Raw genomic sequence first — 112,522 nt, 5'->3', positions numbered from 1 at the left:
CAAGTCGACGTCCAGGTCCGCCGCTGCATGATCGAGATCATGACGCCGGAACGTTACGTCGCGTTCGGCGGCGCCACCCGTGTGGCCGAGGACGAGACCGGAATCCTGTGGCGCCGCAACTGGCTCGCCGCGGACGCTTGGGCGGCCGTGGAGGTCATCAACGCCACGCCTGAGCCGGACGGCACGCGCAGGCATTTCTTCCTCCAGGTGCCGGCCAATCTGCGCACGGCGCGCGAAGCAGTCGCATGGACCTACGGCATGAGGGCGGAGGCCTATGCACACCTCGTGCTGAGGACGTGATGCATGCTTGGTCGCTAGCTGCGGTAGTAGCGCCACATCCGCAGGAAGGTGCGATGAATCATGTCCGGCGGCTGATCGAACGGCTCGACATTGATCCGCACCATGTTGGTGTGGCTCATCCGCCAGGGCAGGCGCATGAGCCAGCGCCAGACCGGCTGCTTGCGCCAGTCGGCCACCAGCGCGCTGGTGAGCGGCGCGTTCAGTACGATCTGGAGTTCATGCACCGTCATGGCGCGCTCGGCGATCTCGACAAGATCGATGCGCTCGACGGCGCGCCACCGGATCAGGCCGAAGGCCTGAATGAAGATGCCATATTGGTTCGCGCCGATCGTGGGACGGCCGGTCTCGAGCAGCGGAATGTTGTAGTAGGTAAACCCGGCCGCGAGTGCCGCGAGCGCAAGCCAGTAGAGCGCGCCGGTGAGAAGCGCGGCCGTGCAGAAGATCGCGGCCAGCGCCGCCGTGACGTAGACCGGGAAATAAGTATCGTCGCGGCCATAAGCGACCGAATAGCCACCGACATGTCCCTCGTCCAAGGCTGCGATCATGGACGTGGAGGCTACGACCATTGGCCGCAAATAAAAACGGGGTCGCGAGGACCCCCGTAAAACTCAGCAGCATTGGCCGATCTTACCTGATCTCGACGACTTGGCCGCCTGCGCGCCAATCAGGCAGGCAGGAGGGAAGACTGATCCTGCCTCGACCGCCACGCAGACACCAGGCCTTCGAGTTCGCTGCGAACGTTGTCCACCACGCTGGCCCAGTCACCTCGCTTGGGTTGCCTGAACAGCTTCATCGACTGATACCACGGACTGTCGTTGCGGTTGAGCAACCAGCGCCAGTCCGGGTTGAACGGCACCAACGTCCAGACGGGCGCGCCGAGCGCACCGGTGAGGTGAGCGACGCTGGTGTCGACCGAGATCACCAGATCGAGGCAGGACATCAGCGCTGCTGTTTCACCGAAATCCGTCAGATGTTCTGTGAGGTCGACGATGTCCGAGCGTTCGGCAAGGAAGGCGCGGTCCTGATCGCGGACGCCTTTTTGCAAGGAGATGAACTGGACGTCGCAATCCAACAGCGGCGCGAGCGTGCGCGGGGCCATCGATCGATTGTGGTCGTTCTTGTGATCCGGATTGCCCGCCCAGACCAGACCGACGCGGAAGCGATTGCGGGGGCCAAGCCGGTTGTCCCACGCCTGCGCGCGCGCGGCCGGAGGCGCAGGAACGTAGCCTTGCGCGAGCGGGATCGTATCGAGCCGCGTCTTGAACGCCAACGGCAGCGTTCCAAGAGGGCAGTGCAGGTCGAACGGAGGCGTTGACGACCGGCCGACACACTCTGCGACTCCGGCGATGCCGCCGAGACACTGCTGGATCGGAGGTTCGACCTCAAGGATGGCGCGAGCCCCGAGTGCGGTCACCATCGGCACATAGCGGGCGAACTGAATCGCATCGCCCAGTCCCTCGTCGGAGTGCAGCAGGATGGTCTTGCCTTCGAGCGGCTGGTCGCCAAGCCAAAGCGGTTTTGAGAAGCCGCGATCGACCAGACCGACAGAGGGAAGCCGCCAACGCGCCTCGCGCGCGCGCCAGCCGCGCTCGAAGTCGCCGGTCAGGAGCTGAAGCGTTGCCAGATAGAACAGCGTCTGCGCATCGTCGGGGGCGGCTGCGAGGGATCTGTGGAGGGTCGCGAGCGCTTCATCCAGCAATTGCAGATGCAGCAAGACCACGGCCTTGTTGTTGAGCACGGCGTGAAAATCCGGCCGGAGCGCCAGCGCCCGATCGAAGCAGGCAAAGGCCTGTTCCAGCCGGTCAAATCGCCAATGCAGCAGGCCGAGATTGTTGTGCGTCTCCGCGAGGCTCGTATCCAGCGCGATGGATTTTTCGTAATCGGTCTCCGCGTCCTCGAAGCGGTCGACCTTCGAGAGGCAAACGGCGCGCATCTGGTACAGGGCTGCTGATGGATTCAGCTTCTCGGCGACGTCGAAGCATTTTATAGCATCCGCGTGACGGCCGAGTTCGAGCAGTAGCATGCCGCAGTTTTGCGCTGGCTCCCAATATCGCGGATTGAGCTTCTGGGCCTGCTGGTAATGCAGCACAGCTTCGTCGTTCTGCCCGAGTTGCCAGAGCAGGTTGCCGACGTGATTTTGGAGGACCGCATCATCAGGCTTGAGGTTCAAGGCATGGCCGTAGTGCTGCCGTGCGTCCTCGCGCCGACCCTGCCGCTCCAGCACCGTGGCGAGGCTCAGGAGGTACTCTGCCTTCGGGGCCTGCTGGACGGCGCGCCCGATCCATTCAATGGCTGCGTCAGGCTGCTGCGCGTGAAAACAAAGCACGCCCAGCAAATGCAGGGCATCCGGATGTTGCTCGTCCAGCGTCAGCGCCTGCTGGCAACAGAGCTCGGCCTCCGCAAGTCGTCCGGATTGGAGATGCGCGAAGCCAGCCTGGCAAAGCGTCGCCGGCGTCGCTTGTCCGGATGGTGTGGCCGCGGCCGGGCGTTCTCTGCGATTCATGGACGGCTGGGGATTGATCCGAGGCAGCCTCGCAATTGAAGGCAGCGAGGCTCTTCCCTCTAACCACGCCAGGATTTCGCGAGGCTGACGGCTGCGGATGGGCCTCAGCGTGTCCGGACGAGAGGGGCCGTGCAGTTGCCCCACACTCCGTCATTGCGAGCGCAGCGAAGCAATCCAGAATCTCTCCGCGGCGACAGTCTGGATTGCTTCGTCGCAAGGGCTCCTCGCAATGACGGTGTGGAAAGAGCGGAGCCCAAACGAAAACGGGGCCCGAAAGGGCCCCGTAAACTCTGCAACGCTTTCGCCGATCTTACTTGATCTTGGCTTCCTTGAATTCGACGTGCTTGCGCGCGACGGGATCGTACTTCTTCTTGACCAGCTTGTCGGTCATGGTGCGCGAATTCTTCTTGGCGACGTAGTAGAAGCCGGTGTCGGCCGAGGACACGAGCTTGACCTTGATGGTGACCGCTTTGGCCATGTTCTGAACCTCAGAATATTGGGGAATCTGGAGCCGGCCAAGCGGCCCGCGTTGGCCGGCAACCTAGCCAGAAACCGCCTGATGTCAAGGTTTTACACCCGGAAAACCACTCAAATCGGACCCTTCAGGCCTCGAAGAACCTGTTTTTGGGCCTCGGCAGGCCCAGATTCTCCCTCAAAGTGGTCCCTTCATACTCTTTCCGGAAAATCCCGCGCCGCTGCAGCTCCGGGACCACCTTGTCGACGAAATCGTCGAGGCCTGCGGGGACGAACGGGAACATGATGTTGAAGCCGTCGGAACCGCGGCCGACCAGCCATTCCTCCATCTGGTCGGCGATGGTTTTCGCCGTGCCGACGAAGGAGAGCCCGCCATAACCGCCGACGCGCTGGGCGAGCTGGCGTACGGTGAGCTTGTCGCGCCTGGCGAGGTCGACCATGCGCTGCCGGCCGCTCTTGCTGGCGTTGGTTTCCGGGATCTCCGGCAGTTGTCCATCCGGATCGAAGCCGGAGGCATCGGTGCCGAGGACGACCGAGAGCGAGGCGATCGCGCTGTCGTAGTGCACGCGGCTGTCGAGCAGCGCGCGCTTCTCCTTGGCTTCATCGACGCTGTCGCCGACCACGACGAAGGCGCCGGGCAGGATTTTCAGGTGCTCGGGATCGCGGCCGATCTTTTCCATGCGACCCTTGATGTCGGCGTAGAGCTTTTGTCCGTCAGCAAGGCTGCCGCCGCCGGTGAAGACCGCTTCCGCGGTCTCGGCCGCGAGCTGCCTGCCGTCCTCGGAGGCGCCGGCCTGCACGATCAGCGGCCAGCCCTGCACCGGGCGGGCGATGTTGAGGGGGCCGCGGACCTTCAGATATTTGCCGTTGTGATCGAGCACATGCATTTTCGACGGCTCGAAGAAAAGTCCGCTCTCGACGTCGCGCACAAAGGCGTCATCGGCGAAGGAGTCCCACAAGCCTGTGACGACGTCGTAGAATTCGCGGGCGCGCTTGTAGCGCTCGGCGTGTTCCATGTGGTCGTCGAGGCCGAAATTCAGCGCCGCATCCGGGTTCGAGGTGGTGACGATGTTCCAGCCCGCACGCCCGCCGCTGAGATGGTCGAGCGAGGCGAAGCGCCGCGCCACATGATAGGGCTCGTCAAACGTGGTCGATCCCGTCGCGATCAGGCCGATGCGCTCGGTCACGGCCGACAGCGCGGACAACAACGTGAACGGCTCGAACGAGGTCACGGTGTGGCTGCGCTTGAGCGCATTGACCGGCATGTTCAGCACGGCGAGGTGATCGGCCATGAAGAAGGCGTCGAACTTGCCGGCCTCGAGCTTCTGGATCAGCGTCTTGATGTGGCCAAAGTTGAAATTGGCGTCGGGCCAGGCCCCGGGATAGCGCCAGGCGCCGGTGTGGATGCTGATCGGGCGCATGAACGCGCCAAGCTTGAGTTGCCGTTGTGCCATCGCGCCCAAAATCCCGTTCTGGTGACGTTGGGGGAAGACATAGGCACGAGTGGGAACTCCGCCATTGGGGGAGACTGGAAGAATTTTTTGTTTTTCGCCGGCGCCTCAGCACAATCGCGTCATTCCGGGGCGGCGGGGGAGAGGCGAGCCCGGAATCCATCGGGCCGCAGTGATTGTGGAGAGATGGATTCCGGGCTCGCGCCAAGGGGCGCGCCTCGGAATGACGGGATAGATCAGCTCAAAATATCCTTCTGCATCTTGCCGCCGTAGAAATGGAAGAACGGCACCGGCGCGTCATGGCGCAGCGGGCCGGTGGCAAGGCGGGTGTCGAGCTCGTTGAGCACATTGCGTGTCATCGGATGCAGATCGGCGAGCGGCTTTGAGCCGAGCTCGACCCAGACCAGCTCGACCAGCTCCGCGTCCGCATGGATCACGCCCTCGACGTGGTGGGTGATCGCGGACGCATCCGCCGTGAAGAAGCGCGTGTCGAAGCGCTTGACGCGGCCGGGCGGGGTGATCGCGCGCGCGATCAGGAACAGGCTGGAGGGATCGGGCAGCAGGCCCGCATCCGCGAACGGCTTCCAGGCGCCTTCGAGCTTGGCCTTGCCCTCGCTCTTGCGCCCCAAGCAGAGACCGGTCTCCTCGCAGGCCTCGCGGATCGCGGCGATCGCCAGCGATTTTGCGCGCGAGGCCGGGGTCTTCGGGCTGCCCTTCGCGAGATTCGCTTCCAGCTCAGTGGTGATGGGGGCCGCGACCGGCACGCGATAATCGTCCTTGTCGACGCGGCCGCCGGGGAAGACGAACTTTCCGGGCATGAACACCACCTTGTCGTGGCGCTTCCCGACCAGGACTTTTGGAATGCTGCCGCTGCGATCGACCAGGATCAGTGTCGCCGCATCCCGGGGACGGAAATAGGGATGGTGATCGGCTTCCTTCTGATCGTGGACCTTCGCCTTTTCGTCCTGCGCAATATCCGTCATGTCCTCACCCAAACCGCTTTTATTTATTTTGCTTACACCGGCGGAATACCATCCGGCGGGTTGTCGTCAAAGCCGTGCATGCGCAGAGCCCATTGCAAGCCGACCACAGCTCCCTTGACCGGCTGCAACAGCCCGAGGGAAGCGAAGAAGGTGAAGGGCAAATATACGGCGAAGGTCAGCCAGCCCGGCGTCGTGTAATTGGTCTCGATCCACAAAATTGACGGCACGGTGATGTGGCCGACGATGACGATCACGAGATAGGCGGGAAGGTCGTCGGCGCGGTGCGGCGTGAAGTCGAGGCCGCATTTTGCGCAGACGTCCGCGGTCTTCAGAAAGGCGCGGAACAGTTTTCCCTGGCCGCAGCGCGGGCAGCGGCCGCGAAAGCCGCGCCTCATCGCAGCCCAGACGTCGCGCTTCTCGACGAGGCCGGTCTCGCGCGTCCAGATTTTTGGGGCTGTGCTCATGGTCACCATGCCTTGCCCTTCTGGCCCCCGCCTTTCCCCTTGTTCTTGCCTTTGTTTTTTCCTTGGCCCTTCTTGCCGGGCTTTGGCTTCGACGGCTTGCGTTTTCTGTCCGGGCTGCGTCCGGGCTGCGCCTTGAGCGAGGGGCGGCGTTGCGGACCGGATTGCCTGCGCTCGCGCGGCGCGGTCTCGCTGGATGACGACAGCAGCTCGAAACGAAGCGCGCCCGCGATGGGGGCTGCCTCGATCAGGCGGACGTCGACGACATCGCCGAGCTGGTACATGGTGCGGCTGCGCGTGCCGACCAGGGCGTGACGACCCTCGTCATAGTTGAAATATTCCGTGCCAAGGGATCGGATCGGGATCAACCCGTCGGCGCCGGTCTCACTCAGTTTGACAAACAGGCCGGCGCGCGTGACCCCGGAGACGCGGCCCTGAAAACTCGCGCCGATGCGGTCGGCGAGGTGATGCGCGATCAGGCGATCGACGGTCTCACGCTCCGCCTTCATCGCGCGCCGTTCGGTCAGCGAAATATGCGCGGCGACTTCGGCGAGGGTTTCCGCCGTCTCGCTGTCGGGCAGGGCGCCTTCGCCGAGGCCGAGCGCGCGGACCAGGGCGCGGTGCACGACAAGGTCGGCATAGCGGCGGATCGGCGAGGTGAAATGCGCGTAGCGGCGCAAATTCAGGCCGAAATGACCGTAATTGTCCGACGAATATTCGGCCTGCGCCTGCGCGCGTAGCACGACTTCGCTGACCAGCGGGAAGTGGTCATGGCCTTCAAGCTGCGCCAGCACGCGATTGAACAGAGCGGGGCGCAACGCGCCGCCCTTCGCGAAGGCGACGTCGAGTGTCTTCAGAAACTCCTGAAGCGCGTGGACTTTCTCAAGCGTCGGCTCGTCATGCACGCGGTAGATCAGCGGCAGCGATTTCTTCTCCAGCATCTCGGCTGCCGCCACGTTGGCGAGGATCATGAACTCCTCGATCAGCTTGTGCGCATCGAGCCTTTGGGGAATGACGACACGATCAACCGTGCCATCGCTCTTCAGGAGGATTTTGCGCTCGGGCAGATCGAGATTGAGCGGATCGCGCTCGTCGCGCGCGCGCTTGACGCAGGCGTAGGCCGCATAGAGCGGCTTCAGGATCGGATCGAGCAGCGGGCCGGTGGTGTCGTCCGGCCGTCCGTCGATCGCGGCCTGCGCCTGCGCATAGCTCAGCTTGGCGGCTGAGCGCATCAGGATGCGATGGAATGAGTGCGAGCGCTTGCGGCCATCAGGCGCAATGATCATCCGCACCGCGAGCGCGCCGCGCGGCTCGCCCGGGACCAGCGAGCAGAGATTGTTGGAGATGCGCTCGGGCAGCATCGGCACGACGCGGTCGGGGAAATAGACCGAGTTGCCGCGGTCGAGCGCGGCGCGGTCGAGCGCGGTGCCCGGCTGCACGTAGAAGCTCACATCCGCAATGGCGACGTCGACGATGAAGCCGCCTCTGTTGTTCGGATCGGGATCGGCTTGCGCATGCACCGCGTCGTCGTGATCCTTGGCGTCGGGCGGATCGATGGTGACGAGCGGGACGTCGCGCCAGTCCTCGCGGCCCTTCAGGTTTGCGGGCTCCGCGGCTTCCGCCTCGCGCTCGGCAGCGGAGGAGAATTGCAAGGGGATGTCGTGGGCGTAGATCGCGATCAGGCTGATCGCCTTCTCCGATTTGACCGAGCCGAGCTTCTCCTTGACCCGGCCTGAGGCGAGCCCAAAGCTGCGCGTGCGGACGATGTCGACGCTGACGAGGTCGCCGTCCTGGGCGCCGCGCGTGTCAGCCGCGGCAATGTTCAACTCGCGGTCGGCGGACTTCTTGTCGACCGGGATGAGCCGTCCGCCGCCTTCGGGAAGGCTGCGGAACACGCCGAGGATGCGGCTCTTGGTCTTGTCGAAGACCTTGATAATGTGGCCGCGATAGGCCGGACCTTCGGTCTCGTTGGTCGGCTCGACCCGCAGCAGCGCGCGGTCGCCGACGCCGGCGGTCGTGCCAGGCTTCGGCCGGCGCGGCATTGCGATCAGGATTTTTGGCGGTTCGCCGCTCTCGACCTCGTCCCATTCGCTGGGAGCGGCGATCAGCTCGCCGTCAGAATCGCGGCCGGTGATGTCGGCGACCAGCGTCGTTGGCAGGCTGTCCGGCTCGGAGACCGTGTGGCGTTTTTTCTTGATGGTGCCGTCGTCGGCGAGCTCGCGCAGCAGGCGCTTGAGCTCGATGCGATCGGCGTTCTTCAGGCCGAACTCGCGCGCAATCTCGCGGGTTCCGACCTTTCCTGGATGTGCCTTGATGAAGGCGACGATGGCGCTCCGCTCGGGAAAGCCATGGTCATTCTTGCGTTTCACTTAACCTCTTAAGTCGTGCCGGCACTTTTCTTGGCCGGAGCTTTGGCGGCGGACGCCTTGGTCGGCGACGTCTTGACTGCTGAAGTCTTGGCGGTCGACGACACGGCTGCGCGCGCCTTGCTGGTGGATTCGGATTTGGTTTTGGCTGCGGCTTTTTTCGCGGCCGGTTTCTTCTTCGGCGCGGCGTCGTCGCCATCCGCAGCCTTGGCTGTAGTCTTCTTGGCCTTGGCCGGCTTCGCCGCCTTCTTGGGCTTGTTGCCGCCGCCCTTGGCCGCGCGCTCGTCGATCAGCGCGATCGCCTGCGGCAGCGTCACCGTGTCCTTTTCGAACTCGGCCGGGATCGTCGCGTTGACGCCGCCGGCGGTGACATAGGCGCCGTAGCGGCCGCTCTTCACGGTGACGGTGCCGAGCGTCGGATGGTCGCCGATGGCTTTGCCGGGATCGGCACCGAAGCGCCGGCTCGGGCCCTTCGCGACCTTCTCCGCGATCAGTGTGACCGCGCGGTTGAGGCCGATGTCGAAGACCTCGTCGCCGGCTTCTAAGCTGGCATAGGTCTTCTCGTGCTTCACGAACGGTCCGAAGCGGCCGAGGCCCGCGGTGATCGGCTCACCGGTCTCCGGATGCTTGCCGATCTCGCGCGGCAGCGACAACAGCTTCAGCGCAAGCTCGAGCTCGACATCGCCAGGCGAGGTGCCCTTCGGAATGCCAGCGCGCTTCGGCTTCTCGCCTTCCTCATAATCCTTTTGCTCGCCGAGCTGGATGTAGGGGCCAAAGCGGCCGGCCTTGACCCAGACATCGCGACCCGTATCAGGATCCTGGCCGAGCGAACGGTCCGCGGTGGTCTCGCCGTCGGCGGCGAGCTGACGGGTGTAGCGGCATTCCGGATAGTTCGAGCAGCCGACGAAGGCGCCGAACTTGCCGGCCTTCAGATTGAGCCGGCCGTTGCCGCAGCTCGGGCACTGCCTGATGTCGCCGCCATCGGTGCGGGGCGGATAGATGTGCTGTCCGAGCAGGTCGTCGAGCACATCAAGCACCTGCGCCACGCGCAGATCTTTGATCTCGTCGACGGCGCCGATGAAGCCGGTCCAGAAATCCTTCAGCACCTGCTGCCAGGAGATCTCGTTGTTGGAGATGCGGTCGAGCTGCTCCTCCAGATTGGCGGTGAAGTCGTATTCGACGTAGCGGGCAAAGAAGCTTTCGAGGAACGCGACCACGACGCGGCCCTTGTCCTCGCCGTGCAGGCGCTTCTTCTCCAGCTTGACGTAGCCGCGGTCCTTCAGCACCTGGAGGATCGAGGCATAGGTCGAGGGCCGGCCGATGCCGAGCTCTTCCATCCGCTTGACCAGCGACGCTTCCGAGAAGCGCGGCGGCGGCTCGGTGAAATGCTGGGTGACGGACAGCGACTGGCGCTTGAGCGCGTCGTTCGGGCTCATGGCGGGCAGGCGGCGGGAGTCCTCGTCCTCCTCGTCGTCGCGGCCTTCCTGGTACAGTGCCAGAAAACCGTCGAACTTGACGACTTGTCCGGTGGCGCGCAGCTCCAAGGTGCGGGCGCCTGCCTTCGCCGTGATGTCGACGGTGGTGCGCTCGAGCTCGGCCGATTCCATCTGGCTCGCGATGGTGCGCTTCCAGATCAATTCATAGAGCCGCGCCTGATCGGCATCGAGCTTGCGGCTCATGCTGTCGGGGCGACGCGACATGTCGGTCGGGCGGATCGCTTCGTGCGCTTCCTGGGCGTTCTTGGCCTTGGCCTGGTACTGGCGCGGGGCGTCCGGCACATAGGCGTTGCCGTAATCCTCGCCGATCACCTTGCGCGCCTGAGTGATCGCGGACGGATCGATCTGCACGCCGTCGGTACGCATATAAGTAATGAGTCCGGTGGTCTCGCCGCCGATGTCGATGCCTTCATAAAGGCGCTGGGCGATGCGCATCGTGTGCGCCGGCGCAAAGCCGTATTTGCGGCTGGCTTCCTGCTGCAGCGTGGACGTGGTGAAGGGCGCCTGCGGATTACGGCGGGCCGGCTTGGCATCGACCGCGGTCACGGCGTAGGCGGCTGTTTCCAGCGCCTTCTTGAAGTCTTCGGCTTCCGCGCCGGTGCCGATGTCGAGGCGCTGGATCTTCTTGCCGTCGGCGCCGACGAGACGGGCCTCGAAGGCATCGCCGCGTGGCGTCAGCAAGGTCGCGATCAGCGACCAGTATTCGCGGGCGACGAACTTCTCGATCTCGAGCTCGCGGTCGCAGACCAGACGCAGCGCCACCGACTGCACGCGGCCGGCCGAGCGGGCGCCCGGCAGCTTGCGCCACAGCACGGGGGAGAGGGTGAAGCCGACCAGATAGTCGAGTGCACGGCGCGCCATATAGGCGTCGACCAGCGCGCCGTCGATCTGGCGCGGATGCTTCATCGCGTCCGTGACCGCCTGCTTGGTGATGGCGTTGAACACCACGCGCTCGATCTTCTGATCCTTCAGCGCACGTTTTTCTTTCAGCACCTCCAGCACATGCCAGGAGATGGCCTCGCCCTCGCGATCAGGGTCGGTCGCCAGAATCAGGCGGTCGGCGCCCTTCAGGGACTTGGCGATGTCGTTGAGCCGGCCGGCCGCCTTGGGGTCGATCTCCCAGATCATCTTGAAATTGGCGTCGGGATCGACGGAACCGTTCTTCGCCGGCAAGTCGCGGACATGGCCGAACGAGGCCAGGACCTCGTAGGACGAGCCCAGATACTTGTTGATCGTCTTGGCTTTCGCCGGCGACTCCACAATGACGATATTCATGTAGTTCCAGTAACTTACGGGGAAATATTGGACCGAAATCGACGAGATTCGGATCGGCCCTTTCGACCCGAACATGGGTGGTGAGGCCCTCGCTGTCAAATCGAAGGGTGTTGAAAGCCGGCGGAATGGGAAAAGTTTCATATCGAGAAAGTTGCGAAATACCACCTTGGAGTTGTGGCCGATGTCGGCGTAATGTTTTCGCGGGGCATGGATTCGGGTGGGGCTGGTGGCAAAGCCAGGAAAGAAACGGGCGCGCGCCGCAACAGGCGCGCGGGGAGGCTCGCGCAGCGAGGAACCGGGCGAGGGCGGCGTCGATGAAGCCGTGGCCTTCATCGCCGAGCAGGCCGGCGCATTGCGCAAGCTAGCCGAGCACCACAAGCTTGACGTGCTGCATTATCTTCTGGGCATGACCAAGCTCGAGGCCGACGAGCATTTGCGGCTGCGGAGCAAGCGCAAGTTGTCGTGACCCGTCATCCTGAGGTGCGAGTGGCGCGATGCATAGCGTCGCGCCGGGAGCCTCGAAGGATGAGCGGCCGAGATGCTTCAGCGTACTCCCCGCCGCAACGGTCGGGCCGTCGCCCTTCGAGGCTCGCCCAAGAGGCGAGCACCTCAGGATGACGGGGAGAGATTCGAGCGCACGACTCTAACCCCGTCATTGCGCAGCGAAGCAATCCAGAGTCTTTCCGCGGTGACAGTCTGGATTGCTTCGCTGCGCTAGGAAGAAACGTCGAGCTAACCCATTGATTCCATTCGCGACGCCAAAGGCCGTTTCATTCAGCGCGCGTCGGCCCCTCGAGGCCGGTCCCAACTCGCAATGACGGAGTGTGTGGTGGCAGTTGGCCCCAATCAAGCCGACCGCCGCCGCGGTGCCGGTCGCGGCTTCAGGGTGATATCGGCCAAGCTGAGCAACCGTCCATCCTCGGCGTGCAGCTCGAGCTTCTTGACCGGGCGGCCTTTCGCGCGATCGATCATGATGGTGTCGATCTCCTCGGGCGTTTCGTCGAACTCCTCGCTCCATTGCCGCAGAGCGACCAGGATCGGGAAGAGGCCACGTCCCTTCGGCGTCAGCACATATTCCTGGTAGGCGCTGCCGTCGGAGGCGGGGACCATCGCCAGAATGCCATGGTCGAGCATTGATCGCAGCCGCGCCGACAAGATGTTCTTGGCCATGCCGAGCTTGCTCTGAAACTCGCCAAAGCGGCGCAGACCGAGCATCGCTTCGCGGATGATCAGGAGCGTCCACCAGTCGCCAATCGCCTCCAGCGATCGCGCGACCGGACAACCGTCACCCTCAAAACTCGTTCGCTTCACCATCGTCCTGGCCCTGTCGCATTCGCCCGATTTCGACGCCGGTCACGCGCTTGTGTGGTTGCATTATAAAACCAATCGGCCTAGATGGCAACATGGTTTTATTATGCAACCACTGGAGGCGAGCATGAGGCTGAAGAACAAGACTGCACTGATCACCGGCGGCAACAGCGGCATTGGACTGGCGACCGCAAAGCTGTTCGTGGCCGAGGGCGCGAAGGTGGTGATCACCGGGCGCAACAAGGAGGCGCTGGCGGCCGCGGCGAAAGAGCTCGGGCCGAACGGCCTTGCGGTCGAAGCCGACATCACCGACATCGCCGCCACGGAAAAGGCGATTGCGCAGGCGGTCGCGACATTCGGCAAGCTCGACATCGTGTTCGCCAATGCCGGCATTCCCGGCAACACGCCGGTCGGCGGCACCACGCTCGCGGCGTTCGAGCAGGTGATCCGCACCAATTTGACCGCGGTCTTCTTCACCGTGCAGGCGGCACTACCGCATCTCAACGACGGCGCATCCATCATCCTCAACGGGTCGGTGATCTCAGTGCTCGGCAATCCCGGTTATGCGGCCTACGCCGCCAGCAAGGCCGGCGTGCGCGGGATGGCGCGCGTGCTCGCCTCCGAGCTTTCGCCGCGCGGCATCCGCGTCAATGTGGTGGCGCCGGGCGCGATCCGCACGCCGATCTGGAAGGGCGCTGCACCGACGGAACAGGCATTCGCCGTGCTGGAGGGCCGCATCGCCAAGACGACTCCACTTGGCCGCATTGGTGAAGTGGATCACATTTCGAAGACGGTGCTGTTCCTCGCCTCGGATGATTCTGCACATGTCACGAGTGCGGAGATCTTCGTCGATGGTGGTTCGACCGGATCGCCGGCAGGCGCGCCGATCTATCGCGGTTGATCAATTCAAGTGCAAATTGAATCGGTCGGCACACGCAAAGCGGTTGCGCCGGCCGGTTCCCACATCTCACGAGGTGTATTTCCTGAAGCTTGCGTGATGCGTTGAACCTTCGCGCGTGCTGCCAAGACCTTTCTACGGGCAGGGGTCATAAGACCCATTTTAAGGGGAGCCCGTTATGCCAAAAGCAGCACGTATTTATTCTCCGATTTCAGCACCGCGTATTTATACCGAACGTTCCGCAGTTCCGGCCAAGCACTCCGACACGTCAGAGTTCATCGGGGTCATCATCTTCTCCGGCATCGGGCTTTTCATTTCGCTCCTCGCCGTGATCCTGGGCGTGCAGGGCGCCTGGTTTTAGCTCACGCGATCTGTCAGCCGCCGCCGGAGTCCGGCAGCGGCTGGTGTCGGTGTAAGCCTTAGGCTGCGCGCAAGCTCGTGGCGGCCTGAAGCGCGCCGGCCAGCGCTTTCTCGCGATGCTCGGGCCCGACCTGAATGCCGTCAGCGCTGATGAACTCCGGATTGACGCCGATGAATCCAAATACCCCGCGCAAGTAAGTTTCGAGGTGCTCGAGCGCTGCGTACGGCGTATCCGCGCCGTAGTAGCCGCCGCGCGAGATGGCGAGAATGACGCGCTTGCCGCCGGCCAGGCCCTGCGGTCCATTCGCGCCGTAGCTGAAGGTCTTTCCTGCGACGACGACGGCACGGTCGATCCAGGCCTTGAGCTGGCTGGGAATGGTGAAGTTGTACATGGGCGCGCCGATGACGACGATGTCGGCGGCGAGGAACTCGTCGAGCGCGTCCTTGCCGGCGGCAAGGTCAGGTCCGAGTTCAGCCGGGGCGGGGGCGCCTTGCGCGACCGCAAGATGCGATCCCGAAAGATGAGCAAGCGGGGCCTGGGTCACGTCGCGATAGGTCACCTCGAGCGAAGGCGTTGCCTGCCGCAGGCGGTCGACGATGGCGGCCGAAACCTGCCTGGAGACGGAGTGTGGGCCGAGCACGCTGGAGTCGATATGGAGGAGTTTCATTTGGGTCACCCATGGTATAGATTTGTAACTCGCACTACATGAGTGACTATCGAAAACCCCGCAAGAACGCACTTTTTTGAGCCATGGGCACATCTTTGGAACCGACACACATCGATTTTCCTGCCGAGCGGATGCCGGACCCCAACCATTCCGACTGCCGCGGGGTCGCCTCGATCCTTGCGCGCGTCGGCGACAAATGGAGCGTGTTCGTCATCATGATGCTCAGCGACGGGCCAAAACGCTTCAATGAGCTGAAGCGCATGATCAACGGCATTTCGCAGCGGATGCTGACCCTGACGCTGCGTGGACTGGAGCGCGATGGCCTCGTCACACGCACGATCTTCCCGACGATTCCGCCGCGCGTCGATTACGAGCTGACCGATCTCGGCCGCGGATTGCAGCAGCCGGTGAAGGCGCTGGGCGAGTGGGCGATCGCGCATCAGGAGCAGATCGCGGCGGCGCGCACGCGCTTCGACGAGCGCAACGGCAGCTGAGGCAGAATGAGCTTTGGTTGAATAGGTGCGAATCGAGCACTCCGAACACCTCTCCCGAAGGGAGGGGTCGGATCGCATCGCCAGATGCGATCCAGGTGAGGAGTTGCGGTCTCACCGAATGCTGCGGCCCCTCACCCGGATTGCTCGGCAATCCGACCTCTCCCCGCTGGGGAGAGGTGAACCCAGACAGCTGATCCGTTTACAATAACGACACCAGTCCGCCACCGTGGCGTTCGAGCCGGCCGGCGAGCTCAAGCTCCAGCAGCACCGTGCGCACGATCGCGGGCGAGGCGCCGGACATCCGCACGAGATCGTCGATCGAGATCGGAGCCGGGCCGAGCAGGCCAGTGATCTGGTCGCGGTCATGCCCTTGCGGATCGTTCTCGAACGGCTCGCTGTCGGGCTCGCTCATCGGATGCATCAGCGGCCGCTCCATGATCGGTGCGACAGCGTTGATGATGTCGGCGGCCTCGGTGACGAGGGTCGCGCCCTGCTTGATCAGATCGTTGGTGCCGGCGGCGCGCGGATCGAGCGGCGAGCCGGGGACGGCGAACACTTCACGGCCCTGTTCGGCCGCCATGCGCGCGGTGATCAGCGAGCCCGAGCGGAGCGCCGCCTCCACCACGACCACGCCGAGCGAGGCGCCGGAGATCAGCCGGTTGCGGCGGGGGAAATCGCGGGCGCGCGGCTCGTGGCCGAGCGGCATTTCGGAGATCGCCGCGCCCTGGTGATCGAGGATCGCGGTGAGCAGATCGCCATGTTCGGACGGATAGATACAGTCGTGGCCGCCGGCGAGCACCGCGATCGTGCCGCTCGCGACGCTGGCGCGATGCGCGGCCTGATCGACGCCGCGGGCGAGCCCCGAGATGACGATGAAGCCGGCCTCTCCAAGCTCATGCGCGAGCTGGCCGGCGAACTTCAGGCCCGCGCCGGAGGCATTGCGCGAGCCGACGATGGCGATCATCGGCCGCATCAGCGTTGCGTTGTCGCCGCGCACGGCGAGCAAAGGCGGTGCATCGTCGAGCGTCACGAGCCGCGCCGGATAGCCGTCCTCACCGGGCGCAAGCCAAGCGATGCCGAACTTGCGGCTTGCGGCGAGCTCGGCCTTCGCGTCGTCCACGCCGCAGATGCGCCCCGATCGCGACGCGCCGCCCCGGCGCGCCAGATCCGGCAGCCGCTCCAGCGCGGCACGCGCCGTGCCGAAATGATCGACCAGCGAACGGAAGGTGCGCGGTCCGACATTGTCGGAGCGGATCAACCGCAGCCGGTCGATCCGGTCAGCCTCGGTCAGTTCTACGCTCGGATTGATGGCGTCCACGGCGTCTCCTTGTGGGCGCAGCATGGAACAACCTGAGGGCGTGGGCAACAGGGGGAGCGCGATCGCGGTCAAAAGCACAACCGGGAAGACCCGCCGCGGTCGACGGGTCCTCTCCAAGCTCGTCCGGTTAGCGCGCGTGCGCCGCCTGAACGGCACCGACGCTGCCACGCAAGAGGCGTGCATCAAGGCTGAACGCACCAGCGCCGAAGGCAAAGATCTGAAGCAGTCCGCCCGCCATCATCACGTTCTTGAGGAAATGGATCATCTGATTCTGATCGGCAAAGTTGTTGTGGAACGAGACCCCGGCAGCCACCGAGAAGATGGCGAGCGCCAGCGCGACCGAGCGGGCCTGATAGCCAGCGATCAGCAAGAGACCGCCACCGAGTTCGACCAGAACTGCGATCGCATAAGCCACCGGCGGCACCGGTAATCCAGCAGAGGCGATGTAGGCAGTCGTCGCACCATAGGCGGCGAGCTTGCCGAAGCCGCTCATTGCAAACGGGAGGCCGATCATCAGCCGGCCAACGAGGGAAGCATAACGGGTCGTATCCATGGTAGTCGCTCCTGTGCTTGGTCGAGGTCCGACGGCGGTGACGCACCAGCGTCTGCCGTTTGGAAGAAGTTGCGTCGCGGGCCTTCGTTGTGGCCTCACGGTGGCCCTTTTGAATTGCTGCATAAATAGAAATGATGGAAAGTCATCGTTTCTATTTTTGGTCTATGAGCCGACCGTCGCGGCGCCGAGTGCTGCGGTCGAGATGCCCGCCTCGAACTGCTCGACGCATTCATTCGATCGGTGTTGTCTCGTCAGACTCCACGCATGGATTGATCGCGTCGGCGTGCGCTTGCGCGGCCTCGTCGCGATGCTAAAAGCGATCCCAATAAGAAGGATTTTGCCATGATCTCACTCGCCGACCTCCAGCGCCGCATCGCCAGCGGCGAGCTTTCGCCCGATGACGCCATCGCCCAGTCGCACGCGGCGATCGAGGCACGCGAGAAGGACGTCCGCGCCTTCGTCCGTCATGACAAATCCGCGAAGGCGCAGGCCTCGGGCCCGCTGCGGGGCATCGCAGTCGGCATCAAGGACATCATCGACACCGCCAATATGCCGACCGAGATGGGTTCGGAGATCTATCGCGGCTGGCAACCGCGCGCGGATGCGCCGGTCGTGATGCTGCTGAAGCGGGCGGGCGCCACCATCATCGGCAAGACCACGACCACAGCGTTTGCTTCGCGCGATCCGACCCCGACGCTCAATCCGCACAATCTGGGCCATACGCCGGGCGGCTCGTCCTCCGGTTCGGCGGCCGCCGTCGGCGCCGGCATGATCCCGCTCGCGCTGGGCACCCAGACCGGCGGCTCGGTGATCCGGCCCGCGGCTTATTGCGGCGCAGCCGCGATCAAGCCGTCGTTCCGGATGCTGCCGACCATCGGCGTGAAATGCTATTCGTGGGCGCTCGACACGGTCGGCCTGTTCGGATCCCGCGCGGAGGATCTTGCGCGCGGATTGCTGGCGATCACCGGGCGTACTGAATTCGACGGCATTGCCGCGGCGAAGGCACCGCGGGTCGGCGTGGTCAGGCAGGAGTTTGCGGAAGGCGTCGAGCCGGCGGCGGAAGAGGGGTTGCTGGCGGCGATCAAGGCGGCCGAGAAGGCCGGCGCCAGCGTGCAGACCATCGATCTGCCCGAGGCGGTGAAGGAGGCCTGGCGCATCCACCCGATCATCCAGGATTTCGAGGCGCATCGCGCGCTCGCCTGGGAGTTCGACCAGCATCACGACGAGATCGCGCCGATGCTTCGCGAAAGCCTCGATGCCACCGTCGGACTGACGCCGAAGGAATATGACGACGCGCGCCGGATCGCCCGTCGCGGCCGTCGCGAGCTCAGCGAATTGTTCGAAGGTTTCGACGTGCTGCTCACCTATTCGGCGCCGGGCGTAGCGCCGGCCAAGGAGCTCGCCTCGACCGGCTCGCCCCGCTACAACCGGCTGTGGACGCTGATGGGCAACCCTTGCGTCAACGTGCCGGTGATGAAGGTCGGCGGTCTGCCGATCGGCGTGCAGGTGATCGCGCGCTTCGGCAACGATCCCGGCGCGCTGGCGGCGGCGTGGTTCCTGGAGAACGCCCTGGCGAAATCAGGCTAGTGCGGGCTCGGCCACGGGCAGGGCGCGTTGAGCTTCGGTGCCCGCCGTGCTTTGCCCGAGCCAGCGCTCGGCGGCTTCGCGGCCGCTTCGGTGCAACAGGCGGATGAAGCCGCGGCCGAGATCGGTGGACGAGCGCTGCGCGAGGCCGTCGACGGAGTCTTCCGCGGCGATTGTCGAGAGCCGCAGCGCGGGGGCTGCGTGGGACTGCGCCCATGCGATCGCTGCGATCTCGGCCTTGAGTGCGGCGTTGGCGGCGATCTGGTCGAGGCGGCGATCGATCGCGGCGAGCGTGATCGGCACGTAGCTGTCACGCGTGGGCGTGACCTGGATCAGCAGCAGGTCGGCGGTTGCCGATTGCTGCGCCAGTTTGATGAGCGGCGGATTGCCGCCAAGGCCGCCGTCCCAATAGGCCTCGCCGTCGATCTCGACGGCGCAGTGAACCAGCGGCGGGCAGGTCGAGGCCAGCGCGACGTCGGCGGTCACGGCGTCATTGCCAAAGATCTGCTGCTGCCCGTCGCGGATCCGCGTTGCCGCGATCAGAAGCTTTGGGCATTTGGCATCGCGTAAGCGCGCGAAATTGATGTCGCGTGACAGCGCCAGGCGCAGCGGATCGAGATCGAACGGATCGAACTGGCCGGAGCGCAGCGTCGGACCGAAGGCGACCGAGCTTCCCGCCGGCGAGAAGCCGCCGATCAGCATCAGCGAGCGGAACGAGGCCTCGTGCATCAGCCGGATCCAGAACCGGTTCAGCCGGCCGCGCGCGCCTTCGCGGCCGCCTTCGGCAAGGCCGCAGGCCAGCAGCAGCGCATTGATGGCGCCGGCGCTGGCGCCACTGATGGTGTCGAATTCAATGGACGGCTCTTCCAACAGCCGCTCCAGCACGCCCCAGGTGAAGGCGGCAAAAGTCCCGCCGCCCTGAAGCGCCAGTGACAGTCTTTTGGGCGGCCATTGTTCGGCACGCGGCTGCATGGGCGCAGCAGTCGTTAAACGTTCGACCGCTGCAGGAGCTTGCAAGACAGGAGCATGTGGCGGTGCCGGCGGCGGAACGGCGACAGGCTTTGGCGCAGGCGGCGGTGAGGGCGCATCGGACCAGATGTTGGTCGATAAGAGCAGCCGGCTTGCCGCAGTGGCCTGCGAGCCGTCGCCGTGCGTGCTGTCAATCTTCTCGCTCATTCTGAGCAACCGCGTAACGCCATTTCCGCTGTCAGGATGACAGGCATGGAACCCGTTCGCTACTGCCGGCCGCGAAGGGCTTCCGAGTTGCGAACAGGAATTGGCACATAATGCGGAGGCCTTGCGGCGGTATCCGTACTTTTTCCGGTCCTATTGTTTGAGCATGATCTTTTCGGAAAACCGCTGCGCACTTTTCCGGATCATGCCCTACGCCTTCTCGCCGATTCGGCTTTCCTTGCCTGATTGCAGCCGCTTGATGTTCTCGCGATGCGCGTAGAACAGCAGCAATGTCAGCACCACGGCCAGCGCGGACAAAGCGAGGTGGCCGAACCACCACAGGAACAGCGGGGTGATGAAGGACGCCACCAGCGCCGAGAGCGAGGAATAGCGGGTGGTGAAGGCGGTCGCGAGCCAGAGCACGCAGAACACCAGCGCGGCCGGCCAGAACAGGCCGAGCAGGATGCCGATATAGACCGCGACGCCCTTGCCGCCTTTGAACTTGAGCCAGACCGGGAAGAGGTGGCCGAGGAAGGCGCCGAGGCCAGCCACCATCGCAGCGTCGGGACCGGCGATGTAGCCGGCGATCACCACGGCCACGGTGCCCTTGAGCGCGTCGAGCAGCAGGGTGCCCGCGGCGAGGCCCTTGCGTCCCGTGCGCAGCACGTTGGTGGCGCCGATGCTGCCGGAACCGATCGAGCGGATATCCTGCGTGCCTGCGAGCCTGGTCAGCACCAGCCCAAACGGAATCGAGCCGAGCAAATAGCCGATGACGAAGGCCACCGGCAGGAATGCATCAAGCCCCATGGCGGTGTCTCCATGGCTGACATAGCCGGCGCCCATGTCTGTACCTCCGCACGTCAGACATGCTCGTAAACCGTTCGCCCACCGACGATGGTCCTGATAGCGCGGCCTGTAAAGCGGGCTTCGTCGAACGGGGTGTTCTTGCAGGGCGATTTGAGGTCGGCGGGATCGACCACCCAGGGCACGTCGGGGTCGATCACGATGACGTCGGCCGGCGCGCCGGTGCGCAGGGTGCCGCCGGGCAGGCCCAGAATCTCCGCCGGCCGGGTCGACATCGCCCGGATCAGCGTCTTGAGGTCGAGCTCGTCATTGTGGACCAGCCGCAGGCCCGCCGGCAGCATGGTCTCGAGACCGATCGCGCCGTGAGCCGCTTCCGCGAACGGCAGGCGCTTCATTTCGACGTCGTGCGGATTGTGGTCGGACATGATGACGTCGATAAGGCCGGAGGCCACCGCCTCCACCAGCGCGCGGCGATCGTCCTCAGTGCGCAGCGGCGGCGACAATTTCAGGAAGGACCGGTAGGGGCCGATGTCGTTCTCGTTCAGTGCAAGATGGTTGATCGAGACCGAGGCGCTGACGGCAAGGCCTGCGTCGCGGGCGCGCTTCAGGATCTCGAGCGATTCGATGCACGACAGCGACGCGGCGTGATAGCGGCCGCCGGTCAGCGCGACCAGGCGCATGTCGCGCTCCAGCATCACGGCCTCGGCGGCCTTCGGGATGCCCATCAGGCCGAGGCGCGAGGCGAACTCTCCCTCGTTCATCACGCCTTCGCCGACGAGATCGGGATCCTCGGTGTGATGCACGATCAGCGCGTCGAAATCGCGCGCGTAGGTCAGCGCGCGGCGCATCACCTGCGCATTGGTCACGCTGCGGTCGCCGTCGCTGAAGGCGAGGGCGCCTGCGGCCTTGAGCAGGCCGAACTCGGTCATCTCCTCGCCGCGCATGCCCTTGGTGAGCGCCGCCATCGGCTGGATGTTGACGATCGCGGTGTCGCGCGCGCGCCGCATCACGAAATCGACGGTCGCCGAATTGTCGATCACCGGCAAGGTGTCGGGCTGGCAGATGATGGTGGTGATGCCGCCCGTCGCGGCCGCCTGGCTCGCGGAGGCAAAGGTCTCGCGATGGCTGAAGCCGGGCTCGCCGACGAAGGCGCGCATGTCGATCAGGCCGGGGGCCACGATCTTGCCGGAGCAGTTGACGACGTCGGTGCCCTCGGGGACGCCGGCCGCACCGATGCCGCGGCGGGTCTCGCGGATGACGCCGTCGGCAATCAGGACGTCGCCGGGGCCGTCGAAATCCCTGGAGGGATCGACGACGCGGGCGTTGGCGAGCAGGATGGGGCGGCGGTCAGTCAACATGAGCATCACGCGTTCGGCAGGTTACGGGCGAGCGCTTCCAGCACGGCCATGCGCACGGCGACGCCCATCTCCACCTGTTCGCGGATCAGGGACTGCGCACCGTCGGCAACCGCGGTGTCGATCTCGACGCCGCGGTTCATCGGGCCCGGATGCATCACGAGCGCGTCGGGCTTGGCGTAAGCGAGCTTCTTCTGGTCGAGCCCGAAATAGTGGAAATATTCGGAAGTGGACGGCACGAAGGAGCCGTTCATGCGCTCGCGCTGCAGCCGCAGCATCATCACGATGTCCGCGCCGTTGAGCCCTTCGCGCATGTCGCGCGCGACCTCGACGCCCATCCGCTCGATGCCGGGCGGCAGCAGCGTGGAGGGGCCGACGACGCGGACCCGGGCGCCCATGGTGTTGAGCAGGATGATGTTGGAGCGGGCCACGCGCGAATGCAGCACGTCGCCGCAGATCGCGACCACGAGGCCCTCGATCCGGCCCTTGTTGCGGCGGATGGTGAGTGCGTCGAGCAGCGCCTGCGTCGGATGCTCATGCGCGCCGTCGCCGGCATTGATCACGGAACCGTCAACCTTGCGGGCCAGCAGTTCCACCGCGCCGGAGGCGTGATGGCGCACCACCAATATATCCGGGTGCATGGCGTTGAGCGTCATCGCGGTGTCGACCAACGTCTCGCCCTTCTTGATGGACGAGGAGGACACCGACATGTTCATGACGTCGGCGCCGAGGCGCTTTCCCGCGAGCTCGAACGAGGACTGGGTCCGGGTCGAGGCTTCGAAGAACAGGTTTACCTGCGTCCGTCCACGCAGGACGGTGCGCTTCTTGTCAACCTGGCGGTTGAGCTCGACATATTCTTCGGACAGGTCGAGGAGGCCGGTGATGTCGGCCGCGGAAAGGCCCTCGATGCCCAGCAAATGCCGGTGGCCGAGGACGAAGGTCGATTTCGATGTCATTAAAGCGAGAGCTATAGGCGCGGATGGCGGGGGGAGCAAGGGCCAATGCCGGGGCGGGGAGTTATCCCCTGATAGTGCTAATCTCTCCGTCATGCCCGGGCTTAGCCGTCCGAAGGACGGCGTCGCTTTCGCTCGCCTATGTCCCGGGCATCCACGTTCTTCATCGCATTTGACGTAAAAAGGCCGTGGATGGCCGGGACAAGCCCGGCCATGACGATGTGGATGGATGTCGTGAAATCAATTCGAATTGCGATGGCATTGCTAGCAATCTCTTCCACAGCCTTCGCCCAATCGCTCCCCGGCGGCTTCGTCTATTTGCGCGACGTCGATTCCAGCATCATCCAGGACATCCGCTACGCCAGCTCCAACAATTTCATTGGCCGCCCGCTCGCCGGCTATGGCGCGGACGAGTGCGTGGTGAAGCGCGAAGTCGGGCTGCGGCTGAAGGCGGTCCAGCAGGATCTCTCAGCGCAAAATCTCTCGCTCAAGATGTTCGACTGCTACCGGCCGGCGCGCGCCTCGCTGGACATGGTGAAATGGTCGCAGAACGGCCACGAGACATCAGCCGATCGGCGCTATAATCCGCGGATACCCAAGACCGAGCTGTTTCGTCTCGGCTATATCGCGAGCCGCTCGCAGCATTCCACGGGTGCGGCGCTCGATCTCACGCTGGTCGATCTCAGGGCTGACAATTCCGCCAGGATCGATCCCGCGAAATCCTATGCCGACTGCACGGCGCCGGTCGAGGCGCGGCTGCCGGAGGGCAGCGTCGACATGGGCACCGGCTATGATTGCACGGATGCGAAAGGGCATACCGCAGCACCGTCGATCGATCCGGATCAGCGCGCCTGGCGCAAGCGGCTGGTGACTGCGATGGCGAAGCAAGGCTTTGTGAACTATTCGAAGGAGTGGTGGCATTTTTCCCTGCCGGGGGCGGGCGGGGCGGCCTATGATTTCCCGATCCAGCCGCGGCGGAACTGATTCCGGCCGCAGGAAGCGCCATGACAGAGCCCGCGATCACGACCGACGACGCTGACACCCTCAATCCCGACCATCCGCCGCTAACCGTAATGCCAGCGCCGTTGCGCGTCTGGAAGTTCTGGGGCACGGCGCTGTGGGGCCTGCTCGTCTTCGTCGCGATGTTCGTCGGTCAGGTCGGCGCGATCCTGCTGCTGGTGGCAATGCGCGGGCTGCCGCTGGACATGGACTCGATCCAGTCGGTCGGCCGCGAGCCGCAGGCGCTCGCGCTTTCGGTCATCATGGGCCTGCCCGCGACGCTCGCGGCGGTGTGGCTCGCCATCCGCATCAAGAAGGCATCTTTCGTCGACTATCTCGCGCTACGCTGGCCGACCTGGAAGCAGCTGTTGCTCGGCGCGGCCGGCCTCATCCTGGTCGTGATGGCCTGGGAAGTGGTGTCGCGCTCCCTCGGCCGCGAGGCCACGCCAGGCTTCATGACGGATCTCCTGAAATCCGGCCGCGACAAAGGCGCGGCGCTGTTGTTGCTATTTGCCTTCAGCGTGGCAGCGCCGATGTCGGAAGAAGTGCTCGCGCGCGGCTTCCTGTTCCGCGGCTGGTCGGCGAGCTTCCTGCGCGTGCCCGGCGCGATCATCCTGTCGTCACTGGTATGGACGGCGGTACATCTGCAATACGATCTGTACTTTCTCGCCGAGGTCTTCTCGATCGGCCTCTGGTTCGGCTACATGCGCCACCGCGCCAACTCGCTCTGGCTCACCATCGTGCTGCACGCGCTGAACAACATGACCGCGGTGGTGCTGACGATGTGGCTGGGGAGTTAGCCCGGCAGTTGCCCCACACACTCCGTCATTGCGAGCAGAGCGAAGCAATCCAGAATCTTTTCCGCCGAGGGACTCTGGATTGCTTCGTCGCAAGGGCTCCTCGCAATGACGATGGTGAGAGAGGTGGGCTCGCAATGACGAGCTCTAAGCCACCAGCGCGATCGCGATCGGCATCGTGATGGCCGCCAACATCGTCTGCAGCGTGATGATCTGGGCCAGCAGCGGCGCATCGCCGCCCATCTGGCGGGCCAGCACATAGGCGCTCGGCGAGGTCGGCACCGCCGCGCAGATCGCGACGATCGCGAGGCTGTCGCCGGAGAGGCCGAACCACGCTGCGAGAACCAGCGCGAGCACCGGCATCAGCGCCAGTTTGAACGCCACGCCGAGCGTCGCACCGATGCTCGGACGGAACAGGCCCTTCAGCTGGAGGCCGGCGCCGGTGACGAGCAGGCCGATCGCGAGCGAGGAGCGGCCGAGTGCATCGGCCACTTCGTGCCAGATCTTTGGCAGCGGCAAATGAACGACGTTGATGACGAGGCCGATGATGCAGGCCCAGATCAGGGGATTGCGGATCACCGTCATGACGATCGCGCGCGCGGATTGCTTTTCCGGCGATGCGTAATGCGCAAGCACCGCGACGCTAAACACGTTGACCAGCGGAATGATCGCGACCATCGCGACCGAGGCCAGTGCCAGCCCGACCTCCCCGAACATGTTGGCGGAGACGGACAGCGCGACATAAGTCTGCCAGCGCGTCGCGCCCTGGAAGATCGAAGTGAAGGTGGGGCCGTCGATATCGAGGCGCGACAGGGCGGGGCGGAGCGCGAGGCACAGCAACGACATCGCCAGCGCCGACAGCAGCAGCGCGCCGCCCACGCCGGCGACCGGCACTTTTGAGAGGTCCGCCTTCACCAGTGTCTGGATCAGCAGCATCGGAAACAGCACGAAATAAGTCAGCCGTTCCAGCCCGTGCCATTGCGTGTCGAGCCGCATCAGGCTGTGCCGGAGCACGACGCCGAGTACGATGAGGATGAAGACCGGCAGCAGCGCCGCGATCACGACGAGCATGGGGTCAGCCAGTCTCTGAACGTAAATTGGCGAGGCGGTCGAGCGCGCCCTGCAGGATGAAGATCGCGGCGTGCTCGTCGATCACCTCGGCGCGCTTGGCGCGGCTGACGTCCATGCCGATCAGCTCGCGCTCGACCGCCGCTGTCGAGAGGCGCTCGTCCCAAAGGCCTATGGGGAGCGTCGTCAGGTTAGCCAGATTGCGCGCAAAGGCGCGGGTCGACTGGGCGCGCGGGCCCTCGCTGCCGTCCATGTTGATGGGCAGGCCGAGCACGAAGCCGACGATCTTGCGCTCACTGGCGATCGCGAGCAGCCGCGCCGCGTCCTGCTTGAACGCCTTGCGCTGGATCGTTTCGACACCGGTAGCTAACCGCCGGTCCGGATTGGACACGGCGACGCCGATGGTCTTGGTGCCGAGGTCAAGGCCGACCAGCCCGCCGCGTTCGGGCCAGTGGGTTGCAGCGTCGATCAGAGGCAGGATAAGAGCCGGCATGATTTAGCGCATATCACGCGTCGCGCTGCGGAGTGAACCGGGAACATGGATGCACTGACGTTATTCGGCTTGTTTGCCGTCACCGCGATGCTGGTCTGCTATGCCTTGGAGGACCGCAGCCACTGGTTCGTGCTGCTGTTCGCCGGCTCTTGCGCGCTCGGCTCGGCCTACGGCTTCCTGCAGGGCGCCTGGCCGTTCGGCCTCGTCGAGGCGATCTGGGCCTTCGTTGCGCTGCGGCGGTGGTTGATCGAGCCGCGATGATGTCGTCATCCCCAGTCAGGCATGACAGGAAGCCATGAAGCGCGCTGGTTTGATGGCCGGCGCGACGCCGGATGAACAGCGTCTCGACGCGGGCATGCTGCGGGCTTAGCGCGTGCATCATCACGCTGCCGTTCATCGCGCTGCGTTCGACCACCGCGCGCGGCAATAGTGTCACGCCCATGTCGGCGGCGACGCAGCCGATCATGCCGTCGAGCGTACCGAGCTCGAAGCGTGCTGCCGATGGCCAGCCGAATTCGACGAAAATCTGCTCGAGCCGCTGCCTGTAGGTGCAGCCGGTGCGGAACGCCAACGCAGTCGGGCCTGACTCGGGCGTGCCGGCGCGCAGCTCGGCGAGCGAGGTCCAGCGCCGCGCGCTCACCAGCACCAGCTCTTCGCGGAATGCGCTTGTTGCGGTGAGGTCGGGGTGCGCGATGGGACCTGCGACGAAGGCGCCATCGAGCGTGCCTTCGAGCACGCCGGCGACGAGATCGGCGGTCGGCGACGTCCGCAAGCTCAGCCGCACGGCAGGGAAGCGGCGGTGAAAATCGGCCAGCAGCGGCGGCAGCCGCACTGCCGCCGTCGTCTCCATCGAGCCGATCGAAAGCGGTCCCTTCGGCTCGCCATCGTCACGCGCGGCGAGCACGGCCTCGCGCGACAGCGCCGCCATTCGTTGCGCATAGGGCAAAAGGCGTTTGCCGGCGCCGGTCAGCGCCATGCCACGGCTATGGCGCTCGAATAGCGGCGTGCCGATCTCGGCCTCCAGGGCCTTGATGCGCTGGGTGACATTGGACTGCACCGTGTTGAGCTCTTCGGCGGCGCGGGTGATGCCGCCGGTGCGGGCGACCGCGGCAAAGGTCTGGATGTCACTCAGTTCCATGGTGTCGTTTCGCTTTTGTGATGGCAGCGTTCGCAACAATTCATTTTTCGAGAATGCTAGTCCCGCCTAATCTCGCTGTCCAGACGGGGAGAGGACCGATGCCGTTCGCGACGCCGCTGACCACGCTGCTGGAGATCAAGCATCCCATCCTGCTGGCGCCGATGGACGTCGTTGCCGGAAGCCGGCTGGTGACGGCCGTCAGCCACGCCGGCGGCTTTGGCATTCTGGGCGGCGGCTACGGGGAGCGAACGTGGCTGGAGCAGGAGACCGCGAAGCTCGCCGGCCTGTCCGCGCCGTTCGGCGTGGGCTTCATCACCTGGAGCCTCGCCAAACGGCCCGAGCTGCTTGGTATCGCGCTTGCCGCAAAACCGTCCGCGGTCATGTTGTCCTTCGGCGATCCCACGCCGTTTGTCGCGAAGATCAAATCCGCGGGTGCACGCCTGATCTGCCAGGTGCAGGATGAGGTGATAGCGCGACAGGCGCTCGATGCCGGCGCCGATATCCTGGTCGCGCAGGGCACCGAGGCCGGCGGTCATGGCGCCTCGCGCACCACGATCGATCTCGTGCCTGCGATCGTCGATCTCGCGGCCGGACGCGTGCCGGTGGTTGCGGCCGGCGGCATCGCCGACGGGCGCGGGCTTGCCGCCATGATGATGCTTGGGGCGAGCGGCGTCCTGCTCGGCACGCGTTTCTATGCGAGCCAGGAGGCCGACGGCGCTGATGAAGCCAAGCGGCGCATCTGCGCGGCCAATAGCGGTTCGACGGTGCGCGGCATCGTCTTCGATCTCTCGCGCAACAATGTCTGGCCTGCGCCGTTCACTGGACGATGCCTGATCAACGACCACGCCAGGCGCTGGATCGGACGCGAGGTCGAGCTGATGCAGAATGTTGCCGCAGTCGCGGCGGAGTATGCGGCTGCGAAAGCGGCCGGCAATTTCGACGTGGCCGCCGTGATCGCGGGAGAAGCGGTCGGCCTGATCCATGATATTCCACCCGCGGCCGAGATCGTCGAACGGATTGCGTCTGAGGCCGAGCAGCTTCTTGCCAGCCGGCGCAACTCCATCGCATCGCTCGCCTGAACCAAGAGAGACACACCATGTGGCCTGACCGTCGACTGATCGATCTCTTCAAGACCGAATTTCCGATCGTGCTGGCGCCGATGGCCGGCGTGATGGATTCCGAGCTAGTGATCGCTGTGGCTGAGGGCGGCGGACTTGGCTCGTTGCCGAGCGCGATGCTGTCGCCGGAGAAGGCGCGCGAGCAGGTCAACATCATCCGCCAGCGCGTGAGGGCGCCGGTGAACATGAACTTCTTCTGCCACACGCCGATCGAGCTCACGGCCGAGGCCGAGGCGCGCTGGAAGCAGCGGCTCACGGGCTACTATGCCGAGCATGGCCTCGATCCGTCGGCGCCGATCAATGCGGCGAACCGCGCACCGTTCGATGCCTCTTTCTGCGAGATCGTCGAGGAGCTGAAGCCGGAGGTCGTCAGCTTCCATTTCGGCCTGCCCGAGGCGGCGCTGCTCAAGCGCGTCAAGGCGGCAGGCTGTCTCGTCATTTCGTCCGCCACCACGGTGAAGGAAGCCGTCTGGCTCGAACAGCGCGGCGTCGATGCCGTCATCGCGCAAGGCGCCGAGGCCGGTGGCCATCGCGGCATGTTCCTGACCGATGAGATCGCCGAGCAGCCCGGCACGTTTGCGCTGGTGCCACAGGTCGCCGATGCCGTGAAGGTGCCGGTGATCGCGGCCGGTGGCATCGCCGATGGGCGCGGCATCGCTGCGGCCTTCGCGCTCGGCGCCTCCGGAGTGCAGATCGGCAGCGCTTATCTGCGCTGTCCGGAGTCCAAGGTCAGCGCAGGCGGCCGCAAGGCGCTTGCCGAGGCGGGGGACGATTCCACCGTCATCACCAATGTGATGACCGGCCGCCCGGCGCGTGGCGTGCAGAACCGCCTGATGCGCGAGGCCGGCCCGATCTCGCCGGACGCGCCGCCGTTTCCCCATGCGGCGACCGCGCTGGGGCCGCTGAAGACGGCTGCCGAAAAGCAGGGCAGGGTGGATTTCACCAATCTCTGGGCGGGGCAGGCGATTGGGATGGGCCGGGAGCTTCCTGCGGCCGAATTGACCCGGGATTTCGCGAAATCAGCCTTGGCCCGGCTGCGCCAGATGGCCGGATAGCTCCGGCCGCCGGTTGCGGCGCAAAACCGGCCTCTGCTATACGGCACTTAGGTTTTTGCCGTGAGAGGCCTTATATAATGTCCGTCGACGCCGCTACCGTCCGCCGCATCGCGCATCTGGCGCGCATTGCGGTTTCCGAGGACGAGGTTCCGCATCTGCAAGGCGAGCTCAACGCCATGCTCGCCTTTGTCGAGCAGCTCTCGGAGGTCAATGTCGAGGGCGTGGAGCCGATGACCTCGGTCACCCCGATGCAGATGAAGAAGCGGCAAGACGTGGTCAATGACGGCGAGATCGCCGACGATATCGTTGCCAATGCGCCTGCGACCGAAGGTCACTTCTTCCTGGTGCCGAAAGTCGTCGAGTAGCATAGCGTTTTCGAGCGAAGTGGATACCGGTTCGCGTCAAGAAAACGCGTCAAACTAAAGAGTCTTAGGACGCCGCCCGATGTGCATGCTTTGCGACGATGAGAAGGCCTATCAGGCCTACATGAACTACCTCGACAAGATGGAGCGGCAGGGCAAGGCCGCCGATCCCAATGTCGCCGTCAATGCCGTGCTCGACGAGCTCGAGGCCGCTGCGAACGCCGCCGCCAAGAAAAAAGACGACCCGGCCAACGACAAGACCCTGTCTCCGTTCTTCTGCAGCCCGATCAATAAATGACCGATTTGACATCGCTGACGCTCGCCGAGGCCCGCAAGGGTCTCGCGGCCAAGACTTTCACGTCACTCGAGCTGACCGACGCGCATCTGAGCGCGATCGAAGCCGCGCGCGTGCTCAACGCCTTCGTGATGGAGACGCCCGACCGCGCGCGTGACATGGCGAAGGCCGTGGACGAGAAGATCGCCAGGGGCGACGCCGGTCCGCTCGCGGGCATCCCGCTCGGCATCAAGGATTTGTTCGCGACCAAGGGCGTGCGCACCACGGCGTGCTCGAAGATCCTCGGCAATTTCGTGCCGACTTACGAGTCCACCATCACCTCGCAGCTCTGGCGCGACGGCGCGGTGATGCTCGGCAAGCTCAACAATGACGAGTTCGCGATGGGCTCGGCGAACGAGACCTCGTGCTTCGGCCCCGTCGGCAATCCCTGGCGGCGTGAGGGAAGCAACACGACGCTGGTGCCGGGCGGCTCGTCCGGCGGCTCGGCTTCGGCCGTGGCGGCGCTGCTCTGCATGGGCGCGACCGCGACCGACACCGGCGGCTCGATCCGCCAGCCGGCCGCGTTCACCGCGACTGTCGGCATCAAGCCGACCTATGGCCGCTGCTCGCGCTGGGGCATCGTCGCCTTTGCCTCCTCGCTCGATCAGGCCGGACCGATCGCGCGGACCACGCGCGATGCGGCGATGCTGCTGCGCTCGATGGCCGGGCATGATCCGAAGGACACCACGTCCGTCGACGTTCCCGTGCCGGATTACGAGGCTGCGATCGGCAGGTCCGTGAAGGGCCTCAGGATCGGCATTCCCAAGGAGTATCGTCTCGACGGCATGCCGGCCGAGATCGAAAAACTTTGGGAAGCGGGCGCGGCCTGGCTGAAGGCGGCCGGCGCCGAGCTCGTCGACATATCGCTGCCGCACACCAAATACGCGCTGCCGGCCTACTACATCGTGGCGCCGGCGGAGGCCTCGTCCAACCTCGCGCGCTATGACGGCGTCCGCTATGGCCTGCGCGAGCAGGGCAAGAACATCATCGAGCAGTACGAGAACACCCGTGCTAGAGGCTTTGGCGCGGAGGTGCGCCGCCGCGTCATGATCGGCACCTATGTGCTCTCGGCCGGCTACTACGACGCCTATTATCTGCGCGCCCAGAAGGTACGCACGCTGATCAAGAAGGATTTTGAGGATTGCTTCGCCAAGGGCGTCAACGCGATCCTGACGCCGGCGACGCCGTCGGCGGCCTTCGGCATTGGCGAGAAGGGCGGCGCCGATCCCGTCGAGATGTATCTCAACGACATCTTCACGGTCACCGTGAACATGGCGGGCCTGCCGGGCATCGCCGTGCCCGCCGGCAAGGACGCGCAGGGCCTGCCGCTCGGGCTGCAGTTGATCGGCCGTCCCTTCGACGAGGAGACATTGTTCTCGCTCGGCGAGGTGATCGAGCAGGCCGCCGGCCGCTTCACGCCCGCGAGGTGGTGGTGAATATGGAGGCGTATATCGCCAGTCTCGACGGCGCGGCGCCAGCGCCGGATCTCGCTGCGCCGCTGACCGGGCTGTGGTGGGCCGCCAAGGGTGACTGGGACCAGGCGCACAGGATCGTTCAGGACGAGAGCAGCCGCGAGGCGGCCTGGGTGCACGCCTATCTGCATCGCGTCGAAGGCGACCTCGGCAATGCCGGCTATTGGTACCGCCAAGCCGGTCAGCCCGCGGCAAAGGATTCATTGCAGGCGGAGTGGGAGCGGATCGCTGCCACGCTGCTCGGGAGCAAGACATGAGCACGGCCACGCACAAGCTTCTGAAGGGCTCGACCGGCGACTGGGAGATGGTCATCGGCATGGAGATCCATGCCCAGGTGACGTCGAACTCAAAACTGTTCTCGGGCGCATCGACTGCGTTTGGCGGAGAGCCGAACAGCCACGTGTCGCTGGTTGATGCTGCGATGCCGGGCATGCTGCCTGTCATCAACGAGGAATGCGTCAGACAGGCTGTCCGGACCGGGCTCGGCCTCAACGCAAAAATCAATCTGCGTTCGGTGTTCGACCGGAAAAACTATTTCTATCCGGACCTGCCGCAGGGCTATCAGATCAGCCAATATAAATCCCCGGTGGTGGGCGAGGGCGAAGTGGTGGTCGAGCTCGACGGAGGCCGCAGCGTCTCCATCGGCATCGAGCGGCTGCATCTGGAGCAGGATGCCGGCAAGTTGCTGCACGACCGGTCGCCGACGATGACCAATGTTGATCTCAACCGCTCCGGCGTGGCGCTGATGGAGATCGTATCAAAACCGGACATCCGCGACGCCGAGCAGGCCAAGGCCTATGTGACCAAGCTGCGCTCGATCCTGCGCTATCTCGGCACCTGCGACGGCGACATGGAGAAGGGATCTTTGCGCGCCGACGTCAACGTCTCCGTGCGCAAGCCGGGCGCGCCGCTCGGCACCCGCTGCGAGATCAAGAACATGAACTCGATCACCTTCATCGGGCAGGCGATCGAGTACGAAGCGCGCCGTCAGATCGAGATCCTCGAGGACGGCGGCGCGATCGACCAGGAGACGCGGCTCTACGACCCCAACAAGGGCGAGACGCGCTCGATGCGGTCCAAGGAAGAGGCGCACGACTACCGCTACTTCCCCGATCCGGATTTGCTGCCGCTGGAGTTCTCGCAGAGCTTCGTCGACGAGCTGAAAGCTGAGCTCCCCGAGCTGCCGGACCAGAAGAAGACGCGCTTCGTTGCCGACTTCGGCCTGTCGGCTTACGACGCAAGCGTGCTCGTCGCCGAGCGCGAGAGCGCGGTGTTCTACGAAACGGTGCTCGACAGGCTCGCCAACCGCGCCCGCGACGGCAAGATGGCGGCGAATTGGGTAATCAACGAGCTGTTCGGCCGTCTCAACAAGGAAGGCCGGGATATTGCGGGCTCTCCGGTCAACGCCGAGCAGCTTGCGGCGATCATCGACTTGATCGGCGAGGGCACGATCTCCGGCAAGATCGCCAAGGATCTGTTCGAGATCGTCTGGCAGGAGGGCGGCGACCCTCGTGCATTGGTCGAGAGCCGCGGCATGAAGCAGGTCACGGATCTTTCGGCGATCGAAAAGGTTGTCGACGACATCATCGCGGCCAATCCCGACAAGGCCGCGCAGGTGAAGGACAAGCCGCAGTCGCTCGGCTGGTTCGTCGGCCAGGTGATGAAGTCATCCGGCGGCAAGGCGAACCCGCAGGCGGTCAACGAGCTGCTCAAGTCCAAGCTCGGCATCTGACGTCACGCGTTCGGACGAGGTGACGACACGCTTCGTCATCTCGATCAGCGTTCGCGATGCGACGCACCCACGCGTCATCGACAGCAAACTTCATCCCGTTGAGGTCACGATGCAGTTGCGAATCGCGGTGGCGCGATTCGCACAAACGGCGACCTGCACTCGCTCTGACGAGCGCTTCCGCCGTTAAGCATGAAAATAATTTCGTTGCCAAAATTCGCGACTCAGAGTCCGCGACTCGCCCCCACGACGCCATCGCGCGCTTTGCAGCGCACGTCATCGCACTGATCATGCGTGACGTGCGCGCGCAGAATAATACTTGCTGCATAGTGTTTTCTCGCAATCGATGCGCTTGCCGGCTGCGACGTTGCGAGAAGCATTTGCAATCGCAGCCGCGCGTCTCAGCGTATCGGCAAATCAAGCGCGGCTGGCGCACACGCGCTGCGTCGTCAACACTTCCTTAAGTGAGAAGATGTTTTTTTCGTCGTGTTGGTGTATTCGGGGTGAGTGCATTCGATCCCCGAATGTACGCAGCGATTAAAGCCATCTCACACATCGGAGGGCAACATGGCCAAGAAAGCAAAGAAGGCGAAGAAGGCGAAGAGCGCAGTGAAGAAGACTGCGAAGAAGACCCGCAAGGTCGCCAAGAAGAAGAAGTAACTTCGCTTCTGAAGTTGCCGGCTCCTAGAGAGCCGGCACGTCATCAGCGCCTCTCAAAAGGTTCTGGTCGACGATAGAGGGTGTCGGCGAGACATCAGGTCAACGGTCGGATCGTCAGCTTTCACGGGCTCGCTCGTCAAAGTCCGGTCCGGCAGAAGAAACCAGTTTTCTTCGTTCGGTGCGGCTCCTTGAAGAAGGGCTCCGCAATTCCACAGACGGCCTTCGGGTCAATTTGGAATCTGGTCCTGACGTGTTCGCCGACGCCCTCGTTCCCTGAGGCTGGGGTATTGCCGGCATTCCTTTCCCGACATTGTTGATCTGACCGCGACGCAAGCCGCACCGCGCCGTCGTGTTGCGTGGTCGTGCTGGGGCCGTGCTGCCTTGAGGCAGGCGAGGGTGCGGCAAACTTTCGTTGCCGCGGCGCCGGTCATTCACGCACAATGCCAGGCCATCGCCCCGACGCCGTGTCCTCGCCTCCGTGTCCTGCCGGCATGACTGCCGGGGGCCGGCGCCGGCAGCGCGAGGCGATCCTGCGACCCTTCCACCGCGCCGCCGCTCCCACAAATTGTAACCACAGGACACGCACCACCGCGCGCGATGGTTATCGATGTCCGAAAATCCCACGGTAAACCAAATCTGACGAATCGCAGAAATGCCTGCAAATCAGGGACTTCTCGCGTTTCCTGTGCGCGTGGCAGGCGCTTCCGTTTACGTCTGCTTCATCGCGATATTTAAACTGCCATTCAAATTTGCCCGCCATCATCGCCTCCAACAAGCCGGCAAACGGCTTGGGCAAGAAGACTTGGGATGAGTTGAACAGCGCACGATCCCAGAAGGGGTCATGCAAATCAGAGTTGGACGGGAGCCGCGCTCGGGGGAACGAGGCGGCACAAGAAAAAGGGGATGCGTCATGTTTCAGGGTACTTTCGATCTCGATGCGGCAACGCCGATCGATGCAAGCGCGCTGTCGGACGTTCTGTTCGAGCGTGGGATCTATTGGGCGAGCGGCCGCTCGGGCCTGGTCGACCTCGTCGCCGCGCACAAATGGTTCAACCTCGCTGCGCTGAAGGGCCGCAAGGACGCCGTCGCTCTGCGCCAGGAAGTGGCCGGCCAGATGTCGGAGTCCGAGATCTCGGCCGCGCAGCGTGACGCGCGGGCGTGGGTGTCCGCGCATTGAATTGAGAAGCGTATCCGGCCCCGTGGTTTCACGGGGCGATTGGGTTGCGCTGGATCAAGTTCCCGCGTCGTGCCGTCACTTAAGACCGGCGTGGCATGAGCGATCCCGAAAAGGAATGCCTCAGGACTGAGTCGTTGGCTGCCGGCAGAGCCGGCGTCTGGTTCAATGTCTTGAGAGGCGAGGCGGTGCTGATATCGCCGTCGCATTGGCGGATCTGGCGATCCCGCGTCTAGGAACATGCACACATATATAAGGAGAGCGCGAATCGGGCTGGGCTCAGCCGCGCGGATCCTTGCGCCAGGCTGTCGCAGCCGCGCGACGATCGCTTTCAGATGAACAGAGCTGGATTCTGCAGCTGGGTGGCGGAGAGGGAGGGATTCGAACCCTCGATACAGCTTGAGACCGTATGACGCTTTAGCAAAGCGTTGCCTTCAGCCACTCGGCCACCTCTCCGGTGCGAGCCTTATGCATCTAATTACTTGGGCCGGTCAATTTGGAAGCGTGTGTTTTCACTCGAATATTCCCAACGATTTCCGCAGGACCGCGGGCCAATCATGACGGTTTGCTTTCCGGTCGAGAAACGTCACGCCAAAAGAGCGGACGCAGAACCAAAGCGCTTGGCAGGGATGACAGAGACAGTTCCGCGGGCGGCGTCGTGTTTTCTCTCTCAAGCAATTGAATTTGCTGGAAGTTTCCTGCTGCGGTCGGCCTCTGCGAGGCACGATCCCGGCTCGCTGCGCCGTTCGCGGCTTATGAAGGCATCGAGGCGAACTGCTCATCTCCGCCAGCGGGGATGCCGGTCCGATTCCCCAATCGGCCGAGTGACTTCAGCTACATGAGGGGTCTGCGCTGCCGGAAATCACCGAGAGTTACCGCGCATTACACATCGTCTGAGTCTGTGCGCCGATTCCACGATTCGAGCGTGTCAGAGCCGCCTCTGTGTGTAAGTCGACCCGCGCGCCATCGGATCGGGAATTTCGGCGGCAAATGGAACCGCTCAAAAAAAATACAGCAAAAACAATACGTTGCAGCCGCCGCGCACTCACATCTGCGTGTTATTTGTGCAACACCCGCCGGAAAACACGCGTCATAGGCCCGCTTCGGAGCGTTCTCTTGTTGTGTGTGCAAGGACGTTCGGTAATTGTGATCGGGCGACGGAGGGGGGCATCCCAAGGTCGTCCCGTTTAGGTCTTTCGCTTAAGTCCCTCGCGTTCATGCGGGTGTGTCCGAAGACGCGAAGGTGACCAAGGCGGGGATTTAGAGGGGGTTGGGGAATTGGCCGTTCGGGTCAGTGACCTTCCCTGAAGAGCAACTTGGAGGTTTAACATGAAGTTGGTTAAGAGCCTTTTGCTCGGCTCAGCGGCGGGTCTCATCGCCGTGGGCGGAGCGCAGGCAGCCGATCTCCCCGTGAAGGCCAAAGCGGTCGAATACGTGAAGATCTGCTCGCTGTACGGTGCGGGTTTCTACTACATGCCCGGCACCGACACCTGCATCAAGCTGGGTGGTTACGTCCGCGCTGACGCCGTTCTCGGCGGCGCCAACGACTACGGTTTCAACAATAGCCAGACGACTGCGAACGGTGGTTCGAACAACCGTCTGACGAACTACTATTACACCCGCGCTCGTATGGACCTCAACGTCGATACCCGCACGGCGACCGAATACGGCGTTGTTCGTACCTATGCTGACATGATCTTCAGCTATGACACGGGCAATATCGTCGGCAGCAGCCCGGCGACGTTCACCGCGGGTGGTGCCACGCTTGGCCTCTACCATGCGTTCATCCAGTTCGCTGGCTTCACCATGGGTCGTACGGTCTCGATCTTCGAGGCGCCGTGGACTGGTTACCCGGCCGGTGGTCCCGATACCCTTCCGGGCGGCCCCAACCACGTCACCGGTATCAACCAGTTCGCCTATACCGCTGACTTCGGTCAGGGCATCACCGGTTCGCTGGCGTTGGAAAGCCCCGACACGCAGTCCAATGGTCAGGGCAACCTGTGGAACGCCAACGGCTTCGTGGCCAGCAGTGCTGTTAACGGCGCGGGTGCCATCGTGACGACTACCGCTGCTACGGCCGCTGGTAATGCCCTCGTCCAGGGTCAGTACGGCGTCAACGCTTGGGGTGGCTCGCGCTCTCCCGACATCGTCGGTGCTGTTCGTGTTGACCAGGCCTGGGGTCTTGCCCAGTTCGCGGTTGCCGCGCATGACCTGCATCCTGGCTACTACGGCACCACGGAACCCACCGGTCATCCCTCCGACAAGTGGGGTTGGGCTGTGCACGGCGCTTTGTCGATCAAGAACATCCCGACCGGTGCGGGTGACTCGATCAACTTGCAGGCCGTCTACACCGATGGCGACAGCCGGCAGAACTTCCAAACTCTGTTCCCGCAGCAGTTCTCGATGTACAGCGGTTCGGGCATCGCCTACCAGAGCGTCGGTTTCGCTGGTATTGCTGACGGCGTCTTCGGCGCTGGCGGCAGCATCCAGACCGTCAAGACCTGGGGCATCCGCGGTGGCTACAGCCACAACTGGAACCCCTACTGGGTTAGCGCCATCTACGGTGGCTATGCTCAGCTGAAGTACACGGACACGGCCAAGGGGCTGATCTGCACCAACTTTGTTGCCGCTTTCGGTGCGGGCGCAACGTGTAACCCGGACTTCAACTTCGGCGTTATCGGCGTCAACACCGTCTGGACCCCGGTCAAGAACCTGGCGTTCACGGCTGACCTGAGCTGGTCGCGTCTGGATCAGAAGTACGCTGGCGTGATTACGATCCCGGCGATTTCGGCCTGGGCGAAGCCCACTGCTACGTATGAGCTGAAGGATCAGAACTCTCTCACTCTGCTCCTCCGCGCAAACCGCACCTTCTAATATCGATCTTTCGATCGATAGAGAGCCCCCGGCGGGAAACCGCCGGGGGCTTTTTGCTGCTTAGCGATGTGACACCTGGGTCGGCACTTGGTCCAGCACTTGGACCAAGACCCTGGACTTGATGGTCCCGCAGTGGAACATCCTTGTCGCAATCGAAGATGCAGCGGATACGGCTGGGATTTGTCCGCCGAGTCAGTTTCGGGAGCACTGAAGGTCAATCCTTCATGGTCCATCAATCGAGGCCATTGGGAGGTTCGAGGCTTCATCCAGCGGACGGGTTCAAAGGCCGACAAGAGAACCCAAGTCGAACGGCTTGAGGTGGTGGACACGGACAGGCCACGGCGCTGGTCCGAGCATGAGAAACTCAAGATCGTCCTGGAGAGCAAGGCGTCGCGGCAACAGCGCGGCGGTGTGGCGTCTCATTGCTGCATCGGCGACAGTCGTTGCGGCCTGAGGCGCGCATGCCTGTCATCGCGAGAGCGTGACTCTGACGCGCGCGAGAGAGAAGGCAGCTATTCCACGCTGCCGGCGCCGCGGCGCAAATCGGCCTCGATCTGGAGCCGCGTGCCGCCGCCGAAGCGGGCGCGGTAAACCTGAAGATTCTCCATGATCCGCTGCACGTAGTTGCGTGTCTCGGAGAACGGGATCAGCTCGACCCAGTCGACCGCGTCGATCTTGGATTCGCGGGGATCACCGTAACGGTCGATCCACTTCTTCACGCTGCCGCGACCGGCGTTGTAGGCCGCGAAGGTCATGATGTAGGAGCCGCGATAATCCTCGAGCAGGCCGCCGAGCTCAGCCGCCCCGAGCGTGGCGTTGTAGGACGAATCGTTCTTCAGCCGCGAGAGGTCATAGGTCGCGCCGTGCCGTTTGCAGACGTAACGCGCGGCGTCCGGTGTCACCTGCATCAGGCCATAGGCCTGCGCCGGCGAGACCACGGCCGGATTGAACGCGCTTTCCTGTCGCGCGATCGCGTAGACGATGCTGCGCTCGACCTCGGGACCGATCTGCGTGAACTGCGGAATGCCGTTGACGGGGTAGGCGTAGAAGTCGAACGGCAGGCCGCGATTGAGCGCGGCCTTGCCGACCAGCAGCATGCCGCGGGCGTCGCTGTAGCGCTGGGTCAGCTCGCCGAGGCCGGTGAGCGCCTCGGGATCGCCGTTCTCGCCCATATCGGCAAGCATCGGCACGGCCATCTCGCGCTCGTCGAGCTCGTAGAGCAATTGCGCGGCGCGCACGATCTCCAGCCGTTCGGCGCCGCGGCCGCGCGGCTGGCTGTTCAGCTCGATCTGCGGCAGGCCGAGTTTTGCGCGCGCGAGCTGGCCGTAATAGCTGGTGGATTGCTCGGCGGCGCGAGCATAGGCGTTGCGGGCCTCCTGCTGGCGACCGGCGGCCTCGGCGGCGCGGCCCTGCCAGTAACCAGCGCGCGCCAGCGTGGTCGGATTGACGCTGCCAACGCCGATGCGGGCAAAGTGCTGAGCCGCTGCCGCGGGATCATTGAGGAAGCGCAGTGCGATCCAGCCCGCCGTGAATTCCTGCTCGGTCTTGTAGATGTCGCGCGAGGGGAGCGCCGCGTCGCGTGCGATCAGATAGGCGCTGCGGAATTCCTCAGTGTCGATCATCTTGCGCGCCAGGAGGCGCCGCTCGATCCACCATTCGTCGAGATTGTAGAGCCGGTTCGGATCCTTCGGCGCCGACAGCATGAGCTGGGCGGCTTCGGCAAACTTCTCCTCGCGGCGCAGCAGCTGGATCTTGCTGAAGATGAAGCCAGGATCGCTGTGCAGCTCGCGCGGCACCTCTTCGAGCAGCGCGCGCGTGTTCGGCGCCTTCTTGAAGGAGGCGATGCGGGCCTTGGCGAGCGCGACATAACCGGCGCCCAGGCGCCTGGCAGCGCGCAGTGCCGCCTCGGTCTCGCTGCCGTAGAGCAGCGTGTCCATCCGCGCCTTCTGATCGCCAGGCGTGAGCAGGGCGCCGAACTGGTCGAGCGCGTTGTTCTCGGTGTCTTCCGACATCGGATCGCTGCGCCAGGCTTCGCGCACGAGCCGCTCGGCATTGGCGCGGTCGCCGCGCGCCAGCATCGCCTTGGCAAGCACGAAGCGGCCCTTGGCCGAAACAGGGGATTCGTTCTCGAACCACGACCAGCCAACGGAATCGTCGCGCCTGTCGTCCCACATCGCGGCCTCCAGGCGCCGACGCAGGAAGGTCTGCGATGGCCAGCTCGGATTGGCGGAGAGGAAGGCGCGGTAGCGCTCAACGCTTGCGCCATTGTCCTCGCTGCGCAGGATGATCCATTCCGCGAGTTTTCGCGCAACGGGATCCGAAATCGAATCTGCGTAACTGCTGGCGTCGCCTGCCTTGCGCTTGCGCACCAGCTCGATGACGTTCTCGAGCGTGTCCTTGTCGGCTTGCGACGTCGACGAGGTCGCAGCAACCGCGGCCGGCGTGACCGGCTTGCGCGGCGCGGCGTGCTGGCGGGTTGCAGGCGCCAGCACTGGCGTTGCGACAGGCTTGGCGGGGGCTGGGGCCGGGGCGGAAGGTCTGACAGTGGCCGTCACCGCCGGCGCGGTTTGGGAGGCCGGAGCATTGGCGGCCGGTCGTGCTTTTGGCGCGGAGGCGGCGGCCGCGGGCTTCGGCTTGTCCTTGGCGGCATCCTTGCCGGCGGGCTTCTTCGCAGCATCCTTGTTCGCAGCATCCTTGGTTGGCGCGGAGGCTGCTCCCTTGCTCGCGCCCTTCGCGGTCTCCTTGGCCGATCCCTTCGCAGCGTCCTTCGCGGCAGGCTTGGCGGCTGGCTTCGCGGTTCCCTTATCAGTTCCCTTGGGAGCTTGCTTGGCGGGTTCCTTCGCGGTGTCTTCGGTCGTCTCATTGGACTTGGCCAGGGCGGCGCAGCCAATCGACAGGCCAGCCATCAGGCATATGGCCAGACCAGCGGATCGCCATGCGGTACCAGGAAAGCAGGTCACGGAGGTTCGTCGCCCCGAATCAGTCAATTGGCTCAAGACCTATCTGTACAAGATCTGGCTGTATTTGATTGAATATGCGGACAAAATACCAACAGCCGCTTACCTCCGCCGAGTTTGCACCACCACCGCGGCAAAATCGCGGCTTAAACGGTGCGTCAGTCGGCAGCAGGTCTTTTACCGGCCGGACAGACCCGATAAGAATGGGGCTTGCTCTAAAATCTCGCCGCGTACGGAGGAAGTCCATGGCAGCCAAGACGAAATTCCGGGGGTCGTTCACCGCCTTGGTCACGCCCTTCAAAAATGGCTCGCTGGACGAGGCGGCGTTCCGCTCCCTGGTCAACTGGCAGATCTCCGAGGGCACCAACGGCCTGGTCCCGGTCGGCACCACCGGCGAGAGCCCGACGCTCTCGCACGACGAGCACAAGAAGGTCGTCGAATGGTGCATCGAGGAGGCCAAGGGGCGCGTGCCCGTGATCGCCGGCGCCGGCTCCAATTCCACCAAGGAAGCGGTCGAGCTGGCCCAGCACGCCGAGAAGGCCGGCGCCAATGCCGTGCTGGTGGTGACGCCGTACTACAACAAGCCGACCCAGGAAGGCATGTATCAGCACTTCAAGGCGATCAATGATGCGATCGGGATTCCGATCATCATCTACAACATCCCGCCGCGCTCGGTGATCGACATGTCGGTCGACACCATGAAGCGGCTGTGGGAGCTGAAGAACATCGCGGGCGTCAAGGACGCCACCGCCAGCATGGTGCGTGTGTCGCAGCAGCGCGCGGCGATGGGCGAGGATTTCAACCAGCTCTCCGGCGAGGACGCCACCATCCTCGGCTACATGGCCCATGGCGGCCATGGCTGTATTTCGGTGACGTCGAACGTCGCACCGCGACTGTGCTCGGAGTTCCAGGCCGCCTGGGCGAAGGGCGACCACGCAACCGCGCTGAAGATCCACGACAAGCTGATGCCGCTGCACAACAACCTCTTCATCGAGAGCAATCCGGCGCCGGTCAAGTATGCGATGACGCTGCTCGGCAAGATGGACGAGACGCTGCGGCTGCCGATGGTGCCGGTGTCCGAGCCGACGCGCGTTGCCGTGCGCAGCGCCATGGTGCACGCCGGCCTGCTTAACTGAGGCGGCGTTCGTAACGTCATCGCCGCAGGTAACGCAGGTGGACCAGCATGCTCAAGGAATTCCGCGATTTCGCCATGAAGGGCAATGTCGTCGATCTCGCGGTCGGCATTGTCATCGGTGCGGCCTTCAGCGGCATCGTTACGTCGTTGGTCAACGACATCATCATGCCGATCATCGGCATGCTGGGCGGCCTCGACTTCTCCAATTACTTCATTTCGCTCTCCAGCAAGGTGACAGCCACCAATCTGGCGGATGCCAAGAAGCAGGGAGCGGTGCTGGCTTACGGCAGTTTCATCACCCTGATCGTGAATTTTGTCATCGTCGCGTTCGTGCTGTTCATTGTCATTCGCGCTATAAACACACTGAAGCGCAAGGAAGAGGCAAAGCCCGCGGAGCCGCCGAAGCCGTCGGCGGAGGTCGTGCTGCTGACCGAGATCCGCGATCTCCTCAAGAAGTGACGCGCCCGCTTCATCCAAACTGTTAGCTTACGCGCGCATCTCGATCAGGTTTGTAGGTCATGGCCGATAAGAACGAACGTCCTATCAAGGTCATGGCGGAAAATCGCAAGGCCCGCTTCAACTATGCGATCGAGGATACGGTCGAGGCGGGCATTGCGCTGACCGGAACCGAGGTGAAGTCGATCCGCAATGGCAAGAGCACGATTGCGGAGTCCTATGCCGACTCCAAGGACGGCGAGATCTGGCTGATCAACGCCACCATTCCCGAATACCTCCAGGGCAACCGCTTCAACCACGAGCCGAAACGGCCGCGAAAGCTGCTGCTGCATCGCCGTCAGATCAACAAGCTGATGGGCGCAGTCGACCGCGAGGGCATGACGCTGATCCCTCTCAAGCTCTACTTCAACGAGCGCGGGCGGGCCAAATTGCAGCTCGCGGTTGCAAAGGGCAAGAAGCTGCACGACAAGCGCGAGACCGAGAAGAAGCGCGACTGGAGCCGGGAGAAGGGCCGGCTGATGCGGGCGAGGGGATAACGAGATGAACCAGAAAAACCTGCTTGAGGTCGATTGGAGCCAGATTCCCGCACCCGCCGACGATGGCGGTGCTGCGCATCTGAAGGGCCTGACGCTGCCCGCGATCAGCCTGCGTGCGACAGATGACAATTCGGTCGATCTGTCGGCGCTCCCGGGCCGCACCGTGGTGTTCGCCTATCCGCGCACCGGCGAGCCCGGCAAGATTGGGCTGGTCGACGATTGGGACATGATTCCAGGCGCGCGGGGCTGCACGCCGCAGACATGCGCATTTCGCGACCTGTTCGCCGAGCTGAAGGCAGCCGGCGCTTCGCAGGTGTTTGGCCTTTCGACCCAGAGCAACGCCTACCAGACCGAGATGGCCTCGCGGCTACATCTGCCGTTCCCGGTGCTCTCGGATGAGAAGCTTGCGCTCACGCGTGCGCTGAATCTGCCGACCATGGAGGTCGCGGGCCTGACGCTGATCAAGCGCCTTGCGCTGATCATCGACGACGCTCGGATCACGCATGTGTTCTATCCGGTGTTTCCGCCCGACCGGAACGCAGGCGATGTGCTGGACTGGCTGAAGGCCAATCCTGCAAAGACTCCGGCAAAGACCTAGAGCGTTTTCGAGCGAAGTGGATACCGGTTCGCGTCAAGAAAACGCGTCAAAACAAGAATCTAGAGCCCCGTTCCGATTCCATCGGAACGGGGCTCTAGTCGAGCTCGGCCCTAATCTTCGCGAACACGCTGCGGAACATGTCCGTCGTCAGCACGCCTGTGTTCGTGTTGTAGCGGGAGCAGTGATAGCTGTCGTAGAGCTTGAACCGGCCTGCCTGGTGGACGGCGCCGTGCCCGAACGGGGCTAGCGAGGCCTTCAGGTTCAGCGGCTTGAGCACCGTGTCGTGCGCAATGCGTCCGAGTGCCACGATCGCGCGCAAATTCGGCATCGTCTCGAGGTTGGCGACGAGAAACGGGCGGCAGGTGCTGATCTCGACCGGCAGCGGCTTGTTCTGCGGCGGAACGCAATGCACGGCATTGGCGATCCGGCAGTCGACCAACGTCATGCCGTCGTCAGGACGCGCCTGATAGGTGCCCTTGGCAAAACCGTATTCGAGCAGCGTGGCGTAGAGCAGGTCGCCCGCATAATCGCCGGTGAACGGGCGGCCGGTGCGATTGGCGCCCTGCATGCCCGGCGCGAGGCCGACGATCAATAGGCGCGCCTTGATATCGCCGAACGGCGGCACCGGCGCGTTGTGCCAGGACGGCTCGCGCGCGCGGTTCGCCTCGCGAAAGGCAACCAGACGCGGACAGAGCGGACAGTCACGGTCGGGAACGAGGGTGGGGGCCTGGCGGCTAGACCGGGCTACCTCACTCCTCGAAGTCGTCATCGCCCCTCGGCGCCATCGTGGTCGCGCGCTGGAGGAACTGCGGAGCGTGGTGGCGCGCCTCGCGCTCGCCGCGATCGCGCGGGGCAGGGCGCTCGGACGGGTCGCGGCCAAGCTTGGACTGCAACTCGACGAGATCGGTGAAGACATCGGCCTGGCGGCGCAGCTCGTCGGCGATCATCGGCGGCTGGCTGGCGATGGTGGAGATCACCGTCACCCGCACGCCTCGACGCTGCACGGCCTCGACCAGCGAGCGGAAGTCGCCGTCGCCCGAGAACAGCACCATCTGGTCGATGTGCTCGGCGAGCTCCATGGCATCGACGGCGAGCTCGATGTCCATGTTGCCCTTGACCTTGCGGCGGCCGGAGGCGTCGATGAATTCCTTGGTCGCCTTGGTGACGACCGTGTAGCCGTTGTAGTCGAGCCAGTCAATCAGCGGACGGATCGAGGAATATTCCTGATCCTCGATGATCGCTGTGTAATAGAACGCCCGCAGCAGTGTCCCACGGCTCTGAAATTCCTTCAGCAGGCGCTTGTAATCGATGTCGAAGCCGAGAGTTTTCGCCGTCGCGTAGAGATTGGCGCCATCGATGAAGAGCGCAATCTTGTTGGTAGGGGAAGGTGACATTCAGTTTGCTCGCGTAGTGTTCGTGATAAATTCGTTTATTGTTGGCGCAGCGGCAGCAAAGCCGCGCAGTTCAAAGTCCTGCCGAAACCCGTCGAAACCGCAAATCCGGAGAAGTCGGGGCAATCAAGGTATAGTTATGGCGGACTTTCATACTCCCGGCGCCGCCCTCAATGGCAGCCCGGGAAACCACCCATCCCAGCCCCAATGTGGAGGTAGCAGAGGCGTTTGGCGAGGCCAAATCACAAATTTGCCTTGCGAAACCGCCCCGGCCCCTATAACTAGCCCCAATCATCCACATATTTCGTCCCACCCACAACGGAGCGACAGTCCATGGCTCGCGTCACCGTAGAAGATTGTATCGACAAGGTCGACAACCGGTTTGACCTGGTCCTGCTGGCCGCCCACCGTGCCCGCATGATTTCGTCCGGTTCACAACTAACGGTTGACCGCGATAACGACAAGAACCCTGTTGTATCTTTGCGTGAAATTGCCGACGAGACCATCTCGCCGGAGGATCTCCGCGAGGAGCTGGTGCACTCCCTCCAGAAGTTCGTCGAGGTGGACGAGCCCGAGCCGGATACGGTGCCGCTGATCGGTTCCGCCGGCGCCAGCGTCGATGCCGACGATACCGAAGTGGCTGTTGAGCGCATGACCGAAGAGGAGCTCCTGAAGGGCCTCGAAGGCCTCGCGCCGCCGGAAGAGCAGCCCGAGGAGGACGAGTAATCGTCTTAATCGCGATCGTCGACTTCTTGTGATCTTATCAAAGGCCCGAACCCGTGTTCGGGCCTTTGCTTTTGTTGGCGTTTTCGTGGTTACCATAGCGTTGCCGGTTTGCGCCGCGCGCCTGTCACCGAATTGATCGGCCGTGTCCGCGATCGGAGCTTAGGATGTATGCAACGGGACGTTTCATGGTCCGTTTGAAGGCAGGACGGCATGGTGTATCGACGCCGCAGACCCACGCAGATGCAGGCCGCAACCGAATCGGTTGCCGTGGCCCCGACTGCGCCGGTGGCACGGCCGGCGAAGCCGCGCGCGCGCATGATGCGTCAATATGACCTCGTTGAACGCGTCCGGTCCTACAATCCGAACACCAACGAAGACCTGCTGAACCGCGCCTATGTCTACGCCATGAAGGCGCACGGCTCGCAGACCCGCGCCTCGGGCGATCCGTATTTCTCGCACCCGCTCGAAGTCGCGGCGATTCTCACCGACCTGAAACTCGACGACGCCACCATCGTCGCCGCGCTGCTGCACGACACGATCGAGGATACCGAGGCGACGCGGGCGGAGATCGACCAGCTGTTCGGCCCCGAAATCGGTGCGCTGGTCGAGGGCCTGACCAAGCTGAAGCGGCTCGAGCTGGTGTCGCGCGAGGCCAAGCAGGCCGAGAACCTGCGCAAATTGTTGCTGGCGATTGCCGACGATGTCCGTGTGCTCCTGGTCAAGCTCGCCGACCGCCTGCACAACATGCGCACGCTCGACTTCGTGCCGACCGAATCGCGCCGGCGCATTGCCGAGGAGACGCTCGACATCTACGCGCCGCTGGCCGGGCGCATGGGCATGCAGGAAATGCGCGAGGAGCTGGAGGACCTGTCCTTCCGCACCCTCGATCCCGAAGCCTATTCGGTGGTCATGCAGCGGCTCGATGCGCTCGCCGAGCGGAACCGCAATCTGATCGGCGAGATCGAGGACCAGCTCTCCAACAATCTGCGCCACAGGGGTCTCGGCGCGCGGGTCTATGGCCGCCGCAAGAAGCCGTTTTCGATCTGGACCAAGATGGAGCGCAAGTCGGTCGGCTTCGAGCAGCTGTCCGACATCTTCGGCTTTCGCGTCGTCGTCAACGACATCGAGGCCTGCTATCGCGCGCTCGGCATCGTCCACACCACCTGGCCGGTCGTGCCGGGGCGTTTCAAGGACTACATCTCGACGCCGAAGCAGAACGACTACCGCTCGATCCACACCACCGTGATCGGCCCCGGCAACCAGCGCGTCGAGCTCCAGATCCGCACCGAGGCGATGGACCAGATCGCCGAGCGCGGCATCGCCGCACACGTCTTCTACAAGGAAGGGGTAGGCTCGCCGACTGAATTCCTCAAGCGCGAGTCCACCGCGTTCGCCTGGCTGCGCCACACCATCGGCATCCTCTCGGAAAGCGCCAACCCCGAGGAATTCCTCGAGCACACCAAGCTCGAGCTGTTCCACGACCAGGTGTTCTGCTTCACCCCGAAGGGCAAGCTGATCGCACTGCCGCGCCATGCCAATGTGATCGACTTCGCCTATGCCGTGCATACCGACGTCGGCAACAGCGCGGTCGGCTGCAAGATCAACGGCCAGTTCGCGCCGCTGTCCTCCGAGCTTCAGAATGGCGACGAAGTCGAGGTGCTGACCTCGGAAGCGCAGTCGGCGCCGCCGTCGGCCTGGGAGACGCTCGCGGTCACCGGCAAGGCGCGCGCCGCGATCCGGCGCGCCACGCGTACCGCGGTGCGCGATCAATATGTCGGCCTCGGCCGGCGCATCGTCGAGCGATTGTTCGAGCGCGCCAAGATCGAATACGCCGACGACAAGCTCAAGGGCGCGCTGCCGCGGCTGGCGCGCACCTCGATCGAGGACGTCATGGCGGCGGTCGGCCGCGGCGAGATCAAGGCCTCCCACGTCGCGCGCGCCATGTATCCCGACTACAAGGAGGAGCGCGTCGCGCGCTACGGCGTCAAGAAGGGACTCGCCGCCAAGCTCAAGGAGAAGGCGCTGGAGCCGTCGCGCAGCCCGGTTGCGATCCCCATCGGCGGCAACAATTCCGACCTGCCGGTGAAGTTCGCGCCGAACGGCGGCGCCGTGCCGGGCGATCGCATCGTCGGCATCGTCACGCCGGGCGAGGGGATCACGATCTATCCGATCCAGTCGCCGGCGCTGAAGGATTTCGAGGAGGAGCCGGAGCGCTGGCTCGACGTCCGCTGGGACATCGAGGATTCCGCCCCGCAACGCTTCCCGGCGCGCATCAAGGTCGAGAACGTCAACGAGCCCGGCGCACTGGCGCAGATCGCGACCGTGATCGCCGAGCACGACGGCAATATCGACAATATCAGCATGCAGCGCCGCTCGCCCGACTTCACGGAGACGACGATCGATCTCGAAGTCTACGATCTCAAGCATTTGAGCGCGATCCTGGCCCAGCTGCGCGCCAAGGCGGTCGTCGCCCGTGTCGAACGTGTTAATGGATAGGCGTCTGTCGCAGTCGCCTGCTCCTCCGATCTCGTGAGTCCTGAAATGCCCGCACCTCCGCTCCGCCTCGGCGTCAATATCGACCATGTCGCGACCGTCCGTAACGCACGCGGCGGCCGCCATCCCGACCCGGTCCGCGCGGCGCTGCTTGCGATCGAGGCCGGTGCCGATGGCATCACTGCGCATCTGCGTGAAGACCGCCGGCACATCCGCGACGAGGACATGGCGCGGCTGAAGGCGGAGATCTCCAAGCCGCTGAATTTCGAGATGGCGGCGACCGACGACATGATGCGCATCTCGCTCGCCACCAAGCCGCATGCGGTGTGCCTGGTGCCGGAGCGGCGCCAGGAGGTGACGACCGAGGGCGGCCTCGACGTGGTCGGTCAGCACAACGCGCTCGCGCCCTATATCGCGCGGCTGAACGACGCCGGCATCCGTGTCTCCCTGTTCATTGCCGCAGACCCCGCGCAGATTGAGATGGCGGCGCGGCTGCGCGCGCCCGTGATCGAGATCCACACCGGCGCCTGGTGCGACGCCGTGGTCGACGGCCACGCTGACAAGGCCGAAGCTGAATGGCGGCGGATCGTGGCGGGCGTGAAGCTCGCAAAGGACGCCGGCCTCGAGATCCATGCCGGCCACGGATTGGACTACGCGACCGCTGAGAAGATCGCCGCGCTGCCCGAAATCATGGAGCTCAACATCGGCTACTACATGATCGGCGAGGCGCTCTTCGTTGGTCTTGCCGAGACGGTGCGCAAGATGCGCGCGGCGATGGATATCGGACGGAGCCGCGCATGATCATCGGCATCGGCTCAGACCTCATCGACATCACCCGCGTCGGCAAGGTGATGGAGCGCCATGGCGAGCGCTTCCTCGATCGCATCTTCACCGCGGCCGAGCGGGCCAAGGCGGAGCGGCGGGCCAAGAACGAGAAGATGGTGGTAGCGACCTACGCCAAACGTTTTGCCGCCAAGGAGGCCTGCTCCAAGGCACTCGGCACCGGCATCAGGCAGGGCGTGTGGTGGCGCGACATGGGGGTGGTCAACCTGCCCGGGGGCCGCCCGTCCATGCGGCTGACCGGGGGCGCGCTGGCCCGGCTCCAGGCGCTGACGCCGGAGGGATTCGAGGCCCAGATCGACCTCTCGATCACCGACGACTGGCCGTTGGCGCAGGCCTTCGTGATCATTTCTGCCGTACCGCGAGCCAAGCCCTGACCGATTCCTGAGGGTCGTAGTGGAAATTTTATAATTCGTATTGAAATTCAACGTCTTACGGGTTTTTGATGCGATCCTTGATTGCGTGGCCTGCGGCAACCGTCTAAAAGTCCGCGGACGCAAATCAGGCTGGGCGAATTCGGCTTTACGCCGGAATTGGCCCTCACTATCAGAATCAGGACAATCTCCTTGGGCCGCGAACCGGTGGGCCGTTCGCGACAGGAGGGCGTTCTGTGATCGCCGGCCGGAATTGAGAGAGCAATGAGCGTGACTTCGGGAACGAAAACTGAAAGCGGCGTCGGCGAAACGATCCGGGTCGTGATCCATGCTCTCCTGATCGCGCTGGTGATCCGCACCTTCCTGTTCCAGCCGTTCAACATCCCGTCCGGCTCGATGAAGGCGACGCTGCTGGTCGGCGACTATCTGTTCGTCTCGAAATATTCCTACGGCTACAGCCACTACTCGATCCCGTTCTCGCCGCCGCTGTTCTCGGGACGGATCTGGGGCTCGGATCCGAACCGCGGTGACATCGTCGTGTTCCGGCTGCCGAAGGACGACACCACCGATTACATCAAGCGCGTGATCGGCCTGCCTGGCGACCACGTCCAGATGAAGGACGGTCTGCTCTACATCAACGACACCCCCGTCGAGCGCCAGCGCATGAGCGAGTATGTCGGCGAGGATCCCTGCGGCTCCGAAGGCGGCGGCATCTCGCGCGTGAAGCGCTGGAAGGAGACGCTGCCGAACGGTGTCTCCTACGAGACGCTCGATTGCGCCGACAACGGCTACATGGACAACACCAACGTCTACACCGTGCCGCCTGGCCATTTCTTCATGATGGGTGACAACCGCGACAACTCCACCGATAGCCGTTTCCTCGGCCAGGTCGGCTACGTGCCGCAGGAGAATTTGATCGGCCGCGCCCAGATGATCTTCTTCTCGATCGCCGAAGGCGAGCATGCCTGGATGTTCTGGCGCTGGCCGTGGGCGGTGCGCTGGAATCGTTTCTTCAAAATCGTCCGATGAAAGACGAAGCCAAGGACATCACGACCCAATCGATCGAGGCGCAAGCCGCCCCTGAGGGCGAAGCTGCAACCAAGACGCTTGCGACCAAGACTGCTGATACCAAGACGCCTGATACCAAGGCGCCTGCGAAGAAGAAGCGGACGCGGAGCAGCAAAGCCAAGGATAAGGCAAAGGCGGCGGCTGACGCGAACGCGGCGCTCGAGGCGCGCATCGGCCACAACTTCGCCGATCCGAACCTGCTGATGCAGGCGATCACGCATGTCTCGGCGCTGAAGTCCGGACGCAAGCGCGGCGACAGCTATCAGCGGCTGGAGTTCCTCGGCGACCACGTGCTCGGGCTCGTCGTGTCCGACATGCTCTATCATGCCTTCCCGAATGCCGATGAGGGCGAGCTGTCCAAGCGGCTTGCGGAGCTCGTGCGCAAGGAAAGCTGCGCCGACGTCGCCAAGTCGCTCGGCCTGCTCGACGACATCAAGCTTGGTTCGGTCGGCTCCAGCGCCGATGCGCGCCTGCGCAAGTCCATCCTCGGTGACATCTGCGAAGCCGTGATCGGCGCGATCTTCCTCGACGGCGGCCATGCGGCGGCGGACGAGTTCGTCAAGCGCAACTGGACCGAGCGCATGCACAAGCCGCGGAGGCCGCTGCGCGACCCCAAGACCGTGCTGCAGGAATGGGCGCAGGGGAAGGGGTTGCCGACGCCGGTTTACCGCGAGGTTGAGCGCACCGGCCCGCATCACGATCCGGAGTTCCGCGTTGCAGTGGACTTGCCGGGGCTGGCGCCGGCCGAAGGCACCGGCGGCAGCAAGCGCGCGGCGGAGAAGGTCGCGGCCTCGGTCATGATCGAACGAGAAGGTGTCGGTGGCGGCAATGACGGCTGAAGCAAGCGGCGAAGCGCCCGCGGCGACGCGCTGCGGCTTCGTTGCGCTGATCGGCGCACCGAATGTCGGCAAATCCACGCTGGTCAACGCGCTGGTCGGCGCCAAGGTCACGATCGTCTCGCGCAAGGTGCAGACCACGCGCGCACTGATCCGTGGCATCGTGATCGAGAACAACGCGCAGATCATCCTGGTGGACACGCCGGGCATCTTCCTGCCCAAGCGCAGGCTCGACCGCGCCATGGTCTCGACCGCCTGGAGCGGGGCGCATGACGCCGACCTCGTCTGCGTGCTGCTCGATGCCAAAAGCGGCATCGACGAGGAGGCCGAGGCGATTCTCACGAAGGTCGCGAGCGTCAACCACGACAAGATTTTGGTGATCAACAAGGTCGACCTGGTCCAGCGCGAGACGCTGCTGGCGCTGGCGCAGGCCGCCAACGAGCGCATGGCCTTCGCCAAGACCTTCATGGTCTCGGCGATCTCGGGCGACGGCGTCGACGATATTCGAAGCACGCTCGCCGAGATGGTGGCGCCGGGTCCGTTCCTCTATCCCGAGGACCAGATGTCGGACGCGCCGATGCGGCATCTCGCGGCCGAGATCACCCGCGAGAAGATCTATCGCAAGCTGCACCAGGAATTGCCGTACCAGTCCACGGTCGAGACCGACAAGTGGGAGGTGCGCAAGGACAAGTCGGTGCGCATCGAGCAGACGATCTTCGTGGAGCGCGAAAGCCAGCGCAAGATCGTGCTTGGCGCAGGCGGTGCCACCATCAAGTCGATCGGCGCGGACTCGCGCAAGGAGATCGGCGAGATACTCGGCGTGCCGGTGCATCTGTTCCTGTTCGTCAAGGTGCGCGAGAACTGGGGCGACGATCCCGATCGCTATCGCGAGATGGGCCTGGAATTTCCCAAGGAATAAGCAAGAAAAGATTGGTATTTGATGAGCGTGCCTACGAATGTCCGGCGCTTCGAAGCGTTGCTCTATGCATCGCTGATGCTGGATGCGCTGTCAGTGGCGGTGCAGGACCGCACGCCCACCATCGAGATGACCGAGCAGATGATCATGACGGCGACGCTGCTCGCCGGTGGGATGATTTTGCTGCTGGTCTATTTCGTCTGGTTGGCTGCGCATTGGCGCAAGAACTGGCCGCGCTGGGTGCTGGCGGCGGCGTTGGTCCTGTCTGTGATCTCGCTCGGTCAGATCCTCGGCGAAAAGGGCCTTGAGCTCGACAGCGTGATCGAGATCGTCTCCTGCGTGCTGACGGGGTTCGGCCTGTATTTCTCGTTCACGGGCGACGCGCAGGGCTGGTTCAACGCGTGACGATCAAATTGGTGGGCACGCTTCGCTTTGCCCACCCTACGAGCGCTCGAATTGCGCTACACTTCACCCGATGGAATGGACCGACGAAGGCATCGTGCTGGGGGTGCGGCGGCATGGCGAGAGTAGCGCCATCGTCGAGCTGCTGACGCGCCAGCATGGCCGGCATCTCGGTCTCGTGCGCGGCGGAGCAAGCTCGCGGCTGCGGCCGCTCTTGCAGCCCGGCAACAGCGTCAGCGCGGTGTGGCGGGCGCGGCTCGACGAGCATCTCGGCACCTATGCGGTGGAAGGCCTGAAGCTGCGCGCGGCGACGCTGCTGGGATCCTCCCATGGCGTCTACGGCGTCACCCATCTGGCCTCGATTGCGCGGCTGCTGCCGGAGCGCGATCCGCACGAGGACATCTTCGCGCTGCTCGAACATTCGCTCGACGATTTCGACGACATCGGCAGTGCGGCCGTGCACGTCATCCATTTCGAGCTGGCGATGCTCACCGAACTCGGCTTCGGGCTGGCGCTGGACAATTGCGCGGTGACGGGGGAGACCACGGATCTGATCTATGTCTCGCCCAAATCCGGCGGCGCGGTGTCGCGCGGCGCGGGCGAGCCGTGGCGCGACCGGCTGTTGCGTTTGCCGCAGTTCCTGCGCCATGGCGAAGCCGCGAGCGAACTCACCGACGAAGATCTCCAGGACGGCTTTCGGCTGACCGGCCTGTTCCTGCTGCGCCATGTGCTGGAGCCGCGCGGGCAGGTCCATTCCGACGCGCGCGCCGGCTTCATCAATGCCCTGACGCGGCAACAGGCCAAGGCGGCGCTTCCTGCACCCTGAAAGGCCGGTGCGACCGCCGCCATGAGCAGATCGCGCTGCTGCATTGTCCGAGGATATGGGGTTCCCCCTGGAACGAATCCGGGTTCCTTGAGTTGGCCCCGCAGGTTCCACAACGGGGACAGCCCAAATGTTGATCAGGGGTTTTGCGCTGACCGCGGCGCTGCTGGCTTTTGCGCCTGATGCAATGGCCGGCGAGCCGCAACCTGGCGTGTTTCGCCGGGCCTCCTGCACCGTGGTCCGGTACTATGTCGCGAAATATTCCGCTGCGGCCGCAGAGACATGGGCGCGGTCCCATGGCGCCACCGAGGCCGAAATCGAGGCTGCCCGCCGCTGTGTGGCGAACACGCCGGCGACGCCCCCGACCAAGGTTCAGCCGACCGTGACCGCCGGCTGGGCAGGGCAGTAGAAGCCCACAGGGAACCAATCCATCCTTGCCCGATTCGCTTCCACGGTTTAACCGGGCGGCATGGGAAAACGAATCGTTCCGCCGGAAGAACCGGCCGAAATTCATGATGTGCCGCTGCGTGAAGCGCTGGAAGAGCGCTATCTTGCGTACGCGCTCTCCACCATCATGCACCGCGCGCTGCCCGACGCGCGGGACGGCCTGAAGCCGGTGCATCGGCGCATCCTCTACGGCATGCGCCTGCTCAGGCTCGACCCCGGCACCGCCTTCAAGAAGTCCGCAAAAATCGTCGGCGACGTGATGGGCTCGTTCCATCCGCACGGCGACCAGGCGATCTACGACGCCATGGTGCGCCTCGCGCAGGATTTCTCCTCGCGCTACCCGCTGGTCGACGGCCAGGGCAATTTTGGCAATATCGACGGCGATAACCCGGCCGCCTACCGCTACACCGAAGCGCGCATGACCGACGTCGCACGGCTTCTGCTCGACGGCATCGACGAGGACGGCGTCGAATTCCGCGCCAATTACGACGGCCAGTCCAAGGAGCCGGTGGTTCTGCCGGGTGGCTTCCCGAACCTGCTCGCCAACGGCGCGCAGGGCATCGCCGTCGGCATGGCGACCTCGATCCCGCCGCACAATGCCGCCGAGCTGTGCGACGCCGCGATGCATCTGATCGAGAAGCCCGATGCGAAATCCAAGGCGTTGCTCAAGTGGGTCAAGGGCCCGGACTTCCCGACCGGCGGCATCTGTGTCGATTCCAAGCAGGCCATCGCTGAAGCCTACACAACCGGCCGCGGCTCCTTCCGCGTTCGCGCCCGATGGGAGCAGGAAGAGGGGACGCGCGGCACCTGGGTCGTCGTCGTCACCGAGATCCCCTTCCTGGTGCAGAAGTCGCGCCTGATCGAGAGGGTCGCCGAGCTTCTGGACCAGAAGAAGCTGCCGCTGGTCGGCGACATCAGGGACGAGTCGGCCGAAGACGTCCGCATCGTCATCGAGCCGAAGTCGAAGAACGTCGATCCCGCCTTGATGATGGAATCGTTGTTCCGGCTGACCGAGCTCGAAAACAAGATTCCGCTGAATCTGAACGTGCTGATCAAGGGCCGCATCCCCAAGGTCGTGGGATTGGCGGAGTGCCTGCGCGAATGGCTCGACCATCTGCGCGACGTGCTGATCCGCCGCAGCAATTTTCGCAAGGCGCAGATCGAGCACCGGCTGGAAGTCCTCGGTGGTTTCCTGGTCGCTTATCTGAACATCGATGAGGTGATCAGGATCATCCGCACCGAGGATGAGCCGAAGCCGGCGCTGATGAAGGCGTTCAAGCTCACCGAGGTGCAGGCCGAAGCTATTCTCAACATGCGGCTCCGCTCCTTGCGCAAGCTCGAGGAGATGGAGATCCGCACCGAGGACAAGAACCTCCGTGCCGAGCTCAAGGGCATCAACGCAGTGCTCGCGTCCGAGCCCGAGCAGTGGAAGAAGGTCGGCGAGCAGGTCGGCAAGGTCCGCGACATGTTCGGACCGAAGACGCCGCTCGGCAAGCGCCGCACCACCTTTGCCGATGCGCCCGAGCACGATCTTGCCGCGATGGAGGAAGCCCTCGTCGAGCGCGAGCCGGTGACGGTCGTCGTCTCCGACAAGGGCTGGATCCGCACCATGAAGGGGCATATCGAGGATCTCTCGGGCCTTACGTTCAAGCAGGACGACAAGCTCGGCTTCGCCTTCTTCGCCGAGACGACCTCGAAGCTACTGCTGTTCGCCACCAACGGTAAATTCTATTCGCTTGATGTCGCGAAGCTACCGGGCGGCCGTGGCCACGGCGATCCGATTCGCATGTTCATCGACCTCGAGCAGGAGGCCGCGCCCGTCGCGCTGTTCGTCAACAAGGGCGGTCGCAAATTCCTGGTCGCGAGCCACGAGGGCCAGGGCTTTGTCGTCAACGAGGACGATTGCGTCGGCACCACCAAGAAGGGCAAGCAGGTCCTCAACGTCGACATGCCGAACGAGGCGCGCACGGTCACCGAGGTGATCGGCGACACCGTCGCGGTGATCGGCGAGAACCGCAAGATGCTGATCTTCCCGCTCGACCAGGTGCCTGAGATGGCGCGCGGCCGCGGCGTGCGCCTGCAGAAGTACAAGGACGGGGGTCTCTCCGACGTCGCGGTCTTCGAGGCCAAGGCAGGCCTGACCTGGAAGGACTCCGCCGGCCGCGAATTCTCCGCGACCATCAAGGAGCTCGCCGAGTGGCAAGGTACCCGCGCCGACGCGGGTCGCCTGCCGCCGAAGGGTTTCCCGAAGTCGAACAAGTTCGGCAGGGTGATCGGGTAGGGGCGGCTCTCGCTGCGGGCAACGACAGGTGTGGAGGAACACGCTACCTCCGCGCCGTCATTGCGAGCGAAGCGAAGCAATCCAGAAATCCCTCCGCGGTGGCAGTCTGGATTGCATCGCTTCGCTCGCAATGACGGAGAATGGGGCGACAGCGTCGTTCGCCAATTCATAACCCGCATCCCGCAAACGCGTGGCAGATAGTCGCGTGAGCATGAGTGCCTCGTTCCTACGGCACGAACATTGCTTTTTCCTGGCGAGTGCAAACGCTTCGTCAAAAGGCAAAAAGAAACCAATGTTCAAGCTGAAGTCGTTCATTCCAGCGCTGTTCGGCTTGGCGCTCGTCGCGGCGCCGGCGCACGCCGCAGGCAATCTCGTCGCGGTGCTCGAGGCGGAGATCGTCACGCTCGATCCGCATTTCTCCACGGCCTATATTTCGCGCACCTTCGGCTACATGGTGTTCGACACGCTGTTCGCGAAGGATTCCAAGGGCGACGTCAAGCCGCAGATGGTGCAGGACTGGAAGGTCTCAGCCGACGGTTTGACCTACACATTCACGCTGCGCGACGGCCTGAAGTGGCATGACGGCCAGCCGGTCACCGCGGCCGATTGTGTCGCGTCGCTGCGTCGCTGGGGCACGCGCAGCGCGCTCGGCCGTCGCATTTTTGCGATCACGGCCTCGCTGGAGCCGACCGATGCAAAAACCTTCGTGTTGACGCTGAAGGAGCCGTCCGGCCTCGTCATCGACGCGCTCGGCAATCCCGTCAGCCCCGTCGCCTTCATGATGCCCGAGCGCGTTGCCAAGACGCCCGGCGACCAGCGCATCACCGAGATCATCGGCTCCGGCCCGTTCGTCTACAGCAAGGCCGATCACCGCACCGGCGATCGCATGATCCTGAAGAAGTTCGCCGACTACGTGCCGCGACCCGAGCCCGCCGACTTCCTTGCCGGCGGCAAGCGCGTCAACATCGATACGCTCGAGATCCGCGTCATTCCCGATGGTTCGACGGCGGCTTCCGCGCTGCAGGCCGGCGAAATCGACTTCATGCAGTATGCGCCGTTCGATCTGTTGCCGCAGCTCGAGAAGAACGCTCGCGTCAAGCTCGTCAATTTCACCGGCGGCAACATGTTCGCGGGCGCCTACCGCCTCAATGCCGCATCAAAACCGTTCGACGATCCTGCGATCCGGCGCGTGCTGTGGAAGCTGGTCGATCAGCGCGAAGTGCTGGATGCACTCGGGCTCGATGCCAAATACGCCACGCCTTGCGCGACGTTCTTCACCTGCGGCACCACCTATGAGAGCAAGGCCGGCATTGAAGCCGCCGCCAATCCGTCGATCGAAGCGGCGAAGGCGGCGCTGAAGGCGACGAAATATGCCGGCGAGCCGGTGGTCGTGATGGAGGCGAACGATCTCGAAGCCCCGCGCGTCTCGGCGCAGGTGCTGGCCGAGCGGCTCAAGGCGGCCGGCTTCAACGTCGATCTTCAGGTGATGGATTGGGCGAGTGTGCTGGCGCGCCGCGCCAAGAAGGAAGGCTGGAGCGTCTATGGCGTCCACGCCGGCGGTTTTGATCTCGGCTCGCCGCTGACCAATGTCATGGTCGCCTTCAACTGTGCCGACTTCACCGGCTGGCAGTGCGATGCGCGCATCACGCCTTTGATGGAAGCCTTTGCCAAGGCGCCCGCCGAGGCGGATCGCAAGAGGATCGCCGGGGAGATTCAGAGCGTCATGTACGATCAGGCGCCCGCGATCCCGTGGGGCCAGTTCGCGCAGCCCGCCGCCTATCGCGCCACCTTGCGCGGTCTGATACCGTCCGCCATCCCGGTGTTCTGGAACGTTGAGAAGTAACGCGATGTACGATGTCATTGTTGTCGGCGGCGGCTCGGCCGGCGCCGCTGTTGCCGCAAGGCTCTCCGAAGATCCCGCACGGCGCGTGCTGCTGCTCGAAGCCGGCCTCGACTGGCGCGCTGATGACGCGCCCTGGGAAGTGCGAACGCCGAATCCGATCCCGATCATCCACAAGCGCGAATATCAGGAGAAATGGCAGTGGCCGGATCTCCTGACGCGCCGTGTGGCAGGGCAGGAGCCGCGCTTCTACTGGCGCGGCAAGGGGCTCGGCGGCTCGTCGATGATGAATGGACAGATCGCCATTCGCGGCGTCGCGGACGCCTTCGACGAATGGGCGGCGAATGGTTGCACCGGCTGGTCGGCGAAGGAGGTGATGCCGCTGTTCTCCGTGATCGAGGACGACTTTGAGTTCGGCGACGCCGCAGACCATGGACGCGGCGGACCGTTGCCGGTGTATCGCGCGCCGCCGGAAAAATGGGGCCCGATCGATCGCGGCCTGCGCGATGCCGCACTGGCGAGCGGCTATCCCTGGTGCACCGACGTCAATGGACCTGATGGCGAGGGCGTCGCCTGCTATCCCATCAACAGCCGCGACGGCCGCCGTATCACCACCAATGAAGGATATCTGGAGCCCGCGCGCGGCCGCGCTAATCTTGAGATCCGCGGCAAGACGCTGGTCGATCGCGTTCTGATCAGCGACGGAAGGGCGACTGGTCTGCGCGTTCACACCGAGGGGCAGGGCACCAGCGAGATCAGCGCACGCCAGATCGTGCTGTGCGCCGGTGCCATCCACAGTCCGGCGATCCTGCTGCGGTCGGGCGTCGGGCCGGCGGAGGAGTTGAAGGCGATGGGGATCGCGGTCGAGCGCGATCTGCCGGTGGGCCGGCACTTCTTCGACCACCCGCTGTTTCGCGCCACGATCCAGCTCCACGAAAATCTGCGGCCGACCGATCCTGACACCCGCCACACCAATTGCTGCGTGACCTATTCCTCCGGCCTCGCCAACGGCGGCAAGCGCGATATGATCCTGATCGCGTTCAACCACCGCGGCATCGGCGTGCCCGGAGCGATCGGCGCCGGCCTGTTCAACGCCTATTCGCGTGGCACGCTCAAGCTGGCTTCGACCGATCCATCCGTCGATCCGATCGTGGAGGAAAACATGCTCGCCGATCCCCGCGACATGCTGCGCATGATGGATGCTGTGAAGCGGCTGGCCGTGATCACGTCCCAGCCGGCGCTCGCGGGCATTGCCGACTGGATCAGGCTCACCGACACCGATCTGACGCTGCCGCAGGCCGCAGCACTGCCGGATCACGAGCTCGACGCGCTGCTGCGCCGTGAGACCGGAGACATCCAGCACGCCGCCGGCAGTTGTCGCATGACCGGCGTCAATGACGCCGATGGCGTGGTCAATCCTGATGGCACGGTGAAGGGCATCTCAGGCCTGCGCGTCGCCGACGCCTCGATCATGCCGTCCGACTGCCGCGCCAACACCCACTTCACGACGGTGGTGATTGGGGAAGCGATCGCGCGGATGATGATGCGGTAGTTCGGCCTGGGCATACCCGCCCATCTCGTCATTGCGAGCGGAGCGAAGCAATCCAGAATCTTTCCGCGGGGGCAGTCTGGATTGCTTCGCTGCGCTCGCAATGACGGAGCCAGTGGCGCAGCCGTCGCTTTCCACTCTACATTTCAAACAGCAGACACACCATTGTAATCTCGCGGCGCTTTCGCTCGAGTCTTGTCTCTCGCAAACGCCCTTGCCAAGACGAGGGCGCAGGGAAGGCCGGGCGCCGGCTGGCACCCGCAGGTCCGTGGGCCATAGAAATGCACACGGGGTGGACCACAGGTGTTGCCGGTCGCCCGGCCTTCCCTGCGCAATGGTTTTAACGTGTCCTTCGTGCTCTCCCCGGGGAGCGATGCACTATCGCCCCCGTCGCTCTGCGGATGACTGATGCGCGGGCCCGGTTGGGCTACCCGCATCACCACAGGACTTGACGCACAGACCCCGGGCGTCAGGACCACACGACTTGTTCGTCCGCGCACGTCTCCGCTGGGACTTCGGGAGCTGGCGTGTGCTCACGTCCGAAGCCATGCGAAGACGCTTTTGTCAAAGCAAATTTTGAACTCCGCAGATGCGACGGTCGGAAAGGCGGTTACAAGTGCAATGACGGCGAGCGAACGCATTCGATCTAATCCCTCGGAGTAGCTCAGTTGACGTTTAGCGCTAAAGAGTACACGCCCTAAATCACCCCCGCCATCCGCAACGCCACGCCCGCCGCGCAGCTGCCGGCCAGCACCGTCAGCATACCCAGCTTGAACCGGAAGATCGCGGTCGCGGCCGCGATCGACAGCACCAGCGCGGGAATATCGACGCTCGTCAGCACCGGCCTGTCGAAGTTCAGCGGGAAGGCGTGCACCGGCACGGTCTCGCGGAACAGGGTGTGGAGTGCGAACCAGATCGAGAGGTTGAGGATCACGCCGACGACGGCAGCCGTGATGGCGCCGAGCGCGCCGGCAAGCCCGGTGTTGCCGCGCAGGCGCTCGATATAGGGGCCGCCGACGAAGATCCAGAGGAAGCAGGGCGTGAACGTGACCCAGGTCGCGAGCAGGCCGCCGAGCATTGCCGCCAGCATCGGCGACAGTCCGCTTGGATCACGATAGGCGGCCATGAAGCCCACGAACTGAAGCACCATGATCAGCGGTCCCGGCGTGGTCTCGGCCATGCCGAGGCCGTCGAGCATCTCGTGCGGCTTCAGCCAGTGATAATGCTCGACCGCCTGCTGGGCGACATAGGCCAGCACCGCATAGGCGCCGCCGAAGGTGACCAGCGCCATCTTCGAGAAGAACAGGGCGATCTGGCTGAACACGCTGGCTTGTCCGAGGACCAAAAGCAGCGCGATCACCGGCACGAGCCAGAGCGCCAGCCACAGCGCCGCGGTCCGGATCGCGCGCGCGGTGTTGGGGCGGACGTGCTCGGGCACGGCTTCGCCGAGCATGCTGTCGATCACGGCACCGCTGCCGCCATGGCCGTGACCGGCGGGCGCGAATTCCGGCCGGCCGGCGCGTGCGCCGGCATAGCCGATCACGCCGGCGGCGATGATGATGATCGGGAACGGGACGGCAAAGAAGAAGATCGCGACGAAAGCGATCGCGGCGAGCGCGATCATGATGCGGTTCTTCAGCGCACGCTTGCCGACGCGGAAGACGGCCTCGATGACGATGGCGAGCACGGCGGCCTTCAGGCCGAAGAACAGCGCCTCGACGAAGCTGACATTGCCGTAGGCCGCGTAGATGTAGCTCAGGCCCATGATGGCGATGATGCCGGGCAGGATAAACAGCCCGCCTGCCATCAGTCCGCCAGCGGTGCGATGCATCAGCCAGCCGACATAGGTCGCGAGTTGCTGCGCCTCCGGGCCCGGCAAGAGCATGCAGTAGTTCAGCGCATGCAAGAAGCGGCCCTCGGAGATCCAGTTCTTCTCTTCGACCAGGATGCGGTGCATCACCGCGATCTGGCCCGCTGGCCCGCCAAAACTCAGACAGGCGACCCGCAGCCAGACGCGGAATGCTTCACCGAAGCTGATGCCGTGACCGGCATCAGCTTCTGCTTGGGCATTACGGATATCCATCACGCCTTCACCTTGTTGGTCGGCCAATTGTGGGTCTCGCCGGTGGCGTCGCGGCACCAGCGATAGAAGGCGTCGTAGAGCAGCATGCCGGCCTCGAGCTGTTCGAGATCGTCATCGTACATCCGCGACAATCCGAGCGACGCCGCGAGCAGGCCGGGCGCTTCCGGTGCGAGATCAGGCCGCGCTGTGTCGGCACCGCGCACCAGCGTGGCAAGCCGCAGCAGTGCCGGCGTCGCGATGCCGAACTCCTCGATCATCACGTCGAAGGTGCAGAGTTCACCGCGGTGGCTCCAGAACACGTTCTCGATGTCGAACGGCGCGGCGTTGAATCGTTCGCCGACGGCGATCACTTCGGATGGCGCGACAAACAAAAACACCGCGTTGGGATCGACGAAGCGGCGGATCAGCCAGGGGCAGGCGATACGGTCCACCTTCGGCCGCGCCCGCGTCACCCAGACGGTGCGTCCCTTGGTGTCGCGCGGCGGCAGCTTGCGGGTGTCGAGCAGCGGCAGCTTCGCTTCCTTCCAGCCCTCGAAGCCACCTTCCAGCGTTTCGGCCTCGGCGCCGAGCTGGCGGAGCCAGGCCGCCGTACCCTGGGCGAGTTTCTCGCCGCGGAAGCACGAGACGACGGCCCGGCGGCCGGCAAATTCGCCGCCCCATTCCGCAACGGTCTCGTGGCTGAGCTTGATCGAGCCGGGGATCAACCGCCGGTCGGCGGCAAAATCTTCGTCCGTGCGGACGTCGATCAGGGCAGGGGCATTGGCCGTGCCGATCAGGCGCGCCAATTTGTCAGATGATATGGTCGTGAAACCAGACATGATGCGTCCTCGCATAAAGCAAACGGGACGCGATACTTGGGCATGTCGCCTCGTGGGGAGATCGCTCAAATCCCCATGGCGCTGATTACAGCGAAACCGCGCCACGCTGTCAATCGCCGGTTTCACTGGAATGGAACGTTAGAAAGATAGGCTTTGGCAGCCTGTTGTGGCTGGGTGGAAGTGGAATTCTGCGGCGGGAGCGGGGTTGATCCTCGGTCGCAGCAAGAAGGCGCTGCAGGGAAGGATCAAGGGATGACACGCAAAATTACGCTCGCGCTCGCCGTTGCCGCATTCGCGCTGTCCGCCCAGGCGGCGTTCGCGCAGAAGCTGGGTGTCGAGAAACTCTACATCATGAATTGCGGGGAGGGGGTTGCCGGCGATATCGGGCGCTGGTCGCCCGGGGTGAACGAAGGTCAGTCGATGGATTTCGTCGACACCTGCTATCTCATCAAGCACAGCCAGGGCTGGTTCCTGTGGGACACCGGCATCCCCGACGCGGTCGCCGCGATGCCGAACGGACTTGCGCCGGCTGATCCCAAGGCTGTGACCTGGAAGCGGCCGAAGACGCTCGCAGCCCAGCTCGAGCAGATCGGCGTCAAGCCCGCCGACATCAAGGCAATGGGCGTCTCGCATACGCACCCCGATCACATCGGCAATGTCGAGATGTTCCCGCAGGCGACGCTCTACGTGCAGAAGGCCGAATATGACTGGCCGGGTGCGAACAACGAGCCACGCTTCAAGCCGTCGCATCCGGTCGAGCTGCTCACCGGCGACAAGGATGTGTTCGGCGACGGCAGCATCACCATTCTCTCGACGCCCGGTCATACGCCGGGGCACCAGTCGCTGCTGGTGAAATTGCCGAAGACCGGGGCGGTTGTGCTGTCTGGTGATGCCGCCCACTTCAAGAGCAATTGGGAGAACCGGCGCGTTCCCGTCAACAACGTCAGCAAGGACCAGTCGGTCGCCTCGATGCAGAAGATCGCCGACACGCTCGACAAGGAGAAGGGGCAGCTCTGGATCAACCACGACAAGGCCCAGCGCGACAGCCAGAAAATGTCGCCGGAGTTTTATGACTAGTCTCGCCGGCGGCCCTGTTGCCACCATAGTGGCAGCAGGGCTGTGCTAGGCGCCTCCAAAGGCTCCGGAACGGGAGGCGATATTGGGGGAGTGGCTCGGGGTCGCGATTGCGCTCGCGTCGAGCAGCATTGGCGGCACCGCGGCTGCGATCACGCGCTATCTCGTCGTCGGCGCCGATCCGGTCATGCTGGCGATCCTGCGCTGGGGGATCGGTTTCCTCTGCCTGCTGCCGTGCGCGCTGCTGCTTCGCATTCGCTGGCCGCAGCGGTCCGACTGGCCGGCGGTGATGGCGCTCGGCGTCTGCTTCTTCGGCCTGTTCTTCATCCTCTATAATATCGCAGTCTCTTACACGACCGCCGCGCGCGCCAGTCTCGCGCTGGCGACGCTGCCGCTCCATACCATGGTCGTCGGCGCGATGCTTGGCGTGGAACGGCTGACGGCGCGCAAGATCATCGGCGTGGGCATCGCCGTGCTCGGCGTGGCCGCGGCGCTTGCCGTGGGGCTGGCCCAGAGCCCGCCGGGTTCCTGGCGCGGCGAGCTGATCATGACCGGCGCGGTGTTCTGCATGGCGTTCTACAACGCGCTGTCGCGGCCGCTGATGCAGCGCTCCAGCGCGCTCGGCTTTCTCACGGTCGGCATGGGCGCGGGTGCTGCGGTGCTGGTGATCGTGGGTCTTGCGAAGGGAAGCTTTGCCGCGCTCGACCATTTCACGACGGCGCAGTGGATTGCGGGGATCTATCTCGGCGCCGGCGGCGGCGCGCTCGCCTTCATCCTGTGGGTCATGGCGCTGGCGCGCGCGACGCCAACGCGTGTTGCCAATACGATGACGGTCAATCCGATCGCGGCGACCTTGCTGGCGGCGCTGCTGATCGGCGAGCCGATCGCGCCGAATCTCCTGATCGGGCTGGTTGCCGTATTCGCCGGGATCTGGATCGCGACCAGCCAGCCGAAGCCGGCCTAGCTTTTCGGCGCGGTGGCCGTCGGCGGGCTCGCATCCGGCGTCTTCTTCGGCTTCAGCGTGCCGGCATAGAACGAGAGTAGCCAGACCAGCATGATGGCGAGGAGATAGACGCCCCAGGCCTGCGGCGGCGTCATGGCCCAGCGCAGCAGGCCTTTGAAGGTGCGGGGTGGGCTTTTGTCTTCGGTCATGGCTGCGCTTGTGCGCGAAAGCGGTGGCAGGGTCAATCCGGCCGCGGCGCTGCGCGGATCAGGAACAGCGCGGCCAGCGCCGACAGGCTGAGCGCGGACGAGACCATCAGCACTTTTGCGCCCATGACGTCGATGAGCAGGCCGAAGGCCAGCGGCGCCACCGCCTGCGCCATCCGTGCCGGCGCGCCGATGATGCCGAGCCGATAACCAAAGTCTTTCGGGCCGAAGATCGAGAGCGGCAAGGTTCCGCGCGCGATCGTCAAAATGCCATTGCCGGAGCCGTGCAGCAGCGCAAAGGCGCTTGCGGCAGGCGCGCCGAAGATGGCGACGACGGCGGCTCCAATCGGGTGGGTGAGGCAGGCGAGCCGCGTCGACCACAGCGGATGGAAGCGGGAGAGAACGCTCGCTTCGAGAATGCGCGCGATCACCTGCGCCGGGCCGATCAACGCGCCGGCTGCGATCGCCTCGACATGCGTGGCGCCGGTTGCCTCGAGGATGCGTGGGAAATGCACGGCCATGGCGCCAGTGACGGTCCACACCGCAGCGAACACGAAGGCGAGCAGGATCATGGTCCGGTCGAGCGGGACGTGCGGCTTCTCCGCCGTTGCCGCGGCCTGCTTCGCGCCCTTGATCGCCGGCAGCATGAAGAAATTGAGCGGCAGGCCGATCAGGATGTTGGCGGCAGCCCAGGCGAAACACGTATCGCGCCAGCCAAAATGAGCGAGCCCCCAGGCGGTCAGCGGCCAGCCGACGGTCGAGGCGAAGCCCGCCATCAGCGTGATGCCGGTGATCGAGCCGCGGGCGTTCGTGCCGTAGATGCGGCCGAGCGCGGCGAAGGCGGCGTCATAGAGCCCCATCGCCATGCCGATGCCGAGCACGAGCCAGGCGAATGCCATCACCGGAACGGATTGCGAGAACCCAAGCAGCACGAGGCCGGCGGCAAGGGTCAGGTTCGAGGCCGACAGCACCTGCCGGCCGCCGACGAGATCGATCTGGCGGCCGATGCGCGGTCCCAGCATCGCCGAGATCACCAGCGAGGCCGAGAACGCGCCAAAGATCCAGTTGGTGGAGATGCCGAGGTCGTGCGCCATCGGATCAGCCAACAGTGCCGGCAAATAGTAGCTCGAGGCCCAGGCCAGGGTCTGCGTCGTGCCGAGCGCCAGGATGATGGGAAGCTGGCGCTGGCTCATGTCGCCGTATGTCTGGTCGTCGGTGTCATCATTTGCATTTGCGGCCCGAGGCGCGCGCGCGTCAACAGCGTCCGGGGCATATTCGACCTGCTGCCGGCGGGAGCCTTGATTGTGCCCGGCCTTTCGCTCGTCACGAATGCACGCCATAATGGCGTATGCAATTGACCTCGCGCCTTGCGCTGATGAACTGGCTGACCGGTCAGGGCCTCACCGGCCTTCCCGAAAACGAGCTGCTGCGAGGCTTCTGCGAGCGCTGCCGCGCCGAAGGGCTGGAACTCTCGCGCGGGCTCGTCGTCATCGACACGCTGCATCCGATCTATGAGGGCCGCGCCTTCCGCTGGAGCGACCGGGCCAGCAATGAGAGCGACGTGCTCGAATATCGTTCGACCGCCGAAGGCGACGCCGCCAAGAATTGGCGTCGCTCGGTGTTCTTCCACATGCTCGAGCACGGCCACGACGAGATGGTGATCGACCTGGCCGATGCGCCGTCGCTGGATTTCTCGCAGATCGGCGAGCTCGCCGAGAAGGGCCACAAGCATTATCTCGCCTTCGTGCATCGCTTCGGCGAGAACGGCGCGCTCGGCTTGATGGATTGCCTCTATTCCTGCTGGACCACGCGGCGCAATGAAGGTTTTGGCGAAGCCGAGCTGGAGGCCCTGCGCGATCTCGTGCCTGTGCTGGGGCTTGCGGTCAAATCGGCGCAGCAGGTCGATATCGCGCGCACGCTGGGGCGGGTCTATCTCGGCCGCGGCGCCTCCGAACAGGTGCTGGGCGGGCGCATCTCGCGCGGCGTCACCGAGCGGATCAACGCCGTGCTCTGGTATTCGGATTTGCGCGGCTCGACCGGGATCAGCGAGAGCATCGGCCCCGACGAGATCATCCCGTTCCTGAACGACTATGCCCAGGCCGTGATCGACGCGATCCACGAGGCGGGCGGCGACGTGCTGAAGCTGATCGGGGACGGCGTGCTGGCGATGTTCACCGGCGAGGACATGGCCGATGCCCGCCGCGCCGCACTGCGCGCCGAGCACCTGTTCCGCCAGAATGTCGCTTCGCTGAACCTGCGGCGCGAGGCCGACGGGCGCCCGACGACCTCGGCCTATATCGGCCTGCATGTCGGCGAGGTCTTTTACGGAAATATCGGCAGCGAGGACCGGCTCGATTTCACCGTGGTCGGCCCGACCGTCAACGAGGTCAGCCGCATCGCCTCGATGAGCCGCTCGGTCGATCGTGAGCTGCTGGCGTCAGCCGAATTCTACAAGGGTCTCGACGCCGCCGGCCGCCGCTACCTCGTCTCCACCGGCCGCTACGCACTCCGCGGCATCGGTCGCGCGCAGGATCTCTACACGCTCGATCCCGAGGTCGATGCGAGCGAGCCGGTGACCGGGAGCTACGAGCGGTATCTGGCGAACTAGCCCGACTGCCTCGCCCCGATGTCGTCCTGGCGAAAGCCAGGACCCATAGCCACCATCCGTAGTTTTGCGAAAACCCGTAGTTGCCGACCTTCGCCAAACTTCTCCCTGGGGTAATGGGTCCTGGCTTTCGCCAGGACGACGCCAGTGGAATCGCTAGCACCGCGCCGCCACTTCGTCCCCCACCATGGCCGGCTGCCGATCCAGCGCCACCGCCGGTGACAACCAGATCATCAGCGCCTGCACGCCGAACACGGCTGCGGCGAGGTAGAGGCACGCTTCCGCACTGTAGAGGCCGCCGACGATGGCTCCGAGCGCCGAGCCGAGCGGGCGGGCGCCGTAGCTCATGATGTTGATCGCTGACACGCGCCCGAGCAGCCGCGGCGGCGTCACCGATTGGCGCAAGGTCGTGGTCGAGATCACCCACAGGATCGGCCCGACGCCGAGCAGGAAGAAGCTGAGACCCGCAAGCCACGGTGAGGGCACCAGCACCGTCAGCGCCATCACGACAGCAGCGACGAAGCCGGTCACCGGGCCGAGGCCGACCACGATGCCGAACGCGATGCGTTTCATCACGCGCGTGGCGAACAGCGCGCCGATCACCATACCGACGCCGTACATCGTCAGCACGGCGCCGACACCGGCGGCGGTCAGGCCGAGATGACGCACGGCGTAAGGCACGAACACCGCGATCTGCAGGAACCAGCCGGTGTTGAAAATGAACTGCGTGACGAATACCGGCCGCAACAGCGGATGGTGGAACACGAAGGCCGCGCCTTCACGGACGTCCTGGAACGGATGACGTCGCGGCGCAGGCGTGCGCGCCGGCTCGTAGATGCCGGAGAGCAGCACGACGGCGATCGCCGAGAGTGCGGCGGCAAAGCCGAAGGCAAGGCTTGCGCCCCACCAGCCGACCAGCGCGCCGCCGAGCGCAGGCCCGCTTGCAAAGGCGATGGTGCGGGCGAGCTCGATCCGGGCATTCGCAGCCGGCAACAGCTCCGCGCTCACCAGCGAAGGCACCAGCGCCGGCGCGGCCACGCTGTAGACGACGGTGCCGCACACGGCGGCAAAGCCGAGCAGCGCCAGCAGCGGTAGATTGAGCGCGCCGAGCGCGAGCAGCAGCACGATTGCTCCGAGCGCCACCGCGCGCAGTGCCTCGGCCCCCGCCATCAGCGAGCGGCGCGAGATGCGGTCGGCAAGCAGACCGGCCGGAATGGCGAACAGGACGAACGGCAAAGTGAGGGCGGTCTGGAGCAGGCCGGTCTGGCCTTCGGCCACGCCCAAGGTCAGCACAGCGACGATGGGAGCCGCGGCCAGCGCGATCTGTTCGGCCGACTGTGCCGCGAGGTTGGACCAGGCGAGGCGGTTGAAGGTTTCGGGGAGGCGGGGCGGATTGGACATGGCTCATTTCCTGCAAAGTCGGATTGGCGCCAGTATCGGCCTCGGGGATGGCCAAACCCACCCGCTTCCCGACAGGACTGGGCAAAACGGGGCAGCCGCTGGGAACCGATGCGGCTAGATGCAGTTGCAAATGAGTTGCAATAAGGCTCGACTCCGGTATTGTGCCAGCATGGATGCCCGATCGCCCGACCTGACCACTGACGCCGCCGGTTGGCGCGCTGATGCGCCCACCACCAAGAGCCTGGCTGAGGTGAATGGCACGGTCGCCATCCCCGCAGCGGGGGCATGGTGGCGGCGGCTGCTGGCCTTTGTCGGCCCCGGCTACATGGTCTCGGTCGGCTACATGGACCCCGGCAACTGGGCGACCGACCTCGCCGGTGGATCCAAGTTCGGCTACACGCTGCTCTCGGTCATCCTGCTCTCGAACTTGATGGCGATCCTGCTCCAGGCGCTGGCAGCACGGCTCGGCATCGTCACCGACCGCGATCTCGCGCAGGCCTGCCGCGCGACATATTCGCCTGCGGTGAATTTCCTGCTCTGGTTGGCCTGCGAAGCGGCGATCATCGCCTGCGATCTCGCCGAGGTCATCGGCACTGCGATTGCGCTGAAACTGCTGTTCGGCATTCCCCTGGTCGGCGGTGCGCTGATTGCCGCGCTCGATGCCTTCCTGCTGCTCGTTCTGATGAATCGCGGCTTCCGCTTCCTCGAAGCCTTCGTCATGGCACTGCTTGCGGTGATCGCGGTGTGCTTCGCAGTCCAGATCGTGGCCGCAGCGCCGCCGATCGCGGAGGTCCTGCACGGTTTTGTGCCGAAGACCGAGATCTTCACCAATTCCGAGATGCTCTACATCGCGATCGGTATCATCGGCGCGACGGTGATGCCGCATAATCTCTATTTGCATTCCTCGATCGTGCAGACGCGCGCCTATGCGCGCAACGACGAGGGCCGGCGCGAAGCGATCAAATGGGCGACGACGGATTCCACCATCGCGCTGATGCTGGCGCTGTTCATCAACGCCGCAATCCTGGTCGTCGCCGCCGCGACGTTCCACAAGAGCGGCCATTCCGACGTCGCCGAGATCGGCCAGGCCTTTGAGCTGCTCTCGCCCTTGCTCGGCCTCGGCATCGCCTCGACGCTGTTTGCAATTGCGCTGCTCGCCTCGGGCCTGAACTCGACGGTGACGGCGACGCTCGCCGGCCAGATCGTGATGGAAGGCTTCCTCGACCTGCGCCTGCCGAGCTGGGCGCGCCGCCTGGTCACGCGCGGCATCGCCATCATTCCGGTGATCGTCGTCACCGCGATCTATGGCGAGCGCGGCACCGCGGATCTGCTGGTGTTCAGCCAGGTCGTGCTGTCGATGCAGCTGCCTTTCGCCGTGATCCCGCTGGTTCGTTTCGTCTCCGACCGCCGCAAGATGGGGCAGTTCGCGATTGCACCATACGTTGCTACGACCGCGTGGATCGTTGCGGGCGTGATCGTGATTTTGAACGTGAAGCTGCTGGTGGATACGCTGTTCGGGTGAGAGCGCTAATCCTGCGGCTCGGACGCCACATCACCTTGTGCGTCGATGCGCAGCCAGCCTGAGGGCGCGAGGCGTTGCTGCGGCAGGAAGCGGGCCTTGTAGTCCATCTTCTTGGAGCCCTCGATCCAGTAGCCGAGATAGACGTAGGGCAGGCCCTGGCGACGCGCACGTGCGATGTGGTCGAGGATCATGAAGGTGCCCATCGAGCGGCTGACCTGGCCAGGCTCGAAGAACGAATAGACCATCGACAGGCCGTCGCTGAGCACGTCGGTGAGCGCGACCGCGATCAGCTCCTCGCCACGGCCGGTGATGCCGCTGTCGGGACCGCGCTTGCGGTATTCGATGATGCGGGTCTCGACATGGCTGTCCTCGACCATCATGGCGTAGTCGAGCACCGTCATGTCGGCCATGCCGCCATGGCGGTGGCGGGCGTCGAGATAGGCACGAAACACCGAATATTGCTCGGAGGTCGGTACCGCGCTGCGCTGCTCGCCGATGATGTCGGAATTGCGCGCCATCACCTTGCGGAAGTTGCGGGACGGGCGGAACTCGTTGGCGACCACGCGGACCGAGACGCAGGCCCGGCACTGGTCACAGGCCGGCCGGTAAGCGATCGACTGGCTGCGGCGGAACCCGCCATGGGTCAGGAGGTCGTTGAGGTCGCCGGCGCGCTCACCCACGAGGTGCGTGAACACCTTGCGCTCATGCCGCCCCGGCAGATACGGGCAGGGGGACGGCGCCGTGAGGTAAAATTGTGGGGTGTCGCGCGAGTGCTGGGTCAAGGGACGTCGTGGGCCTCCAAACTGAGTATCAGCATCGCGCTACGAAAGCCCCCGGTCAATCGGTCCGCTTGGCAGATCAGATCAGTCAGCCTAGCGGGTCCTGGTTAGTAGGTCCTTGCCGCCTGGGGCACGGGCGCCCGAACGGAATTGTTGATCACAACCGTTCCCAGCACGAAATCCTGGAGCAGCCGCCGGCGGCCGTTGAACAGGCCGACCAGCACGACGAACGGCGACAGGAACGAGACGGTCACCCAGAACAGCACGGCATGGGTGGCGCCGAGGACAAAGTAGCCGGGCGCGCCGTACCAGGTGCGCAACTCAAGATCCATGACCCGCATCCCGATCGTCGCGGACGAGGGGCCGCCGATGCAGGCGCCGTAATAGACGATGGCCCAGACCACGGAGGCCGGCCAGGCCAGCCAGAACAGCGCCCAGCCGATGCCGAGCGTCACCACGCCGAATACCGCGATGAAGATGTAGCCGAGGATGACGGGAACGGAGATCACGACCATGTCGATCAGGAACGCGAACACCCGCCGCGTCGCGACACCGCGGAACAGTTCCGGATGCAAATAGGGATCGTAGGCGTGAGCAGCGCCATCACTGCGCCAGGCGCCTGAACTACCCGAGTCATAAGACATCGTCGGTCCTCCCAGGGAAAACTCCCGTGGCAGGACATGGGAACAGGCTAATCCCCTGCCAAGGGTGCGCAGGGGTTAACAAGCCGAAATATTCCGGCGATTCGGGGGCGGGGGACGGCGGCTTGCGCAGCTACAAGGGTGGGCAAAGGCGCGTCAGCGCCGTGCCCACGATTTGTCGCCATCGCTACCGAATGGTGGGCACGCTTGCGCTTTGCCCAACCCTACGGCACCTACCCCTGCGTCTTCAGCTTCTCCGCAGCCTTTGGCGCGAAATAGCTCAGCACGCCGTCGGCGCCGGCGCGCTTGAAGGCGAGCAGGCTCTCCATCATCGCACGGTCGCCGTCGAGCCAGCCGTTGTTGGCGGCGGCTGCGATCATCGCGTATTCGCCGGAGACCTGGTAGGCGAAGGTCGGCATCGCAAACGTGTCCTTCACGCGGCGGACCACGTCGAGATAGGGCATGCCGGGCTTCACCATCACCATGTCGGCGCCTTCGGAGATGTCGAGCTCGACCTCGCGCAGTGCCTCGTCGGTGTTGGCGCTGTCCATCTGGTAGGTGCGCTTGTCGCCGGTCAGCGTCTTGGCCGAGCCGATGGCGTCGCGGAACGGGCCGTAGAAGGCAGAGGCGTACTTGGCCGCATAGGCCATGATCTGCACGTCGAGCAGGCCGGCGTGGTCGAGGCCTTCGCGGATCGCGGCGACGCGGCCATCCATCATGTCGGAGGGCGCGATGATGTCGCAGCCGGCCTCGGCCTGCACCAGCGCCTGGCGCACCAGCACGGCGACGGTCTCGTCGTTCAGGATTGCGCCATCGGCGATCAGCCCGTCATGGCCGTGGCTGGTGAAAGGATCGAGCGCGACGTCGCAGAGAACGCCGATTTCAGGAAACTCCTTCTTGATCGCGCGCACCGCCTGGCAAACCAGATTGTTCGGGTTGCAGGCCTCCGATCCCACTTCGTCGCGCAGGGACGGGTCGGTGTAGGGAAACAGCGCGATGCAGGGGATGGTGAGCTTCATGGCGCGCTCGGCCTCACGCACGGCCTGGTCGACGCTGAGGCGCTCGACGCCGGGCATCGAGGCGATCTGCTCGCGCTTGTTGTTGCCGTCGATCAAAAACAGCGGCCAGATCAGATCGTCGGTGGTGAGCACGTTCTCGCGCACCATCCGCCGGGCCCATTCGGCCTTGCGGTTGCGGCGCGGGCGGATGGTCAGATCGAGGGCAGGGGAGGCTCCCGCGGCAGTCCCGCGCGAAACCTCGCGCAGTTCGATCGGACGTCCGTATTTGATCGCCATCACTCTTCCTCCGGCTGGAATTATTCTTATACCAGCTCGCATGGTTCCCGTCACCGCGGCTTGATCTGCCGCAAGGCAGAATTGAACCGATATGCGCTGCCGATTGATTTTGCGGGGCGAACGAGCCAGAAGGGGGCCATGTCCGAGATCTCCACCCGCGATGCGGCCCGCGACGGCGCCAATGCCAGGGACGCCGTCAGAGACAGCGCCCGCGACAATGCGATGTCGGTGGCGGCGATCTCGTCGGAGCGGCCCGAGTCCGACGACAATGTCTGGACGCGCCGGCTGGTGCTGTTCCTGCGGGTGATGGCGCTGCTGTCGATCCTCAAGGGCCTCTATCACTGGGCGCAGGTGACGGGCTTTGCCGGCGGCGAGGACGAGGCGTTCGAGAACCAGTCGATGGCCTGGCAGGCCTCGACCATCTACTTCGCCGTGATCGAGCTCGTCGCCGCCGTCGGCCTCTGGCTCGCCACGCCCTGGGGCGCGGTGGTGTGGCTCACGACCGTGGTCTCGATGGCGGTGATCGAGCTGATGTTTCCCGGCATCTATGGCGGCAGCCTCGTTGTGGTCGGCGTCGAGGCCTTCATGCTCGCCGCGTATCTCGCGCTCGCCTGGATGGCCGCGCGCGAACGGCCGCCATAGGCGCACTGGCATCTTGTACGATCTGTTCAGCTCCGGGACACGCGTGGTTTCACGCGCGGTTGGTTGACCACTCCTTGCGTAAAATTCGAGGTAACTTTTCATTGACCTCGCGATATCCGCCACAGCTCTTACGCGTGCGTTTCGAAACGGGGCGGGGCTGTTCTGGAATGCGACAATCGGTGTGCACGGAGGGTGAACAGGACCTTGCGAGGGTCAACAGACGGTTGCGAAAAGCCCTTGTGACACAGGCTTAATCCGCAATTCACTGTCTTAAATTCATGATCTCTTTATTCTCTTATTTAAGCCGATCTTCAAACGCCCCCCTTAAGTTGCACCTATCAGACGGGACACAAGTTTCGTCGAATAAGTGTCGATAAAAACGACAACAGGGGAAGTGTCATGATGAAAGCCGTCGCAACTGCGGCAGATACCGCAGAGCGCGTTTCGGGCCCGCAGGGTTCGGTGCAGTCGCTCTATCTGGAAGCATTGACTCTGGTGGAGCGGCTGCATCGCCGTCTCCTCGACGTGATCAAGGACGAGTTCGATCGTCGTGGCCGCGCCGACATCAATTCCGTGCAGGCGCTCCTGCTCTATAACATCGGCGACAAGGAGCTGACCGCGGGCGAGCTGCGCACGCGCGGTTACTATCTCGGCTCCAACGTCTCCTACAATCTGAAGAAGCTCGTCGAGCTCGGCTTCCTCGATCATCAGCGCTCGCGCGTTGATCGCCGCTCGGTGCGCATCCGCCTGACGCCGCAGGGCCAGGAAGTCCGCCGCATCGTCGACAGCCTCTACCAGAAGCACGTCAAGACCGTTGAACAGGTCGGCGGCATCTCCGGCGAGGAGTTCTCGACCCTCAACAAGTCGCTGCACCGCCTCGAGCGGTTCTGGACCGACCAGATCCTGTATCGGCTCTGAGCTTTCGAAGGGATTTGGCCAAGCCGGCCACAACAAGACCGGCAAGCCTTCCCGAAAGTGTCTGCCAAACGTGCCTGGACTTCCCCAAGCGCGCCGGCCCGGCTTCTGCCCGGACCGGTGCGTTTTGTCATCTCGCGGTTGCGAAAAAAATCGACAGCGCGGGGGAACCAGTTCCCGGCCTCGCGGTTATCTCTCCGATCGGAGGATGCGATGCTGGTCGAACGCGGGTTGCAGGCTGTGAACGTCGAGCTCGTGAGCGATGCCTATGCGATCGCCGCGAATTATCTCCGTCGTTCCGGCGCGATCCCCGACACGCTCGTCACCAATGAGCGCCTGCTCGAGATCATCATCAAGCTGCTCCAGCGCGGCGAATTCAACAAGATCAGACTGGCCAACAAGGCCATTGTCAGGTTCGAGGCGCAGTCCGGTGCCCGAGCCGCCTGATCAAGACTCCCAAAATCCCAGAGAAACAGAGGGTGCCATGGAAGCCGCCATCGACCGCATCATGCAGACCTATGACCTGCTCGCCAACCGCACCTCCGCGGCGAGCGCAGAGGCGCGGGCCAAGGTGACGAACTACCTCAACATCTTGATGGAAGCCGGCGAGAAGGACACCCACAGGTTGACGGTGTGCGGCCTGACCTATCTGCGCCAGCTCGACGGCAGCGTGGACCCGGTGAAGGCGGGGTATACCGGGCTGTAGGGGGATTTCGGCCGGCGCAGGGGCGCCATTTGGGTCCGAAGCGGGCTCTTCTGGGATGATCGGATCGGGACGATTCCAGAGAGCGGTCCAACCCCCACGATCCTTCAATCCCCACCATATCTTGCATAAATATCAGGCCCGACCCGCAACCACTTGGCCGGGGGCGGGCAATGTGGTAGATCGCGCTCGCCGCTTCCGATCACCACACCAGACCCGCCCGTAGCCCGCCAAAAGGCTGCGGCGGTGGAGATATTCGCAAGATGACCTTCGCCAAAACCGCCTCTGCGCCCGATTCGTTTTTCACCGCCTCGCTCGAGCAGGCCGACCCGGAAATCGCCGCCGCCATCAAGGGCGAGCTCGGCCGGCAGCGCCATGAAGTCGAGCTGATCGCCTCCGAGAACATCGTCAGCCGGGCCGTGCTGGAAGCGCAGGGTTCGGTGATGACCAACAAATACGCGGAGGGTTATCCGGGCGCGCGCTACTACGGCGGTTGTGAATGGGTCGACGTCGCCGAGAACCTCGCGATCGACCGCGCCAAGAGGCTGTTCGGCGCCAACTTCGCCAACGTGCAGCCGAACTCGGGCAGCCAGATGAACCAGGCGGTGTTCCTGGCGCTGCTCCAGCCCGGCGACACCTTCATGGGTCTCGACCTCGCGGCCGGCGGCCATCTCACCCACGGCTCGCCCGTCAACATGAGCGGCAAATGGTTCAAGGCTGCGCACTACACCGTGCGCCGCGAGGACCAGATCATCGACATGGACGCGGTTGCCAAGCAGGCCGAAGAGGTCAAGCCGAAGCTGATCGTTGCCGGCGGCTCGGCCTATTCGCGCGCCTGGGACTTCAAGCGCTTCCGCGAGATCGCGGACTCGGTCGGCGCGTATCTGCTGGTCGACATGGCGCACTTCGCGGGCCTCGTCGCCGGCGGCGTGCATGCCTCGCCGGTGCCGCATGCCCACGTCACCACCACCACCACGCACAAATCGCTGCGCGGTCCGCGCGGCGGCCTGATCCTCAGCAATGACGAGGTGCTCGCCAAGAAGCTCAACTCGGCGATCTTCCCTGGCCTGCAGGGCGGCCCGCTGATGCATGTGATCGCGGCCAAGGCGGTCGCCTTTGGCGAAGCGCTGCGTCCGGACTTCAAGGTCTATGCGAAGAACGTCGTCGAAAACGCCAAGGCACTGGCCGAGACGCTGAAGAGCCATGGCTTCGATATTGTCTCCGGCGGTACCGATAACCATCTGATGCTGGTTGACCTCCGGCCGAAGGGCCTGAAGGGCAACGTCTCGGAGAAGGCGCTGGTCCGCGCCGCCATCACCTGCAACAAGAACGGCATTCCGTTCGACCCCGAAAAGCCGTTCGTCACCTCGGGCCTGCGTCTCGGCACGCCTGCGGCGACGACCCGTGGTTTCGGCGTCGCCGAATTCCAGCAGGTCGGCGGCATGATCGCCGAGGTCCTCAACGCGATCGCGCAGTCCGACGACGGCAAGGCGCCGCTGGTCGAGGCCGCGATCAAGGAACGGGTCAAGGCGCTCACCGATCGGTTCCCGATCTATCAGTAAGGTCCAAGTAAACTGGTCAAGGTAAACGGATGCGCTGCCCGAACTGCAACAGTCTCGATACGCAGGTAAAGGACTCGCGTCCGACCGAGGATTCCTCGGTCATCCGCAGGCGGCGCGTGTGCGTCGCCTGCGAATTCCGCTTCACCACCTTCGAGCGCGTGCAGTTGCGCGAGCTCACGGTGATCAAGCGCAACGGCCGCCGTGTGCCGTTCGACCGCGACAAGCTGATGCGTTCGGTGTCGATCAGTCTGCGCAAGCGGCCGGTCGAGCCGGAGCGGGTGGAGAAGATGGTCTCCACCATCGTGCGCGAGCTCGAGACCGGAGGTGAGGCCGAGATCTCCTCCGAGGTGATCGGCGAGACCGTGATGGAGCATCTGCGTACGCTCGACGACGTCGCCTACGTGCGCTTCGCCTCGGTCTATCGCAATTTCCGCGAGGCCAAGGATTTCGCCGACGTGCTCGGCGAGCTCTCCGGTGAGGAGGAAGCGCGGCTCGCCGCGATCCGCAAATGATCTTCCGCATCCTGGAGGATCAGTTCGCCCAGAAGATCCGCGAGACCAAGGATTCCGATCGCCGCTTCATGCAGCTTGCGCTGTCGCTCGGGCGGCGCGGGCAGGGGCGGACCTGGCCCAATCCGGCCGTCGGTGCCGTCATCGTCAAGGACGGCGTGATCGTCGGCCGTGGCTGGACGCAGCCCGGGGGGCGCCCGCATGCCGAGCCTGAGGCGTTGCGGCGCGCTGGCGAGGCAGCGCGGGGTGCCACGCTCTATGTCACGCTCGAGCCCTGCTCGCATTTCGGCAAGTCGCCGCCTTGCGCCGACGCTGTGATCGCCGCCGGCATCAAGCGGGTGGTGGCGGCGATCGAGGATCCCAATCCGGAAGTCGCAGGGCAGGGCCATGCGCGGTTGCGCGCGGCCGGCATCACGGTGGATGTGGGTCTGTGCGCGGCGGAGGCCGCGTTCGACCACGCCGGTCATTTCCGCCGCATCCGCGATCACCGCCCGCACGTCATCCTGAAGCTCGCGGTCTCGCCCGACGGCAAGATTGGCGCTGCCGGCGGCAAGCCGATCGCGATTACGGGCGAAGCCGTGCGCAATCGCGTGCATCTCCTGCGCGCCTCGGGCGACGCCATCCTGGTCGGCATCGGCACGGTGCTGGCGGATGATCCGCAGCTCAATTGCCGTCTGCCGGGCATGGAAGCGCGCTCGCCGGTCCGCGTGGTGCTCGACCAGAGCCTCCGTATTCCCGCATCAAGCCAACTAGTTCGTACCGCGCGCGAGACGCCGCTCCGGGTGATCGCTTCCGAACTGGCGGAAGCGGCAGCCGCAACCCGCCTCGGCGCGGCCGGTGCGCAAATCATGCGCATGCCGCCTAACGGTGCATCCGGGCTCGATCTTCCGGCCGTGCTGCATGCGCTGGCCGAGAAGGGCATCACGCGGCTGATGGTCGAGGGTGGCAGCCGCGTTGCGGCTTCGTTCGTGGCCGCCGACCTCGTCGACGAAATCTGGCTGTTCCGCGGAGCGGAAGAGGTCGGGGCCGGCGGCGTCGATGCGCTCGATGCATTGCCCCTGTCGAAAATCACGCAGTCGCAGGTCTACAAGGTTCATGCTAGCGAGACATTCGATCACGATACTCTCACCATCTACGAGCGCGCCTAACATGTTCACCGGCATTGTCACCGATATCGGCGAGATCGTCAGCTTCAAGCCTGTGGCGCAGGGGCAGCTGCACCGGCTGCGCATCGCCTGCAGCTATGATCAGACCACCATTGCCGACGGCGCCTCGATCGCCAGCAACGGCGTGTGCCTGACCGTGGTTGCTTCCGGCGTCGCAGGCGACAAAACCTGGTATGACGTCGATGCGGCGGCCGAGACGCTGGCGCTGACGACGGCAAAGCACTGGAAGCTCGGTACGCGGCTCAATCTCGAGCGCGCGCTCAAGATCGGCGACGAACTCGGCGGTCACATCGTCGCCGGCCATGCCGATGGCATCGCAACCATCGTCAGCCGCGAGGACCTGCCCGACATGGCAAGGTTCGAGCTCTCCACCACGCGGGAGCTGGCGCGGTTCATCGCCACCAAGGGCTCGATTACGCTCGACGGCGTCTCGCTGACGGTTAATACGGTGAGGGACGTGACCTTTTCGGTGCTGATCATCCCGCATACGCTTGATGTCACGACGATCGGCGGCTGGAAGGCGGGGACTGAGGTCAATATCGAGGTCGATTTGATGGCCCGCTATGCGGCGCGGCTGACGGAAATGACGGTTTAAAACTTGGCTTACCCGCCTGCGGCGACTACATAACGCGCCGACCCAAGAGACGACTTCAAGCGACGACTTCACGAAACGGATTGAGACGATGGCAGACGCGCGGCGCGCACCCCTGAAGGACCAGACCGACATTTTCGGCGCGCGTGCGCTGATTGTCGAGGCGCGGTTCTATGACGATCTCCAGGACGCGCTTCTGGACGGCGCGGTCACCGAGCTGAAGGCGGCCGGCCTGACCCATGACGTCATCACGGTTCCCGGCGCGCTGGAGATCCCGGCGGCGATCGCGATCGCGGTCGACGCGGCTGCGGCCAATGGCAAGCCCTATGACGCGGTGATTGCGCTTGGCTGCGTGATCCGCGGCGATACCATCCATTTCGAGATCGTTTCGCAGGAATCCTCGCGCGCGCTGATGGATCTTGCGGTGGCGCGCAAGCTGCCGCTCGGCAATGGCATCCTCACCGTCAACAATGAGGACCAGGCCTGGGCGCGGGCGCGCGCCAGCGAGCTCAACAAGGGCGGCGATGCCGCGCGCGCCGCGATCGCGATGCTGCGCATCAAACGCCGCATGGCGCGGGCCTGAGCCATGGCTGATCCTAAGAAAACGGCTGACACCAGGAAACCGGCGGGACCTGCGGAGAAGAAAGCGAACCGACGCGGTGCGGCACGGCTCGCCGCCGTCCAGGCGCTGTACCAGATGGACATCGCTGGCGCCGGCATCAACGACATCTTTGCCGAGTTCGAGAGCCACTGGCTTGGCAACGAGGTCGAGGGCGACACCTATTTGCCGGCGGAAGCCGCGTTCTTTCGCGACGTCGTCTCCGGCGTCGTGCGCGACCAGAAGAAGCTCGATCCTCTGATCGACGAGGCGCTGTCGAAGGGCTGGCCCTTGAAGCGGATCGAGGCGATCCTGCGCGCGGTGTTGCGGGCAGGGGCTTACGAACTGGAGCACCGCAAGGATGTGCCGGGCCGCGTCGTGGTCTCCGAATATGTCGACGTCGCCAATGCCTTCGTCGACCGCGAGGAGACCGGCATGGTCAACGCGGTGCTCGACCAGATCGGCCGGCAGTTTCGCGGTGATGAGTTCGGGCGGGGGTAGGGCGACGCAGGGCGGTGAATTGATGCGATGCTGCTGCCCCATACTCTGGTGTCATGCCCCGCGAAGGCGGGGCATCCAGTACGCCGCGGCCTATCGATTTCATACGAACGTCTCTGGAATACTGGATCGCCCGGTCAAGCCGGGCGATGACAGCGGTATGTGTGGCCGACGCCGATGACCAATCAGCAAAACCCCTCCGCCGAAGATTCCCTCATCGCGCGCTATTTCAAGCCGCTGGCGACTGATCCCGGTGCGTTCGGGCTGGTCGATGACGCCGCGATCCTGTCCTCGTCCGGCGACGACATCGTCGTCACCACCGATGCCGTGGTCGAGGGCGTGCATTATCTTGCCACCGACCCGCCAGACACTGTCGCGCGAAAAGCGCTGCGGGTGAATCTGTCTGATCTTGCCGCCAAGGGGGCTGCGCCCGCCGGCTTCGTGCTGACGCTGGCGCTGCGCAGCAAGGAGGATGCCTGGCTCGGGCCGTTTGCCGATGCGCTCGGCGAGGACGCCAGGAGCTTCGGCTGCCCGCTGCTCGGCGGCGACACGGTGTCGACGCCGGGACCCCAGATGATCTCGATCACCGCCTTCGGCCGCGTGCCGAAGGGGCGGATGGTCGGCCGCACCGGCGCAAAACCAGGTGATCGCATCCTGGTGACCGGGACGATCGGCGATGCCGCGCTCGGCCTCGATGTGCTCACCGGCGGCGCGGCGGCCACAGCGCTGACGACCGATCCAGCTGCAAGAGAAGCGCTGATCTCGCGCTATCGGATCCCGCAGCCGCGCAATGTGCTGGCGCAGGCCGTGCGCGACCACGCGACTGCGGCGATGGACGTGTCCGACGGGCTCGCCGGCGACCTGACGAAACTCTGCGCGGCGTCCGGCGTCTCCGCCACGCTCAATGTGGCGAGCGTGCCCCTGTCACCCGCTGCGGCCGGCCTGGTCGCCCGCAAGGCTATTTGCGTTGAGACGCTGCTTGCCGGGGGCGACGACTACGAGGTGCTGTGCACGGTACCGCCGGCACAGAGCGATGCGCTGATGGAAGCGGGGCGGGCAGTGGGTCTGACCGTCACGGCGATCGGCACCATCGTCGCGGGCCACGAGCGGCCGCGCTTCCTGGATGGGCAGGGCCAGGAGTTGACCTTGAAGCGCCTGTCCTACAGCCACTTCTAGCAATTGCGCCAAGCCGGCGGCCAGCCGCTCGGGATTAGGTCTAAATACTTGCTGAGATCGGCTTTTTCGGCCTCATCCGGCGTTGCACCCTCAATTTGATTTTGGCAAGCTTGTGACCGACCAGGGCCACACCTTCGTGCAAGGGGCGGCCCTGTTCAACATAAGGGCGCCACACCGCTTGACGGAAAAACAAAAGGCGCCGGGGGTACGTACATCAAGGATCTGAGGCAAAAATCACATGACAGCATTATGGTTGATTGTGCTCTGCGGAGTGCTTTCCGTCGTCTACGCGATTTGGGCGACGTCTTCGGTGTTGAGTGCGGATGCGGGGTCACCGCGCATGCAGGAGATCGCGGGAGCTGTGCGTGAAGGCGCACAAGCCTATCTCCGGCGCCAGTACACCACGATCGGCATCGTCGGCATCGTCATCTTCGTGCTGCTTGCCTATTTCCTTGGGCTTTATGTCGCGATCGGCTTCTTGATCGGCGCCGTCCTGTCGGGGGCGGCCGGTTTCATCGGCATGAACGTCTCGGTCCGCGCCAACGTGCGCACCGCCCAGGCCGCGACGACGTCGCTCGCCGGCGGCCTCGAGCTCGCCTTCAAGGCGGGCGCGATCACCGGCATGCTGGTGGCGGGTCTCGCGCTGCTCGGCGTGACCCTCTATTTCGGCTTCCTGGTCCACTCGCTGAAGCTCGCGCCCGACAGCCGCACCGTGGTCGACGCCCTGGTGGCGCTCGGCTTCGGCGCCTCGCTGATCTCGATCTTCGCCCGTCTCGGCGGTGGCATCTTCACCAAGGGTGCGGATGTCGGCGGCGATCTCGTCGGCAAGGTCGAGGCAGGCATCCCGGAGGACGATCCGCGCAACCCGGCCACGATCGCCGACAACGTCGGTGACAATGTCGGCGACTGCGCCGGCATGGCCGCCGATTTGTTCGAAACCTATGCGGTGACCGCGGTCGCCACCATGGTGCTCGCGGCGATCTTCTTCGCCAAGACGCCGATCCTCTCCGACATGATGACGCTGCCGCTCGCCATCGGCGGCATCTGCATCATCACCTCGATCATCGGCACCTTCTTCGTGAAGCTGGGGCCGAGCCAGTCGATCATGGGCGCGCTCTACAAGGGCCTGATCGCAACCGGCGTCCTGTCGCTGATCGGCATCGCCGGCGTGATCTACTACCTGATCGGCTTCGGCAAGCTCGACGGTGTCGACTACACCGGCATGGCGCTGTTCGAGTGCGGCGTGGTCGGCCTCGTCGTCACCGCGCTGATCATCTGGATCACCGAGTACTATACCGGCACCGACTATCGCCCGGTGAAGTCGATCGCCCAGGCGTCGGTGACCGGTCACGGCACCAACGTGATCCAGGGCCTCGCCGTCTCGATGGAAGCGACCGCGTTGCCCGCGATCGTGATCATCGCCGGCATCCTGATCACCTACAGCCTGGCCGGCCTGTTCGGCATCGCGATCGCGACCGCCACCATGCTGGCGCTGGCCGGCATGGTCGTCGCCCTCGACGCCTTCGGACCGGTGACCGACAACGCCGGTGGCATCGCCGAAATGGCGGGCCTGCCGAAGGAGGTGCGCAAGTCGACCGATGCGCTCGACGCGGTCGGCAACACCACCAAAGCAGTGACCAAGGGCTACGCGATCGGCTCCGCCGGTCTCGGTGCCCTGGTGCTGTTCGCGGCCTACAACCAGGACCTCAAGTTCTTCGTTGCAGACTCCGCCCACCATACCTACTTCGCCGGCGTCAATCCGGATTTCTCGCTGAACAACCCCTACGTCGTGGTGGGCCTGCTGTTCGGCGGCCTGCTGCCATACCTGTTCGGTGCGATGGGCATGACCGCAGTCGGCCGCGCGGCCAGCGCGATCGTCGAGGAGGTGCGTCGCCAGTTCCGCGAGAAGCCGGGCATCATGCAGGGCACCGACAAGCCGGACTACGGCAAGGCGGTCGACCTGCTCACCAAGGCGGCGATCAAGGAGATGATCATCCCCTCGCTGCTCCCGGTGCTGTCGCCGATCGTCGTCTACTTCCTGATCTACGCCATCGCTGGCGGCGGCGCGGCAGGCAAGTCGGCGGCGTTCTCGGCGGTCGGCGCCATGCTGCTTGGTGTGATCGTGACGGGCCTGTTCGTCGCGATCTCGATGACCTCGGGCGGCGGCGCCTGGGACAACGCCAAGAAGTACATCGAGGACGGTCATTTCGGCGGCAAGGGCTCTGATGCCCACAAGGCCGCCGTGACCGGCGACACCGTCGGCGATCCCTACAAGGACACGGCGGGTCCCGCGGTGAACCCGATGATCAAGATCACCAACATCGTGGCGCTCTTGCTGCTGGCGGTCCTGGCGCACTGAGCGGCACGAACGACACAAGACAAAACCCCGCGGCGCGAGCCGCGGGGTTTTTGGTCTTTGCCGAGCATGATCTGCAGCATGGAGTTTGGCCGCCGCGTAGAAGTCAACCGAAGGGTACACCAGGTGGAGGAATCCGCTGAAGGCCCGAACGATGGATGTCAGTAGAAAGGCAATCTCGCGCGCGTATGCGACCGCATCTCAGTGGAAGCTGATCTTTGGCACCGGAAAAAGCTGGGTGGATGGAGTGACTTGCCTGCCGCAGCTCGAAGAGAAGGCGAATGCACAAATCGGGATTTATTGGCGCGAACAGTGCTCCCGGATCTAGCTTCACTTCATTGGCTACAAGTCGATTACCGAGCTTACGCGGAAGTCGAGGCCGCCTGTGGGGCCACCTAATTGGCACCAAGCAACTTGTCGCGGCGGACCGCCGAAGCTTACGTAGACCGGCCTCCGAGAAAATGTGCGCCATTACGGTGACAGTGCACTCAATTGACCCGGCCCGCATTTTGGGGCATGCTTGGTCATGGCCCGTCTCGCCCGCGTCGTCATTCCCGGTCATCCGCACCATGTCACCCAGCGCGGCAATGGCCGGGCGCGGACGTTTTTCGGCGACGACGACTACGCCCTTTATCGGGATCTGCTGGCGACGAATTGCCGGGCGGCCGGGGTCGAGGTGTGGGCCTGGTGCCTGATGCCGAACCATGTGCATCTCATCCTGGTGCCATCCGATACCGATGGGCTGCGACGCGCGCTCGCGCGCGTGCATCGTTCCTATGCCGGCGTCATCCAGGCGCGGCGCAAGCGCACCGGCCATTTCTGGCAAGGCCGGTTCGGCGCCGTCGCGATGGACGAAGACCATCTTGCGGCGGCGCTGCGCCACGTGTCGCTCAATCCGGTGCGCGCGAGGCTGGTCAAGCGGGCGCAGGACTGGCGATGGTCGAGCACGCGCGCGCATTTGCGCGGCAAGGATGACGGCGTCACCGCCCTGGCGCCGATCCGCGAGCGTTTTCCGGAGTTCGCCGATTTCCTGGCGACCGAACCGGAAGCCGATCTGTTCGGGGCGTTGCGTTCAGCGGAGAGCATCGGCCGCCCGCTCGGAGATAACCGCTTTCTCGCCCGCATCGAACGCCAGACCGGCCGCGTCCTCAAGCCAGCCAAGCGCGGGCCCAAGCCGTCTGCGGAGAAGGACGGATGAATTTAGTGCACTGTCATCCTGCGCGTTGGCCCAATTGGCGTTGTCCGTCGTTGTCTTGCGAAGACCACCCTTGCCGTAGTTGCCGCGCTCCTTGCCCCTTTGCCGCTAATTTGTTCGACGCGGCAATAGCTTGATCGAGCGGACCTCGTGCCGGCGAGCAACTGTGGTTCTACTGTGCATGGGGTTGTTTTTCACTTTTTGCCGAAGGCGTGGCCCAGCAGGGAGGGGGCGGCGCCTACTGCACGTCCATCTGCAGGCCTTCCTTCTGGATGATGCCGGCGAATTTCTTCGTCTCGGCGTCCACGAAGTCGGAGAATTGCTGCGGCGTGCCGTAGTCGGCGCGGGCGCCCATGGCGGTGATCTGCTTCTTCATGTCGTCGCGCTCGAGCATCGCCTTGACCTGGAGATTGAGCGCTTCAACCACGGGCGCAGGGACGCCCTTCGGCAGAAACACCGAGAACCATGACGACACATCGAAATTCGCAAGCTCCGGCGCGCTCTCGCGCATGGTCGGCAGGCTCAGTGCGAGATCACTCCGCTCGGTCGTCGTGACACAGAGGCCGTTGAGCGTGCCGTTCTGAACCTGCGGCAGGCTCGGATAGAGATTGTCGAACAGGATCTGGATGTCGCCGGCAAGCGCGGCCTGAAGCGCCGGCCCGGCGCCACGGAACGGGATGTGCGTCATCTTCAGCCCGGTGAGCTGGAGGAACCAGGCGCCGGTGAGGTGAGGGCTCTGGCCGACGCCGGAGGAGGCGTAGCTGAGCTTGTCCGGATTGGCCTTGAGAAAGCCAATCAGCTCGGCGACCGACTTGATGCCGGTCTTCGGATGCGCCGACACGATGTTCGGAATCCGGATCATGTTGGAGACCGGCTGGAGCTGGTCCGGCTTGTAGCTGAGGTTCTTGAAGATGCTGTAGGCGATCGCGTTCGGCCCGGGATTGCCGATCAGGATGGTGTGGCCGTCGGCCTTGGAGCGAACGACTTCGGCCGTCCCGATCGTGCCGCCGCCGCCCGAACGATTCTCCACGACCGCGGTCTGGCCCCAGGCGGACTGGAGATGGGCTGCGAGCAACCGCCCCATCACGTCGGTCGAGCCGCCGGCCGCAGCCGGCACGATGATTCGGATGTTCTCGGTCGGCTTCCAGTCGGCAAGGCTCGATCGCGGCAGGATGGCTGCGGCCGCAAGACCAGCGGTACCGGCGAGCACGCGACGACGCGACAGAACTTTGTTGGGCACGAATCCACTCCCTGCTTCTTGTTTTGCAGAGAGCGTATGGAACCCGGCGTGCAACGGCAAGTCGCACGCGGCCGCAAGCGCCGCACCAACGGCGGCACGACGCCGCAGGCTGAAGGCTCAGTTAAAGCTGAGCAGCTTGAACAGCGGAGCGAGGTAGCTCATCTCCTGACCCGACGTCGGCGTGGTCCGGCTGATGGAGTCGAAGATCTTGCCGTCCTGGAGGCCATAATTCGCAAGCCGGCGCACGCGCCGGTTCTTGTCGAAATAGACGGCGATGACGCGCTGGTCGACCACCTTCTGGTTCATGAAGGCGACCATGCGCTCCGAGCGCTGCGAGATGTAGTAAAACACTTCACCGTCCAGCGTCGCGACCGTGGACGGCGTGCCCATCACGATCAGCACCTGGTCCTGGCTCGCGCCGATCGGAATCTGCTCGAGCGCGCCGGGCGGCAGGATGTAGCCCTTCTGGAATTGCTCGCCGGTGCATCCCGCAAGGGCGCCACCGACCAGAGCCACGGCCGCGAGCATGCGCAAGCCGCGCCAGCGTGCATAAAGGCCGCGCCGCTTGTCTGCGCGCCGGCTGGTCTGGTTCGATATCGTCATAGTGGAACTGATTCCGTCCCCTTGCGTCGCGCGAGGCGCTGAAGTACCGGGCGGAGGCTCTGAATGCAACTCGCGCGCGCCCGCTTGCGGAAACCACAATGCTTTGGCCGTTCAATCACTTCAGGAAACCCCGGCTAGCCCCGGCCGGCACCATTGAGGCCATCTATGGCATGATCGTGACGCAGGCGCGAGAACCCATATTTTACCGGGACTTGGGCGTGCCTGATACGGTTAATGGCCGTTTCGACCTGTTGCTGCTGCACCTCTGGCTGTTGCTGCGGCGGCTGCGGACTGTCGCCCAGGGTGGGGTGGAGCTGTCGCAGGCCCTGTTCGACCGATTCTGCGAGGACATGGACGATAATCTGCGCGAGATGGGCATCGGCGATCAGACCGTCCCGAAGCGGATGCGGGCCTTCGGCGAGGCCTTTTACGGCCGCGTCCAGGCTTACGACCAGGCGATCGACACGGACGCCGAGGCGCTGGCGCAGGCGATCTGCAAGAATATCTTGAATGGCGTTGGGATGGACCACGCGCGGCGGCTGGCCGCTTACGCGGTGGCCGCGAATGCGGGTCTCGGCCAGATCGACGATTCCGCGCTGTTGCTCGGATCCTTTAGGTTTCCCGCGCCGCTTGCGGAGGATGAGACGTCATGAACCGACCGACGACCGGACCCGACCCTTGGCGCGTGCCCGTGATGGTGGCGCATATTCCTGATACTGGCCTGCACCGTGAGCTCGACGCCTCGGCTGCGGAGCGACAGGCGATGGCCGATCTCGCGGGCGTGCGTGAGGTCCTGTCGGCCCATGCTGACCTCGAAATCGTGCCGAAGAGCGGCGGCCGGATCCAGGTCACGGGCCATGTGCGGGCCCGAGTCGGCCAGACCTGCGTTGTCACGCTCGATCCGATCGAAAGCGAGATCGACGAGGATATCGACCTGACCTTTGCCCCCGAGGCCGAGGCGCGGCGGCTGGCCGACCTGATCGAAGAGGGGGGGGACGAGAAGGAGCCCCCGGAGGTCGCCGATCCGCCGGAGGCCATCGTCAACGGAATCATCGACCTCGGCCGGATCGCGACCGACGCGCTGTTCCTGGCGATCGACCCGTATCCCCGCAAGCCGGGGGTCGTGTTCGAGGCGGAGGTCACCGCACTCGATCCCGAGGACCATCCGTTCGCGGCGCTCAAGGCGCTGCAGGACAACAAGCAGGGCAAGAAGAAAGGCAAATAGCTGGGCATTCCCGTAACACCGCTTTGCTACGGGGTGTGAGGTGTTTGCGGGGCTGGTTTGAAAAGACGCCTCAACTATCTGATTCATCAGAAATTCTTGTGAATTCGAGCATCCGCCGGCGGATCGCCCTTGATCCAAAAGGCTGGGGGCAAGAGGTTGTTTCGGGATAACAAAACGCTATTGTCCGCCCGGTTCGGGCGCGGCGTGGCGCTCGGCCGGTCGCCATGTCCATGGCGAACCCATTTCGCGGTCCCGCTAGCGGACGACCGCGCCAGACCAGGTTTCCGGGATTTTGATGCCAAGCAAGGTTCGTATCGCGCTTGACGCCATGGGGGGCGACGTCGGCGCCCCTGTCGTCATTCCGGGCGCGGCCATCTCGCTTGGCAGGCATCCTGAGACCGAGTTTCTGCTGGTCGGGGATTGCGCCCGAATCGAGCCCGAGCTCGACCGCCACCCCAGGCTCAAGGCCGCGTCCCGCATCATCCATACCGACGTTGCCGTCAGCATGGAGGACAAGCCGAGCCAGGCGCTGCGGCGCGGCCGCAAGACGTCCTCGATGTGGCTTGCGATCGACGCGGTGAAGAAGGGCGAGGCGGATGTCGCGATCTCCGCCGGCAATACCGGCGCGCTGATGGCGATGGCGCGCTTCCATCTGCGCACGCTGCCGGGCATTGATCGGCCGGCAATCGCGGGGATATGGCCGACGATGCGCGGCGAGTCCGTGGTGCTCGATCTTGGCGCCACCATCGGGGGGGATGCGCATCATGTGGTCTCGCTCGCGGTCATGGGCGCGGCGATGGCCAGCGTCTTGTTCAGCAAGCCCCGCCCTACGGTCGGCCTGCTCAACATCGGGACCGAAGAGATCAAGGGTCACGAGGAAATCCGCGAGGCGGGCGAAATCCTGCGCGCGATGAACCTGCCGGGGCTCGATTATATCGGCTTCGTCGAGGGTGACGGCATCGGCAAGGGGCTGGCCGACGTGATCGTGACCGAGGGGTTCAGCGGCAACATTGCGCTCAAGGCGGCCGAGGGAACTGCGCGCCAGATGGCGGAACTGCTCCGCGACGAGATGCAGCGGACCTGGATGTCCAAGCTGGGCTATCTCTTCGCCCGCGGCGCCTTCCAGGCCCTGCGCAACAAGATGGATCCCAACAAGTCCAATGGCGGGATGTTTCTTGGATTGAAAGGGGTCGTGGTCAAGAGCCATGGCGGAATTAACGCCGAAGGCTTTGCCTATGCGATCGATGTTGGTTATGAGATGGCCAAATTCGATCTTCTGAACAAGATCAATCAGATGCTCAACCGCGATGGGGGTGCGCTCAGTTCTGCGTCAGTCGCGCCGGAGGATGTTTCGTGACCAAGATTCGTTCGGTCGTGCTGGGCTGCGGCTCCTATCTGCCGGAGCAGGTGGTGACCAATGCTCAATTGGCGGCGCGCATCGACACCTCCGACGAGTGGATCGTGCAGCGGACCGGCATTCGCGAGCGGCACATTGCGGCCGACGGCGAGTTCACCTCGCATCTTGCGATCAAGGCGGCGCAGGCCGCGCTCGCCGACGCCGGCGTGGACGCACAGTCGATCGACCTGATCGTGCTCGCGACCTCGACGCCGGACAACACGTTTCCTGCGACCGCGGTTGCCGTGCAGCACGGGCTCGGCATCAATCACGGTGCGGCTTTCGACCTCCAGGCGGTGTGCTCGGGCTTCGTGTTCGCGCTGGCGACCGCCGATAATTTCCTGCGCTCTGGCGCCTTCAAGCGCGCGCTGGTGATCGGCGCCGAGACCTTCTCGCGCATCCTCGACTGGAACGACCGCGGCACCTGCGTGCTGTTCGGCGACGGCGCCGGTGCGGTCGTGCTGGACGCGCAGGAGCAGCCGGGCAAGGCCGCCACCGACCGCGGCGTGGTGACCACGCATCTGCGCTCCGATGGCCGCCACAAGGCAAAGCTGTTCGTCGACGGCGGGCCGTCCTCGACCCAGACGGTCGGCCATCTGCGCATGGAGGGCCGCGAGGTCTTCAAGCATGCGGTCGGCATGATCACCGACGTGATCGTCGACGCCTTCGAGGCGACCGGGCTCAATGCCGACAGCATCGACTGGTTCGTGCCGCACCAGGCCAACAAGCGAATCATCGACGCCTCCGCCCACAAGCTCCATATCGCGCCGGAGAAGGTGGTGCTGACGGTGGACCGTCACGGCAACACCTCCGCCGCCTCGATTCCGCTGGCGCTGTCGGTCGCGCGCAAGGACGGCCGCATCAAGCGCGGCGACATGGTCCTGCTGGAGGCGATGGGCGGCGGCTTCACCTGGGGCTCCGCGCTGGTGCGCTGGTAAAGCCACATTCGATAAAATTTTGCCGGAATTGGCCGCGATTATCGATGCGTCTGCATTGATGAGCGCTGTTGACCGCCGTAACGTAAGCTCATAATTTCAGACAACAATTGTTCGCCGTGATGTGGGGCAGGGCGATGACCGATCAAAGTAAAACCGTAACGCGTGTTGATCTCTGCGAGGCCGTCTACCAGAAGGTGGGGCTGTCGCGCACGGAATCGTCCGCATTCGTGGAACTCGTGCTGAAGGAGATCACCGACTGCCTTGAGAAGGGCGAGACGGTGAAATTGTCCTCGTTCGGCTCCTTCATGGTCCGGAAGAAGGGTCAGCGCATCGGTCGCAACCCGAAGACCGGCACCGAAGTGCCGATCTCGCCGCGCCGGGTGATGGTGTTCAAGCCGTCGGCGATCCTGAAGCAGCGGATCAATTCCCAGCATCGCACCAATGGCGATGCCAGCAAGGCTCAACCCGAGGCGTAATCGCCTGCGCGAAGGATTTGGCACTTGGACAAGGCGCCGGATGCGTTCCGAACCATCAGCGAAGTAGCGCAGGAACTCGACATTCCGCAGCACGTGCTGCGATTCTGGGAGACGCGATTCTCCCAGATCAAGCCGATGAAGCGCAGCGGCGGCCGCCGCTACTACCGCCCCGACGACGTCGATCTGCTCAAGGGCATCCGCCGTCTCCTCTACGGGGAGGGCTACACCATCCGCGGGGTGCAGCGGATCCTGAAAGAGCACGGCGTCAAATCGGTGCAGGGCCTGGCCGACGGCTCGGCCGCGGTCTCCTTCGGGGCGATCGAGGACGCCATCGGCGCCAGCCTGATAGAGCCGGACGACGAGGCACCCATCAAGGGCGTCACGGATGCCGACGAGGACGACTACCAGGGCGACGAAGAGGAGGGCATCGACTTCCGCTTCACCGAGGTCGACGACGAGGACATCCTCACCACCTTCCGCAAGGGCGGCACCGCCGCCGCGCCCGCCGGCCCCAGCGCGATGGACCGGGAGCGACTCGGACGGGTCCTTGCCGACCTCGTCGCCTGCCGGGAAATGCTCGATCAGGCGCTGAAGGACGGGTAAGGGCCTTCTCGTCGCCTTTGTACTCTGTTCCCAGGGCTTTGGGCCAAGACACCAAAATGGTGTGGCTCGCCTTGCGCAAAGCGGCGATCCTAGCTAATGGAACGACGTTCGGAGCGTGGCGCAGCCCGGTTAGCGCACTAGTCTGGGAGACTAGGGGTCGGAGGTTCAAATCCTCTCGCTCCGACCATTTTTTCAAATACTTTCAATGCCGTTTTGGGGCGTCTGGTTTACAGCGTACCGCCCGTTTACAGACGGTTTACAATTTTGTTCGAGATCCGTTCTTTTGAAGGGGCAATGATGCGCGGCTTTTCGGTCGATCGGCGCGGCGTCTACATCGTTGGAGGAGCACTCGACCTTCTACCTGACGATCCTAGTCAATCGGCGATCGTCGAACAGCCAGGGCGATGGGCGGCACAAGATCTAACGGATCTGCAGCGATCCCTTTTTCCCCAAGGTTTGTCGCGGCACGGGTGGCAGTATTTGTTTTTGCGGAAGGACGCGATTCTGGGATCGGACGGCTTTGCGTATTCGGCTCACGAATGGATGATAGAGCTGGTCTTTGAGAACTATCGACTAGCCCATTTTCCAAAGCGTCCTTCGCGGTTCATCTCGTACTTCGCTTGGCAGACTATTGAGCAGGCGCGGGCTTTCAAAGGTCCCCAGCAACACATCTACGAGCTTGATGGCGATGGCTTTGTAGCCGACCAAGTCTGGCTCACCCTCGGCGTCCAGGGCATTGCGAGCTACTACAACGCTGAGAAATATTGGTCGGGCGCCGGATCAGCAAAGCCGCGATGGGAAATTGTATTGCCAGCGCCGGTGCAAGTTACTCGGTTGGTCGAGCCTTAGATAACGGGAAGGTCGCCCGTTCAATGCCGTCCATCTTGTCTCGGTACTCTTCGAGCTTCGCGATGGCATTGGCTGCCAGTACGCCGCGCCGCGCGAGATAGAGGTCGATTACCTTCTGCGCTTTGTCGACAGTCCAGGTCAGTGCCTCGGCGATCTCCGGCGCGGTCGCGCCAGCCTCGGCAAGCAGCGTCGCGGCTGTCCCGCGGTTGTCGTGGAAGTTGAGGTCGGCGGTTTTGACGAAATCGGCATCGGCAGCGATCGCCTTGGCATTGATGGCATCGATCTTGTCGCAGTCCTCGCGCCAGTGCTCGTTGAAATAGCGCTTCGCATAGGCCTTGCCGGTCGGCGTCAGCATCACCAGCGCGCCGGCCTTGGTTTCCTTGAGCTTGTCCAGATGCGCTTTTAGCTCGCGCGTGGCGGGGATCCAGAGCAGCTTGCCGGTCTTGGTCGAGCGGATCTGCACGCGGCTTCCGTCATAACGCGTCCAGGGGAACTTGCGGACGTCGCTGGCGCGCATCGCGGTGTTGCGGACCATGATCATCGCCGTTGCCATGGCCGGCCGTGCCGCACTGATGAATTGCTGCTGCAACTCCTCCGGCCAGGTGAGCTCCGATCGGTTGCTCTTGTAGAGCCGCGCGAAGGTGTCGAGCGGATTGAACTTGATGACCGCCTTTTCCTTTGCGTAGGACAGCACGCGCGCAAGCGCCGCAACCAGGTTGTCGGCCGATCGCGGCGAGACCTTGCCGAGCTCATTGTGCCAGGCGAGGGCGTCCTTGCGAAACTCCAGAGCATCGTCGGCGTCGTTGAACGTGGCGACGGGGCAGGTGCCCCAGCGCAGCTCGATCCGCTTCAGCTTCCAGATGTACTGCCGCCTGTGTTCCTCACTGAGGCTGTCGAAATAGGCGGACTGGTCGAAATGCCTGATCAGCTGCACTAGCGTGTCGTCGCCCCTGGTGCGCATTTTCTTCTCGGCCTCGGCATAGCTCTCGGCGAGCCGGGCTTCGTCAAGGGGCAGGTCAGTGGCGCGGTGATAGAGGTGGATCTTGATCGATCCGTCCTTCTGCCGCTTCTTGACGCGATGGACGCCCTTTAGCTTCAGCGGTTTGTTAGGCGGCCTGGGTCTTCCGCGCATTCTCGGCCTTCCAGCGCTGGTACGGGGTCAGATCGGCAACGGAGTCTGTCACAAGGCCTGATGCGCGGTCCAGAGCCGCATCCAGGGCTTTCCGGTCCCATCTGTTGGTGCCGGGGATAGCCTTGGGGACAATGCCCTTCTGGAGCCAACTGTCGAACGCAGCCAATGTGTGGCAACCACAGTAATCGGCAGCTTCTTGTTTGGTGAGACAGCGCTTATCTGACACGGGAGCACCTTTAACCCGTTCGCGTAGCGCCCTGACTTGGTGGGCATCACATTGATTGCACTTTGCAACCGCGAACAACTGCGATCGCCTTGTTACGAGAGGACCGAACGATCTCAAAAATGCGTTTGTCGTGGCCGAATTCGTACGACATTTTTCGGTGCTCCGCACCGCGACGCCGCGCGCTAAACCAGCGCGAAGCTTGCTGCGTTGCCCTCAAAGAGCGAGCCGATCCGGATGTATTCGAGGGTGGTCGTGAAAGACTTGTGCCGCAATTGGCGCTGAATCGCGTGACCGGGGGCGCCGTTCTTGGCAGCCGAAGTTGCCAATCCGGAACGGAGCGAGTGGCCGGAAAAGGTTTTCGCCAGCGCGCTGGCTTTTTCGGCCGCGAGGCCTTCGGCCAGAGCCGTCTTCCCTATGACCCGCTTCACAACCAAGGCGATACCTGCCCCGGTGATCGCACACGCTCCCATTTTGCCGTGTCGACTGATGGGGCGGAAAATTGGTCCGGCCGTGATGCCTGAGACCGAGAGCCAAGCCCTGTAGGCACGAACAGGGCAAACGGCCTCATCCCTTCCGAACGGGATGCCGATCGCTTCTTCCTCGCCCGCCTGGTTCGTTTTCGAGCTGGCCAGTTGCACAATGAGGCCGTCGGCAGTTTCCTCGATCCACCCAGGCGCGTCTGGATTCTCCGCAGTCCAAAGGCCGGCGAGCTCAGACCGGCGGAGACCGGCGGTGCTGATTCCGCTCGATGTCGCCCACCTTTCCGGAATGATCTCGCCCACCGTTCCGATTTGATGTCGCCCACCATTCCGAGATGATCTCGCCCACCATTCCGGGATGATGTCGCCCGGGGTGACGAGGCCTCTTCTGGCTCCGATACGGTCCCGCCTTTCGGCTTTGCGAAGGGGGACCTGGATGCCGACGGAGAGGCTTGCGATGCGCCACGTGCGCGAAGTGATCAGATTGAAGTCGGCTGGGATGCCGACCCGCGAGATTGCGCGGCGGTTGGGGACGGCGCCTTCGACGGTGCGGTTGACGATCCGCCGGTTCGAGGCGGCGGGGCTGACCTGGCCGTTGCCAGACGACGTCACCGACACGGTGCTGGAGGCCCGGCTGTTCGCCAGCGCCGGAGCCGGTCCGGGCACCCGGCGGGGCCATCGGCGGCAGGCCGAGCCGGACTGGGCGGCGGTGCATCGCGAGCTCAAGCGCAAGCACGTGACGCTGTCGATTGTGTGGGAGGAGTACATCGCGGGCGAACCCGGCGGGTATCGCTATTCGCGGTTCTGCGAGCTCTACCGGGCCTGGGAAGGCCGGCTGTCGGTGACGATGCGCCAGTCGCATGCGGCCGGCGACAAGCTGTTCGTCGACTATGCCGGCGACGGCGTGCCGGTGGTGATCGACCGGTTCACCGGCGAACGGCGCACCGCGCAGATCTTCGTCGCAGTGCTCGGCGCATCGAGCTTCACCTACGCGCAGGCGACCTGGACGCAGGGCCTCGCCGACTGGATCAGCGGGCACGTCGGCGCCTTCGAGGCGATCGGCGGCGTGCCGGCACTGCTGGTGCCGGACAACACCAAGGTCGCGGTGATCAAGGCCTGCCTCTACGATCCGCAGATCAACCGCAGCTACGCCGATATGGCGGCGCATTACGGCACCGCCATTCTGCCGGCGAGGCCGCGACGGCCACGGGACAAGGCCAAGGTCGAGCAGGCGGTCCTCATGGTCGAGCGCTGGCTGCTCGGACGGCTGCGCCACCGGATCTTCCACAGCCTCGCCGAGGTCAACGCGGCGATCGCCGAGTTAATGACCCGGCTCAACGAGGAGCGGCCGATCCGGCGGCTCGGCGTCACTCGCCGCAAGCTGCTGGAGGAGATCGACCGGCCGGCACTCCAGGCCTTGCCGGAGAGCCCTTACGTGTTCGCTGAGTGGCGGATCTGCCGGGTCAGCATCGATTATCACGTCGAGATCGAGGCGCATTATTACAGCGTTCCGCATCGCTTCGTCCGCGCCGAGGTCGAGGTGCGCTTCACGGCCCGCACCGTCGAGATATTCCACAAGGGTGAGCGGATCGCCGCGCATCAGCGCATGAGCGGCAACCACAAGCACACGACCGTGCCGGAGCACATGGCATCCAGTCATCGGCGCTACGCCGGCTGGACCATCGAGCGCATCCGCAAGGACGCAGCCTCGATCGGGCCGGCGACCGCGGCGCTGTGCGACCTGATCCTCGACGAGCGCGCGCATCCGGAACAGGGCTTCCGCGCCTGTCTCGGCATCATCCGGCTCGCCCGATCCTACGGGCACGAGCGGCTCGATGCCGCCGCCATGCGGGCGATCGATATCGGCGCGCGCACCTACGGCTCGGTCAAATCGATCCTCGCCAACAATCTCGATCGGCGTCCTTCACCCAAGCGCTCCGCGGACGACGCGCCGATCCTTCATCCCAACATCCGCGGGCCGCGCTACTACAATTAGGAGATCTCATCTTGCTTACCCATCCGACCCTCGATCAGCTCCACGCGCTCGGCCTTCACGGCATGGCCAAGGCCTTCGCCGACATCGAAGCCGGCGGCGACGCCGCAAGCCTCGGCCACGCCGAATGGCTCGCGCTCCTGCTCGAACGCGAAGCGTCATTGCGACGCGACAAGCGGCTGTCGAAGCGGCTGCAATACGCCAAGCTGCGCCAGGAGGCCTGCGTCGAAGACATCGACTACCGCACTCCACGCGGCCTCGACCGCAGCCTGCTGACGATGCTGGTCGAAGGCCGCTGGATCGATGACCACGCCAACCTGCTGATCTGCGGGCCCTCCGGCGTCGGCAAAAGCTGGCTCGCCTCAGCGCTCGGCAACAAGGCCTGCCGCGACAATCGCTCCGTGCTCTATCAGCGCGTCCCGCGACTGTTCAGCGATCTGGCCTTGGCGCGCGGTGACGGCCGCCACCCCCGCCTGCTGCGCGCGCTCGGCCGCGTCGATCTCCTCATCCTCGACGACTGGGGCCTCGAGCCGCTCGACGCCGCGGCCCGCCACGACCTCCTGGAGATCCTCGAGGACCGCTACGGCCACCGCTCCACCATCGTCACCAGCCAGCTTCCCGTCGATCAATGGCACGCGCTGATCGGCGACCCCACCTACGCCGACGCCGTTCTCGACCGCCTGGTCCATAACGCCCACCGGATCGATCTCAATGGCGAGAGCCTGCGGCGAACCCGTAAGCCCGGCCGAAAGGCCTGAGCCCGTGGCCCTGTGGACATGCCGCTGCGCTTGGACAACGCGAAGGGCGTTGCCCACATGCCCACAGCAGGAGCAGCAAAAAACAAGTCCTTCGAGCCGCGATTCAAGATTGACCACGCGGCTTCGCCGATGCCAGAAACCAGACAGCCAGAACGCCTCGCGCCCCGGGCGACATCAAATCGGAATGGTGGGCGAGATCATCTCGGAATCCTGGGCGAGATCAAATCGGTACACCCGGGCGAGATCATCGGAATCCGCACGGCGGCGAAGCCTATCAAGAGCAGGGCGCGATCACGGTGCCCCTGCAGCGTGTTGGGCGTGGCCTGCATCGCCCTTCGCAGATCGGGCGACATCAGCGGCGCTTTCTTCGTCTTCCGGACATGATGCTTGTTGCGCAGCCCTTGCCAGAAGACGCGGAACCGCTCGTCGGAGGTGTCGAGTTTGAATCCGCGGGCTCGATGGATCACCCGGATGGCAGTCAAGCGTCGAAGTAAGGTCGAGACCTTGAGGGTGCCGGCGAAAGCGGTCAGGTAAGGCACGATCGTTTCAAAGAGATCTGCAGGAAAGGACACCCGACAATGCGCCGAGCACCAGGCATCAAAATGTTCCCAGTCGGTCTTGTAGGCGCGCTGGGTATTTTTCGAGTGCGCGTTCTTCACGTACTCGCCGGCGCGCTCGCGAAGCTCTTCCATCACTGAAGGCAGACTCGTGGTCTGCACGATGAGCTCAGTGTTCATCGCGTTGTCCGTTCTGATAATTGAGGGTTATCGGAAGTGTGGTGGTCGGGAAAAGCCGCCGTGCCGTCTGGCCCGGCGGCTGCTTCCGATTTCAGTACAAATAGGGCGGCACTTCGGGTGCCGCACGACCGCTGATCTTCTCGATCGCGCGGATGAGATTGTTTTGGAGAGCAGCTTGGTATTCGTCGATCCCGACCTCGTCCTGGATCGTGCAGAGGATAAATTGAGCCAAGTGCATCACGCCGTAGAGCGTGCGAGGTACCGTATTTTTGATCCTCTCAAGAGCCTCAAGGTCGTCGTTGATCGTTGCGTCGCTGGGATCTTTCAGGCTTTTGCTGCCGTCGCCCCGTTCCTGGATTACTCGGCTCATCACGTTTCGATATTCATTCAGCGCGTGGATGATCGGGTCATCGAGAACGGTGCCTCTGGAGCGGGCCGTCCGGACCGGTCGGCGTTGGGTCGTCGGCTGCTGCAGGGGCTGCAGGGCGTGGACGCGTTGGGCGCTGGCTGATTTACTCATACTCGTCTCCTTCTGATTGGCCGGCCGATCGCCGGTGGGTTCATTCGGAGGCGTCTTGCGTGAGCTGGCAACCTTCTTCTTGGAAGGGGAAGTATCTCCGGACGGAGTCGTGCTATCGTCGGAATCAGCCTTCGGCATGACTTACCTCTTGCTCGATGGTTAGAGCCGGGGGAGAGCTGCAATCTTTCCTCCGGCTTGATTTTCTGGTACACGATAATCATGGCGCAGTCAATATCACGTACGCGAAAATCTCGAGGCCGGCCTTCTACCGGCGCTCAGTCGGTGCATCTGCGAGTGCTGCCCGAGCAATCCGCGGCGATCGATGCTTGGATTGAGAAGCAAAAGGATGCGGACCTAACCCGACCGGAGGCCATCCGTCGCTTGATCGATCTCGGTTTGAAGGGGAAACTTAAATAGTGCTGGCAACATTTGGGGCATGGCGTCGTAAGGAATGGTGTTGAAGTGGCAGTTGATCTGAATCTGAAAGTTGCACGGCTGATTGCAGACTTCCGTTCGACGCTTGCATTGATTGATTTCATTCAGCATGAGCTTGAAAAGCGAATTGTAGCGCGGCTTGGACTAATCAAAATCGAGGCGCTAATCTCGCTGGCAGGCACTTATAAGAATGAGGTTAAGCGTTCCCTTGGCCCCAGCGGGGCGGCTGCTGTGCAGGCCCTTGAGGTGCTGCTCGCCCAATTGCGGAAAGATGTCGACGGCGGCGTTCGCTCGGTTCGCAATGCGTTAGTCGGTCATTCGCTCGCTTTAAACCTGCGCGAAATTCCGGAAAACTGGTTGTTTCTGGGACATTCGACGTTCACAATTCTTTCCCAGGATCTGGATAGAATTGACGATGAGTTCGCGAAGCTCGATCCTGCCTATGTGAAGGCGACACAGCCTTCTCCGCTCGATCCCGCTTTGCTGACATTTTGGTCTGCGCCCAACGTATTGGGGCCCGTTGGCGCGGCGCGCGTTGTAACCATGCCAACAGGGTTATGGACGCCCGATGTGGTTGCGCCAGTGCCTGGAGGGACCAAGCTTCAAGATGCATCGATCCGTGTTCTCGGTCTGCGACTAAGCATACGTCAAGCCGGCCTGCTCTTTCTTCCATTTTGGGCTATCGGTGGCACTGTCTCCACCTATGAACGACTGTTGCTGGAGCTTACTGTTGTGGATTTTTTCGCTCTCGAAGAGGCGATCTATACAGGCAATGTTAGAGGAGGCACGTCCTCGCTGGTAGACGAGTGGGCGTCTGAATCGCCGATGCATGCGGGAGTCGCTATTTTGAGCTCGATGCGTGCGCACGCGTCACCCTCCCTGAGCTTATGGCGCGATCAAGTTCGAAACAAGATCTGTGCTCATCTGGATCCTGATATCCCAGCCGCGGATCTCGAAGTTGATAAATGGCCAATGGTCGTGTCCGACTTTAACGCGGAGATTGAACGGTTGTGCCAGCTGCTGGGTACGGCCGCGCGGCAAGATGTCCGGACAATGATATTTGTCGCGCCTGCAACGCCGATCAAGAATGGAGTTGTTCCGCCGCGAGTGGGCGCGCCGACGTGGAATCAAACATAGTGAGATCTGCAGCGACTGCTGGTCACGAAAGGATATCTCGGTGTCTGCCAAATCCGAAAAGCTCTGCTTTGTCGTCGGCCCCATTGGGTCGCCGGGTGAAGACACGCGAAATCATGCAGATCTGCTGCTTGAGTTTATCATCAAACCGGTGATGCTGGAGTTTCCCGGCATTGTCGTCAAGCGGCAAGACGAAGATTCAAAGCCGGGAATGATCGATACCCAGATCATCGTCGCGTTGCGCGATGCGGACCTTGTTATTGCGGATCTGTCGCACTTGAATCCCAACGCCTTTTACGAAATCGGAATCCGTCACATGGTGAGTAAGCCGATTGTGCATATGCAGCTCGACAATCAGCGCATTCCCTTCGACGTTAGCTTGTATAAGACTGTTAAGTTTTCTTTTTTGAACCCGGAGACTTACAGAAAAGCTCGTCTAGATTTGAAAGCACAGGTGTCACAGGCGCTTGCAGATAACTACGTGACGGACAATCCAGTCACTCGGGCGCTCGGTCAGCAGAGCCTCAAAGAAACAAAATCGTCTGAGCTCAAAGTTGTCTCGGATATGCTTTCGAGTCTTGGGTCAAGAATGGATGCGCTAGAAGGTCGTACGGTGCGGGCTTCAGATGATTTTCGTGATGGTTTTCGACCTACTGGGCCACGTTATGCTGATCGGCGACCGAACGTTGTCGTGACAACGGCAGCGCAAACCGGAGATGAGCTCCTTTCTATTGCAAGCCGAATTGCATCGGCAATGCCTCCATCTTATAGGGTGATCCCTGTATCAGCGAATGAGCTCAGCATTCAGGCATCGGGCTTTGTCGGCAAGGATGTGCTCGATGCTGTCTCGAGCATTGAAGGTGTCGTAGCAATCTCTCCTATGATCGGACAAAAGGGGGCGAGCATTGGTGTTCACGAGGGTTCTCGCTGAGTTGCAATAAGCCCAAATTATCGTAAGTCAGCCTGGCCGAAAGCGGACCTGTTTGCGCTATTGATATTCAATGAAGCCAAGCGACCTTCGACATGCTGTTGATAGATTCATGCTCAAATTCCTCAGCAATACGTTCTCGTCCGGTGTTTGATCGAGAACTATCGAAAACTCATCGAGCGCCTTAGCGACATGGTCATCTGCGACCATCGGGACCGCACCCCAAAACAGGTGCCAGAATTGCGTTTCGGCATCCCGCCTCACTGGATCATTGCGATCCCTGATTCCGATCATGGATGTTGCAGAAACGAGCTGAAAATAAACTTCCTGGCGTTTTGTTGAGAATGGCTTCTGCGCCTCTATGAGGGCGGCCTGATTGGCCTTGACGCGCTCCTCGAAATATTTCGACAAGGCGACAATCGCTCCTGCGATCGCAACGAACCCGCCGATGAATTTGACCACGATGTCCCAGAAGTCCGCCTGAGCTTTATCCAGCCGAAACATCGCTAACCGATCGTGTGCGAAATAAAGGACAAGCGCCAGCACGACAATGCCCGCGATCAAGCCGATCAGTGGCTGTCCGTAGCGTCGTGCTCTCTCCGCGAATTCTCCGATCTTCACTTTTTCCTCCCCTAAAGTCCTCCGGTTGGCGTGGTGTTATTTGCAAGAGGCCGTAGCATATCTCCGAAGCCCCCCGGGATGGGTTCGCTGCCGCTCGACCGGAGGCTGTGATCGGAGCGATGATTCAACTCTGTTGATAGAAATATGGCCTTTCGCTGCCACCTAGTCTATTTTGATTCCGTCGACGGCTTTGGCGCTCTTGCTCGGCTTGAGCATTGGTGAAGCGCCAACGGGGTCCGCGTCCGGTCAGCGCGTTGATCAGGATGAGGCGGGCGCCTGGTGATGGGTGGCGCACCCAGGATAGTGCCGCGTTGGCACTCACGGAGTAGGGCGCGGCCCTCGGAACTGGGATGCTTTTCCCAATGCGTGCAAGGCGTTCACAATTGGAAAGAGCGTTAGTGCGAGCCAGGGCTTCGAGCATGAGCCGTGCCTTGGATCAAGTTTCATCTGTCGCGGGGGCTAGGCCGGCCAGCCGATAAGCCGAGCACCACACTCAGCTGCCCCCGCCGTCACCATTGTGGTCTCGCCATGTGGAGGCAGACATGTCTATCGATCAAGCGCAGCGCCAAGTTAGAGAACAATCTGAGTTGGTTTGGGGCATTGGCGCAGCGTTAAACTACCTTTGGGCTACCATCGGCCGCGACGCACCAAAGAGCTTCGTAGAAGGCTTGTTCTTGAACATCATGAAATCCGGATGCGTGCGGTGGACGTCGAGCGATCGCCCATTGCGCAATGATGGAGATGCATCGTTTTGGGCGCGAGCCAGGCTCGAAAACAATCAAGTCGTTCACTGGACGCCGCAAAAAACACGCTCACTCTGGACTGGCGTCAGCGCTGATGATTTGATGTTTTATTGCCGCTATCAGGACAAGCCGCAAGCAATGACCGAGCGCGTTGTGAGATCGGATACGATCGATCGCTCAGTTTGTCCCCCCATGGTTCCGCCAGTGATTTTCCGCCGCAGCACAGCTGCGGAGGAGGGGCCGTTGTTTGATGATAATCCCCTTGTAGTTCGCAGCGCAAAGCTGCGGATGCTTGGTCAACTAGTCGAGTTGGTGAAAGCAGACGCCCAGGGCCGGTCACCTGCTGTGCCCATCGATGATTTGGATTTGGAGCAGGTCGCGAAGTTGCCGAAGGCGGAGCGAGATGCGCGCGACAGGCGATTTGATCGCCTTAATGGTCGAGGAAAGGAGGGCGTCACAACGCGCTTGAGGAAGCAATTTGGGGGTAAACAGGATCATTGGGAGGCTCTCTTTGACGAAATATTCGGGCTGGTTCGCGCCGAGATTCCAACCAAGGGAAGACCGTCCGAGGCGACTAGAGTCAAGATGGAGCAGGTTGCCGAGGAATGGATTGAGAGGCTGGCGGCGTAAATGTCCGATACTCCCAGCCTTTCTGAAATTCTTCAATACTTGGACGATCTGAACTTCAGCCAGCTAGAGAATGTCAAGGTTCTCGGGAATGGCCTGGGCCGCCCGGATCTAATGGAGATATCTGATCTAGATGCTGCCGCAGCAGCGGTCGAGGAGTTGCTTGAAACCGATGCTCGCGCGGCATCAGTTCTGAATGTTTATTGGAAGACCCGACCGAAGTCCGGTTCAAATTGAGCGAATGCCAACTCGTACGAGTTTTGACGACATTCGCATTTTGCGGAATTGGCCGTAGGGCCGTTACGTCGGTCCCTGTTGAACCGCGATTGTAAGCGGTTGCCAAGACAGGGAACGACAAATGTCAGCGCAGGGCGCCTCAGCCGAGATCATTCCATTTCACCAGCGTCCAACCTGCACGGTTAAGGAGGCCTGCCGAGCAACGGGCCTGAGCAGAACAACGCTCTACGAGCGGATGGCGGACGGAACGTTGCTCACAAAGCCAGTCGGCCGGCGTCGCCTCGTCAACGTGAAATCACTACTCAAGCTCGTCGGGGCCGAGCCCGAGGCCGGCTCTCTCGCATAGCAAACGCCGCCCCTGGCCGGGCGGCGTTGGCATTTCAGCAATCAGGAGTCGAAAACGTGAGCATAGCGCAAGGCGAGCGTCGCCTTAACACGCCAAGTTTTGCCGCACCAAAGATCTGTGATCGGTGGCGGGCACGTCCGAAATGCGGGAGGCCCACATGACGGACCTCGTCCCCTACGACCAGGCCCGTATCATGCTGGCGGAAGCCAAAACGGTTGACGACGTTAAGCAGATCCACGACAAGGCTGCGGCGATGGCGGAATACCGCCGCCGCGCCGGCGACCGTAGCCTCGAGATAGACGCCGTCGAAATCCGCATGTTCGCGCAGCGGCGCCTGGGGCAGATGCTGGCCGCGCAGAAACAAACGGTCGGACTTCATCCGGGTGGCCGCCCCTCGGAAAAAACCGGTGCCGCGCCGGAACCGGTTTTACGCCCGACGCTGGCAGATGCGGGCATCAGCAAAAAACTGTCCTCGCAGGCGCAGAAGATGGCGGCACTGCGACCGGAGGCCTTCGAGGCCAAGCTCACCAGCTGGCGCGAGGAAGCCCGCGTCGCCGATCGCGTTACAACCAATCTGTTGGAGGTCGGCCGCGCCGACGAGCAGCGTCAGGCGCGGCGCGATCTGGCGCAGGCGCTGTCCGATACCGCACTCGAACTGACCGGCAGCCGTCGCTATCCGGCGGTCTACTTCGATCCGCCTTGGCGGCGCAAGCAGGGCCTGACCAACCGCTCCTACGAAAACCACTACCCGACCATGACCTGGCCCGAGATCATCGCTTGGGCGCGCTCGATGCGCGACCGATTGCTCGACGATGCATGGGGCTTTATGTGGATTCCGCGCGCGCATCTGTTTGTGCTGGTGGAGATCGAGATCGAGGTCACGATCGCCGCGACCGGCGAGGTGGTGACGGCGCGGGTGGAGATGCCGCTGGCCTGGGCGGTGGCGCAGGCGATGGGCTTTGACGCCTTCTCGACCTGCTTCGTCTGGACCAAGACTGACGCTGAGCACCCCGACGACATCGGCGCCGGCATCCTGGTGCGCGACCAGGATGAACTGCTGCTGCTGTTCAAGAAAGGCCGCGGCCTGCCGAAGCCGAAATCCGACGAGATCTTCGGCAGCAATCATCGCGAGCGCTCCCGGCCGCTTGGCCATTCGCGCAAGCCGCAATTCTATCGCGAGATGATAGTAAAGATGACAGGGGGCATTCCGGTGTTGGAATGCTTCGCTCGGCATGATGCGAATTTTCCGCTGCCGCCAAACTGGGACTCTTGGGGGAATGAGGCGGTGCCTCCGGGGACATCGATCAATCTACCGCAATTTCTACCGGCTCATGAAGCCAAGTCGTTCGACGAGATCGGCCAGTTGGCATCACCGATGCCCCCTAGCAGCGATGGATGTTCCTCTAGCGGGGGCCTACGGTGAGTATTCAAGCGGTAGGATGGGCTCTGGATCAGGAAATACGGGACCCTTGGGCAAAGCTGATCCTCATCTCGTTAGCGAACCACGCCGACCACACGACTGGACTTTGTTGGCCGTCCATGAGGCTGATAGGCAAGGAATCATCTTGCCGGCGGGAGACCGTACTTCGGAAGCTGCCAGAGCTCGAGGCTGCCGGCTTTATTCAAATCATCAAGGCAAGAAAGGGTGACCGAAGGCGGGTCCACACTTACCGTCTACTGCTGCCCGGTTGTGCGCCGGACGCACATCAAGTGACGGCCACGCGGCGTGAAGCGCACACCGTTCAGCTGTGCGCTCCACGCACAATGGGTTGTGAGCCTGCAGTCACAACCAAGAACCGTCAATTGAACCGTCACCCCATCCCCAACCCCTACCCCCTGGTGCGCGACGTGGAGGGAAGGGGCTTAGCGGTAAAGGAAGCCAGCCCAGAGATCTTGCAAAACGAAGTCGCTCAACGCCTAGGGCGTGGCGATGTGGCTGTGGGTTGGGAACAGTTAGGCAGGCTTTGCGAAATGGATCGTGAGCACCTGACCTCGCTTCACGGCGCTGGGCAGCTGACAGATCGCGATATCGAGAATATTCGTCTACGACTGAGCCTTGATCGTTCAACAGCCATCGCCCTTGGGGGACTGCAGTGATTGTGGCGTGGATGTGTCAAATTGGAATCCCCCCGACAGTATCCATGCGCGTCGACGATAAAGCCGCGTGTTATGCGTTCGCTCGAAGCCTTCACCACCGAGCATCGGCTCGGAGTCAATTGGCTCAATTTTCGAAATCGACAAGCGATCAACGATTGTGGCAAACTCGTGCAGATTTGGAATCGCGCCAACAATCTTCGCGCCCGATCATCCAAAATCGGCCTGCTATGCGCTGTTGGCATGGTCGGGCACAGACTAGAAAGAATCGAATCCGATCTTTAGGCTCTGAAGACATGTCCAGACTTCGAAATCCCAAGCGCGAGATGTTCGCAGTCGAAGTCGCCGCCATGACGCCGGTCGATAGGGCGTATCTGGCGGCTGGGTACCGCAGCAAGCCGAAGTGGGCGCGGCCCAATGGTAGCAAACTTGCCGGCGTGCCTGAGGTCGCCGCCCGGATCGCCGAACTCAGGAGAGAATTCACGGCGAGCTGTGCGCTCAGTGTTGAGTATCTGCAGCGTCAGTTGCTGCCAGCGGCAGAGGCCAATGTCGCGGATTTCTTGTCGGACGACGGCAAGATCAAAGCATTGTCGGGACTTTCTCGCGAGCAAACTGCGGCCGTCGCGGCCGTGAAATTTCACGAGAACGGCGCGATCTCCGAACTCAAATTGATCCCTAAGGAAGCGGCGGTCAACACGTTGCTCCGGTCCGTTGGGGCAATCGTCGAGCAGCACGCGCATGCGCACATGAGGATCGGCCCGGAGAGCCTTGCGGATCGATTGAACGCCGCGCGCGATCGCATGGCTCTTAGTCTGGCCGCGCTCAGTCATGAGGATCAAGTGCAGCTCGCCGACACTCTTGAGGCGATTACGGATGAGTCGGACGATGGCGCCCCGCCCGATAAAGAGTAGCGCCGCGTTGGCGGAAGAGTCTGATCAACGCGCCCTCGCATTCATACGCAGTTGTCGAGAGGGACTTGCTCGAGCCTATTTGGCTGCCAACTCTGCCAAAGATGCTGACAGCGCCGCCGCAGCGTTCGAGGCGGCACGGTATGAAGGGATCCGGCAGGGCATAAATCTGCTCTCGTCATATCCGATCGAGAGGGCCGAGTTTGACGCTTTGCCATTGCTGCGGAGCGAAGACGAATTTGCTCGACAAGACGATCCCAAGGGTGGCGATCTGGTCGGGCTTCATCGCTGGCGAGCCGGCGGGGCCTGCTGGGTTCTGGTCATGGCGAACGCAAACGGGACCGCAGCATTTTTTCAGCCCGAGTTCGTTGACGGGCCGGCGCCGCTGAACTGAGTATAGTGCGAAACGAGCACCTGGACGACCAAGGGATATTCGGTAGCTGTTCGCCAGCAACACGCGACGGCTGACCGTCCATAATCATGTGTTATCGTCAGTAAGGACCGCCAGCGAACGCTGCACCTGGTGAACCCTCGACAACCATTTTTGTCGTACGAATTCCCACGACATTCGGCCGTTTGATGTGGCGGCCGCGCGATCTAAGTAACACTCATGCGGCACCGCGCCGTTTGAGGCAGCTTTACTGATGACCTTCGGTAGTCATCCGCTCGAATACACATCGGTCCCAACAGTCAATCCAGGCGTGGGCGGCACCGACGCGCGGGAACGCATCTCGACCGATGCCGGCATGTTCGGCGGAGCCGTCGCCCAGGGCCTCGAAACCTTTGGCGTCGGGCTCGAAAAGGCGGCGAACACCGGTTTGCAGATCGCCTCGGAGCACCAGGAAAAACAGAACGAGGTTCATGCCGCGGAAGTCGGGACGTGGCTTGCCGACCGCGTCACCGACCGTCACGCGCAATATGCGACCCTCGAGGGGAAGGCGGCGCTCGATGACTTGCCAAAATACAAGCAGGACCTCGAAGATCTGTACAAGCAGGCGATGGGGCAGGCGCCAAGCGAGTCCGAGAGGGCGATGGTCGCCAAGTCGGGGCGATATCTTACGTCTCAATTCTATCGCTATGCCACGGTACATGCGGCGAGCCAATCGAGGGCGTGGGCGGATAAGACCGCTGTCGATCGAGCAGGCAACAATGCAAACCTGGCTTCGATCGCCAATCAGAACAACGATCCGCAGGGCATGGACGTTGCCCTCCACGCTTCGGACGATGAAGTTCGAAAGCTGTTCGAGCAGAAGGGGTATGACGCCGAGGCGATCGAGGCCGAGGTTTCCAAGAACCGCGGGAGAAACCTTCAGCGCATTATCAAGGAAACAGCCGCCTCGGACTCCGACGCGGCCGTCAAAATGTTCGTCAGGTACGCTCCGCAGATGGATGCGCAAAGTCGGGCCGAGACGGGAGTGTACCTAAAGCCCATCCGCATCCAGCAGATCGGCAAGCAGATTGGCGATGAGGCTCTGGGACAGTCGCCGCTTCCTCCTACACTGAACGACGAAGTCGACCGCGCGGCTTCGATCGCCGGCCTTGATCCAGGTCTCCTGCGCGGAGTAATTCGCATCGAGAGTTCGGGCAATCCGGCTGCCGTAACAGGAAGCCACAAAGGGCTCGGCCAGCTGTCCGATGACGAATTTCAAAAGTACGGCGGCGGCGACATTTTCAATGCGCGAGATAATCTTCGAGCGACTGCCCGCAAGCTTGCAGATGAGGCGGGGGAATTTGAGCAGAAGTACGGACGTCTCCCGACCGCGGCCGAGATGTACCTGACCCACCAGCAGGGTGCCGGTGGGTTCGCAGCGCACATGGCAAATCCCGATCGTCCCGCTTGGCAGAACATGCTTTCGACAAAGGAAGGCCAGCAGAAGGGTGAGGCATGGGCCAAAGCTGCGATCTGGGGAAATGTCCCCGATCGCGACAAGGCACGCTTTGGCAGCGTCGAGAATATTACCAGCCGGCAGTTTACCCAGCTGTGGGAGCAGAAGGTCGACGCTGCCACCGGGCGCGCGCTTCCGGACAAATCTGAGGCGTTCTCACGCGCACGCGACCTCCTTCAAAGCGGCAATGCCGGTCCAGCGCTCGAGGCCGCAACGCTGACATACCTGGGTCGGCGGTATTCCCATGAGGAGGCAGAGACCGCGCTTGAGACGCAGCGGGTCGAGGGGCTTGTGAAAAGCGACCTAGCGTCCATGACAGCGACTGGGCGCGGCGTCGACGATCTCAATCCTAATCGTGTGCAGCGCGCCCTCGGCACTGCCGCAGCACAGAAATGGGCAGAGGATAGGGATGATGCGCTGGCGACGTGGTCCGCCACACACGATCTTGCGTCGCTGACAGATGCGCAAATTGACGAGCGGTTGACCTCGATTGCACCAGAACCGGGCGACAAGGACTTTGAGCGAAAGCAGGCTGTGCACACAACGGCGAGCGCGGCTGCTACGAAGCTCCGAAAGCAGCGTGATATCGATCCGGCGGAGACCGTGGGCTCTGATCCGCTCGTAAAGGCGGCCGAGGCGGCGCCGGCCGGTCCAGGCGCCGTAAGGGCCATCGTCGAGGCGAGGCTTGCCGCCCAGACGAGAGCGGGCATCCCCAAGGAAAATCAGTCGCCGATCACCCAGGCTGAAGCGATCACGCTATCCCGGCCATTGCGCACGATGCTTCCCGGTCAAGAGCGGGACGTGTTGACCGGCATGGCGACCAAGTTCCAAGACATTTATGGCGAACATGCAGATGAAGCGTTCGCCTACGCCCTGCGAGCGCACAAGGTCGATACCGAAGTGGCGCAGGTCGCTGCGCGGCTCGTGAAGAAGCTCGGCCTCGGCCAGCTGCCCGACGAGAGCGAGGCGCGGGTTACGAGCGCAACCGCCGAGCTCGGAGCAGCCGAGCGCGCTGTGTCGGCGCCGGCGCCCTTCGATCCCAGCTATTCGGTTCCGGGATATGGCATGGGTCCGATGCAGGCACAGCCTTCGCGGGCCGAGAGCGCGGCGATTCCAACGCGCGCGATTATCGATTTGCGCCTTAATCCAAAGTTGGCCGTTGATTTCGACAAAAAGTATGGCGCGGGCACCGCGGCCAAGATCTTCGAAAACTATCCGGTGCGGTGATGGCGGAGCAAGCACCGAATTCCGCAGGACCTGATGGCCTCGCCGAGGGGCTGATCGAACCCGGCAACATCGACTTGGCCGATCGAAAGAAGATTGCCAATCCAGAGGCTGGAGGCGACTCCACGGTCTATTCGATGTCAGCCAACGTCGATGGACGTGAGGTGTTGATGCCGCGGGCGGCGGAAGGGAAAATCCTTTCGGAAGCGGAAGCGATCGAACGTTACCGCAAAACAGGAGAGCACCTCGGCAAGTTCGATAATCCGGAGCACGCGACCGCATATGCGAAGCGCCTTCACGAAGCGCAGGAACGGTACTACGGCAATTCTGCAGATCGAACCGCCTCGGCCGCGTCCAACCATTTCGATCAGTTCGACACCGATGCGGACGCTGGTGAACCTGGCCTTTATGAGCGTGCGCGACTAAATGCCTCCGATTCATTTTATCGGGGCACGCTCCGCGGATCGACCGCGTTGGCTGGCATGGCAAAGGTCGTCTCGGCGGGCGACGAAGTAACGTCTGAAGTGCGTCAAGCGGCTGCCATCGCGCTAGGGCGCAATCAATCGGCACCAAGCACTTTGATGCAAGACCTTCCGGTTCTGACCGACGGCGAGGTTCGACAATGGCGCGACGATCAGCGCACACAATATGCTCAGATTGTTGCTGACCTCGCGCGCTATGATTCAATTCGACCATGGAGCGCGTCGGGAGGATGGACCGGCGCGGCTGAGGGGGTCGCCGCAGTAGGCGGACAGATAAGTGGCGGGCTTTTGTCTCCAGAAAATTTGCTGGGGGGCACGGCGAAGGGCGCAAGCTGGCTTGCGCGCACCGGTAGGGCTGCGTTGCAGCAGGGATTGATCAGCGGCGTGGTCGATCCGGTACGGCAATATTTTAACATCGTTGGTGGGGTGCAGAAAGAATATAGCCTCGAGCACAACGCGTGGGCTTTCGGCACAGGGGTCATCATCGGTGGTGGCGTGCACATTGCTGGTGAACTGATCTCCTCGGCGCGGCTCAAGGATATTCACGCCAACTTGGCATCGGAGGATACACAGTTCGCGAGTGCGGCGACGGATAGCCGTTCCGCTGGGGCGGCCGATGCCATGCCGGAAGAGGCTACACCGCCCGTGGTTGCGACGGCCGTCGAGCCCGGAGCGAGCGAGAGTCTGGCTGGTGATAAACCCCCATTATCGAAAGTTTCGGAAGGTTCGGCTGAACCAGCAGAGACGCGGAATAGCGATGCATCTCGCCAACCAACGGCACCCTATCGCGCGCCGCCCGAAGCACCTGATCCTCTCGATCTCGCGATGGGAGGTGAATTGTCGGCAGAGCGAGCCCGCAAGGTTGCAGCAGATCTTGAGCAGCAACAGCGTCGCGTTGAAGACGAGATCTTCGGCGATCGAGCTGACGAGTGGCGAAAACTGCACCGGAAGTCTGACCGCGCTTGGGACAATGCGCGCGACGATGAAGCGCGTGCGACCGATACCCAAATCGACAAGTTGGAGCGAGAGGTTGGACTGACCGAGGCAGACGAGAACTGGCTCAACGGGCAAGGATGGCCCGAGCATTCGGTCCCTGAAGATTGGAAGCATCTTGCGGAGTCTTTGCATGAGATCGAACTCGGCCGTGAAGAAGCGGTCGCGATCGGGGCCGCTGCTGTGCGGCATCTGCCGAAGACACGCGATTGGGCCGGGATGAATTCCCAAGAGCGCGAATCCGTACTGACGATGCTGACCGCCCTAAACGAAGAGAAGCGCGCGGGACGCGATCCGAAGGAATTCCTGCGTGATGTGTTTCAGGAGCGGACCAAGCGCTACGGAGGCGGCGCCGATGCTGACGAGGTTGTCGGCTACCAAATGCAGGAACTCGCTGACCTGCTCTCTGCTCCACTCGAACGATCCGATGCTCCGCTTTCACGCGGGCCCGGTTCTCCCCCGCTTCCCGTGGCTCACATCGGGTCGGTCGGTCTACCCGGCGATGCCGTTCCGAACCTGGGCAACCATCGTGTTGCTTCAGCTGATGGACGCTCCATCGACGTCGCGCCGCGCGTGATCGAGGCCTCCGACCTCAAGGCATCCTCGGATGCCGGCTTCGACCAGACCCTCCAGCCGCGCGACCGGGATAGGGCCGCAAGCCAGGCACAGATCGCGGATATTGCCAATCGCCTGGATCCTGAGCGCTTGGGAATGTCTTCTGAAGCGGATCGTGGCGCGCCCATCGTTGGGCCAGACGCGATGGTAGAGAGCGGCAACGGTCGCGTCATGGCCATCCGTCGCGCCTACCAGGATGGCGGGGAGGCCGCGCAACGATACCGCGAATGGCTGTCTCAGCAGGGCGTCGACCTTTCGCACTTCCGTGAGCCTGTGCTGGTTCGCGTGCGGCTTACCGAATTGTCGCCAGAAGAGCGGCAGGCCTTCACGGTTGCGGCAAACCAGTCAGCTTCCCTGGGCCTCTCTGCGCCGGAACGGGCACTGGCCGATGCTCGGTTGCTTCCGACCGAAACACTCGATCTGATCCGCAACGCCGATGACCTGGGCGCCCTGGCGAACCGCGATTTCACCCGTGCGTTCGTAGCGAAGCTGCCGCCGACCGAGCGTGCTGCAATGCTCGATGCCGGCGGAGGACTGTCAGCCGAAGGGCTCACCCGAATTCGAAACGCCGTGCTGGCCCGCGCCTACGGCAATGCGCATGTGCTCACGCGGATTGCCGAGTCCCTGACCGACGACAGTAAGAGCATCTCAAATGCCCTGGTTTCGGCTGCGCCGCACTGGGCGAAGATGCGCGCCGAAATCGAGGCGGGAGTAGTCCGCGCCGACATGGACCTGACGCCTGAGCTCCTGGAGGCCGTCCAGCGGACCGCGGATCTGCGCGCCAAGGGCACGAAGCTGCAGTCGCACCTTGATCAACAGGATGCTTTCGATCGGCTCAGCGAACCGGTGGAAGCGTTCATGCGGATGTTCTACGATCCGTCTGGCCGACGCGCCGCCGCTGGCCAGCGGATATCCGATGCGCTCCGGTTCTATGCCGAAGAGGCGCGCAAAGTGACGGCCGATGCCGGGCTCGATCTTGGCCTCGTGCCGGTGACCGCCCGCGACGTTCAGACGCTCGCAGCCGGGAAGGGAGCAGAGGGCTATGTCAAACGAACCGATGAGGGCGGCCTTTTCCTC

108 protein-coding genes, 2 tRNA genes and 1 pseudogene (2 of these 111 cut by a window edge) are annotated in these 112,522 nt (G+C 63.7%); 73 read left to right on the top strand and 38 right to left on the bottom strand.

Going from position 1 to position 112,522, the window contains the following annotated elements:
* Window positions 1–300, top strand: partial view of a DUF6745 domain-containing protein gene (locus V1280_RS09370; RefSeq protein WP_334522126.1) — the 3' end only. 828 nt of this gene lie to the left of the window's left edge; the window shows 300 of its 1,128 coding nt (coding positions 829–1,128); its start codon lies off the left edge, out of view; the stop codon is at window positions 298–300.
* 14 nt (window positions 301–314) lie between these two features.
* Here the strand turns inward: V1280_RS09370 and V1280_RS09365 are convergent, their stop codons facing one another.
* The 8 genes from V1280_RS09365 to topA all read right to left on the bottom strand — a co-directional run bounded on the left by V1280_RS09365 (window position 315) and on the right by topA (window position 11,309).
* Window positions 315–845 (bottom strand): hypothetical protein, encoded by a 531-nt coding sequence (locus V1280_RS09365; RefSeq protein ID WP_148773877.1) that lies wholly within the window; start codon window positions 843–845, stop codon window positions 315–317.
* A 119-nt stretch (window positions 846–964) separates the two neighbouring features.
* A complete protein-coding gene (locus V1280_RS09360) occupies window positions 965–2,803 on the bottom strand; it encodes a tetratricopeptide repeat protein (RefSeq protein WP_334522122.1) in 1,839 nt (612 codons plus the stop codon).
* Between the two features lie 310 nt (window positions 2,804–3,113).
* Complete coding sequence (rpmG, locus tag V1280_RS09355; RefSeq protein WP_057756569.1) at window positions 3,114–3,281, bottom strand: 50S ribosomal protein L33; 168 nt, start codon at window positions 3,279–3,281, stop codon at window positions 3,114–3,116.
* Between the two features lie 124 nt (window positions 3,282–3,405).
* Window positions 3,406–4,731, bottom strand: a complete 1,326-nt coding sequence (locus tag V1280_RS09350; protein WP_334522110.1) for an LLM class flavin-dependent oxidoreductase — start codon at window positions 4,729–4,731, stop codon at window positions 3,406–3,408.
* Window positions 4,732–4,964: 233 nt separating this feature from the next.
* Window positions 4,965–5,711 (bottom strand): NUDIX hydrolase, encoded by a 747-nt coding sequence (locus V1280_RS09345; RefSeq protein WP_334522108.1) that lies wholly within the window; start codon window positions 5,709–5,711, stop codon window positions 4,965–4,967.
* 32 nt (window positions 5,712–5,743) lie between these two features.
* Window positions 5,744–6,184: a DUF983 domain-containing protein gene (locus V1280_RS09340; protein WP_334522105.1), complete on the bottom strand. Its 441-nt coding sequence runs from the start codon at window positions 6,182–6,184 to the stop codon at window positions 5,744–5,746.
* Window positions 6,178–8,541: a ribonuclease R gene (rnr, locus tag V1280_RS09335; protein WP_334522102.1), complete on the bottom strand. Its 2,364-nt coding sequence runs from the start codon at window positions 8,539–8,541 to the stop codon at window positions 6,178–6,180. Before rnr ends, V1280_RS09340 begins: the two co-directional genes overlap by 7 nt.
* Before the next feature lie 8 nt (window positions 8,542–8,549).
* Window positions 8,550–11,309, bottom strand: coding sequence for a type I DNA topoisomerase (gene topA, locus V1280_RS09330; protein ID WP_334522099.1), 2,760 nt, complete (start codon window positions 11,307–11,309; stop codon window positions 8,550–8,552).
* A 226-nt stretch (window positions 11,310–11,535) separates the two neighbouring features.
* On the opposite strand from topA, the gene V1280_RS09325 reads away from it, so the two are divergent.
* On the top strand, window positions 11,536–11,775 hold the full coding sequence (locus V1280_RS09325) for a hypothetical protein (RefSeq protein ID WP_334522097.1): 240 nt from the start codon (window positions 11,536–11,538) through the stop codon (window positions 11,773–11,775).
* 380 nt (window positions 11,776–12,155) lie between these two features.
* Here the strand turns inward: V1280_RS09325 and V1280_RS09320 are convergent, their stop codons facing one another.
* On the bottom strand, window positions 12,156–12,623 hold the full coding sequence (locus V1280_RS09320) for a winged helix-turn-helix transcriptional regulator (protein ID WP_334522094.1): 468 nt from the start codon (window positions 12,621–12,623) through the stop codon (window positions 12,156–12,158).
* A gap of 121 nt (window positions 12,624–12,744) precedes the next feature.
* Here V1280_RS09320 and V1280_RS09315 point away from each other — a divergent pair, with 121 nt between their 5' ends.
* Window positions 12,745–13,518, top strand: a complete 774-nt coding sequence (locus V1280_RS09315) for an SDR family NAD(P)-dependent oxidoreductase (protein ID WP_334522091.1) — start codon at window positions 12,745–12,747, stop codon at window positions 13,516–13,518.
* Between the two features lie 175 nt (window positions 13,519–13,693).
* Complete coding sequence (locus tag V1280_RS09310) at window positions 13,694–13,876, top strand: hypothetical protein (protein WP_334522088.1); 183 nt, start codon at window positions 13,694–13,696, stop codon at window positions 13,874–13,876.
* Window positions 13,877–13,934: 58 nt separating this feature from the next.
* Here the strand turns inward: V1280_RS09310 and V1280_RS09305 are convergent, their stop codons facing one another.
* Window positions 13,935–14,543 (bottom strand): FMN-dependent NADH-azoreductase, encoded by a 609-nt coding sequence (locus V1280_RS09305; protein WP_334522085.1) that lies wholly within the window; start codon window positions 14,541–14,543, stop codon window positions 13,935–13,937.
* 83 nt (window positions 14,544–14,626) lie between these two features.
* On the opposite strand from V1280_RS09305, the gene V1280_RS09300 reads away from it, so the two are divergent.
* Window positions 14,627–15,037, top strand: coding sequence for a winged helix-turn-helix transcriptional regulator (locus tag V1280_RS09300; protein ID WP_334522082.1), 411 nt, complete (start codon window positions 14,627–14,629; stop codon window positions 15,035–15,037).
* 199 nt (window positions 15,038–15,236) lie between these two features.
* Here the strand turns inward: V1280_RS09300 and dprA are convergent, their stop codons facing one another.
* Window positions 15,237–16,379 (bottom strand): DNA-processing protein DprA, encoded by a 1,143-nt coding sequence (gene dprA / locus V1280_RS09295; protein ID WP_334522079.1) that lies wholly within the window; start codon window positions 16,377–16,379, stop codon window positions 15,237–15,239.
* A gap of 103 nt (window positions 16,380–16,482) precedes the next feature.
* Window positions 16,483–16,908, bottom strand: a complete 426-nt coding sequence (locus tag V1280_RS09290) for a DoxX family protein (RefSeq protein WP_334522076.1) — start codon at window positions 16,906–16,908, stop codon at window positions 16,483–16,485.
* A 342-nt stretch (window positions 16,909–17,250) separates the two neighbouring features.
* On the opposite strand from V1280_RS09290, the gene V1280_RS09285 reads away from it, so the two are divergent.
* Window positions 17,251–18,495, top strand: a complete 1,245-nt coding sequence (locus V1280_RS09285) for an amidase (protein ID WP_334522073.1) — start codon at window positions 17,251–17,253, stop codon at window positions 18,493–18,495.
* Here V1280_RS09285 and V1280_RS09280 read toward each other — a convergent pair.
* The 4 genes from V1280_RS09280 to V1280_RS09265 form a co-directional block, all read right to left on the bottom strand.
* On the bottom strand, window positions 18,487–19,668 hold the full coding sequence (locus V1280_RS09280; RefSeq protein WP_334522070.1) for a patatin-like phospholipase family protein: 1,182 nt from the start codon (window positions 19,666–19,668) through the stop codon (window positions 18,487–18,489). The two genes, V1280_RS09285 and V1280_RS09280, sit on opposite strands and share 9 nt — an antisense overlap.
* A 207-nt stretch (window positions 19,669–19,875) precedes the next feature.
* Entirely contained in the window at window positions 19,876–20,472 is a 597-nt protein-coding gene (gene plsY / locus V1280_RS09275) for a glycerol-3-phosphate 1-O-acyltransferase PlsY (RefSeq protein WP_334538248.1), read from the bottom strand.
* Between the two features lie 53 nt (window positions 20,473–20,525).
* Window positions 20,526–21,827: a dihydroorotase gene (locus V1280_RS09270; RefSeq protein ID WP_334538246.1), complete on the bottom strand. Its 1,302-nt coding sequence runs from the start codon at window positions 21,825–21,827 to the stop codon at window positions 20,526–20,528.
* 5 nt (window positions 21,828–21,832) lie between these two features.
* Window positions 21,833–22,780 carry an aspartate carbamoyltransferase catalytic subunit gene (locus tag V1280_RS09265; RefSeq protein ID WP_143845774.1) on the bottom strand — a complete coding sequence of 316 codons (948 nt, stop codon included), beginning with the start codon at window positions 22,778–22,780 and terminating at the stop codon, window positions 21,833–21,835.
* 222 nt (window positions 22,781–23,002) lie between these two features.
* Here V1280_RS09265 and V1280_RS09260 point away from each other — a divergent pair, with 222 nt between their 5' ends.
* Both V1280_RS09260 and V1280_RS09255 read left to right on the top strand, forming a co-directional pair.
* Window positions 23,003–23,761, top strand: coding sequence for a M15 family metallopeptidase (locus tag V1280_RS09260; protein ID WP_442895223.1), 759 nt, complete (start codon window positions 23,003–23,005; stop codon window positions 23,759–23,761).
* Between the two features lie 20 nt (window positions 23,762–23,781).
* Complete coding sequence (locus V1280_RS09255) at window positions 23,782–24,576, top strand: CPBP family intramembrane glutamic endopeptidase (protein WP_334522062.1); 795 nt, start codon at window positions 23,782–23,784, stop codon at window positions 24,574–24,576.
* A gap of 144 nt (window positions 24,577–24,720) precedes the next feature.
* Here the strand turns inward: V1280_RS09255 and V1280_RS09250 are convergent, their stop codons facing one another.
* Together V1280_RS09250 and ruvX are read right to left on the bottom strand one after the other, a co-directional pair.
* Entirely contained in the window at window positions 24,721–25,644 is a 924-nt protein-coding gene (locus tag V1280_RS09250; protein WP_334522059.1) for an AEC family transporter, read from the bottom strand.
* A 4-nt stretch (window positions 25,645–25,648) separates the two neighbouring features.
* On the bottom strand, window positions 25,649–26,134 hold the full coding sequence (ruvX, locus tag V1280_RS09245; protein WP_334522056.1) for a Holliday junction resolvase RuvX: 486 nt from the start codon (window positions 26,132–26,134) through the stop codon (window positions 25,649–25,651).
* A 45-nt stretch (window positions 26,135–26,179) separates the two neighbouring features.
* Between ruvX and V1280_RS09240 the strand changes: the two genes are divergently transcribed.
* Window positions 26,180–26,395 carry a hypothetical protein gene (locus tag V1280_RS09240; protein ID WP_334522053.1) on the top strand — a complete coding sequence of 72 codons (216 nt, stop codon included), beginning with the start codon at window positions 26,180–26,182 and terminating at the stop codon, window positions 26,393–26,395.
* Here V1280_RS09240 and V1280_RS09235 read toward each other — a convergent pair.
* A pseudogene (locus V1280_RS09235) lies at window positions 26,385–27,272 on the bottom strand (LysR substrate-binding domain-containing protein); the annotation flags it as partial. The gene V1280_RS09240 and the pseudogene V1280_RS09235 overlap by 11 nt on opposite strands.
* 98 nt (window positions 27,273–27,370) lie before the next feature.
* Between V1280_RS09235 and V1280_RS09230 the strand changes: the two are divergent.
* The 8 genes from V1280_RS09230 to V1280_RS09195 all read left to right on the top strand — a co-directional run bounded on the left by V1280_RS09230 (window position 27,371) and on the right by V1280_RS09195 (window position 35,179).
* Window positions 27,371–28,351, top strand: a complete 981-nt coding sequence (locus V1280_RS09230) for an NAD(P)H-dependent flavin oxidoreductase (RefSeq protein ID WP_334522050.1) — start codon at window positions 27,371–27,373, stop codon at window positions 28,349–28,351.
* 17 nt (window positions 28,352–28,368) lie between these two features.
* Entirely contained in the window at window positions 28,369–29,445 is a 1,077-nt protein-coding gene (locus tag V1280_RS09225; RefSeq protein WP_334522047.1) for an NAD(P)H-dependent flavin oxidoreductase, read from the top strand.
* A 77-nt stretch (window positions 29,446–29,522) separates the two neighbouring features.
* Window positions 29,523–29,810, top strand: coding sequence for an Asp-tRNA(Asn)/Glu-tRNA(Gln) amidotransferase subunit GatC (gene gatC, locus V1280_RS09220; RefSeq protein WP_008548395.1), 288 nt, complete (start codon window positions 29,523–29,525; stop codon window positions 29,808–29,810).
* A 79-nt stretch (window positions 29,811–29,889) separates the two neighbouring features.
* Window positions 29,890–30,105 (top strand): hypothetical protein, encoded by a 216-nt coding sequence (locus V1280_RS09215; RefSeq protein WP_334522042.1) that lies wholly within the window; start codon window positions 29,890–29,892, stop codon window positions 30,103–30,105.
* Window positions 30,102–31,577, top strand: a complete 1,476-nt coding sequence (gene gatA, locus V1280_RS09210; protein ID WP_334522039.1) for an Asp-tRNA(Asn)/Glu-tRNA(Gln) amidotransferase subunit GatA — start codon at window positions 30,102–30,104, stop codon at window positions 31,575–31,577. The genes V1280_RS09215 and gatA overlap by 4 nt, the downstream gene beginning before the upstream one ends.
* A gap of 2 nt (window positions 31,578–31,579) precedes the next feature.
* On the top strand, window positions 31,580–31,870 hold the full coding sequence (locus V1280_RS09205) for a hypothetical protein (RefSeq protein ID WP_442895222.1): 291 nt from the start codon (window positions 31,580–31,582) through the stop codon (window positions 31,868–31,870).
* Window positions 31,867–33,345: an Asp-tRNA(Asn)/Glu-tRNA(Gln) amidotransferase subunit GatB gene (gene gatB / locus V1280_RS09200; RefSeq protein WP_334522033.1), complete on the top strand. Its 1,479-nt coding sequence runs from the start codon at window positions 31,867–31,869 to the stop codon at window positions 33,343–33,345. Before V1280_RS09205 ends, gatB begins: the two co-directional genes overlap by 4 nt.
* A 1,567-nt stretch (window positions 33,346–34,912) precedes the next feature.
* Entirely contained in the window at window positions 34,913–35,179 is a 267-nt protein-coding gene (locus V1280_RS09195; protein WP_234678771.1) for a hypothetical protein, read from the top strand.
* Between the two features lie 360 nt (window positions 35,180–35,539).
* Here V1280_RS09195 and V1280_RS09190 read toward each other — a convergent pair.
* Window positions 35,540–35,632: transfer RNA gene (locus V1280_RS09190), tRNA-Ser, on the bottom strand.
* 873 nt (window positions 35,633–36,505) lie between these two features.
* Between V1280_RS09190 and V1280_RS09185 the strand changes: the two genes are divergently transcribed.
* Complete coding sequence (locus tag V1280_RS09185) at window positions 36,506–38,050, top strand: porin (protein ID WP_334522029.1); 1,545 nt, start codon at window positions 36,506–36,508, stop codon at window positions 38,048–38,050.
* Window positions 38,051–38,562: 512 nt separating this feature from the next.
* On the opposite strand, the gene V1280_RS09180 is transcribed toward V1280_RS09185, so the two are convergent.
* The gene (locus tag V1280_RS09180; RefSeq protein WP_334522026.1) at window positions 38,563–40,956 is read right to left on the bottom strand and encodes a lytic transglycosylase domain-containing protein; all 2,394 of its coding nucleotides are present in this window, start codon (window positions 40,954–40,956) and stop codon (window positions 38,563–38,565) included.
* Between the two features lie 296 nt (window positions 40,957–41,252).
* Here V1280_RS09180 and dapA point away from each other — a divergent pair, with 296 nt between their 5' ends.
* Genes dapA through V1280_RS09160 form a run of 4 tightly spaced genes read left to right on the top strand, consistent with a single transcriptional unit; the run spans window position 41,253 to window position 43,732 of the window.
* Window positions 41,253–42,143, top strand: coding sequence for a 4-hydroxy-tetrahydrodipicolinate synthase (gene dapA, locus V1280_RS09175; protein WP_334522024.1), 891 nt, complete (start codon window positions 41,253–41,255; stop codon window positions 42,141–42,143).
* 47 nt (window positions 42,144–42,190) lie between these two features.
* A complete protein-coding gene (mscL, locus tag V1280_RS09170) occupies window positions 42,191–42,601 on the top strand; it encodes a large conductance mechanosensitive channel protein MscL (RefSeq protein ID WP_334522021.1) in 411 nt (136 codons plus the stop codon).
* Window positions 42,602–42,660: 59 nt separating this feature from the next.
* Entirely contained in the window at window positions 42,661–43,134 is a 474-nt protein-coding gene (gene smpB / locus V1280_RS09165; protein ID WP_148773839.1) for an SsrA-binding protein SmpB, read from the top strand.
* Between the two features lie 4 nt (window positions 43,135–43,138).
* Entirely contained in the window at window positions 43,139–43,732 is a 594-nt protein-coding gene (locus V1280_RS09160) for a peroxiredoxin (protein WP_334522015.1), read from the top strand.
* A gap of 94 nt (window positions 43,733–43,826) precedes the next feature.
* Here the strand turns inward: V1280_RS09160 and V1280_RS09155 are convergent, their stop codons facing one another.
* The gene (locus tag V1280_RS09155) at window positions 43,827–44,501 is read right to left on the bottom strand and encodes a uracil-DNA glycosylase (protein ID WP_334522011.1); all 675 of its coding nucleotides are present in this window, start codon (window positions 44,499–44,501) and stop codon (window positions 43,827–43,829) included.
* The gene (locus tag V1280_RS09150; protein WP_148773836.1) at window positions 44,482–45,126 is read right to left on the bottom strand and encodes a LabA-like NYN domain-containing protein; all 645 of its coding nucleotides are present in this window, start codon (window positions 45,124–45,126) and stop codon (window positions 44,482–44,484) included. The genes V1280_RS09155 and V1280_RS09150 overlap by 20 nt, the downstream gene beginning before the upstream one ends.
* Window positions 45,127–45,456: 330 nt before the next feature.
* Here V1280_RS09150 and rpoZ point away from each other — a divergent pair, with 330 nt between their 5' ends.
* The 13 genes from rpoZ (at window position 45,457) to V1280_RS09085 (ending at window position 59,721) form a co-directional block, all read left to right on the top strand.
* Window positions 45,457–45,849, top strand: coding sequence for a DNA-directed RNA polymerase subunit omega (rpoZ, locus tag V1280_RS09145; protein ID WP_014494742.1), 393 nt, complete (start codon window positions 45,457–45,459; stop codon window positions 45,847–45,849).
* Window positions 45,850–46,059: 210 nt separating this feature from the next.
* The gene (locus tag V1280_RS09140) at window positions 46,060–48,345 is read left to right on the top strand and encodes a RelA/SpoT family protein (RefSeq protein WP_148773835.1); all 2,286 of its coding nucleotides are present in this window, start codon (window positions 46,060–46,062) and stop codon (window positions 48,343–48,345) included.
* A 45-nt stretch (window positions 48,346–48,390) separates the two neighbouring features.
* Entirely contained in the window at window positions 48,391–49,143 is a 753-nt protein-coding gene (locus V1280_RS09135; RefSeq protein ID WP_334521999.1) for a pyridoxine 5'-phosphate synthase, read from the top strand.
* Window positions 49,140–49,559 (top strand): holo-ACP synthase, encoded by a 420-nt coding sequence (gene acpS, locus V1280_RS09130; RefSeq protein ID WP_334521996.1) that lies wholly within the window; start codon window positions 49,140–49,142, stop codon window positions 49,557–49,559. Before V1280_RS09135 ends, acpS begins: the two co-directional genes overlap by 4 nt.
* Before the next feature lie 261 nt (window positions 49,560–49,820).
* Window positions 49,821–50,585, top strand: coding sequence for a signal peptidase I (lepB, locus tag V1280_RS09125; protein WP_148773832.1), 765 nt, complete (start codon window positions 49,821–49,823; stop codon window positions 50,583–50,585).
* Window positions 50,582–51,463 carry a ribonuclease III gene (rnc, locus tag V1280_RS09120; protein ID WP_334521989.1) on the top strand — a complete coding sequence of 294 codons (882 nt, stop codon included), beginning with the start codon at window positions 50,582–50,584 and terminating at the stop codon, window positions 51,461–51,463. Before lepB ends, rnc begins: the two co-directional genes overlap by 4 nt.
* A complete protein-coding gene (gene era, locus V1280_RS09115; protein ID WP_334521986.1) occupies window positions 51,453–52,379 on the top strand; it encodes a GTPase Era in 927 nt (308 codons plus the stop codon). Before rnc ends, era begins: the two co-directional genes overlap by 11 nt.
* A gap of 21 nt (window positions 52,380–52,400) precedes the next feature.
* Window positions 52,401–52,781: a hypothetical protein gene (locus V1280_RS09110; RefSeq protein WP_234678758.1), complete on the top strand. Its 381-nt coding sequence runs from the start codon at window positions 52,401–52,403 to the stop codon at window positions 52,779–52,781.
* 70 nt (window positions 52,782–52,851) lie between these two features.
* Complete coding sequence (gene recO, locus V1280_RS09105) at window positions 52,852–53,604, top strand: DNA repair protein RecO (protein WP_334521982.1); 753 nt, start codon at window positions 52,852–52,854, stop codon at window positions 53,602–53,604.
* A 127-nt stretch (window positions 53,605–53,731) separates the two neighbouring features.
* On the top strand, window positions 53,732–54,010 hold the full coding sequence (locus tag V1280_RS09100) for a hypothetical protein (RefSeq protein WP_234678756.1): 279 nt from the start codon (window positions 53,732–53,734) through the stop codon (window positions 54,008–54,010).
* A gap of 60 nt (window positions 54,011–54,070) precedes the next feature.
* Window positions 54,071–56,329 (top strand): DNA topoisomerase IV subunit A, encoded by a 2,259-nt coding sequence (gene parC, locus V1280_RS09095; protein WP_334521974.1) that lies wholly within the window; start codon window positions 54,071–54,073, stop codon window positions 56,327–56,329.
* Window positions 56,330–56,621: 292 nt separating this feature from the next.
* Complete coding sequence (locus V1280_RS09090; RefSeq protein ID WP_334521972.1) at window positions 56,622–58,172, top strand: ABC transporter substrate-binding protein; 1,551 nt, start codon at window positions 56,622–56,624, stop codon at window positions 58,170–58,172.
* Window positions 58,173–58,176: 4 nt separating this feature from the next.
* The gene (locus V1280_RS09085; RefSeq protein WP_334521970.1) at window positions 58,177–59,721 is read left to right on the top strand and encodes a GMC family oxidoreductase; all 1,545 of its coding nucleotides are present in this window, start codon (window positions 58,177–58,179) and stop codon (window positions 59,719–59,721) included.
* Between the two features lie 694 nt (window positions 59,722–60,415).
* Here V1280_RS09085 and chrA read toward each other — a convergent pair.
* Together chrA and V1280_RS09075 are read right to left on the bottom strand one after the other, a co-directional pair.
* Window positions 60,416–61,801: a chromate efflux transporter gene (gene chrA, locus V1280_RS09080; RefSeq protein ID WP_334521967.1), complete on the bottom strand. Its 1,386-nt coding sequence runs from the start codon at window positions 61,799–61,801 to the stop codon at window positions 60,416–60,418.
* Window positions 61,801–62,619 (bottom strand): chromate resistance protein ChrB domain-containing protein, encoded by an 819-nt coding sequence (locus V1280_RS09075; protein ID WP_334521964.1) that lies wholly within the window; start codon window positions 62,617–62,619, stop codon window positions 61,801–61,803. Before V1280_RS09075 ends, chrA begins: the two co-directional genes overlap by 1 nt.
* Window positions 62,620–62,871: 252 nt before the next feature.
* Here V1280_RS09075 and V1280_RS09070 point away from each other — a divergent pair, with 252 nt between their 5' ends.
* Window positions 62,872–63,696 carry an N-acyl homoserine lactonase family protein gene (locus tag V1280_RS09070; RefSeq protein ID WP_334521961.1) on the top strand — a complete coding sequence of 275 codons (825 nt, stop codon included), beginning with the start codon at window positions 62,872–62,874 and terminating at the stop codon, window positions 63,694–63,696.
* An 82-nt stretch (window positions 63,697–63,778) separates the two neighbouring features.
* Complete coding sequence (locus V1280_RS09065) at window positions 63,779–64,657, top strand: DMT family transporter (protein ID WP_334521958.1); 879 nt, start codon at window positions 63,779–63,781, stop codon at window positions 64,655–64,657.
* On the opposite strand, the gene V1280_RS09060 is transcribed toward V1280_RS09065, so the two are convergent.
* Window positions 64,654–64,845, bottom strand: coding sequence for a hypothetical protein (locus V1280_RS09060; RefSeq protein WP_334521955.1), 192 nt, complete (start codon window positions 64,843–64,845; stop codon window positions 64,654–64,656). The genes V1280_RS09065 and V1280_RS09060 overlap by 4 nt on opposite strands.
* A 32-nt stretch (window positions 64,846–64,877) precedes the next feature.
* Complete coding sequence (locus V1280_RS09055; RefSeq protein ID WP_334521953.1) at window positions 64,878–66,035, bottom strand: MFS transporter; 1,158 nt, start codon at window positions 66,033–66,035, stop codon at window positions 64,878–64,880.
* A gap of 155 nt (window positions 66,036–66,190) precedes the next feature.
* Between V1280_RS09055 and V1280_RS09050 the strand changes: the two genes are divergently transcribed.
* Window positions 66,191–67,450, top strand: coding sequence for an adenylate/guanylate cyclase domain-containing protein (locus V1280_RS09050; protein ID WP_334521949.1), 1,260 nt, complete (start codon window positions 66,191–66,193; stop codon window positions 67,448–67,450).
* A 153-nt stretch (window positions 67,451–67,603) separates the two neighbouring features.
* Here the strand turns inward: V1280_RS09050 and V1280_RS09045 are convergent, their stop codons facing one another.
* Complete coding sequence (locus tag V1280_RS09045; protein ID WP_334521947.1) at window positions 67,604–68,848, bottom strand: MFS transporter; 1,245 nt, start codon at window positions 68,846–68,848, stop codon at window positions 67,604–67,606.
* Window positions 68,849–69,017: 169 nt separating this feature from the next.
* Between V1280_RS09045 and V1280_RS09040 the strand changes: the two genes are divergently transcribed.
* Window positions 69,018–70,370 (top strand): Nramp family divalent metal transporter, encoded by a 1,353-nt coding sequence (locus tag V1280_RS09040; protein ID WP_334521945.1) that lies wholly within the window; start codon window positions 69,018–69,020, stop codon window positions 70,368–70,370.
* Between the two features lie 5 nt (window positions 70,371–70,375).
* Here V1280_RS09040 and V1280_RS09035 read toward each other — a convergent pair whose 3' ends face one another.
* The 3 genes from V1280_RS09035 to hemB all read right to left on the bottom strand — a co-directional run bounded on the left by V1280_RS09035 (window position 70,376) and on the right by hemB (window position 73,085).
* Window positions 70,376–71,152 carry an arginyltransferase gene (locus V1280_RS09035; protein WP_334521943.1) on the bottom strand — a complete coding sequence of 259 codons (777 nt, stop codon included), beginning with the start codon at window positions 71,150–71,152 and terminating at the stop codon, window positions 70,376–70,378.
* A gap of 104 nt (window positions 71,153–71,256) precedes the next feature.
* Window positions 71,257–71,793 (bottom strand): RDD family protein, encoded by a 537-nt coding sequence (locus tag V1280_RS09030; protein ID WP_334521941.1) that lies wholly within the window; start codon window positions 71,791–71,793, stop codon window positions 71,257–71,259.
* 230 nt (window positions 71,794–72,023) lie between these two features.
* Entirely contained in the window at window positions 72,024–73,085 is a 1,062-nt protein-coding gene (gene hemB, locus V1280_RS09025; RefSeq protein WP_334521938.1) for a porphobilinogen synthase, read from the bottom strand.
* 138 nt (window positions 73,086–73,223) lie between these two features.
* Between hemB and V1280_RS09020 the strand changes: the two genes are divergently transcribed.
* The 13 genes from V1280_RS09020 to V1280_RS08960 all read left to right on the top strand — a co-directional run bounded on the left by V1280_RS09020 (window position 73,224) and on the right by V1280_RS08960 (window position 85,000).
* The gene (locus tag V1280_RS09020; RefSeq protein WP_334521935.1) at window positions 73,224–73,727 is read left to right on the top strand and encodes a DUF6163 family protein; all 504 of its coding nucleotides are present in this window, start codon (window positions 73,224–73,226) and stop codon (window positions 73,725–73,727) included.
* 399 nt (window positions 73,728–74,126) lie between these two features.
* Window positions 74,127–74,645, top strand: a complete 519-nt coding sequence (ldtR, locus tag V1280_RS09015) for a transcriptional regulator LdtR (RefSeq protein ID WP_027529973.1) — start codon at window positions 74,127–74,129, stop codon at window positions 74,643–74,645.
* A 210-nt stretch (window positions 74,646–74,855) separates the two neighbouring features.
* Window positions 74,856–75,089 (top strand): hypothetical protein, encoded by a 234-nt coding sequence (locus V1280_RS09010; RefSeq protein WP_334521931.1) that lies wholly within the window; start codon window positions 74,856–74,858, stop codon window positions 75,087–75,089.
* A 37-nt stretch (window positions 75,090–75,126) separates the two neighbouring features.
* On the top strand, window positions 75,127–75,348 hold the full coding sequence (locus V1280_RS09005; protein ID WP_334521929.1) for a hypothetical protein: 222 nt from the start codon (window positions 75,127–75,129) through the stop codon (window positions 75,346–75,348).
* A gap of 260 nt (window positions 75,349–75,608) precedes the next feature.
* Window positions 75,609–76,907 carry a serine hydroxymethyltransferase gene (gene glyA, locus V1280_RS09000; protein WP_234683818.1) on the top strand — a complete coding sequence of 433 codons (1,299 nt, stop codon included), beginning with the start codon at window positions 75,609–75,611 and terminating at the stop codon, window positions 76,905–76,907.
* A 29-nt stretch (window positions 76,908–76,936) separates the two neighbouring features.
* Entirely contained in the window at window positions 76,937–77,419 is a 483-nt protein-coding gene (gene nrdR / locus V1280_RS08995) for a transcriptional regulator NrdR (RefSeq protein WP_027529969.1), read from the top strand.
* A complete protein-coding gene (gene ribD, locus V1280_RS08990) occupies window positions 77,416–78,564 on the top strand; it encodes a bifunctional diaminohydroxyphosphoribosylaminopyrimidine deaminase/5-amino-6-(5-phosphoribosylamino)uracil reductase RibD (protein ID WP_334521922.1) in 1,149 nt (382 codons plus the stop codon). The genes nrdR and ribD overlap by 4 nt, the downstream gene beginning before the upstream one ends.
* Before the next feature lies 1 nt (window position 78,565).
* On the top strand, window positions 78,566–79,177 hold the full coding sequence (locus V1280_RS08985; RefSeq protein ID WP_334521919.1) for a riboflavin synthase: 612 nt from the start codon (window positions 78,566–78,568) through the stop codon (window positions 79,175–79,177).
* Between the two features lie 88 nt (window positions 79,178–79,265).
* Window positions 79,266–79,757, top strand: a complete 492-nt coding sequence (gene ribH, locus V1280_RS08980; RefSeq protein WP_334521916.1) for a 6,7-dimethyl-8-ribityllumazine synthase — start codon at window positions 79,266–79,268, stop codon at window positions 79,755–79,757.
* 3 nt (window positions 79,758–79,760) lie between these two features.
* Window positions 79,761–80,273, top strand: a complete 513-nt coding sequence (gene nusB, locus V1280_RS08975) for a transcription antitermination factor NusB (RefSeq protein ID WP_334521912.1) — start codon at window positions 79,761–79,763, stop codon at window positions 80,271–80,273.
* A gap of 174 nt (window positions 80,274–80,447) precedes the next feature.
* Window positions 80,448–81,446, top strand: a complete 999-nt coding sequence (gene thiL, locus V1280_RS08970; RefSeq protein WP_334521909.1) for a thiamine-phosphate kinase — start codon at window positions 80,448–80,450, stop codon at window positions 81,444–81,446.
* Between the two features lie 238 nt (window positions 81,447–81,684).
* Window positions 81,685–83,805, top strand: a complete 2,121-nt coding sequence (locus V1280_RS08965; protein ID WP_334521906.1) for a sodium-translocating pyrophosphatase — start codon at window positions 81,685–81,687, stop codon at window positions 83,803–83,805.
* Between the two features lie 523 nt (window positions 83,806–84,328).
* Window positions 84,329–85,000, top strand: coding sequence for a transposase (locus tag V1280_RS08960; RefSeq protein ID WP_334521903.1), 672 nt, complete (start codon window positions 84,329–84,331; stop codon window positions 84,998–85,000).
* A gap of 235 nt (window positions 85,001–85,235) precedes the next feature.
* Here the strand turns inward: V1280_RS08960 and V1280_RS08955 are convergent, their stop codons facing one another.
* Together V1280_RS08955 and V1280_RS08950 are read right to left on the bottom strand one after the other, a co-directional pair.
* The gene (locus V1280_RS08955) at window positions 85,236–86,237 is read right to left on the bottom strand and encodes a Bug family tripartite tricarboxylate transporter substrate binding protein (RefSeq protein ID WP_334521900.1); all 1,002 of its coding nucleotides are present in this window, start codon (window positions 86,235–86,237) and stop codon (window positions 85,236–85,238) included.
* Window positions 86,238–86,354: 117 nt separating this feature from the next.
* Window positions 86,355–86,840 (bottom strand): outer membrane protein assembly factor BamE, encoded by a 486-nt coding sequence (locus tag V1280_RS08950; RefSeq protein WP_334521897.1) that lies wholly within the window; start codon window positions 86,838–86,840, stop codon window positions 86,355–86,357.
* Window positions 86,841–86,938: 98 nt separating this feature from the next.
* On the opposite strand from V1280_RS08950, the gene V1280_RS08945 reads away from it, so the two are divergent.
* The 8 genes from V1280_RS08945 to V1280_RS08910 all read left to right on the top strand — a co-directional run bounded on the left by V1280_RS08945 (window position 86,939) and on the right by V1280_RS08910 (window position 92,327).
* Window positions 86,939–87,493 (top strand): ubiquinol-cytochrome C chaperone family protein, encoded by a 555-nt coding sequence (locus V1280_RS08945; protein ID WP_334521894.1) that lies wholly within the window; start codon window positions 86,939–86,941, stop codon window positions 87,491–87,493.
* On the top strand, window positions 87,490–88,065 hold the full coding sequence (locus tag V1280_RS08940; protein WP_334521891.1) for a YceD family protein: 576 nt from the start codon (window positions 87,490–87,492) through the stop codon (window positions 88,063–88,065). Before V1280_RS08945 ends, V1280_RS08940 begins: the two co-directional genes overlap by 4 nt.
* A 295-nt stretch (window positions 88,066–88,360) precedes the next feature.
* The gene (plsX, locus tag V1280_RS08935; RefSeq protein ID WP_334521888.1) at window positions 88,361–89,422 is read left to right on the top strand and encodes a phosphate acyltransferase PlsX; all 1,062 of its coding nucleotides are present in this window, start codon (window positions 88,361–88,363) and stop codon (window positions 89,420–89,422) included.
* Complete coding sequence (locus V1280_RS08930) at window positions 89,419–90,399, top strand: beta-ketoacyl-ACP synthase III (protein WP_334521885.1); 981 nt, start codon at window positions 89,419–89,421, stop codon at window positions 90,397–90,399. The genes plsX and V1280_RS08930 overlap by 4 nt, the downstream gene beginning before the upstream one ends.
* 134 nt (window positions 90,400–90,533) lie before the next feature.
* Window positions 90,534–90,875 carry an integration host factor subunit alpha gene (locus tag V1280_RS08925; RefSeq protein WP_027548240.1) on the top strand — a complete coding sequence of 114 codons (342 nt, stop codon included), beginning with the start codon at window positions 90,534–90,536 and terminating at the stop codon, window positions 90,873–90,875.
* Window positions 90,876–90,899: 24 nt separating this feature from the next.
* Window positions 90,900–91,478, top strand: a complete 579-nt coding sequence (locus V1280_RS08920; protein WP_334521881.1) for a MerR family transcriptional regulator — start codon at window positions 90,900–90,902, stop codon at window positions 91,476–91,478.
* Between the two features lie 109 nt (window positions 91,479–91,587).
* Window positions 91,588–91,665, top strand: a tRNA-Pro gene (locus tag V1280_RS08915).
* Window positions 91,666–91,742: 77 nt separating this feature from the next.
* Window positions 91,743–92,327: a hypothetical protein gene (locus V1280_RS08910; protein ID WP_334521878.1), complete on the top strand. Its 585-nt coding sequence runs from the start codon at window positions 91,743–91,745 to the stop codon at window positions 92,325–92,327.
* Here the strand turns inward: V1280_RS08910 and V1280_RS08905 are convergent.
* Both V1280_RS08905 and V1280_RS08900 read right to left on the bottom strand, forming a co-directional pair.
* Window positions 92,305–93,459 (bottom strand): integrase, encoded by a 1,155-nt coding sequence (locus V1280_RS08905; RefSeq protein WP_334521875.1) that lies wholly within the window; start codon window positions 93,457–93,459, stop codon window positions 92,305–92,307. The two genes, V1280_RS08910 and V1280_RS08905, sit on opposite strands and share 23 nt — an antisense overlap.
* Window positions 93,460–93,867: 408 nt before the next feature.
* Window positions 93,868–94,467, bottom strand: a complete 600-nt coding sequence (locus tag V1280_RS08900; RefSeq protein WP_334521872.1) for a site-specific integrase — start codon at window positions 94,465–94,467, stop codon at window positions 93,868–93,870.
* A 154-nt stretch (window positions 94,468–94,621) separates the two neighbouring features.
* On the opposite strand from V1280_RS08900, the gene istA reads away from it, so the two are divergent.
* Window positions 94,622–96,160, top strand: coding sequence for an IS21 family transposase (gene istA / locus V1280_RS08895; protein ID WP_334538124.1), 1,539 nt, complete (start codon window positions 94,622–94,624; stop codon window positions 96,158–96,160).
* Between the two features lie 11 nt (window positions 96,161–96,171).
* Window positions 96,172–96,915: an IS21-like element helper ATPase IstB gene (gene istB / locus V1280_RS08890; protein WP_334518610.1), complete on the top strand. Its 744-nt coding sequence runs from the start codon at window positions 96,172–96,174 to the stop codon at window positions 96,913–96,915.
* Window positions 96,916–97,112: 197 nt separating this feature from the next.
* On the opposite strand, the gene V1280_RS08885 is transcribed toward istB, so the two are convergent.
* A complete protein-coding gene (locus tag V1280_RS08885) occupies window positions 97,113–97,652 on the bottom strand; it encodes a hypothetical protein (RefSeq protein ID WP_334521870.1) in 540 nt (179 codons plus the stop codon).
* Window positions 97,653–97,743: 91 nt separating this feature from the next.
* The gene (locus V1280_RS08880) at window positions 97,744–98,310 is read right to left on the bottom strand and encodes a hypothetical protein (protein WP_334521867.1); all 567 of its coding nucleotides are present in this window, start codon (window positions 98,308–98,310) and stop codon (window positions 97,744–97,746) included.
* A gap of 324 nt (window positions 98,311–98,634) precedes the next feature.
* Between V1280_RS08880 and V1280_RS08875 the strand changes: the two genes are divergently transcribed.
* Both V1280_RS08875 and V1280_RS08870 read left to right on the top strand, forming a co-directional pair.
* On the top strand, window positions 98,635–99,744 hold the full coding sequence (locus tag V1280_RS08875) for a hypothetical protein (protein WP_334521864.1): 1,110 nt from the start codon (window positions 98,635–98,637) through the stop codon (window positions 99,742–99,744).
* Window positions 99,745–99,784: 40 nt separating this feature from the next.
* Window positions 99,785–100,672, top strand: a complete 888-nt coding sequence (locus V1280_RS08870; RefSeq protein ID WP_334521861.1) for a hypothetical protein — start codon at window positions 99,785–99,787, stop codon at window positions 100,670–100,672.
* Window positions 100,673–100,729: 57 nt separating this feature from the next.
* On the opposite strand, the gene V1280_RS08865 is transcribed toward V1280_RS08870, so the two are convergent.
* The gene (locus V1280_RS08865; protein WP_334521858.1) at window positions 100,730–101,290 is read right to left on the bottom strand and encodes a hypothetical protein; all 561 of its coding nucleotides are present in this window, start codon (window positions 101,288–101,290) and stop codon (window positions 100,730–100,732) included.
* Between the two features lie 542 nt (window positions 101,291–101,832).
* Here V1280_RS08865 and V1280_RS08860 point away from each other — a divergent pair.
* From V1280_RS08860 to V1280_RS08825, 9 genes are all read left to right on the top strand, one after another.
* Complete coding sequence (locus V1280_RS08860) at window positions 101,833–102,663, top strand: hypothetical protein (protein ID WP_334521855.1); 831 nt, start codon at window positions 101,833–101,835, stop codon at window positions 102,661–102,663.
* Window positions 102,664–102,897, top strand: a complete 234-nt coding sequence (locus V1280_RS08855; protein ID WP_334521853.1) for a hypothetical protein — start codon at window positions 102,664–102,666, stop codon at window positions 102,895–102,897.
* Between the two features lie 121 nt (window positions 102,898–103,018).
* Window positions 103,019–103,243 carry a helix-turn-helix transcriptional regulator gene (locus tag V1280_RS46740; protein ID WP_442895114.1) on the top strand — a complete coding sequence of 75 codons (225 nt, stop codon included), beginning with the start codon at window positions 103,019–103,021 and terminating at the stop codon, window positions 103,241–103,243.
* Between the two features lie 157 nt (window positions 103,244–103,400).
* Window positions 103,401–104,666, top strand: a complete 1,266-nt coding sequence (locus V1280_RS08850) for a hypothetical protein (protein WP_334521849.1) — start codon at window positions 103,401–103,403, stop codon at window positions 104,664–104,666.
* Complete coding sequence (locus tag V1280_RS08845) at window positions 104,663–105,340, top strand: helix-turn-helix domain-containing protein (RefSeq protein ID WP_334521846.1); 678 nt, start codon at window positions 104,663–104,665, stop codon at window positions 105,338–105,340. Before V1280_RS08850 ends, V1280_RS08845 begins: the two co-directional genes overlap by 4 nt.
* 11 nt (window positions 105,341–105,351) lie before the next feature.
* The gene (locus tag V1280_RS08840) at window positions 105,352–106,248 is read left to right on the top strand and encodes a terminase small subunit (RefSeq protein WP_334538244.1); all 897 of its coding nucleotides are present in this window, start codon (window positions 105,352–105,354) and stop codon (window positions 106,246–106,248) included.
* A gap of 79 nt (window positions 106,249–106,327) precedes the next feature.
* Window positions 106,328–106,639: a hypothetical protein gene (locus tag V1280_RS08835; protein ID WP_334521843.1), complete on the top strand. Its 312-nt coding sequence runs from the start codon at window positions 106,328–106,330 to the stop codon at window positions 106,637–106,639.
* Window positions 106,640–106,889: 250 nt separating this feature from the next.
* Window positions 106,890–109,358, top strand: coding sequence for a hypothetical protein (locus V1280_RS08830; RefSeq protein ID WP_334521840.1), 2,469 nt, complete (start codon window positions 106,890–106,892; stop codon window positions 109,356–109,358).
* A protein-coding gene (locus V1280_RS08825; RefSeq protein WP_334521837.1) for an LPD38 domain-containing protein crosses the window boundary here: on the top strand, window positions 109,358–112,522 show its start. 4,023 nt of this gene lie beyond the right edge of the window; 3,165 of the gene's 7,188 nt are visible here — the first part of the coding sequence; it begins with the start codon at window positions 109,358–109,360; its stop codon lies off the right edge, out of view. The genes V1280_RS08830 and V1280_RS08825 overlap by 1 nt, the downstream gene beginning before the upstream one ends.

It is taken from the genome of Bradyrhizobium sp. AZCC 2230, assembly GCF_036924495.1.
Lineage (GTDB): Bacteria > Pseudomonadota > Alphaproteobacteria > Rhizobiales > Xanthobacteraceae > Bradyrhizobium > Bradyrhizobium rifense.
The sequence above is the reverse complement of the archived record's forward strand: the minus strand, read 5'-3'. Positions and strand labels throughout refer to the sequence as shown.

Bases quoted from the DNA above. Each gene is read 5' to 3' on its own strand.
- nrdR (WP_027529969.1), top strand. From the start codon at position 76,937: ATGCGCTGCCCGAACTGCAACAGTCTCGATACGCAGGTAAAGGACTCG.
- smpB (WP_148773839.1), top strand. From the start codon at position 42,661: ATGGCCGATAAGAACGAACGTCCTATCAAGGTCATGGCGGAAAATCGC.
- V1280_RS09040 (WP_334521945.1), top strand. From the start codon at position 69,018: ATGGATGCCCGATCGCCCGACCTGACCACTGACGCCGCCGGTTGGCGC.
- dprA (WP_334522079.1), bottom strand. From the start codon at position 16,379: ATGCTGCGCCCACAAGGAGACGCCGTGGACGCCATCAATCCGAGCGTA.
- V1280_RS09110 (WP_234678758.1), top strand. From the start codon at position 52,401: ATGAGCGTGCCTACGAATGTCCGGCGCTTCGAAGCGTTGCTCTATGCA.
- V1280_RS09185 (WP_334522029.1), top strand. From the start codon at position 36,506: ATGAAGTTGGTTAAGAGCCTTTTGCTCGGCTCAGCGGCGGGTCTCATC.
- V1280_RS08905 (WP_334521875.1), bottom strand. From the start codon at position 93,459: ATGCGCGGAAGACCCAGGCCGCCTAACAAACCGCTGAAGCTAAAGGGC.
- V1280_RS09305 (WP_334522085.1), bottom strand. From the start codon at position 14,543: ATGAAACTCCTCCATATCGACTCCAGCGTGCTCGGCCCACACTCCGTC.
- glyA (WP_234683818.1), top strand. From the start codon at position 75,609: ATGACCTTCGCCAAAACCGCCTCTGCGCCCGATTCGTTTTTCACCGCC.
- gatA (WP_334522039.1), top strand. From the start codon at position 30,102: ATGACCGATTTGACATCGCTGACGCTCGCCGAGGCCCGCAAGGGTCTC.
- V1280_RS09365 (WP_148773877.1), bottom strand. From the start codon at position 845: ATGATCGCAGCCTTGGACGAGGGACATGTCGGTGGCTATTCGGTCGCT.
- V1280_RS08950 (WP_334521897.1), bottom strand. From the start codon at position 86,840: ATGACGATATCGAACCAGACCAGCCGGCGCGCAGACAAGCGGCGCGGC.
- V1280_RS46740 (WP_442895114.1), top strand. From the start codon at position 103,019: ATGTCAGCGCAGGGCGCCTCAGCCGAGATCATTCCATTTCACCAGCGT.
- V1280_RS09135 (WP_334521999.1), top strand. From the start codon at position 48,391: ATGCCCGCACCTCCGCTCCGCCTCGGCGTCAATATCGACCATGTCGCG.
- V1280_RS09360 (WP_334522122.1), bottom strand. From the start codon at position 2,803: ATGAATCGCAGAGAACGCCCGGCCGCGGCCACACCATCCGGACAAGCG.
- thiL (WP_334521909.1), top strand. From the start codon at position 80,448: ATGACCAATCAGCAAAACCCCTCCGCCGAAGATTCCCTCATCGCGCGC.
- parC (WP_334521974.1), top strand. From the start codon at position 54,071: ATGGGAAAACGAATCGTTCCGCCGGAAGAACCGGCCGAAATTCATGAT.
- gatB (WP_334522033.1), top strand. From the start codon at position 31,867: ATGAGCACGGCCACGCACAAGCTTCTGAAGGGCTCGACCGGCGACTGG.
- V1280_RS09075 (WP_334521964.1), bottom strand. From the start codon at position 62,619: ATGTCTGGTTTCACGACCATATCATCTGACAAATTGGCGCGCCTGATC.
- V1280_RS09030 (WP_334521941.1), bottom strand. From the start codon at position 71,793: ATGTCTTATGACTCGGGTAGTTCAGGCGCCTGGCGCAGTGATGGCGCT.
- V1280_RS08830 (WP_334521840.1), top strand. From the start codon at position 106,890: ATGACCTTCGGTAGTCATCCGCTCGAATACACATCGGTCCCAACAGTC.
- V1280_RS09345 (WP_334522108.1), bottom strand. From the start codon at position 5,711: ATGACGGATATTGCGCAGGACGAAAAGGCGAAGGTCCACGATCAGAAG.
- V1280_RS09215 (WP_334522042.1), top strand. From the start codon at position 29,890: ATGTGCATGCTTTGCGACGATGAGAAGGCCTATCAGGCCTACATGAAC.
- V1280_RS09050 (WP_334521949.1), top strand. From the start codon at position 66,191: ATGCAATTGACCTCGCGCCTTGCGCTGATGAACTGGCTGACCGGTCAG.
- dapA (WP_334522024.1), top strand. From the start codon at position 41,253: ATGGCAGCCAAGACGAAATTCCGGGGGTCGTTCACCGCCTTGGTCACG.
- rpoZ (WP_014494742.1), top strand. From the start codon at position 45,457: ATGGCTCGCGTCACCGTAGAAGATTGTATCGACAAGGTCGACAACCGG.
- V1280_RS09280 (WP_334522070.1), bottom strand. From the start codon at position 19,668: ATGAGCGAGAAGATTGACAGCACGCACGGCGACGGCTCGCAGGCCACT.
- V1280_RS09320 (WP_334522094.1), bottom strand. From the start codon at position 12,623: ATGGTGAAGCGAACGAGTTTTGAGGGTGACGGTTGTCCGGTCGCGCGA.
- V1280_RS08860 (WP_334521855.1), top strand. From the start codon at position 101,833: ATGTCTATCGATCAAGCGCAGCGCCAAGTTAGAGAACAATCTGAGTTG.
- V1280_RS09225 (WP_334522047.1), top strand. From the start codon at position 28,369: ATGTGGCCTGACCGTCGACTGATCGATCTCTTCAAGACCGAATTTCCG.
- gatC (WP_008548395.1), top strand. From the start codon at position 29,523: ATGTCCGTCGACGCCGCTACCGTCCGCCGCATCGCGCATCTGGCGCGC.
- V1280_RS08940 (WP_334521891.1), top strand. From the start codon at position 87,490: ATGAACCGACCGACGACCGGACCCGACCCTTGGCGCGTGCCCGTGATG.
- V1280_RS09290 (WP_334522076.1), bottom strand. From the start codon at position 16,908: ATGGATACGACCCGTTATGCTTCCCTCGTTGGCCGGCTGATGATCGGC.
- V1280_RS08960 (WP_334521903.1), top strand. From the start codon at position 84,329: ATGGCCCGTCTCGCCCGCGTCGTCATTCCCGGTCATCCGCACCATGTC.
- V1280_RS09265 (WP_143845774.1), bottom strand. From the start codon at position 22,780: ATGACATCGAAATCGACCTTCGTCCTCGGCCACCGGCATTTGCTGGGC.
- V1280_RS09020 (WP_334521935.1), top strand. From the start codon at position 73,224: ATGTCCGAGATCTCCACCCGCGATGCGGCCCGCGACGGCGCCAATGCC.
- V1280_RS08985 (WP_334521919.1), top strand. From the start codon at position 78,566: ATGTTCACCGGCATTGTCACCGATATCGGCGAGATCGTCAGCTTCAAG.
- V1280_RS08965 (WP_334521906.1), top strand. From the start codon at position 81,685: ATGACAGCATTATGGTTGATTGTGCTCTGCGGAGTGCTTTCCGTCGTC.
- V1280_RS09150 (WP_148773836.1), bottom strand. From the start codon at position 45,126: ATGTCACCTTCCCCTACCAACAAGATTGCGCTCTTCATCGATGGCGCC.
- ribD (WP_334521922.1), top strand. From the start codon at position 77,416: ATGATCTTCCGCATCCTGGAGGATCAGTTCGCCCAGAAGATCCGCGAG.
- nusB (WP_334521912.1), top strand. From the start codon at position 79,761: ATGGCTGATCCTAAGAAAACGGCTGACACCAGGAAACCGGCGGGACCT.
- V1280_RS09060 (WP_334521955.1), bottom strand. From the start codon at position 64,845: ATGACCGAAGACAAAAGCCCACCCCGCACCTTCAAAGGCCTGCTGCGC.
- istA (WP_334538124.1), top strand. From the start codon at position 94,622: ATGCGCCACGTGCGCGAAGTGATCAGATTGAAGTCGGCTGGGATGCCG.
- V1280_RS08885 (WP_334521870.1), bottom strand. From the start codon at position 97,652: ATGAACACTGAGCTCATCGTGCAGACCACGAGTCTGCCTTCAGTGATG.
- lepB (WP_148773832.1), top strand. From the start codon at position 49,821: ATGAGCGTGACTTCGGGAACGAAAACTGAAAGCGGCGTCGGCGAAACG.
- V1280_RS08840 (WP_334538244.1), top strand. From the start codon at position 105,352: ATGTGTCAAATTGGAATCCCCCCGACAGTATCCATGCGCGTCGACGAT.
- hemB (WP_334521938.1), bottom strand. From the start codon at position 73,085: ATGGCGATCAAATACGGACGTCCGATCGAACTGCGCGAGGTTTCGCGC.
- mscL (WP_334522021.1), top strand. From the start codon at position 42,191: ATGCTCAAGGAATTCCGCGATTTCGCCATGAAGGGCAATGTCGTCGAT.
- V1280_RS09350 (WP_334522110.1), bottom strand. From the start codon at position 4,731: ATGGCACAACGGCAACTCAAGCTTGGCGCGTTCATGCGCCCGATCAGC.
- V1280_RS09300 (WP_334522082.1), top strand. From the start codon at position 14,627: ATGGGCACATCTTTGGAACCGACACACATCGATTTTCCTGCCGAGCGG.
- V1280_RS09230 (WP_334522050.1), top strand. From the start codon at position 27,371: ATGCCGTTCGCGACGCCGCTGACCACGCTGCTGGAGATCAAGCATCCC.
- rpmG (WP_057756569.1), bottom strand. From the start codon at position 3,281: ATGGCCAAAGCGGTCACCATCAAGGTCAAGCTCGTGTCCTCGGCCGAC.
- V1280_RS09310 (WP_334522088.1), top strand. From the start codon at position 13,694: ATGCCAAAAGCAGCACGTATTTATTCTCCGATTTCAGCACCGCGTATT.
- V1280_RS08850 (WP_334521849.1), top strand. From the start codon at position 103,401: ATGACGGACCTCGTCCCCTACGACCAGGCCCGTATCATGCTGGCGGAA.
- V1280_RS09010 (WP_334521931.1), top strand. From the start codon at position 74,856: ATGCTGGTCGAACGCGGGTTGCAGGCTGTGAACGTCGAGCTCGTGAGC.
- V1280_RS09340 (WP_334522105.1), bottom strand. From the start codon at position 6,184: ATGGTGACCATGAGCACAGCCCCAAAAATCTGGACGCGCGAGACCGGC.
- V1280_RS09160 (WP_334522015.1), top strand. From the start codon at position 43,139: ATGAACCAGAAAAACCTGCTTGAGGTCGATTGGAGCCAGATTCCCGCA.
- V1280_RS09140 (WP_148773835.1), top strand. From the start codon at position 46,060: ATGGTGTATCGACGCCGCAGACCCACGCAGATGCAGGCCGCAACCGAA.
- V1280_RS09270 (WP_334538246.1), bottom strand. From the start codon at position 21,827: ATGTTGACTGACCGCCGCCCCATCCTGCTCGCCAACGCCCGCGTCGTC.
- plsY (WP_334538248.1), bottom strand. From the start codon at position 20,472: ATGGGGCTTGATGCATTCCTGCCGGTGGCCTTCGTCATCGGCTATTTG.
- V1280_RS09180 (WP_334522026.1), bottom strand. From the start codon at position 40,956: ATGGCTGGCCTGTCGATTGGCTGCGCCGCCCTGGCCAAGTCCAATGAG.
- V1280_RS09255 (WP_334522062.1), top strand. From the start codon at position 23,782: ATGACAGAGCCCGCGATCACGACCGACGACGCTGACACCCTCAATCCC.
- ribH (WP_334521916.1), top strand. From the start codon at position 79,266: ATGGCAGACGCGCGGCGCGCACCCCTGAAGGACCAGACCGACATTTTC.
- plsX (WP_334521888.1), top strand. From the start codon at position 88,361: ATGCCAAGCAAGGTTCGTATCGCGCTTGACGCCATGGGGGGCGACGTC.
- V1280_RS09260 (WP_442895223.1), top strand. From the start codon at position 23,003: ATGGATGTCGTGAAATCAATTCGAATTGCGATGGCATTGCTAGCAATC.
- ldtR (WP_027529973.1), top strand. From the start codon at position 74,127: ATGATGAAAGCCGTCGCAACTGCGGCAGATACCGCAGAGCGCGTTTCG.
- V1280_RS08855 (WP_334521853.1), top strand. From the start codon at position 102,664: ATGTCCGATACTCCCAGCCTTTCTGAAATTCTTCAATACTTGGACGAT.
- chrA (WP_334521967.1), bottom strand. From the start codon at position 61,801: ATGGATATCCGTAATGCCCAAGCAGAAGCTGATGCCGGTCACGGCATC.
- V1280_RS09205 (WP_442895222.1), top strand. From the start codon at position 31,580: ATGGAGGCGTATATCGCCAGTCTCGACGGCGCGGCGCCAGCGCCGGAT.
- V1280_RS09045 (WP_334521947.1), bottom strand. From the start codon at position 68,848: ATGTCCAATCCGCCCCGCCTCCCCGAAACCTTCAACCGCCTCGCCTGG.
- V1280_RS08925 (WP_027548240.1), top strand. From the start codon at position 90,534: ATGACCGATCAAAGTAAAACCGTAACGCGTGTTGATCTCTGCGAGGCC.
- V1280_RS09250 (WP_334522059.1), bottom strand. From the start codon at position 25,644: ATGCTCGTCGTGATCGCGGCGCTGCTGCCGGTCTTCATCCTCATCGTA.
- topA (WP_334522099.1), bottom strand. From the start codon at position 11,309: ATGAATATCGTCATTGTGGAGTCGCCGGCGAAAGCCAAGACGATCAAC.
- V1280_RS09155 (WP_334522011.1), bottom strand. From the start codon at position 44,501: ATGACGACTTCGAGGAGTGAGGTAGCCCGGTCTAGCCGCCAGGCCCCC.
- V1280_RS09240 (WP_334522053.1), top strand. From the start codon at position 26,180: ATGGATGCACTGACGTTATTCGGCTTGTTTGCCGTCACCGCGATGCTG.
- rnc (WP_334521989.1), top strand. From the start codon at position 50,582: ATGAAAGACGAAGCCAAGGACATCACGACCCAATCGATCGAGGCGCAA.
- V1280_RS09055 (WP_334521953.1), bottom strand. From the start codon at position 66,035: ATGAGCCAGCGCCAGCTTCCCATCATCCTGGCGCTCGGCACGACGCAG.
- ruvX (WP_334522056.1), bottom strand. From the start codon at position 26,134: ATGCCGGCTCTTATCCTGCCTCTGATCGACGCTGCAACCCACTGGCCC.
- acpS (WP_334521996.1), top strand. From the start codon at position 49,140: ATGATCATCGGCATCGGCTCAGACCTCATCGACATCACCCGCGTCGGC.
- V1280_RS09085 (WP_334521970.1), top strand. From the start codon at position 58,177: ATGTACGATGTCATTGTTGTCGGCGGCGGCTCGGCCGGCGCCGCTGTT.
- V1280_RS09100 (WP_234678756.1), top strand. From the start codon at position 53,732: ATGTTGATCAGGGGTTTTGCGCTGACCGCGGCGCTGCTGGCTTTTGCG.
- V1280_RS09070 (WP_334521961.1), top strand. From the start codon at position 62,872: ATGACACGCAAAATTACGCTCGCGCTCGCCGTTGCCGCATTCGCGCTG.
- V1280_RS09285 (WP_334522073.1), top strand. From the start codon at position 17,251: ATGATCTCACTCGCCGACCTCCAGCGCCGCATCGCCAGCGGCGAGCTT.
- V1280_RS09090 (WP_334521972.1), top strand. From the start codon at position 56,622: ATGTTCAAGCTGAAGTCGTTCATTCCAGCGCTGTTCGGCTTGGCGCTC.
- V1280_RS08945 (WP_334521894.1), top strand. From the start codon at position 86,939: ATGCTTTGGCCGTTCAATCACTTCAGGAAACCCCGGCTAGCCCCGGCC.
- era (WP_334521986.1), top strand. From the start codon at position 51,453: ATGACGGCTGAAGCAAGCGGCGAAGCGCCCGCGGCGACGCGCTGCGGC.
- recO (WP_334521982.1), top strand. From the start codon at position 52,852: ATGGAATGGACCGACGAAGGCATCGTGCTGGGGGTGCGGCGGCATGGC.
- V1280_RS09315 (WP_334522091.1), top strand. From the start codon at position 12,745: ATGAGGCTGAAGAACAAGACTGCACTGATCACCGGCGGCAACAGCGGC.
- V1280_RS09005 (WP_334521929.1), top strand. From the start codon at position 75,127: ATGGAAGCCGCCATCGACCGCATCATGCAGACCTATGACCTGCTCGCC.
- V1280_RS09195 (WP_234678771.1), top strand. From the start codon at position 34,913: ATGTTTCAGGGTACTTTCGATCTCGATGCGGCAACGCCGATCGATGCA.
- V1280_RS08880 (WP_334521867.1), bottom strand. From the start codon at position 98,310: ATGCCGAAGGCTGATTCCGACGATAGCACGACTCCGTCCGGAGATACT.